Below are 115,343 nucleotides of genomic sequence, written 5' to 3'. Positions count from 1 at the left end.
GCCAGGCGGATCTGGTATTCGTGATGGAACTCGGCAAACTGGTGGAAGCGGGAACTCAGGATGAACTCCTCGAAAAGGGCGGCTTATACGCCACGATGCTGGCTGACGCAAAATTGTAATAGGAATCCCGAAGGAAGAGAAATTCTCCTTCGGGATTTTTTTCTCCACAAACATCTCTTATGGCAGGTATGATACGATAAATATAAAAAAAGACGGGTGGTGCTGAGATGGAATTGTCTCTTTCGATTGCGTCATTTCCTCTGGATTCCGAAACGATTCAGGATATGCATGGATTATTGGGAATGGCGGAGGTGGATTACAGCAAGCCCTTGTTTGATTCCGGTTGGGGGGCGGCGGATATTCCCGGGTTCGCTGTGCTTGCCTATACAGAAGAGAATGAATTGCTTGGTTTTGCTGTGGCTGTGGATATTATCGGTCTGGATTCGTATGAATGGTCTGCTTTTGTGCATCCCGACTACAGAAGAATGACCATTGGTTCTGCGCTGGCCGGTGGAGTCGCATATGGATTAGAACAGCGCCAGGCTGTAGAAGGGCTGGCCGCCTTTATAGAAGATGAAGTTGCTAAAGCCTTTGTGGCAAGCTTGGACTATCAACCTGATTTTAAGGAAATAGAGCTGGAGGCAGAGCCACTCGACAAGTTCGAATTGCCGGAAAACGTGGCCGTCATTCCTTACGATGGAGAAATAGAGAAGCTGGAAAAGTTGATGGCCGCTGCATTTGATGATGAGGTTCTTCCTGTCGTTCACTATAATATTGAAAGAACGGACAGAGAAGTATTCATCATGAAACGTGAAGGAGAGCTGGTGGCGAGCGCATCGCTGTTAGATGAAGAGGGTGGTTTGTGGATTACCGCATTTGCAGTTGACCCCGCTGAACAAGGGAAAGGCTACGGCAAGGCCTTCTTATTATGGTGCCGTCATTACGCCTTGTCGCAGGGGAAAAATCGGGTGGTTCTCGAAGTTGAAACTGCCAACGATGCGTTGGCTGTCTACCGCAAATCGGGATTTCAACCGGTGCATACAATCGAATATTGGAAAAAAGCATGAAAAAGCCATCCGCTGATGGATGGCTCACTTGTCATCAATTTCCTGATGCCTGATATTCTTTATCGGTTCCTTCGGGGTAGGTCACTTCAACTTCGATGGATTCAAAATTCGATTCGATGCTGAATACCTCGGTAACCTTATTGATTACTTCTTCTTCTGACATATCTTCAGTCAATTTGAGTTCAGCCAATAAAGGTTCTATTTTATCGAAGGCATCATTTCCTTCCAGTACTTCATTGGAGACTTTGTCTTCGTATTCAGCTTCTACCAAATCCTTAATTTCTTCATAGGAGACGGTTAACGCATCATCCTGGTCGGGATAATCGACATCCAATTCAAAATCCGTGAAACCGAACACTTCACCGCCGACATTTTCCTCGGCAAGACCGCCTTCAGGATTGGCGTCTTCAACTCCGTCCTTTGTTTGGGAAGCTTCATCTGTAACCGGTTCTGTCACTTGTTCATCGTTGCCGCACGCGCCGAGTACGAGGCTGGAGGAGAAAAGGATTCCTGCCACAACCGAAAATTTTTTATTGATCATTACGCTCATCCTTTCGTTTTCCATTTATAAATTGCATTCCCGATTTTCAAAGACATAAGCTTTTTTCAATAAAGGATGATTTTACAGCAGCGGAGTTAATGCAAAAGCCGAGAAGAGGAAAAGCAGAGCATAAAGGGGTTATTTTTGTGGATAAATATAATAACGGCCAAAATATTGCAGCAGCTTCCGAAACAAACATCAGAACGGATTTTAAGGAAAGCATGACTTACGGTGATTATTTGCATTTGGATCAGCTTTTGACTGCGCAGGATGGAGTCAGCGGGCATCATGATGAAACATTGTTCATCATCATCCATCAAGTATCGGAATTATGGATGAAATTAATACTTCATGAATTGCGCGCAGCCATCCGCAGTATAGATGCGGATGACCTTCAGCCCGCATTCAAGCAAATGGCCCGTGTATCGAAAATCCAATCCCAGATCATTAATGGGTGGGATGTGCTGGCAACGATGACACCGGCGGAATATATGGAATTCCGTGATGATCTTGGCAATGCCAGCGGTTTCCAGTCCTATCAATATCGGATGATTGAATTTGCGCTGGGATATAAAACGAAGCATGTGCTGAAAATATATGAGAAGGACCCAGCTCTTTTAAAAGAGTTGACTGCGGCTTTTGAAGCGCCCGGCCTCTATGATGCTGCCATACAGAAATTGGCGCGGAGCGGGTTCCACATTGATAAAGAAGTTTTGGAACGCGATATCACAACGGTTTATGAGCCGCACGACAGTGTGAGGGAAGCCTGGAAAGCGGTTTACCGTGATGTGGATACGCATTGGGAATTGTATCAATTGGCGGAAAAACTGGTGGATATTGAAGACTGGCTGCAGCAATGGCGTTTCCGCCACATGAAGACGGTTGAACGCATCATTGGTTTCAGACAAGGGACTGGCGGTTCTTCCGGTGTCCATTATTTGAAAAAAGTGCTGGATCAGTATTTTTTCCCAGAACTCTGGGATATCAGAACAGAAATTTAGGAGGGGTCATATGAGAATTTACGCACATAGGGGATGTTCAGGAACCCATCCTGAAAATACTTCAGCTGCTTTCAAGGCGGCAGCGGAATTGCCGATCACCGGGGTGGAAATTGATGTCCATCTCACAAAAGACAGAGAAATAGTAGTGATCCATGATGAAAAAGTTAACCGGACAACCGACGGAAAAGGTTATATCAAGGATATGACTTTGAGTGAAGTGCGGAAGCTCGACGCCGGGTCCTGGTTTTCAGAAGAATTTGCAGGCGAAAAAATACCTACACTTGATGAGGTGTTCGATGTATTCGAGAAAACGAACCACCGTTTGAATATTGAATTGAAAACGGATGTATTCCCGTATGAAGGTCTGGTCGACAAGGTGCTTGAAGCCGCAGAAAAGCGCGGATTCCTGCACCGTGTGCTGATTTCATCGTTTAACCATGAAGACATCCAGACGGTAAGCCGAAAAAAATCAGTTGAATCCGCGATTCTTACTTTAGATGTTTATGTTGATGTCTATGATTATGCACGGGTAGTGGGAACAGACCGTATCCACATGTCCTTGCCGGCTGCTTTTCGCCGTATGGCTACCGATGCCTTGCGCAAAGGCGCCATCGTTTACGTCTATACAGTCAATGAACTCGAGTACGCCCGGCAATTGCAGCAGATCGGCATACACGGCATCTTCACCGATTTCCCGGAAAAGATGCTGGCGGAACTGGAAAGCCCGGTGAATCAGTAGAATACAAAAAGAGACGCCGGCATCCCGCCGGCGTCTTTTCTATTACCACTTCGCATAATGCTCTTCAATGGAGCCAAGCAATTGGCTGATTTTTAATTTTTTGCCATCCTCGTAGCGCACATACCCGTTATAATAACCGAATAGCTGATGTACTTCAGATTTCACCAATTTCATATCACTTTTGGAGACTCGCTCGAAAAAAGGAGTGAATTCCAATTTCACATCATCAGAAAACTTGGTGGTAATCTTCCATGGCTCTTTATAATCCGTATTGTCATAATGGAACAATACATCTTCGTGGATTTTATTCATTTTGCCATTTACGAAAAAAGCATTTTCTGTCATGCCGGTGCCGTCGGTCCATTTGCCGCCGAAATTCAATCCGATGGTTTTGCCAAGGGACCTCTGGGAAGCCATCGCCCAATTCCACGAAGATTCCCGCGGCCAGACGCCTCGGCCAGTATCCAGAACGGCATAACTTTCTACCGGTTCAAAATTATATTGATGCGAACCGACTTTCACTGTTCCGGTTGCCGGCAGGCATAAGTGCTTGCCGGTAAATTGGAAAGTTTGCCGGTTCCACGGGATCACGACGTTCAAAGATTCGTGGTTGTTAGGATAATTGATGTTCAGGTCGGCATTCAATTTTTCACCATCAAAATCATCAATTTGAACAGTGATGTGGGTTGACTCCTGGTTGTATAGAAATTCGATAGACATGTCCGGATGTTCAAATTTACAAGTATCAAGGGAATCGTCCGCGATGACACGTTTTCTGGAAAATGGCAGGACAACTGTTTTTTCATAGAAGCGTTGAGTTTCGTAATTAAGGAAATAAACAAAGCAGACTGTCGCGTAATCCAAATGGCTGATGGTTGCGGAAAACATGATTTCTTCACCAAAAACGCACCAATAATTCCACTTTTTTTTGCGCATGAAATTGCCTTTAAGATTGCTGATGATTAAAGGTTTGCGCGCAAATCCAATTGCTTCAGGATTTAACTGGCCTTTCGCGTCACATAATTCTACAGTGTTAAAAATCTCTCGTTCAACATGCTGCATATATACCACCTCGCCGTCATTCTGCTTTCATTGTAGCAGAAGAAACAAGGTATATCTTCTATGACCTCTGTGAAGAGACTCGATTATTGAGGACTTTTTCTCCACATGAATGCCAGAGTGCCTTCTCCCGCATGAACTGCCAGAGATGAACTTAAATCACCGATGACGATTTGAGCTTCAGGGATGACTTTCAATACTTCCCGTTTTAAATTTTCAGCTTCTTCATGTGTATTGCCGTGCATGATCTGGAATGTATCCACGCCAAATTCCTTATGGTCTTCAACAGCGTGGTCGATCAGATATTTTACCGCTTTTTTATGGGACCGTACCTTATCGATCGGTTTTAATTCGCCTTCCGGACTGATCTGAACGATGGGCTTAACTTGAAGCAGGCTTCCGATATAGTATTGGGCTCCACTCATGCGGCCGCCTTTGTATAATTGGGTCAAGTTGCCGATCAGGATATAATTGCGGAAGTTGGCCGTTTCTTCTTCGAGTTTCTTCGCAATTTGCTCGGCGCCGAGCCCTTCTTTCTCAAGTTCAATGCCGCGTTCGACCAGACCCGATAAACCGTATGACAAGGCAAGCGAGTCCACTGCGTAAACTTTAAAACCTGACATATCCGCCCCGGCAGTCGAAGAAGCGATAGTTCCACTCAATTTAGCGGAAGCATGGACGGCGATAGCACATTCATACTCCTCTTTCAGTTTGTCGTACAGCTCCGCAAATTTACCAGCGGACGGTTGGGAAGTTTTCGGAAATTCAGGGGCAGCTTTAATACGTTCATATAGCTGAGCCTGAGTCAAATCCACTCCATCTATAAATTCTTCAGAACCAAAGTGTATATTGAGAGGCACAATATAGACGTCTGGATGCGCTTTCATTTCTTCAGTGACGTAGCCTGTGGTGTCCATTACCCATGCAATCGGTTTTTTCATAACTCAACATCCCATCTTTTAATTTTTTGAATAATAAAACTATAACACGAATAGTTTTATGCGGATAGAGGAGCGGCGCACGAAATTGGAGGCTGTCTTGAGAACTGCGTCAGGACTTAACAAAACGCTTTGTGTAGGACTCTTCAATATCGAATCGGTGCTTATAGACAATAATAATAATAGCCAATATTAACGGCCAGACGACAGGGATGACCTGCAGAACCACAGCCAGCACAATAAAAGCGGTGAATGCGCTCAGCATACATAAAGTTGCGCTTTTAAAGAACGGATAAAAAGCGATGAACATGACAAACATAGCGAGAAAAAGTTCAGGCGTCAGAAAGAACGTAACCCCTAAAAAAACGGCGATGCCTTTTCCGCCGTGGCCACGGAGCCAAAAAGGAAAGAGATGACCGAGTACAGCCAATAACCCAGAGACGGCAATTGCCCACAATGGGAAGTTAAAGTAGAATCCGGCAAAAACCAGTAAGACACCTTTTCCGGCGTCACCTAAAAAAGTGAGCAGGAATGCCCGTTTTCCAATGACAGCCCCTGCATTGCGCGCTCCCAGATTGCCGCTGCGTTCTTTGCTGAGATCGACGCCCTTCCATTTGCCGACGAGCCAGGCAGTCATAAGGGTGCCGATTAAATAAGAAAAAAGAAAATAAATAAACATGTTTCGGCCTCCATTGGATGTATCTTTTTCTAACGATCTTAATTGAATTTCTATTTTTTTATAAACGCTTAATTCCGCAAAACCGCTTGCTTTCCAAAAACCGTGCTCCTGCATCGCTACGCTAGCTTCGTCGCAAAGCGCAGGCCGAAAAAATCTGGCCGCGCTTGGCTCGCGCTGAGCTAACCCGGTCTCGTTCCACTTCGCCCGGGTGGATCTCAGCCCTTCGCCGGGTCGCCTGGGAGTCTGCGCGGTTTTGCTCCATACCGCGGGAGATCCTTCTATAAATGCAATAGACGTCAAAGAAGCTCACTCGGACATTTCGTCCGAGTGGGTGCTCAAGATGATATTAAAATTTGAGTAGGCAGCTGGTACTTCACGTTCTCTATAGAAATCAATTCCAGTGAAGGAGCGCCTCTGGACCGGCTGGAGCAATAAGACGAGTGTCCTTCTCGGCTTATTGTGGGAAGCTGGTCCTAAGCGACGGAGCGGCATTCCAATTATTAATCTGAATTTACCATCTTTCCAGCCTTCCATTACTAATAGTAAAGCAGTTTTTCCACAGGAAGGAAACCGCACGATAAAAAAACCTTCCTGTCATTGGAGGCAGGAAGGTTGGAAGTCAGTTTATTTTATTTCAATGCAGAGGCTTCAAACAGATAATCGCAAATGACGCGCAGCCCTTTGTCGAAGTTTTCAAGATGGAAGTGCTCGTTTGGCGCATGGAAGTTCTCGGAAGCAAGACCGAATCCCATAAGAACGACAGGACGCTCTAGGATTTCATCGAAGGCTGCGACAATCGGAATCGAACCGCCCATACGGGTGAAAGCAGTCGGTACGCCGTAGACTTTCTCATACGAACGGCCAGCCGCCTGAATTGCAGGATGGTCAAATGGCGTCAGGAACGGTTTTCCTTTATCGAATTCTGTAATTTCGACAGACACGCCAGCCGGTTTATGCGACTCGACATGCGCTTTCAGTTTGGCGACAATATCGTCCGGGTCCTGGTCAGGAACCAGGCGGCATGTGATTTTGCTGCTCGCTTCCGCTGGAAGAACAGTTTTGATGCCTTCACCGGAAAAGCCGCCTGTAATGCCGTTGACTTCAAGTGTCGGGCGGATCCATGTACGTTCAACAAATGAATAACCCGCTTCACCGAAGTCTTCTGTGATGCCAAGTTCTTTCTTTTCGTTTTCCAGATTAAACTCGAGTGATGCGAATTCAGCGCGTTCCTTATCGGAAACCGGAAGCACGTCGTCATAGAAGCCTTCGACTTGGATGACGCCTTCTTTGTCACGGAAACTTTCAAGGATTTCAACGATGGCATGCAGCGGGTTTTGCACAGCGCCGCCGTATAGTCCGGAATGCAGATCGCCTTTTGGTCCTTTTACATCAATCTGGATTCCGGCAAGTCCGCGCAAGCCATAGCAGACTGCCGGACGTCCAGGCCCTTGCATGCCTGTATCGGAAATGACGATCAGGTCAGCTTCAAGTGCCTCTTTATTTTTTTCTACATATGCGGGAAGACTTGGACTGCCGATTTCCTCCTCGCCTTCAATGATGAACTTCATGTTGACCGGAAGTTCGCCATTCAATTGCAATAAAGCTTCCGCCGCTTTGATGTGCATGAAGGTCTGGCCTTTATCGTCGCTTGCGCCGCGGGCATATAATTTATTGTCGCGGACCTGCGGCTCAAAGGGCGGTGATTCCCACAAGTGAAGGGGGTCGACCGGCTGGACGTCATAATGCCCATAAACCAGAACTGTCGGTTTGCCTTCAGCGTGAAGCCAATCAGCATAAACCAACGGATGACCACCGGTTTCATCAATTTTGACATTCTCAAGTCCAGCTTTTTCAAAAGAATTGACCAGCCATTCAGCGGCTGTCAGCATATCCTTTTTATGCTCTGACAACGAACTGACGGATGGAATCCGCAAAAATGATTCCAATTCTTCCAAATGATCTCCGCGGTGTTGCTGGAAATAACGTTCAATTTGCTGTGCATCCATTCTGAAAACCTCTTTTCTTTATATTTTTACAATGGGAAAAGTATACCACAAGGAAGTTCTACTTTTCGACAGATGGAAAATCGCTGTGATATAATTGTACGTACGGAAATAGCTCGAAAAATTTTGTGTTTTAGACACTGGAGGAAACAATTTTGTTTATAGCGTTAGGAATATTTTTAATAATGTCGTTCTTCTTATCAGGAAGCGAAACGGCATTGACTGCGGTTAATAGGATGAAGGTCCATCTTCGCGCCGAGCAGGGGGATGTAAAGGCACAGAACCTGCAAAAATTGATCGCGAAGCCGGACCGGATGATCACTACTATATTAATCGGAAATAATATTGCTAATATCATGCTGCCAACCCTCGTCACCATGATTGCAATCGACAGAGGGTGGGAAGTCGGACTGGCGACAGCAATTTTAACGTTAGTCCTGATCATATTCGGTGAAGTTCTGCCGAAAACAATCGCAGCGACGTTTGCTGACAAAGTCGCTTATGTAGTCGCACCGGTAATCCGTGTGCTAGTCTTCATACTCAAGCCGCTTACATGGCTTCTTGCACAATTCACTAATATCTTTATCCGCATCATTTCAAAAGGCAGCGTCAAGGAAGCGACGATGACAAAGGAAGAGTTGCGTACAATGGTCGATATTGCGTCGACTGAAGGGACATTCGAGGAAGATGAATCTGAACGGATCAAGGGAGTTCTTGATTTTCCGCATAAAGACGTTTCAGACGTAATGTCCACTCACCGTACGGATATTGTCGGTATTTCCATCGAATCAACCTATGAAGAAGTCCGCGATTTAATCCTGGATTCTTCCTATACCCGTTATCCAGTCTATGAAGAAAGCATGGATAACGTAGTTGGCCTGTTCTATTCGAAAAAATTGATTGAATGGTCAATGAATCCCAACCTGACGCTGCAGGAATTGATGGATGATAATCCGCTATTCGTTGTTCAGTCAGTCAGCGTTGAAAAAGTCTTTAAGATGATGATGGCCAAGAAAAAACACATGGCTGTTATTTTGGACGAATACGGCGGTACGCTTGGAATCGTTACACATGAAGATATTATTGAAGAAATGATTGGACAGGACATCGAGGACGAGACCGACGAAGAAGATGATGAGCTGGTCTTTGAAATGACCGAAAATACCTTATCATGCCACGGTCGACTTGAAATAGAAGATGTGAACGAAATGTTCGAAGTGGAAGTTCCGAACGACCACGATACCATTGCCGGATTTGTCATGCAGCAGCTTGGCCATGTGCCGGATGAAGGTGAACAGTTCACATATGAAAATCTTCATGTTGAAGTAAATGAGATGGACCGCAATCGCATCGTGCGCTTGACGATCACTAAAAAAGACGAAGAAGTATTCGCGTAAAACCTGCCCTTTGGGCGGGTTTTTTGTTTTGTTTCATTGGTTTTAGAATATAAATGACATTAATTGTTTCAATATAGTGTGAATCAGTAAGTTTTAATAGTCGATATTCCGCAAAACAGCTTCGCTTGCCTGGTGGCTTGCGCTGAGCTAACTCGTGCTCAGTACTCTTCGCCCGAGTGGATTTCAGCACTTCGCTTGGTCACCTGGGCGTCTTCGCTGTTTTGCTCCATTTCTCTAGAGAATTCTCTAAGCGCCGGCGCGCCCATGGAGCAGGCGAATGCCAACGGAGCGGAAGACGAGTGAACTTCTCGGCTTATTGCGACGAGCTTGCGCAGGAGCATAATCTTTGCCCTTGTCCTAAGCGCCGAAGCGATAAGTGAAAAAGTATTTTCCGCTTATATTAAACTAGTCTCTTCATTACACAAATGTAAGCTAAATGAAAGCGGAAGCGATAGAGTGAAAGGTTCTTTTCCGGCACAATAAGGTCAATAAGAAAAACGGACGGAGGAACTAAACATGGAAAGTTTATATACAGAATACAACCGCTACATTTATCATTTATGCTTAAAACTGACACGCAATAAGGTGGAGGCGGAAGACCTTATGCAGGAAGTTTGGCTGAAAGTGGTGCGATATGAAGCTTCGATCAAGGAAGTGGATCATGTCAAAGCCTGGTTGACGACAATCTGTATGAATACTTTCCGTGACCGCTACCGCAAAAATGTGCGCCGCAGCAAACATGTCCAGCAGCAGCCGGAAGGTCTGGATATTTCATTGCTTGACCTGATTCCATCAGATAACGCAGGAGCACCTGAACTATTGGAGCAGCAGGATGTATCTGTTTTGCTCCAGAATAAGATTTCGCAATTGGATTCGATCTACCGGACGACGATTGTATATTTCTATGTGCATCAATTATCATTGATCGAAATTGCGGAAGCGATGAAAGTATCAATCGGCACAGTCAAATCCCGTCTTTTCCGAGGCAAGCAGAGACTTAAGGATTTATTGCTTGAAGACGTTCAAACGCGCGAGTATGTATTGCCCGCTTGATAAATGGAATCTTGTTTCTTCTATAGTAAAGTCAGTATGATGTGCCGGAAATCCGGCGCATTTTTTTATGGAAAAAATTTAAAGAAATTTCTCTTCATCTGAAGTAATATTAAGGGAGATGAGGGGGATTTTAGAATGAGAAAAAGAGTGGCCGGCTGGAGTAAGCGCAAAAGGATAATTATGGGTATTATCGGAGTGCTTGCAATGATGTATATCGGTGTTATTGTTTGGCACACCATAAAACCTTTACCTGATGGGCTGAATTATGCAGGGGACCTTCACCGGGTGGAAGATGTGGAAATGATTTATGATCTGTCATTTGCACAGAATCAAAAAGGGACTAACTTAAAGCATGAACTGCGTATATTTGATGAAATTTACGGGATGATTGAAGACGCTGAAGGATTCGTTGTCATCGATTTGTTCCTGTTTGATAATTATACAGATCAGGAAATCGATTTTCCGGTGGTTGCGGAAACATTGACGGACAAGCTGCTAGCTAAAAAAGAAGAGGATCCTGATTTCCCGATTTATTTCATAACTGATCCGCTGAATTTTGGATATGGTTCGTATGAAAGCCAGCTGCTTGGCACCATGAGGGACGAAGGCATCGAGGTAATTGTCACGGATTTGGATAAGCTGCGTGATTCGACTCCTTTGTATTCGGGTTTATATCGTGTGATTTTCCAATGGTTTGATGCTGGTGGAAAAGGGTGGCTGCCGAATGGAATGTCGAGCGAAGCACCTGATTTGACTGTTTCTTCTTATTTAAAAATGATGAACATCAAAGCGAATCACCGCAAAGCGGTCATTACGGAAAAAGAAGCGATCATCAGTTCTGCTAATCCTCACAATGCGAGCGGATTGCATGGCAATATGGCTTTCAAAGTAACAGGGCCAGTATTGAACGACATCTTGGAATCGGAAGAAGCGGTCTCGTTATTTTCTGATGGCCCGGAACTGCCTCGTGTGGAAGCTGAAGAGCAAAGCGGCGATTATCAGGTTCAATATGTAACGGAGAAGAAAGTTCTTGATTCGTTATTGGAAGACATTGAGAAGACGGAAGAAGGCGACAGCATCCATCTGGCTATGTTCTATATAGCGGAAGGGGATGTGGTTCAGGCGTTGACCGATGCGGCCAACCGCGGTGTGGATGTCAGAATGGTGCTCGACCCTAATGAAAATGCTTTCGGCACCGAAAAAACGGGTTTGCCGAACCGTCCAGCTGTCCATGAGATGCTGGAAAACACCGATGGAAAAATCGACGTCCGCTGGTACAACGCGGTGGTCGGGCAATTCCATACAAAATCAATCATGATCAAAACAGCTGAAGAAAGTTATATATCTGGAGGCTCGACCAATTACACAGAGCGGGCGTTCAAGAATTATAATCTTGAGAACAACCTTCGCATCATTGCGCCAAATGACAGTGAGCTGGTCGGTGAAATGGACGCTTATTTCGAACGATTGTGGGAGAACGAAGATGCGCTCTATACATTGGATGCAGATGCCTACCAGGACACGTTTACTTTCTGGCAACGGGGAATCTACGGATTCCAGAAGATATTCAAGTTGACGACCTATTAAGGAGAAAAGCGACGGCAAGAGATAGCTCAAACTTGTTTGAGCTATCTCTTGCGACGAAGCAGCGTAGCGATGCAACGCCCTTTCATGTCTCGAAGCCAGCGTCAGCGATGCAGAGACAGGAGCAGCCTTTTTCTCGAGGAGTTGGCCTTTGGAGTCTGGACACAAAAAAGTTCACTTCCCAAAATAGGGAGGTGAACTTTTTTGCTTTACTTAATTTGCGGTTCCTGGCCGGCTGCGATCCATTCTTCAACATCCCAGACTTTAGTGGCAAGTCCTTCGTAGAATTCAGGTTCGTGGCTGACCAGCACGATTGTGCCTTTATAAGCTTGCATTGCGCGTTTCAATTCAGCTTTTGCATCGATATCCAAGTGGTTTGTCGGTTCATCGAACAGCAACCAATTGCTTTCTTCGAGCATCAATTTGCACAAACGGACTTTCGCCTGTTCGCCACCACTCAATTGTTTCATTGAACGGGAAATATGCTCGTTCTTCAAGCCTGTGCGCGCCAATGCTCCGCGTACCTGGCCCTGGTCCATGCTCGGGTAAGCGGACCAGATTTCGTCAAGCGGTGTATGGTCCGGGGCTTTGACTTCCTGTTCGAAATAACTCGGAGTCAAATATTCGCCGCGGATCACATCGCCGTCGAGCGGTTTGATCTTGCCAAGCATCGTTTTCAGCAGCGTTGATTTACCGACGCCGTTCATGCCGACCAAAGCAATCTTCTCGCCGCGTTCAATCATGAACGACAAAGGCGGCAATAGAGGCTTGTCATAACCGATGGATAACGATTCAGCTTCCACCACATAGCGGCTCGGGCTGCGCGTTTCCTTGAAAGCGAATTGCGGTTTTGCCGCCACTTCCGGTTTGTCGATGCGGTCCATCCGGTCCAGCTGTTTCTGGCGTGACTTCGCGCGTCCCGTTGTCGAAGCGCGTGCTTTGTTCTTCGCAATGAACGTTTCGGTTTTTTTGATCATTTCTTCTTGTTTTTCGTAAGCATCCAGATGCTGCTTTTTGGCAAGCTCTGCAAGTTCGATGAATTTCTCGTAAGTGGCTGTATAGCGCGACAAACGTGAGAACTCCAAGTGGAAAATGACGTCCGTCACGGAACTCATGAATTCTGTATCATGCGAAATCAACAGGAAAGCATGCGGGTAGTTTTTCAGGTAATTGACGAGCCACTGGATATGCTCTTCATCCAGATAGTTGGTTGGCTCATCGAGCAGCAAAACTTTCGGTTTCTCCAAAAGCAATTTAGCCAGCAGCAATTTCGTGCGCTGTCCGCCGGATAATGCTTCGACCGGGCGTTCAAGTCCGATCGCATCCAGACCGAGTCCGCGTGCAATTTCTTCGATTTTTACGTCAAGTGTATAGAAATCCCCGGCGTCAAGCGCATCCTGCACTTCAGCCATTTCATCCATCAATGCCTCGAGATCGGCATCTTCTTCGCCCATCTTCATGGCAATTTCGTTCAATTCTTCTTCTTTTTTATACAGCGGCAAAAAAGCATCCTGCATTGTTTGGCGTATTGTACGCCCCGGCTCCAGCTGTGTATGCTGGTCCAAATAACCGTAATGCGTTTTAGGCTGCCATTCAACGCGGCCGTTGTCATGGATCAGTTTACCTGTCAAAATGTTCATCATTGTCGATTTGCCCACGCCGTTTGCGCCGACAAGTCCGACATGTTCGCCTTCAACCAAACGGAAAGAGACATCGTTGAACAATGTCCGGTCGCCGAATGTATGGCTTAAATTTTCTACTGTCAATAAACTCATGTAAGTAATTCCTCCATTTATAGCTGTAAAGCCCGGCCTTTTCGCGACCGTCCACAGTGTTCGATATATCCAGTATTCCTAAACTGCAATATTGATATTACGGAAAACACTCAAAAAAAAACCGCGGTTACAAATCCGCGAGTTTCTTGTTTAATTCCGCTAATTGTTGTTCCATCCGTTCGAGGCGCTGTTCAGCCTTCTCCACCATTTTGGCGTGTCCAGTCGTTTCAAGTTTCTCGATGTCGCCTTGATGGCGCACGTAATCCATCTTCAATTCGGCAATTTCGTTTTCGATTTCCTGCCTGTTCACATAATCACCTGCATTTTTCCTTCATTATAGCATAAATTGGTGGAATTAAAATCATTTCGTTTTGGCTTACGGCTTTTAATTGAGGGAATAAAAAACGTATAATGTTGAAAAAAGATTAAAAAGGAGGCGAAAGCCAATCGATACTTTATTGTTTGATCTAATGTTAATCATCTTTCTCGGGGTGATTTCCCAATGGCTGGCCTGGCGCTTTCGCTTGCCCGCAATTGTTTTAATGTCTATAGCCGGCTTGCTGGTCGGCCCCATTTTAAACATCATCCATCCGGAAGAAAGCTTCGGCGAGTTATTCAAGCCTGTCATTTCACTGGCAGTTGCCATCATCCTTTTTGAAGGAAGTTTGAACTTGAACTTCAAAGAAATCCGGGGATTCAATAAACCGGTCTGGCGGATTGTGACACTCGGTGCTTTTATCGCCTGGATCTGCGGATCGCTGGCAGCTCATTACATAGCTGGATTGTCATGGGCAGTGGCATTTGTCATCGGCGGTTTGTTCATTGTTACAGGCCCGACTGTCATCTTGCCATTGCTTCGGCAGGCAAAACTGAAAGCACGCCCGGCGGCGATTTTAAAATGGGAAGGGATCATCGTCGATCCATTCGGCGCTTTGCTGGCTTTATTCGCGTTCCAATTCGTGCTGTTCGCGATTGGTGATGAGACGGCTGCTGCCTTTGGTCTATTCTTCCTGGCTTCTTTATTCGCTGTAGCGCTGGGAGCAGGCGTCGGCTGGCTGCTCGGCTGGATGTTCGAAAAAGGGCAGGTGCCTGAATTCCTGAAAGCACCGATCGTTTTCGGTGTCGTGCTGCTGACATTCGTGCTGGCGGATATCGTCATGCATGAAACCGGGCTTTTGGCGGTCACCGCAATGGGAATGGTGATGGCCAATATGCATATCGCATCCATAAATGATATGCGGCATTTCAAAGAGAACATTTCAGTGTTGCTGATTTCGAGTATCTTCGTTATGCTGACGGCTTCGTTAAGTCTCGATGTCCTGATTGAAATTTTCAATTGGCGGATTATCGCCTTCGTACTGGCGACATTATTCGTGGTAAGGCCGCTATCGATTTGGCTTTCGACGATCGGTACGGATCTGACGAACCAAGAGAAGACGCTCATCGGCTGGATCGCGCCGCGCGGTATAGTCGCATTGACCGTTTCGGGTTATTTTGCGGGCGTCCTGCTGGATGCGGGATTCGAGGATGCTGAGCTCTTGACGGCGCTGACATTCGCACTCGTCTTCTCAACTGTTGTAGTCCACGGTTTTACAATCGGCTGGCTGGGCCGCAAACTGGATTTGGCCACCGGGGACTCTCCTGGCATCATTATTGTCGGGGTCGGCAGATTTGCCCTGAAACTCGGCGAAGCCCTTTCCGAATACAATAAAAACCTCTTGATCATGGATCCTTCCTGGGGGAGGCTGCAGCCTGCGCGCCTTGCGGGAATGAAAACATTCACCGGTGAAATCCTTTCCGAGCACACGGAATATGAACTGGATATGACCCCTTATGAAACCATGATAGTAGCGTCGGAAATCGATTCTTATAACGCCCTCGTCACGAACAATTATGTTCCTGAATTCGGCAGGGAAAATCTTTATAAGACAGCGATTCACCAAGGCGACCCGGGAGATTATCATTCTTCGCTGAAAGGCAGAACTCTTTTCGGGCATGAATGGAATATTCATGAGCTGGATATGAAAGCCGAAGAAGGTTATACAATCCGAAAAACTCAATTGACTGAACAATACACCTATGAAGATTACAAGAAAAAATGGAGTGCTGACACGATTCTGCTGTTCATTTACCGGGAGCAGGGGAAAATTGAATTTTTCACAAGTGATAACTTCCCTGAACCGAAGCTTGGCGACACGGTGGTAAGCTTTACATCGCCGACCCGTCAATCCGACCGCATTCAGGAACGCTTGGAAAACAAGCGCGCCAAAAACAATGCGCCTCAGCCTAAAGAATGAAATCTAGACTTCATAAGGTTTTTCGATACGTATCCGCATACGCTGTTTGTTATGATGGAATAAAGTCGGGTTCGGTGAGGAATTTTTCATTTGGACTCGAATAAAAAATCATTGAGAGGCAGCCTGGCTGCCCAGTATATATGGACTCGAGGAGGAACAGTTTTATGAAGGTATTATTAGTGGACGGCACAATTGTGGGAAGAAAGACAGGCGCGGTATTGGAGCAGGTCAAAATGTATATTCAGGAATTCCAGCCTGATATGGAATTGGATATTCTGAGCCTGGCTGATTACGAGCATCAATTTGTGGATGGACGCCCACTTGGCGAATATAACAGCAGCATGCAGGAACTTGCCCGCCGCTTCAACGAGGCGGACGGCTACATCATTGCATCACCGATTTTCCAGGGTTCTATTCCAGGCGTCCTGAAAAACACATTCGACTTGCTGCATCCGCATACGATGCGCTATAAGCCAGTATCGATCGTCGCAAACGGCGGAACTTACCAGCATCACTTGGTAATTGAAAATCAGCTCAAGCCGATTCTCGATTACTTCCGCTGCCTGGTGACGCCGAACTACGTCTACACACACACAAGCCATTTTGATGCTGACAACAACATCATCAGTGAAGACGTCCACGACCGCCTTCGCGAACTGGCCCGTGTTTTCGTGCAATACGCCGAAATGAGCAAGCACCTATCCAAAGAAACACTGGACCAACACTAAGGTTCCTTATGAAAAAGCCTCCTGCGGGAGGCTTTTTTGCGTGGCGTAGATATTTGTGGGGACAGAAGCTGTTGAGTTCAAGAGAAAAATGGATGCTTTTCGCCTTGCGAAAAGCGGAAAACCGTGAGTTCAAGAACAATAGTGGGTGTTTTTTCGCGGGGGGAAATGTTCTTTGGGTTTTATTATGTAGGCTATGTTTTATATAGATCTCTAAACTTGTGATCGGTTGATGCAGAAACTGTCATGCAATGCTAAGTTCAAAAGAAAAATGGATGCTTTTCGCCTAAGCCCGGACGAAAAGCGAGAAACCATAAGTTCAAGACCCCAGCGGACGTTTTCGCATGGCGAAAACGTCCTGGTTTTGAAGGAATCTTCGCCTTGGCGAAGATTTTTTCCATTTAAGGGGTTGGTTTGGTTGTGCTTGTTGGAAATTGGTTGATTTGGGCATGATTTGGTCGTGAAAGAGTCGCTTGGGTACCGAAATTTGAATGGCAAATGAGATTATGGGCTGAAATCCAGGAGAATCTATGGTGCAATCGGACATGTAAAGGGTTTTGCTGGATTTTATTAACAGTTATAAAAATGTGAATTCCAGTAAAAGAGCTTACTGTCCATTAGGGAGCAAATACTGTCCATTAGAGGTCAAATACTGTCCATTATCACTCCTTTACTGTCCATTAGCGTAGAAATACTGTCCATTACTTAAAAACCTCTGGAATCAGGTAAAGCCTATCTTTAAAACTGCCTTTAATTTCCATATTCAATCCAGTTAACATCTTAGAAGCTATTGAAATAGAAGTGAGACCTGTAAAATCCCGGAATTCACGATTTGAGATAGTCTCAGATATTAATACTCGATATTGCAGTAACGCGTCTAGATGAGCCAAAGGATTTTTATAGGTGCATTGGCTACATCTCCAAGCTCTTTTATCATAATGAAGTACTTTATCGCACTGGCGACATAGCACACCCCTCCTCAAACCCGCCGGAACCTCTATCCGCCGCAACTCCCTCTTCGAATGCCTCTCCAAAAGCTTACCAGCCAGATGCCGCGTTTTACGCGCAGTCAATATCTCATCAGGATATTTCGCAAGCAGTTGATCCACCAAAAATGGCAAACCCGACGACTGGATGATGATGCGGTTTTTCGGCCGGCTGTTTACAATAGAGGACGGATAAGTGAATACAATAAGGCCAATGACAGGAAGCGATACTTTTTGCGATGTCAAAAACTGCTGCACGAATTTCTCATGGCGGCGGATCTGGTCATCGGGATTGTTCATGCCGTCGATGCTGCCGTCTTTATTGGTACGGGAAAATTGGCGCAGCTGAGGGTCGAAATTCAGCTCGCCTGCAATGGATTTTATTTCAAGCAGCAAGACGAAACGGCTGGTGACGAGCACGGTATCGATCTGATGGGAGGACTTGGGCTTTTGGATGTAGAGATCTTGTATAAAGTAATGGGGAGTTTCAATAGGAATGTCATAGAAAAGGGAATCGACGCGCTGTTCACCGTGGAAGCCGGCAGACATTCGACGAAGTTTTTCGGTCCATTGGGGAAATAGGGGATGGACGATGGGTAAACGTTGCAGCAGGCTTTCGAGCTGCAGAATTTCAGGTGGCTGGTGACGCTCTTTAAGTATCAATAATTATCATCTCCTTCATCTGAATATAGCTGAACTAAATTCACATAGCAAGAAAATTCCGACTACTCCCAAACTACACTCTCCAATCACCCCACACCACCCATAAAACAGAAAATGTTATAATAGCCAAATGAGAAATGAGGGTGAATAGAAATGAAATCAATCGTATTAGCGGAAAAGCCATCGGTGGCACGCGACATTGCACGGGTGCTCGGATGCAATCAGAAAGGCAACGGCTATCTGGAAGGCAAGCAGTATATTGTAACGTGGGCGCTGGGCCATTTGGTAACGCACGCACAGCCGGAGCAATATGACAATGACTTCAAGGAATGGAAGATGGAAAATCTGCCGATCCTGCCGAAGCCGTTCAAGCTGGTGCCGATCAAACAATCAATGAAACAATATAACGCAGTGAAATCGCAGCTCAGCCGAGGTGACGTTAAAGAAGTCATCATCGCGACGGATGCCGGGCGCGAAGGGGAACTCGTGGCGCGCTGGATCCTGGAGAAAACGAATACGCGAAAACCAGTCAAGCGCTTGTGGATCTCATCAGTAACAGACAAAGCGATCAAAGACGGCTTTAATAATCTAAAAGACGGCAAAGCCTACGAAAACCTTTACCAGGCGGCAGTCGCAAGAGCCGAGGCTGATTGGGTCGTCGGCATCAACGCCACTCGTGCGTTAACGGTAAAATATAACGCGCAATTATCAACGGGCCGCGTGCAGACGCCGACGCTTGCGATGATTGCAGAGCGCGAACAGCAGATCCGCAACTTCCAGCCGAAACCGTATTACGGTATGCAGGCGATTACGGACCAGGCCGCATTCACGTGGACAGACGGCAATTCAACGCAGTCGTTTGATAAGGAGAAAATCGATCGTTTATTCGCGAAGCTCGACAACACACATGAAGGCACCGTGACAGATATCAAGATCACGCCGAAAAAACAGCCGGCACCGCCTTTATTCGACTTGACCGAATTGCAGAAAGAGGCGTATAAACGCTATGGCTGGTCGGCGAAAGAAACGCTCAACACGCTGCAGAACCTTTATGAGCGCTATAAGATCGTGACGTATCCGCGGACGGATTCGAAGCATCTGACATCTGATATGAAAGACACGCTGAAAGACCGCATCAAAGCCGTGCAGACGGGACCATACCGCTCCCTTGCGGCAACGGTACTGAAATCGCCGATCGCAGCACAAAAAGGTGTTATCGATGATGCGAAAGTGTCCGATCACCACGCGATTATTCCGACCGAGGAAAATCCGCCGCTGCACGAGCTGTCGGCGAATGAGCATAAATTATACGATATGATCGTCAAGCGCTTCCTGGCGGTATTCTATCCGCAGTATGAGTACGACCAGACGACGGTTAAACTGACTGCCGGCGGTGAAACGTTCCAAGCGAAAGGCAATACGGTACGCAATGAAGGCTGGAAACGCATCTACCTGGATGACGATGAAGACAAGGACACGACCTTGCCGAAATTTGAAAAAGGGCAGACCCTGAAAATCAAAGGCATCTCCCTGACAGAAGGCAAAACCAAGCCGCCCGCTTTCTTCAATGAAGGAACGCTGCTCGGCGCGATGGAAAATCCGGCGCAGTTCATGGCAGGTGAATCAAAGGAATTGATCAAGACACTTGGCGAAACAGGCGGACTCGGAACAGTAGCGACCCGCGCCGATGTCATCGATAAATTGTTCAACACGTTCCTGATTGAGAAAAAAGGCAAGGATTTAACGATTACGTCAAAAGGCCGCCAGCTTCTTGAGCTCGCTCCCGAAGATCTGAAGTCACCGAAACTGACAGCTGATTGGGAACAGCAGCTGACGAAAATCGCCAAAGGGCAGATGAAGAAGAACGAATTCATGCAGGAAATGATCCGGTTTGCCGAGAAATCAGTATCTGATATTAAAAAGAGCGACAAGAAATTCAAGCACGACAATGTCACCGGCAAAATGTGCCCGGATTGCGGCAAGCCGCTTCTTGAAGTCAACGGCAAACGCGGCAAGATGAATGTCTGCCAGGACCGCGAATGCGGCTACAAGAAACAAGTGGCGATGCTGACGAACGCGCGCTGCCCGAACTGCCATAAGAAACTGGAAATGCAGGGCGAAGGCGACGGCAAGATTTTCGTCTGCAAATGCGGACATCGCGAGAAACTGTCGGCATTTGAAAAACGCAAAAAATCCGGCAAGTCCAAAGCAACCAAGAAAGACGTCAATAAATACTTGAAACAGCAGGACGAGCCACCGCAAAATACAGCAATGGCCGAAGCGCTGAAAAAATTAATGAACCAGAACGATTAGAAATATTTTGAAAATGGTGGTAAGCTGATTTTATGATTACAGTTACCAGATAAGGAGCGCCGCCATGGGAAAAAAGATTGCAAAAACCAATGCTGCAAGAATCCTTGATAAAGAAAATATCCCTTATGACATCATTCATTATGAAATTGAAGATGGTCTGGTGGATGGTGTATCAGTCGCTGCCAAAATAGGCCATCCAGAAGAAATGGTCTATAAGACGCTGGTGGCTGCGGGATCTTCCAAACAGCATTATGTGTTTGTGATTCCGGTGGCTGAAGAATTGAATTTAAAGGCAGCTGCAAAAGCAGCAGGCGAAAAGAAAATCGAAATGGCGCCGGTCAGAGACATACTGGTACTGACCGGATATGTGCGGGGCGGCTGTTCGCCGGTCGGCATGAAAAAGCCGTTTCCGACGTTTATTGCCCGGCAGGCGGAAAACCAGAAAGAGATTATCGTATCCGCCGGAAAAATCGGCATGCAGATTAAAATTGAACCCGCTAAATTGCTGGAAGTAACTGATGGGCGATATGCAGAGCTGACAGTGAAAGACGATTGATCCGGATTTCCACCCATTGCTTCAAATGGGTGGATTTTTCTTAAGCCGGAAGGAATGATGAACAATCAGTGAAAGAAGGGGCTTAATGATGAGAACGTTGTTTTACCGCTGGCTGTTCTTTCTCAGCGGATTAATTATACTGGCACTGGGATTCACAATGATTATCAAGGCCAATAAACTTGGAATCGGTCCCTGGGATGTGCTGCATGTCGGATTGTTCATGAATTTTGGATTGACAATCGGCACCTGGTCGATTCTTGTCGCATTTATATTGATCATCATCTCCACCATCTCACAGCGGAGGCTGCCGCAAATCGGCACTTTCCTGAACATGATCCTGATCGGTGTATTCATCGATATCTATTATTTCCTGATTCCCGATATTCCTTCGATCACAGGGCAGGTCTTGATCCTGATCGGGGGTATTATCGTTTCCGGCTTCGGCGTGGGCATCTATGTAGCACCGAAAATCGGAGCGGGCCCAAGGGACAGCTTGATGCTGGTGCTGATGCAGAAAACCGGTTTAAGCGTCACTGTTGTGCGCGCTGGAATCGAAATCACTGCCGCGCTGATTGGCTGGGCGCTTGGCGGTCCGGTCGGCATCGGCACGATAGCGGTGGCTCTTATAACTGGCAGAATCGTTCAATTCACCTTGCCGCAAGCCGAAGCTTTATTGAAAAAAATCATTGAAAAGAAAGATGAACTGCCGCCGGTTTTGAAAGTTTGAAACCGGCGCTTCTTTATGTTATAAATAAAGCCGAGTAAAACTATTGGTTTTATGTACAATAAAGCCGAAAAGGAGCAAATTTATGGGACGCGAGTTCGTAACGATATTCGATGAATGGGTTCACACCTATGATGAGTCAGTTAGTGGAAATGATGCGGAATACAGAGATGTGTTCTTTAAATATGAAGATATACTGCAAGCCGTGGCCGATGCGGCAATAAGTCCAGTGATTGAATTTGGTGTTGGAACGGGCAACCTGACTGAAAAATTGCTTGCCAAGGGATATGAAGTTTCGGGCATCGAGCCGAACGCGGCAATGCGCGAAGTAACAAATGAGAAGTTGAAGGATGCAGCGATCATAGATGGAGACTTCTTGGAATTCGATCTGCCGTTGCAGCCGAAATCTTTGGTCAGCTCCTATGCGTTTCACCATCTGACGGATGCGGAAAAAGCTGAGGCGTTCAACTTGTACGCGGAACTGCTTCCGACAGGCGGAAAAGTGGTATTCGCGGATACATTATTCCAGTCAAAAGAAGCGCAGCAGGAAGTGATTGACTTTGAAAAGTCACGCGGTCATGATAACCTTGTAGAAGATTTAAACCGTGAATATTACACGACTTTGCCTGTGATGAAAGGACTGATTGAACAGGCAGGATTCACGGTAGAGTTCACACAGCTGAACAATTATGTCTGGCTGATTGACAGCATTAAAAATTAAAGGAGACGATCCCATTGAAAAAAATGAACGTTGAAAGTTTTAACCTCGACCATACAAAAGTAGTGGCGCCATATGTACGTCTTGCAGGAGAAAAAACGGGAGCGAACGGAGATACGATCCGCAAATACGATATCCGTTTCAAGCAGCCGAACAAAGAACATATGGAAATGCCAGGACTTCATTCGTTGGAGCATATGATGGCAGAACACAGCCGCAACCATTCAGACCAGATCATCGACATCGGGCCAATGGGCTGCCAAACAGGCTATTATCTTTCATTGATCAACCACGATGATTACGAAGATGTATTGCGCATCATCGAAAATACATTAAAAGATGTAATTGAAGCAGACGAAGTTCCAGCCTGCAATGAAGTGCAATGCGGCTGGGCAGCAAGCCACAGCTTAGAAGGCGCGAAAGAACTGGCGCGTGAAATGCTGGCGAAAAAAGACGAGTGGCACCAGGTGTTCGCTGAAGAAACTGTCTGAGGAGAATGACCATGAAATATGCTACCGGCATCCAGCAATTAATAGGTGAAACCCCATTACTCGAATTGACGAATATGGAAATTCCGAACAATTGCAGGATTTTCGCTAAACTAGAGTATTTTAATCCAGGGGGCAGTGTAAAAGACCGCCTGGGTGTTTCTTTAATAGAAGATGCCGAACGCCGGGGCGTATTGAAGCCCGGCGGCACAATGATTGAGCCGACTGCCGGAAACACAGGCATCGGCTTAGCTATTGCTGCTATCGGCAAAGGCTATAAAGTGAAGTTCGTCGTCCCGGAGAAATTCAGCCAGGAAAAACAGGGGCTGATGCGCGCACTTGGCGCAGAAGTCATCAATACACCGACTGAAAAAGGGATGAAGGGCGCAATTGAAAAAGCGCAGCAGCTTGCAAAAGACGAGCAGGCTTTTTCACCGTCTCAATTCTCGAATCCCGCAAATCCGGAAACATATGTCCGAACACTGGGCCCGGAATTATGGGAAGCACTTGATGGTGAAATCGATATATTTGTCGCGGGAGCAGGTTCCGGCGGCACTTTTATGGGGACATCCCGTTATTTGAAATCGCAAAACGCTGCTATTAAAACCGTAATCGTGGAACCGGAAGGATCCATTTTGAACGGCGGTGAATCCGGCCCTCATTTAACAGAAGGCATCGGTATGGAGTTTTTACCGGATTACATGGACACTTCATTATTCGAAGCGATCCATACGATTACCGACCGGGAAGCTTTCGCCGCTTTCAAGGAATTGGCGAAACGGGAAGGCTTATTGGTCGGCAGTTCTTCTGGCGCTGCATTCGTTGCAGCGTTAAGAGAAGCCGAAACCGCTGAACCCGGCAGCCATATCGTCACGGTTTTTGCGGATTCCAGCGAACGATATATGAGCCAGGATATTTATAATAAAACCTTCGAGGAGGAAAATTAATGAGAGCCAAGACGAGATTGATCCACGGCGGCATTTTTGGGGACGAAGCGACAGGCGCCGTTTCCACGCCGATTTACCAGGTAAGTACGTATAAACAGGAAGCTGTCGGCAAGTTCAAAGGCTATGAATATTCACGTACGGGCAACCCGACGCGCCATGCGCTTGAAGAGTTGATCGCGGACGTCGAATACGGACATGCCGGATTTGCATTCGGTTCAGGTATGGCGGCTATTTCATCTGTCATGATGCTGTTCTCCGCTGGAGACCACGTTATCCTGACTGACGATGTTTACGGCGGAACGTACCGTGTCATGAATAAAGTCCTGAACCGCTTTGGTCTGGAATTCACTTTTGTGGATACAGGGAACATGGAAGAAGTGGAAGCGGCAGTCAAAGAAAATACGAAAGCGATTTTCATCGAGACACCGACAAATCCATTATTGAAAGTGACCGATATTGAAGCAGTGGCGAAATTCGCTAAAACGAAGAACCTTCTGACGATTGTCGACAACACATTCATGACGCCATATTTGCAAAGCCCGATTAAACTTGGAGCTGATATTGTACTGCACAGCGCTACGAAATACATCGGCGGACACAGCGATGTTGTAGCGGGACTTGTCGTAGTGAACTCAGAGGAACTTGCTTCTGAACTGCACTTTGTTCAAAATTCAGTCGGCGCAATTTTAGGGCCGCAGGATTCATGGCTATTGATGCGCGGATTGAAAACACTCGGCATCCGCATGGAAGAGACGGGAAGCAATGCACAGAAAATTGCTGAATTCCTGCAAGGACATGACGCAGTAGGAACTGTCATTTACCCAGGTCTCTCTGACCACACCGGCCACAAATTGATGAAAAAGCAGGCCACCGGTTTTGGCGGCATGATTTCATTTGACGTTGGCAGCAAGGAAAAAGCTGGCGAGCTGTTGGCGAAGTTGAAATACTTCACACTTGCGGAAAGCCTGGGCGCGGTTGAAAGCCTGATCTCAGTTCCGGCACAGATGACGCATGCTTCGATTCCAGTCGAGCGCCGCGGCGAACTTGGCATCGTTGAAGGCTTGGTGCGGATTTCTGTCGGCATTGAAGACGTAGAAGATTTAATCGAAGATCTTGAACAGGCATTAAGCTAAAATCATAGTGAAATAAAAGGACAGCACTCGATATTTCGAGTGCTGTTTTTTGTTGCCTGATTGTCCGCCGGCTTTTATGAAATTTGTATTATGAAGGCATTTTTTTCTATCAATTTATTTATTATTTGTTATATACTTACAAAGAAAAATAAATTCACACGAGAGCAGGATACAACATGAAAAAAACGCTTCTAGGAGCGATTGTCATTATTGCCGTTTTTGCTTTACCGCTCCTGATCTGGGCAGCTCAAGACCATAAAAAATTGAATGTAGTGATTATAGACAAAACTGTACCTGTTGAAAATTACCGGGAACATAAGGGTTTGTCCTGGGTATTGAATCACAGCGGATTTCAGCAACCCGATGGAACAGCGTACCAGGCGGATTCGGATTATTTTGGCTTTATGCCAAATGAAAAAGCTGCTGAATACAGTATCAATGATATAACCGACCTTGATTCGGATTATGATTTAATTTATCTGGCAGATACATATGGTGTATATAAAGAAGACCTTTCTTGGCAGGAGGGGGACGATGAAAAATCGGAACTGATCTATGGCGGTTTGCAGATGGACGAATGGCAGGCGGTGAAGCAGCGTGTAATGGATGATGGGAGTGATCTGGTCGTCGAATTCAATACGCTGGCTTCGCCGACTGAAAAAGCCGTAAGCGCTGATGTGGAACAATTTCTGGGTATCAAGTGGAGCGGCTGGTCCGGCAGATACTTTCCGGATTTAACAGCGGGGGAAGAGGTGCCGGACTGGATTATCGCCAATTTCGAAAACGACGCTGACTGGCGGTTTACTGGCGGCGGCTTTGTGCTGGTCGAAGATGAAAGTGGAAAAATCATTGTTCTTTCTGAAGAGCAGGGGGACATTACAGAAGAAGGTTTGCATGTAAGTTTTACGGAATCGGGGAAAGCGGCTTTTGATTTGGCTGAAAGCCCGACTTTCGATTATTGGTTCGATATAAACGAAGCACAAGGAGCCGAAGTTCTAGCTGAATATGATTGGAAGCTTTCAGACAAGGGAGAGGAAATCCTTGCTGAACAGGGAATCCCAACAAGTTTTCCAGCGATGTTGAAAAAGAAGGTCAATGAATCCGATGTGTACTATTTTGCGGGAGACTTTGTGGATGTAGAAAATGTACCCTCTTTCTATCAGTACAGCGGGCTTGCGAAAATCAGGTCTTTCTTATCTCTCGATGCATTTGGCGGAGCCGACAATTTTTTTTGGAAGACTTATGTTCCTGTCATGCAAACTGTCCTTGCAGAGAGTTATGGGAAGAAGGAGCTGTCGGATAAGCAAGTATCCAATGCAGCTTCCAAACAAGGCATCTCATATCCGGCTCGTGTGGAAGGTGAGAAATTCGAAGTCTTTGAAAAGGGCGAATGGAAAGATTTCACCGTCAAAGGGGTCAATATGGGTATGGCCAAGCCGGGAACGTTCCCCGGTGAAGCGGCGATTACACGGGAAGAGTATGATAGGTGGTTTAAAGCGATCGGTGAAATGAATGCCAACGCTATCCGCGTATATACGATTCATCCCCCGGCATTTTACGAAGCTTTTGCCCAGTACAATAAAACAGCTGATACCCCGTTGTATTTATATCACGGGGTGTGGATTGATGAAGGGCCGCTTGAGGAGACGCTGGATGCTTTTACACCGGAAATTACGGAGAGCTTCCATCAGGAAATGAAAACCGCAGTGGATGTTATCCACGGCAATGCGGAAATTGAACAGAAGCCGGGACATTCTTCGGGCAAATACAAAGCGGATATTTCGGATTATGTCATCGGCTGGATAATCGGCATTGAATGGTATCCGATCACTGTTCACGAAATGGATCTCAAATATCCGGATCTCGGTGAGTTCTCCGGTACCTATATCGAAACTGCTGATGCCAATCCGATGGAGCATTGGCTTGCCCAGCAGCTGGATTTGCTTGCTGTGTATGAATATGAGAATTACGAAAGTATGCGCCCTTTAAGTTTTACAAACTGGGTGACAACGGACAATATCGAACAGCCTGCTGAACCAAGTGAACAGGAAGATCTGGCTGCAGTCGATCCGAACCATATCAAAACAAAAGGTGATCTGAAAGAAGCAGGTATGTTTGCTTCGTATCATGTCTATCCGTACTATCCGGATTTTCTCAATTTAGAAGAAAAATATACAGAGTTTATCGATCATCGTGGGGAACGGAATAATTACGCGGGATACCTTCGCGATTTGAATGAATCCCACGATATGCCAATTCTAATTGCGGAATTTGGCGTACCGGCATCACGCGGAATGACCCATGAAAATCCATTCGGCTGGAATCAAGGTTTTATTTCAGAGCGGGAGCAAGGGGAGATCGTCAGCCATTTGTATGAAGATATTCTGGAAGAGGAAATGCTCGGCGGCTTAGTTTTCACCTGGCAGGATGAATGGTTTAAACGGACATGGAACACGATGGATTATGATAATCCTGATGAACGTCCCTTCTGGTCAAACGCTCAGACCAATGAACAGCAATTCGGGCTGCTCAGCTTTGACCGTCATAAAGTGAAGGTGGACGGGAAAGATGATTGGCAGGAAGACACGGTTCTTTATGAAAAGGAAGATGGCGCACTTCGTTCACTGTCGATGGATTCGGATGAACGTTATGTATATGTGAAAGCGGAATTCGATCCGAAGGAAAAATGGTGGAAAGAAGATGAGTTGCGTCTGTATTTCAGTGTCCGCGAAAGCGAAGGAATCACTATGTCAGATGAATTTCTTGCCGATTTTGAGCTGACTGTAGACGGAGAAGAGGCTGCCATCAAAGTGGCAGGAGACTACGATACATTCTATTACGATTACCATACACGCCTGGAAATGCTGGAGGAGGAGCCGCAGATCGACCAGAACTTCCATCCGATTCGCCTGGCATTGAACAAGGCGTTTACAAGGCCGGATACTGGCGAAGAATTTCCATTCGATTATTATGAGACAGGCGAGCTGCGTTTCGGTATGGCTAATCCGGAACATGAAGATTATGATTCATTGAATGACTTCTATTATTCAACTGAAACGGGCGTTTTGGAAATTCGTATTCCATGGATGCTGTTAAATGCCAGGGACCCTGCTAAAAAAGAGTTTACAGGCGATTTGCTGAAAGACGGCATCGAAGCTAGTCAGACGGTCGAAGGAATAGCGGCTGCTGCTGTTCTTGAAAGTGAAGTCGGTGAGCCGGAGACGATGGGCTTGGATGATACCAGAATTTATTCGTGGGAAGAGTGGGGATTGCCGCAAACGCAAGAGCGCTTAAAACAGTCTTATTATATTCTGCAGGAGTTGTTTGAAAAAGTAGAGTGAAAAAAGGACCCTTAAAGGGGTCCTTTTTTTATGTGCATATTCATAATGATTCTAGGCATCTTCTTCGGAGAACATGCCTTTTCGCTGCATATTGCCCCATGTGGATTTTTTGCGGAAGGCGGAAAACAGGCCATTAACCCGCCAGAAATTATTTATTATCCGGTACCAGAAAGTTTCTGTCAACGCGTAGAAATAAAGGATGATAATACTGCTGACTGAGGGATATTTATGGTATGTCCATTCTTCGAGGAGAACGGCAAGCGACGAAAGCAGGGAACCATATAAAACCATGACGAGCAGCATGATCAGGGCGATGTCCGTATCGATAAACGAAAATAGAAAACCGGCGATGATGATGAAATAACCGATGACTTCCACGACAGCACTCAGTAATTCGATAAACAAGTAATAGGGAAAGGACACCATCCCGATTCCTTTGTATTTTGGATTAAACAGCATGCCGCGGTGTGTCCATAACGTTTCTGCCAGACCGCGCTGCCAGCGTATGCGCTGGGCTTTTAAAGAAGCGAGGCTGCTGGGTGCTTCCGTCCAGCAGACGGGATCCTGTATATACTCTATCCGTTGTTTGGAGTTTTCATCCTTGATTGACCGGTGAAGCCTTACGATCAATTCCATATCTTCCCCGACAGTATCTGTTTTATATCCGCCGACTTTTATCACACGGCTCTTTTCAAAGACGCCAAAGGCTCCAGAGATGATGAGCAGGATATTGATGCGGCTGAAGCCCAGTCTTCCAATCAGGAAAGCACGGAAATACTCAATGATTTGCATGATTTCAATTGGCCGTTTCGGCAAAGTGATTTCTTCCACCGTGCCGCGGTTGATTTTGCAGCCGTTAGCGATACGGACTGTCCCGCCTGTCGCGGTAACGCGTCCGTTTGAATCGATGATTGGTTTCATGGTCTTAAGGAGCGCATCCTTTTCCAGTATCGAATCTCCATCGATAGCAGCAAAATAGGGATAATGGGAGAAGTTGATGCCGGCATTCAGCGCATCAGCTTTCCCGCCGTTCTCCTTCTCGATTAAAAACAGGTTTTTATGAATTTCAGAACGATAGGCACGTGTTATTTCACCAGTTTTAAAGTAGCGTCGGACGGCAAGGTCAATCGGTTCCATCTGAAAGTGCTTGAATATTTTAGCGCTGGTATCATCAGTGGAACCGTCATTGACTACAATAATCTCGTACTGCGGGTAATTCAGGCTTAATAATGAACGCACTGTTCCGACGACCCCAGCTTCTTCGTTATAAGCGGGCACAAGAATTGAAATCGGATAAGTATCTTTACTGATGGATAATTCTTCGATTTGTTCTTGCCGGTTCAGTTTCTTTTCGCGGTTGATTTTCGGGCCGGCGACCAGAAACAGCAGGATATAGATGCTGCTGGCTGCTATCATATATACAATGATGGCATAAGAAAGGATCTCGAAAAATATGTTCATGAAGTGTTACGTCCTTTCTGCGTCAATACATGGCGCGCAATGTCGCGGGCATAGGGGTCTTGATGATTCACTGCCGCGTCCTGCAATAGCAGCTCACCGTCTGGGCCGGAACTTAAGCTTTCAGCACTCGAAAAACGTACCCACCAATTCGAATCGGCCAGTGTGTTGAGCAAATGGTCTTTCAATCCGTTTAATCTGCAGGCACCGGTCAGCTTCGCGGCATACATCCGCTCTTCCCAGGCGCCCGACTCAAAAAAGGGTCGGATTTTTTCAGGATCGGAAACTTTGCCGTATAAACTTAAGCTTTGCATCGCTTTCAAGCGTACTTCTTTTCGCTCATCTTGAAGCTTTTGTTCCACGAAAGGGAAGGCGGCCTCAATTTTATGCTCACCACTGAACACAAGCAAGCCGCGCAGCACATTTTCCGGCAGTTTCTCGTTCTGCTGCAGTTTTCTTAAAACTTTTTGAAGCAGATCTTCATCCATCCGGAAAAGAAGTTCTTTCATAAGTCCGCTCGTAACTTCATTTAAGACCGATTCTTCCCGGAATAAACGGTATTCCTGTAACGTAGCGCAAGTGCGCAGGGTCTGGCGGTATTCTTCATCCTGCTTTGTCAAACTCTTAAAGTGGCCGAAGCAATCCTCTCGCAAAGAATGAATTTTGAAATCTTCGATGAAGTACAAAGCATTCATCCGTTCAGCCCATGTTCCTTTTTTCAACGCCTTGCGATAATGAAGGGCTAAATATTTCTCTGCAACAGCGGATAGATTTTCCTGTTCGGCAACAGTTAAATTATGGCTTGAATATTCATCGAGCACCATTTCAGCTATTGCAGGTGTTAGCTGCTTTTTATCCAATGCGGGAAGTGTGGTGCTTTGACCTTTGATAAAAGCATCTAAAGCTGGGCGATATTTATTTGCAATTTCTAGATGGCCTTTTACGCGATTTAGAGTGCGTTGTTTCCAGACAACCAAGGAAATGAGAAGAAGGAATTGCAGACCGAATAAAAATATGACGACCCACGTGAAAAGTTCGGCCATCGCTACCCCTCCTATAAACGTAATATTATCCAAATAAAAGAAATTTAAGGTAATTATCGTAATTTTACCACGTTTTTAAAATTTGAATACTATATGATTGCTGAAATCAGTAAAAATTTAAGGCTTTAATATCTTCCAACTGTAAAAATGATGTATAGCGAAGCCGCCGAAGCTTTCGCTATCCCTAAAATGTGCATTGACTTGCTGCAATTGGGAAAGCATATAAGATTCGCCTTCTTCAAAAAAGGATAGATAATTTCCTTCTGCACTTTTCATCGTTTCTACCCCGATTAAAATCGGTTTATTATATTTCATGCCTATGACTATATTATTTTTGGCCAATTCATTAATTGCACCGGCAGAGTCCCTGTATGCCATTAAAGTGATGCTGTCACAAAGGGCAATCGCCCACTCCGCGAGAGTTCCCATTCCATAGGAATTTTCATAATGAATTTCATCAAACCAGAAAGGCAAATCCGCTTCAAAAGGGATTTTGGACGAATCGGCAATTTGTTTCGCTTGAGTCAAAACAGTTTGGTAGCGGTGGATTATAGTCGCACGCTGTTCATCCCATTCTTTGTAGAGATAAGGTTCAACGTCGAGCTTCAAACCAGCGAATCTTCGGGGGAATGGCTGAGACTGTTGGTGGTTAGAAAACCAGGTATTTAACTTGCTCAGGGATTCGTCTCCTTCCGGCGATACCCATTCGGGTCCACCGTCCAACGCATACACTTCGATTTCAGCACCCCTGGCAGACTCAATGAAATTTCCGTATGTAATAGAAGAAACAGCTCGATCAATTTGCACATAAACCTTGCTTACATACTTTTGTTGAAGAAATAAAATCATATCTTGAAGATCCCTCTCAAGAGCTGTTGCGTCCCAAATCCATGTCGCCAGAGCAGGTGATCTTAAATTCTTGAACTTACTGGAACGTGATTTATTCATATTTTTCATTAGCTGATTCTCTCCTGTCATTTACAAATGATATATGTGATAGGAATGGTTTGCAGCAATTAAGTTCACTTTTTAATATACATGCTTCCGTGAAAAAAAGGAGAATCAAACGAATAGCAATTAATTGACAGCGGGAATGAAAAAAGCGGGAATTACGCCTATATGGCGGTTTTTTAATTTATTCATAAAAGAGCAGTTAGGTAATATATAGGTAGTGATGGAAAAAATACCTATACCATATACCTAATGATTCGGGTACCGAAATAATCTATATACCCTATTCTTCTGAATTATCAGACGTGTTAAGATTTTAACAAGTAATAAAATTCTGATAAGTTTGGAAGGGGAAAAAAGAATGATCAAAAGCAAGTGGGTTTCAATATTATCAGCAAGTGCTCTAACATTATCACTGATGGCGCCGGCGGCCTTGGCGGCTCCAACAGAATCTTTACCATCAACATCTAATTGGAATGAAGCGCGTTACGGCGATAGAATCGATATCGACCAAAGCTTGAATGAGCTTTCGCAGGATGCTGAATTCCAGAAAGAAGCAGAAGCTAAGATTAAAGCACAAGCTGGTGCTTTGAATGACGAAACTACTGGCGGCGGCGAAACTGCAGCTGACGGAGCATTTACAGAAGATCACGGAACAAAATTATTCCTTGACCGCAATCTTTCCTTCAAAGAATTCACACTGCGCAGCATTGGGGACAATGTTGAAATCTGGGTAGCTAAAGATTTGGCTTACGGACCGAACAATCCGAAACCCGCTGATGTGGTTACACAGGCGCAAGTTGATAAATTGAAAGATGAATTTGACAGCAATATCTATCCTGTAGCAACTGATTTCTTCGGAACACCAGACTCATTGGATGGATCGAAATCTCCACTTCCAGGAATGGTTGGACTTCCAGAAGGATATTATGAAGGTTCTGATAAAGTGATCATGCTCGTTGATAACGTACAGGATGAAGGCTGGAACAACCCATCTTATCCATTCTTCGTTGCCGGTTTCTTCTGGCAGACACTTGAAAACTATACAGACCGCAACATCATTACGATCGATACGAATTCATGGGAAACCCGTCTTGAGTCTACTTTCTTCGGAACAACAATCCATGAACTTCAGCATTTGATTCAAGCTGATAACGATGGAGCTGAAGAAACTTGGTTGAACGAAGGGATGTCAACATTCTCTGAATATCTTGGAGGATACGGACATGGTGAAGGGTCGATCAACTTCTACCTGGATCACCCGGAAAACTCACTTGTAAACTGGGATGAGCACGGAACAGCAGCAACTGGTCCGGAAACAATCGCAGATTACGGACAAGTTTACTTGTTTACACTTTATATGTATGACAAATTCGGCCAGGAGTTCATCCGTGAACTGGCAACTGACGGCGACAGCCAAGGTATGGCAAGCGTAAACAAAACGCTTCAGGATTATGGCACCAATAAAACATTCACTGAAGTCTACCAGAACTTCATGACTGCATTGACGCTGGATAACTCTGATGTAAGCAGCGACTATAACATCGACAGCATCGACCTGCGTGAACTGCCGGTTGGTGATGGCGTACGCGGCAAAACTGTCGACTTTGAAAAAGCGAAAACATTTGAAAAAGAAGGCGTTCCGGCATGGGGCGGCGACTTTAAAGAATTCAACTTCGGAAAAGATGTACGCGGTCTTGAATTTGACGGCGTAGACTTCCTTCCATTGCAATGGAGCACAGTAGCTGATCCTAAGGGTTCAGGCGAACAGGTTCTTCATGCGAACAACGGCGACGAAGCAGATCAGTCATTGATCTTCGGAGCTACTGTTCCAGCGGCAAACCCGACATTGACGTTCGATCATTTCTATAACATCGAAGAACAATGGGATTTCGGAATGGTGCAAGTTTCAACTGACAACGGCGAAACATGGACATCGCTTGAAAATGAAAACACTCGCAGTGATGTAGTTGAAGAAGGATACCCGACAATCAAAGAGAACGTACCAGGATTCACAGGAACTAATGGTGATTGGGCTACAGAAACGTTTGACCTTTCAGCTTACGCTGGACAAGATGTATTGGTTTCATTCCGCAACTTGACGGACTGGGGTTCAAATGAAGCTGGTTGGTTCATTAAAGACGTTCAGCTTGGCGACTTCTCAAATGACGGATCTTCGACAGAAGCATTCCAGTCACTTGGCCAATTGAAAGGTGAATATGTCGACTTCACAACGACATTCATCCAAACGAAGAAAAACGGCAAGCAGCATGTGTTCCATGTTGATCCATTCAACGTAACAGAAGAAGATGCTTTGGATCTGCGCAATGTACTTCGTGAAGGCAATGTGAAGATGATTACTTCTTACGCAGCTGAAGAAGGCCAAAAAGAAGCGCAGGAGTTCACTTATGAAGTTCAATACAAAGTGGACAACCCGAACAAAGGCAAAGGCAATAATAACGGAAAAGGCAATAAAGGGAACAATGGAAAAGGCAATAACAAGAACTGATCCAAAAGCGGACTGCGGTCCGCTTTTTCTTTTGGGCAAAATTACGTTATGATAAGAAGGTAGAAGAATTCAGGTATACGAAAGGAAGATTATATTGTCGAAAAAACTTGATGCTTTCCTTAACGAGAATCTTAACGAACTTAAAGAGCAGGGCTTATATAATGAAATCGATCCGGTTGAAGGACCGAACGGACCAATCATCCAGGTTCGCGGGAAAGAACTTATCAACTTGTCATCAAACAACTATCTTGGTTTGGCAACAAACGAAGATTTGAAAAAAATTGCTAAAGAAGCAATTGATAAATACGGCGTTGGGGCTGGAGCAGTCCGTACAATTAACGGTACATTGGACCTTCACGTGAAATTGGAAGAAAAACTGGCTGAGTTTAAAGGGACAGAAGCTGCGATTTCCTATCAATCAGGCTTCAACTGCAACATGGCTGCAATTTCCGGTGTCATGGATAAAAATGATGCGATTCTGTCGGATCAACTGAACCATGCGTCAATCATCGACGGCTGCCGCTTGTCCAAAGCAAAAATCATTGCTTATAAACACTCGGATATGGAAGATCTTCGCGCTAAAGCGAAAGAAGCGACTGAATCCGGCCAATACAATAAAGTAATGGTTATTACAGACGGCGTCTTCTCGATGGACGGCGATATTGCGAAACTTCCAGAAATCGTTGAAATTGCAAAAGAATTCGACTTGATCACGTATGTAGATGATGCACACGGGTCAGGCGTTACCGGTAAAGGGAAGGGAACTGTGAAGCATTTCGGCCTCGAAAAAGAAGTCGACATGCAAATGGGAACTTTATCAAAAGCTGTCGGAGTTGTCGGCGGTTACGTGGCCGGGAAACAAAACCTGATCGACTGGCTTAAAGTCCGTTCACGTCCATTCTTGTTCTCCACAGCTGTTACTCCTGGGGATACTGCGGCAATCACGGCTGCACTTCAGATGATCATGGATTCAACCGAGTTGCATGATAAGCTATGGGAGAACGGCGACTATCTGAAAAAAGGCTTGAAAGATCTTGGATTTGATATCGGAGAATCTGAAACACCAATTACACCTTGTATTATCGGCGAAGAAAAAACGACACAGGAATTTTCAAAACGCCTCTTCGAAGAAGGCGTTTACGCAAAATCCATCGTCTTCCCGACAGTTCCAAAAGGCACTGGCCGCGTCCGCAACATGCCGACTGCTGCCCATACGAAAGAAATGCTTGATCAGGCAATTGCCATTTACGAAAAAGTTGGTAAAGAGCTTAATATCATTAAATAATAGAAATCGCCCCGCCGGAATTTCCGGTGGGGCGATTTTCTTGATTTATGGCAAAGGCTTCTTCATCCGATTAAAGCTTTTTTCCAATGTATATTTTTGAATACCGCGCGCTGTCCTCACGCTGTTATCCACATGCGAATGAAAGTTGGCATCATTGTTTTCGAAAGCAATGAGTGCATCAATCGAATGGTTCATCCAAGGCTCTTTAATCTGGCTGTTAAGCTCCGCTGCGCGCTGGAATTCCCCGGTAGATGCCGCGATATGGGCAAGGTAATAACTGCGCATCGGTTCACGGTCAATTCCTGCCGCATGCTGTGCAGCAATACGGGGTTGTCCCCGGTATATCGCCAGCAGCGTCCGGTAGATCGATTGCATCGCCGGCTGTTTATGTATCATCAAGATCCGTTCTATGGATCTTTCAACATCTTGTTCATCTCCATGTCCAAGTGCATACGGGAAAGCAAAAATGGCTTTATGCCGGTTACGGTGAATATAACGTTCGATTTGCCGCAGTGAATTAGAAAAATAAGTAATATACATTCCCGGCAGAACCATTACGACCACATAAAAAATAATGACGATGGCAAACACAAGCCAGCGAGGTGTATCGATGGACAATAAAAATCCGGTGACACCCATTCCAATAAGAAACAGCATTAACAATCGCAGGGATTTCATGGTCCACCTCCACTGAAAATAAAAAATAATTAAAATCGAACTGCAACACTTGCCCTATAGGGTTTCTACCAGTATATCAAAAACATTTACCTCAGGGCATCTCTAAAGTCGTTGTGTTTTTTAAGTGAACAATTTATAATGTCGGTATAGCAAACGCTGTTATATCAATGTTTAGATTAAAAAGAATGTGTTTATACAGAGGACAAATGTTTTATTCGAGAGGAGCTTATAAAATGAAGCGAATTATGATTACGGGTGCCCTGGGGCAAATCGGCTCGGAGTTGACCGGGAAACTGCGCGGTATTTACGGGGCTGAAAATGTTTTGGCGACGGACATCCGTCCATCCACTGATACAAGCGGACCGTTTGAAATTCTGGATGTAACCGATGCGCAGAAAATGCACGACCTTGCGAAAGATTTTGGTGCGGATACCATGATGCACATGGCGGCGTTATTGTCGGCCACGGCAGAAGAAAAGCCGCTGCTTGCCTGGAATTTGAATATGGGCGGCCTCGTCAATGCATTGGAAGCGTCGCGTGAACTCGGCATGCAATTCTTTACACCAAGTTCTATCGGAGCTTTTGGTCCATCCACACCGAAAATGGATACACCACAGGACACATTGCAGCGTCCAACAACAATGTACGGCGTCAATAAAGTCGCAGGTGAATTGCTGTGTGATTATTATTACCAAAAGTTTGGCGTCGATACCCGCGGCGTCCGTTTCCCAGGATTGATCTCTTATGTGGCTCAGCCAGGCGGCGGCACGACTGATTATGCGGTTGATATTTACTACAAAGCTTTGGAACAAGGCAGCTACACTTCTTATATCGATAAAGGCACTTACATGGATATGATGTATATGCCGGATGCGCTCCAGGCGATTGTCGATTTGATGGAAGCGGATCCTGAAAAACTTGAGCACCGCAATGCGTTCAACGTGACGGCTATGAGTTTTGAGCCGGAGCAGATTGCGGCTTCAATCCGCAAGCACATCCCTGATTTCAAAATGAACTATGATGTGGACCCAGTCCGCCAGGCAATTGCAAACAGCTGGCCGAACAGCATCGACGCATCAGCCGCGAAAAAAGAATGGGACTTCAAAACTTCTTATGACCTCGACGCGATGACTGCGGATATGCTTGAAAAATTAAAAGCAAAACTGCAAAACGCTTGAATAGAAAAAATGCCATCCGCAACCGCGGATGGCATTTTCTCTTTTTATTAGAATAGCAGATGAGCAACTCCGGCAATGATCGGCAATGCGATAATTGTGCGAAGAAGGAAAATAACGATCAAATCGAAAATATTAACCGGAATTTTTGAACCGAGCAAGATTCCGCCGACTTCTGACAGGTAAATAAGTTGAGTTACAGACATCGTTGCTACTACGAAACGAGTCATTTCGGATTCAATGCCTGACCCAAGGATAGCTGGCAGGAACATGTCAGCAAAGCCGACAACCATCAGCTGGGCCGCTTCAGCCGCTTCTGGAATGCCAAGCAAATTCAGGTATGGAACAAATGGTGTGCCAAGAATAACGAAAAGATCTGTATATGTAGCCAGGATTAAGGCAATGGTTCCGAATGCCATAACAACTGGTGCAACACCGATCCACATATCCAGCACGTTTTTGAAACCATCTTTGAAGAAATTACTGACTGAACGGTTGCGATTTGCTTTTTCAAGTCCTTTTTCTAAACCATAAGTTGCTACATTATAGTCTTTAGGAACATCTTCCGTTTGGGACTCTTGTTCAGAACCATCGATATACGTTGTTGGTTTGCGGGTCAAAGGGTAGATGCGCGGCATGATCAACGCAAGAATGACACCCGAAAGAATAACTGTTCCGTAATAAGGAAGGAAGTAGCTTGCAAGACCTATTTCACCGATAACAACAATTGCAAATGTGATGGATACAACTGAGAAAGTTGTTCCGATTATTGCTGCTTCACGTTGCGTGTATTTATTGTCTTCATACTGCTTGCTTGTCAAAAGTACTCCGATTGTTCCATCGCCGACCCATGAAGCTAAAGCGTCAATAGAAGAACGGCCAGGAAGGCGGAATAAAGGACGCATGATTTTCATCATCATGGAACTGAAAAATTCAAGAAGTCCGAAGTTCATTAACAGGGGCAATAACAGTCCTGCAAACAGGAAGATTGTGAACAGGAATGACAATAATCCATCTTCACCATCTAATAAGAGTCCACCTGTATCTCCGCTCCAGACTGCTTCCGGTCCGACTTGGAACAAGACCATAAATGCGAATACTGCAGCTACAATGCGTGTAATCGTCCAAAACAGACTGACATTGAAGAGTTTGTCGAAGAACGGGACATCGTCGTCTTTATTCGGTTTTTTGGTTATGTACGCCAATGATCCGATGGCTGCAATTGACAAGAGGACGAGCAAGATCCATGGTACGACTGAAGCAATGCTATCAGCCATCCAGTTAGCGAGCACAGCGATGGTAACCATCCACTCCTTATCGCCGTCAGCATTAGTTGTAGGTATCGGGACTAAGAAAAGCAGGATACCCAGTAATGATGGAATAAGAAATAAGAGCCATGTTGATGTTGAGAACTTTTTCATTGATTTTCCCCTTTTCTTTGTGCATAAAAACACATTATAACTACTGATTATACAGCATTTTTCCCCTGAAAATACTTTGTATAATATAGTTTATATTATCTGAAAACAATAGAAAAGCGCAAGCGCCCGTCTAGATTCGAAAGACATAAGACGATTTGGCGAAGCGGCGTCTTTGCAGCCGCACAGCCAAAGGGGCTTATGATCCGAGAATCTGGGCGCTGGAGTCTGGACTGAAGAAAAGCGCAAGCGCCCGTTTAGCTCTGAAAGGCATAAGACAGAACAGCGGAGCGGTCCTGACCGCAGAGCTGGGCTGGCTTATGACCCGAAGAGCTGGGCGCTGGAGTCTGGACACAGCCATTCTGCTTGTTAAGATTCAATAAACTTATAAGTTCATACTATTGTAGAAGCAAAAGAAAAAACACCCTTATTTTCAATTAAGAAAAGAAGGGTGCAAATTACTTAGAAAGTTGATTCAAAATCATCTTCCCAGCGGTAGTTATAGAAACGCTCTTTCGTCAGCCAATTTTCAGTTTCGGCATCGCCCTGCGCCAGTTTATGTTCCATTTCTTCCAGCATCCAGGCAGTTTGGGATATGTGCGCTTTCATGGACGCCATTTTATGGTCTCTGACCGGTGTAATGTCATAGACAATATCCGGGTTGCCGAGAACTTCAAGTGTATTATTGGCAAATGCCACGCAATGAAGTTTCGGACGGTCCGTCATCCGGCGGACCGCACGGACCACCGCGCGTGCTGTCGCTTCATGGTCTGGATGGACAGCGAATTTCGGATAGAATGTAATTATTAAAGAAGGGTTCAATTCTTCGATAAGATCCGTCATCATGCCAACCATTTTTTCGTCATCTTCGAATTCAATCGTTTTATCGCGCAGCCCCATCATCCGAAGGTCGGTCAAACCGATGGCTTCAGCGGAGGCTTTCAATTCTTTTTTGCGAATTTCCGGGAGGGATTCCCGTGTCGCAAACGGCGGGTTTCCTAAGTTCCGGCCCATTTCACCAAGTGTGAGGCAGGCATATGTAACCGGCGTACCCTGTTTGATATGTGTAGTCATCGTTCCGGACACACCGAACGCTTCATCATCCGGGTGAGGGAACACCACCAGTACATGTCTTTCTTTTGGTATTGTCATCTCGATTCCCCCTTAATAACTGAACGGTGTTTCGCTGATCTGCAGCGCTACCGCCAATTTCCCTGTTCCGTCATGTCCTGCAAGGAGCAAGCGTCCCTGGTCGTCCATTTCGTAATGCGTTATTCCCTGCGCGTAAACCCAGCCATGCGGCAGTTTCAAACCGACACGGTGCGGGCTGTCGCCGACTACTTTGCCTAATTCATAATTAATGACCACATTGCGGATGAAAGCTCCGGCATTGAAAAATGCTTCATTAAAATGGCTGGCATAAGATCCGTTCGTGGTTTCCAGGTGAAGATAGACATCTTTCCCGGCGAACGCATCCAATTGGACCTGCAATTTCTTCACTTCGACTAATTCCACGATAAAATCCTCCTCAAACAATCCGTATCTTTTAAGTATATGGAAAAAATACTGAGATTGCGATTAGTTAGCTCTACGGGTTCCGAAATAATGGTAGAATAATGAAAGAGAGAATTTTCCAACAAAAGAGGATGGGGAACATGAAGTTATTGCTGAAGTTTTTTATTGCTGTGGCAGGGATTATTCTCGCCAGCAGTTTGCCGGTTCTGATAGCCGGCTGGTTAAAAGGGGAATGGAGATGGAGTATCTATTTTGAATCCATCCGTACGACCCTGCAGGAATTATGGCCCATCAATGAAATCGCCTTTTTCAATTACCGTGCGCAAAGGCCGATGCCGTTATTTCCAAATGTTTTTGAATACATAACCTACTCATTGCAGATTCTGTTTTTGGCTTTGCTGGTGGCGGTAGTAGTTTCCCTGGTATTGACGATTATTACGATGCTGCTTTCAGAAAAAGCACGCGAAAGAGTAAAGATGGCTCTCTATTTTCTGGAGTCGATTCCAGACCTCTTAATCATCATGCTGGCTCAGCTGGCGGTTGTTCTTTTTTTCAAGCAGACAGGAATTCTGATTTCCAAAATAGCCGCAGTAGGGGACGACCGGATTTATTGGCTTCCGGTGCTGTGCCTGGCCATTCTGCCGACCATTCAATTGTATCGTCTGGCGATGCTGACGTTTCAGGAAGAGGAACGCCAGATGTACGTGGATCTTGCCCGTGCGCTTGGCTTTTCAAAAGTCTATATCGTTCTGGTCCATATGTTCCGAAATGCCATCATCAGTGTCTTTTTCCAATCAAAGAAAACGATGTGGTTCATGCTTTCGAACCTTTTCATTTTGGAGCTGATGTTCAATTTGCCTGGCATCATGCTGTTTCTTCGCGATAATATGTATCCTGCGGGTTTCCTGGTTACAGTATTCAGCTTTTTCCTGCCGATGTTCTTTTTGTATAGCTTCGGCGAATGGTATTTCTTACGTCGCATGCGCGGAAAGGGGGCGGTGTAAATGTGGAAGCAGCCTTATTTCGTCATCGGTTTCAGTATTATCGCCTTCTTTCTTGTAGGGAGCTTTGTTTATGAATGGATTTGGGGGAATGTTCCGCGCCAGATTTATTACATAATGGAAGGCGGGCGTGCAGTAGAAGGCGCGCCGATTTCGCCAAACTGGCAATTTCCATTGGGTTCTGATGAATTCGGCTACGATCTTCTTGGCAAGCTCATGCTTGGTGCGAAATACACAATTCTTGCAGCTTTGGCGGTAGGAGCTTTGCGTATGCTGATTGCTGTGCCGCTTGGCTATATTCTTGGCACCTATCTGGATAAGCATCGCAAATGGATTTCAAGTCTCGCCGACTCGATGCACTATATTCCACTTACACTGTTTGCCGCATTTGTTTTGACTCCAGTCCTGTGGATGCCGCAGGAAGGTTTTACTAATACGATTTGGGAACGGATCGGCATACAAGTCGTTATCATGGCGCTGCTGACGGTTCCGATTGTCGCAATATTGATTGCCAATGAAGCGGCGTTGCTGCGGGATAAGGAATTTATCCTTGCAGCGAAAACGCTCGGCGCTGGACGTTTCCGGATTATCCGCAAACACCTGTATCCGCAGATGCGTGAAAAGATTGCAGTGTTGTACGGGCAGCAAGTTATGGAGACATTCATCGTTTTTGCCCATCTCGGGCTTCTGAAATTATTTCTGGGAGGCACGAAGGTTAGTTACGATCCGATGTTCGGCGATCCGCCAATGTCCATCTCCTATGAGTGGGCCGGATTATTCGGTTCAACATTCCGCTATCTTCAAAGTGCACCGTGGCTGCCGCTTGCGCCTGTGCTGTTTATCGGCCTGACGATTTTCGCCGTGTCGATGATGATGGAAGGCTATCTGCGCTCCAAAAATCCGAAAGTCAAAAAATTGCGGAAAGCGAAAACCGAAGAACCAGTGGTCGAATGGAACCGGGAGCAGCTTCGTAATAGTATGGTGCGGATAAAAGAGCAGGAATTGGTGGAAGATAAGAAATAAAGCAGAAAATGAACAAAACAAAACCCTCACGAATAGCGAGGGTTTTGTTTTTTGTTTTGAATCAGTAAATACAGCAATAAAAGGATGAAACCGCCGACAAAAACACCCATATTTACATATAAGCCTGTCATTTCATCGACGTTCATGAAACTCATGACAAAATCTGGACCAAACAAAAACAGTGGAAGAATGATTGTAATCCAGGTTTTTGACCAGATGGCACCGATGATGAAAATAATAACCCCAAGAGCGGCGATAATCCACATGACTTCTCTGGATGGGATATAGAAAGGTTCGAAATAGAAGATATCCAAAAATAATACCGCAGCCATTAACCCCATAATAATCAACTGGATGCTAAAAAAGATAGTAAATTCCTTTTTCTTCGACCATTGTTTCACTGCCATTCTGCGGGCAGTGTAAACATAGGCACTGATGCTTGCCACAGCGATCAATGGGAAAGCAATCAACTTCAATAAAGAAAAATTCAATTCACCTCTTATGGCAGATCCAGTTATAAAATAAGCGACTAAAAGCAGGATAAACATCGGCATGAGCTTGATGAGACCGTAAAAATCGGTCGTCATTTCACTGCTGATATTTTTCATGTAAGCTTCGGGCGATCCTCCTGTAACAGTATCCAGATTTTTGCCGCGGCTTTCTGCATCTTCTAAATGAGCGCGAAGCTCCTCGGCAATTTCTTTGATTTCAGAATCTTTTTTGCCGGAAGTCATTAAATATAGTCGCAAATCATGCATGAATTCTTCACTTTCTTTTGTTAATACCATTTAAATTTCCTCCCTTACCAGTTTATTTACGGATACGGATAAACTTTCCCATCGCTTTTTAAATTCAAGATATTCTTTTTCACCATCTGGAGTAAGTGTGTAATACTTCCGCTTTGGTCCACTCGGAGATTCTTTCATGACCGATTTCACGAAGCCTTCTTTTTGAAGGCGCAGGAGCACCGGATAGATGCTGCCTTCGCTGACCATCCGGAAACCGTAAAGCTCCAGCTTCTCGATCATTTCATAACCGTATGTTTCACCCTTATTGATAATGGCCAGCAGGCAGCCGTCGAGAATTCCTTTAAGCATCTGGCTTGATGACATTCCTTCACCTCTTTCGCTATATTGTTTAACAAGATACTGAATCGTTTTTTTGCTACGTTGTAATACAATATAGCATGTCGGTGAAATTGAAGTCAACTACTTTGTAAAACAAGTTAGTGTTTTATTTGAAGAAGGAACTTTTACAAACGACAACGAATTTATTAATCTGAAGTAATCGGACTAAAGGGGATATGAAGATGATTGAAATCAGACGGTTATCGGAATGCACGATTGAACAGGGGGTAGAGGCGTGGAATAAAGGATTTGAGGGTTATCATTTTGATATGACGACAACACCCGAAGCCTTTGAAAAGCGAATGAAACAGGAAGGCCTTTCGGCTGAACTTTCGGTAGTGGCGTTTGACGGTGAGGAACCGATGGGCCTTGTGCTGAATGGAATTCGCGAATCCGGCAGCCGAAAAATCGGCTGGAACGGCGGCACAGGCGTAGCAATATCCTGGCGCAAAAGAGGCGTCGGCATGCAATTGATGGAAAAGACACTCGAAATCCTTAAAGAACAGAATGTGGAAGTGGCAACCCTAGAAGCAATCTCTGAAAATAAAAAGGCGATTGAATTATATAGAAAGCTTGGCTATGAAATTGTGGATGAACTTCATTTCATGAAATTGGACGGAGCGGTTGAAGGAGACGGGACACAGGCATCCCGAGATTACGGCGTCCGAAAAGCTGATCCCCAAGAAATCGGGGAGCTGTCATTTTACCGGGGGGATTTTCCATGGCAGATCCAATGGCAAAGTGTCCGGGACGGCGAAGGGGTGATTGCCTTCAATGAAGAAGGGGAGCCAACAGGATATGCGTTTTTCCGAAAACTGACCGATGAGGAAGGGCATCATTCCCGCACTGTTCTCTATCAATGCGAAACCGCGCCGGATGAAAAGGCGAGGGAAGAAATTGCAAATGTACTTTTAAACAGTGTCTTTGGGAATTTCGCAGATGCAGTCAGCCGGACAGCGGTCAATGTGCCAGTAAAGGCAAATGCTGTGACCTATAAGGTTCTGCAGGATAGAGGGTTTGAGAAGAATATTTCACAGGTGTTTATGAAAAAAGAGCTGAAGGAATAAAAAAAGGAGGACGCATTTTCAGCGTCCTCCTTTTCTATTGAAGAATCCGGAAGAATTACAATTCCACTACTTCCACTTCTGTTTTCGGGAATTTATTGGCGGCGCCGTGCATAACCGGGCCGACGTATTCGTTCAGCTTCCAGCCGTGTTCGATGGCAGCCGATACGAAAATTTTAGCGTTCAATACGGCATCTTTTACAGATTGGCCGTTGGCGATGTTGGCTGTGATTGCGGCGGCGAATGTGCAGCCTGCGCCGTGGTTGTAGTTCGTGTCTGTTTTAGGTGCCGTCAGAAGGTAATGCTTCTCGCCGTCGAACAGCAAATCTGCCGCTTTTTCATGCTTCAATTGTTTGCCGCCTTTTACGACAACGAATTTTGCGCCGCTTGCATGGATCTTTTCAGCAGCGGCCTGCATTTCTTCAACCGTACTAATGCGGCCGAGGCGCGATAATTCGCCTGCTTCGACAAGATTTGGTGTAACGACTTTAGCGTACGGCAATAAATACTTGATCATGGCATCGACGTTTTCGGGAAACATTACTTCAGCTTCCCCTTTGCAGGCCATAACCGGATCGATGACGACATCTTTGATGCCGGAAGCGGCAATCGCTTCCCCGGCAGTCTGGATGATTTCAGCTGTCGGAAGCATGCCCGTTTTCAAGGCGTCAATGCCTGTTGAAAATGCGGTAGTCATTTGAGTTTTTATAGTATCAACTGGAATCGGATGGACCCCGTGGCTCCAATTATTATTCGGGTCCATAGTGACAATGACCGTCAAAGCGTTCATGCCGTATGTTCCGTGTTCCTGGAAAGTTTTGAGGTCAGCCTGAATGCCGGCACCGCCGGATGTATCGGATCCTGCAATTGTTAAGGTCTTTTTGAGTGACATGTATATAACCCCTTTAATAGATAGAATGTTTGCTATGTTTCATTTTAACAAAAAGCCCTGCTTTTACAATCTATTGAGCTTTTGAGGCCATAACAGCAGCGCTGAAGTGAGCGCGCCGAGTGCCGCAAACATTAAAGCGAAGCTGCCCATTATCCAATGGCCGCTTTTGAAAAGACCAAATGCTATCAGGAATGTTAGAATAGTAGCAATTGCAATTACGACAGCAAGACAGCCTACACCCGCGCTTTTGGCGCTTTCGGGGGCAGTTTCGCCTTTAGTTGAAGAAACGGATTTGATTTTTTCAAGCCAGTCAGCCATGGGCAACGCTCCTTTTATAGAATTATCGTAACACGACAATCAACTGAAAAAAATAGAAAGAGGGATGTCAATTGGCAAAGGATCCGAAAATTACGGAAATGGAACGCTTGCTCGAAGAGATGAAAGGCAAAAAGGGGACCGAGGAATCGGGCTTCTGGAAATCGATGAAAGTGATGATGGGCGTTTTCCGCAATTCATTTCTAGTATTGATCGCTATAGCGCTGCTATTATTGATTGCATTGCCGCTCGGCACCTGGTGGATGATCCAGCAGGGCAGCACAGCGACTGAAAGCAAAAGTGCTTTCCTCGAGAGAATGCAGGACCTCAACGAATTATCAACAGCAGAAGCCTATTCGAAAGTCATCATCAAACAGGAAGACAATCAGATTTTCGGCAAGGACATCGGATTGGATATTCCCGGCACGAAGCGGGAACTGCTTGTCGTAATCCCGGGCTCCGTGCGCGCCGGAATTGATTTTTCGCAAATCACAGAAGATGATATTGAAGTGGATGAAGAAGCGAAAACCGCGACGCTTACATTGCCGAACGCAGATTTCCTCGGCGGTCCGGAATTATTCATGGATAAAGTGGAAATTTATTCGAATGAAGGCCTGTTGAGCGGCGGGAGAGATTTCCCCGAAGCATACGAGCTGGCTGAAGAAGCCAAGCAGATGATGCTTGAGGAAACCCGCGGCCAGGGCGTGTTGGAGCTGGCGGAAACAAATGCGGCCCGTTCGGTTGAAGAAATGTTCCAATTGGTAGACTATGATGTAACGGTAGAGTTTGAAAACTAAGGAGTGATGGTTATGGCGAAGAAAATCTTATCCAACGATTGGCAGGACGTAGTTGGGGAGGAATTTGATAAACCTTATTACACAGAACTTCGTGAGTTTTTGAAAGAACAATATGCCAATGAAACAGTTTATCCTCCGCAAGATGAAATCTGGTCAGCGTTTGAACATACGCCTTTCAAGGACGTTAAAGTTGTCATTCTTGGACAGGATCCCTACCACGGACAGGGACAGGCGCATGGCTTAAGCTTTTCGGTCAAGCCCGGCGTCAGGATTCCGCCAAGTCTGCGCAATATTTTCAAAGAACTGAACGATGATATCGGCTGTGAACAGCCTTTTGACGGCACGTTGACCAAATGGGCGGATCAAGGAGTCATGATGCTGAACACTGTTCTGACGGTTCGGAAAGGTGACGCCAATTCGCATCGGGGCAAAGGCTGGGAAGAATTCACGGATGAAGTGATCCGCAAATTGTCAGCTCGCAAGGAACCGGTGATTTTCGTTTTATGGGGCAAGCCGGCACAGACGAAAAAAGGGCTGATCGACTTGGATCGCCATGACGTCATCGAAGCGCCGCATCCGAGCCCGTTCAGTGCAAGCCGCGGCTTTTTCGGCAGCAAGCCTTTCTCAAAAGTGAACAGCCTGTTACAAAAGCGTGGCGAAGAGCCGATTGATTTCTGTTTGGACTGACTTGCTCACGGTGAGCGTGTTAAAATAAAGGACGATATGAAAAAGGAAGGGGGATTTAAAATGGCGATTGGGCAGGAACGTGTCATCACTGAAATTGAAAAGCATGCGCGGCAGGCCCGCTCTGGCGGTTCCGCAAAGATGCGCGAATCAGTCGCAGCAATTCGTGCGCTATGCGACTTGTTGCTTGAAACTGATGAAAAGCAGTCCGCAGCACCGGCGCCGCGCGCGATTCCGTTGTCAGCATCCCCCGCGCCGCAGCCTGTACTGTCTGAAAAGAAATTGGAAGAAGACGGGGCAAACGGCGACTCGCTTTTTGAATTTTAAGGGAATGAGGAATAACGCATGAAATTTTTCTTAATTGCTGGAGCTGTCAACGCATTACTGAGCGTAGCGTTCGGCGCATTCGGGGCGCATATGCTGGAAGGCCGCGTCGCTGATAAATATTTGGACACTTGGCAAACAGCTGTCCAGTACCAGATGTTCCATTCAATCGGGCTGATGGTCGTAGCTATATTGATGAGTTCGGCGTTGCTCGGTCCACTGGGATCATTGAGCTGGGCAGGTTATTTGATGCTTGCCGGCATCATCATTTTTTCAGGGAGCCTTTATGTTTTAAGTTTGACCGGCATCAGCATCCTCGGTGCCATCACGCCAATCGGCGGCGTAGCATTCATCGCCGGCTGGATCATGCTGATCATCGCTGCGATGAAAGCATTATAAGAATTGGAAAAGCTGTCCGCGGGTTAGATGCGGACAGCTTTTTTGATGGAGGATTGGAATGGTGACTAGATGGAAGTGAGCGGCACAGCGCTCACGGACCCAGCAGTTTGCTGCGGCAAACTGTAGGTAATTAAGGGGTTGGAAGTAGTGCGGATAGTAAATGTGACGTTCCGGATAGTATTTCATCGGTTGCGGATGGTATATCCAGAAAACTGGAAATAGAGAAGGTGGAATTTGGTGTTTGAGTGGAAACAGTCTTGAAAAGTCCGAGATTCAAGCGCTAATTTAACCAATAAAATCCATAATTTTTAGCCGCACAAATTGAGGTGCGGAAATTTGCTTCTGAGGTGCGGAAAAAGACATTTGAGGTGCGGAAAATCGGCTAGAAGGTGCGGAAATCTCATTATGAGGTGCGGTCAGAAAATTTCTGTTTAATTTTCACAAAAAATCTCCGCCGCCCTCTCAAAAATAAATCCCCACGAAAAAAGCCGCCCAAAAGGCGGCTTCCTTCATCTTAACAATTTAAACTTCCAAAAACTTAGCGATTCTTTCTTTGTCCAAACGTGTGCCGACGTAGAATGAACCGAATTCAGCGTAACGCGCGCTGACTTCGTCAAAGCGCATTTCGTAGATCAGTTTCTTGAATTGGAGAACGTCATCTGCGAACAGGGTTACGCCCCATTCGTAATCGTCAAAGCCGACAGAGCCGGAAATGATCTGTTTTACTTTGCCTGCGTAGCTGCGGCCGATTTTGCCGTGTGACAGCATCAAATCTTTGCGCTCGTCCATCGGCAGCATATACCAGTTGTCGTCGCCGTCGCGTCGTTTGTCCATCGGGTAGAAGCAGATGTACTGTGAACGCTGAAGTTCCGGATACAGACGCGCGCGGACATGCGGGTTCTGGTATGGATCTTCTTCTGATTTGCCTGCAAGATAGTTGGACAGTTCGACTACAGAAACGTAAGAGTAAGTCGGAACCGTGTAAGCGACTAATGTCAGCTTGTTGTATTCCGTTTCAAGCTCACGTAATTCGTCCATCGTTTCGCGCAAAAGCATCAGCATCAAGTCAGCTTTTTGGCCAACAATTGAATACAATGCGTGTGCGCCGGTTTTATTTTCATCGGCCTGGTTTACTTTGTCCATGAATGCCTGATATTCGTCGATCGCGAATTGGCGCTCGTCTTCCTCAAGCATTTTCCATGATACCCAGTCCATCGAACGGAAATCGTGGAGGACGTACCAGCCGTCTAAAGTGATTGCTGCTTCATTCATCTGTAAAACACTCCTTTTAATCATAAAATCTCTCAAAACCAGTTTATCATACCCATCCCGCAAGTTCCTTCAAAAGAAGTGGCTGTCACCAATTTGACATGACCATCGTTCCTTTTCACAGGACACGCTGTAGGGTAAAATGAAGGCAAGCGATAGCTTTGAAGAGGAGAAAAATCATGCCGTCATTTACTAATCAAAAAGAATGGCGTTTCTGGGACCAGTCCCTGAGCGCGAAAAATAGATCCGCACTCGAATCATTCGCGGCGGACGATTTATTATGTGAATTGGTCGGCTCCGGTGCAAGCGTTCCGGCGATACGAACGTGGGTACACGACGACACAGTCGTACTTGGTATCCAGGACCACCGGCTGCCGCATATCAATGAAGGAATCGACTTTTTGAAAGAGCGCGGATACAATCCGATTGTCCGGAATTCCGGCGGTCTCGCCGTGGTTCTCGACGAAGGCGTATTGAATATTTCGGTTGTATTATCGGAAAAGGAAAGTGCCATAGATATTCCGGAAGGCTACGAAATGATGCTCGATCTTGTCAGGCTGCTGTTCCCGGAAGCGGAAATCGATGCCTATGAAATCGTCGGCTCCTATTGTCCGGGTTCATACGACCTCAGCATCGGCGGACGGAAATTCGCAGGAATCTCCCAGCGCCGCATCCGCAAGGGCATCGCCGTGCAAGTCTATCTTTGCGTCGAAGGCAGCGGCTCTGAGCGCGCGGAACTGATCCGCGACTTTTATGAAGCGGGATTAAAAGGCGAAGATACGAAATTCACGTATCCTTCCATCCAACCGGAAACGATGGCTTCACTCAGTGAACTGCTCGGCCGCGATATCACTGTAGCCGAAGTGGTGGTCGATCTATATAACCTTCTCGAAAAACCGGAGATGAAGCCGCTTCAGCCGGAAGAAACAGAGCGCTACGGCTATTACCTTGAGCGTGTAGTAGAGCGCAATGCGAAAATGCTAAGCTCAACTTGAACTGCTGAAGCAGACTGGGGTAAACTGGTTTTAATATATAAGCAGCTTTTACATTCCGCTTCCGACGCTTTGGACAAAACTCTTATCATAAGCCAAGAAGAACACTCGTCTTGCAACTTAACTCAGTCATATGGCCGCGCGCCGGCGCTGAGAGATGTCGCAAAAGATATGGAGCAAAACAGCGAAGACTCCCAGGGGATTAGAACCTGAGTTGGCTTTCCAACTCAGGTTCGAGCGAAGTGCTGAGATCCACTCGGGCGAAGTGCAACGAGTCCGAGTTAGCTCAGCGCAAGCCCCCAGGAAAGCGGAGCTGTTTGGCGGAATATTGACCACAACTGTTTAAATAGAAAAATCTGGAGGTGCGTGTGTGGATTATGCAAAACAGAAATTAGCGGAAGAGAAAGTTTTTAAAGATCCGGTTCACCGGTATATCCACGTACGCGACCAAGTTATTTGGGATTTGATCAATGCGCGGGAATTCCAGCGCATGCGCCGCATCAAACAGCTCGGCACATCCTATCTCGTGTTTCACGGAGCGGAGCACAGCCGTTTCAGCCACTCGCTTGGCGTCTACGAAATTGTGCGCCGCATCCTTGACGATATATTTCACGGCCGTCCGGAATGGGATGAAAGTGAACGCCTCGTAGTTCTATGCGCCGCTTTATTGCACGACCTGGGCCACGGCCCGTTTTCGCATTCATTCGAGAAAGTGTTCAATGTCGACCACGAGGATTTCACGCGTGAAATTCTGCAGGGCGATACGGAAGTCAACAGCATCCTGAAGAAAGTGGCGCCGGATTTCCCGAAAAAAGTGGCGGAAGTAATCGGCAAAACCTATGCCAATAAACAAGTGGTTTCGTTGATATCAAGTCAGATTGATGCAGACCGAATGGATTATTTGCAGCGCGATGCTTATTACACTGGGGTTTCCTACGGCCATTTTGACATGGAACGGATTCTCCGGGTCATGCGCCCGTTCGAAGATCAGGTCGTCATCAAATCAAGCGGCATGCATGCGGTTGAAGATTACATCATGAGCCGCTACCAGATGTACTGGCAGGTTTATTTCCATCCGGTTGCGCGCAGTGCCGAAGTGATTCTCCGGAAAATCCTTCAGCGCGCCAAGTATCTGAGTGGCCATGGCTATAAATTTGAACAGCCGCCGACGCATTTTCTAGCATTTTTCGATAGATCTTTCACGCTGAAAGATTATCTGGCACTTGATGAAGGTGTGCTGATGACGTATTTCCAGCTATGGATTACAGAACGCGATCCTATTCTTTCGGATCTTTGCGACCGTTTCGTCAACCGTCGTCTGTTCCAGTACGTCGATTTCGATCCAGGAAAAGATTATAAAAAACTTGGCGAACTGGCGCAATTATTCAAAGAAGCCGGCATCGATCCGGAATACTATTTAATAGATGATTCGACATCGGATCTGCCTTACGACTTCTACCGGCCGGGCGAGGAAGAGGAGCGCCTGCCGATTCACCTGTTGATGCCGAATGGCGATATCAAGGAATTGTCGCGCCTGTCCCAGATCGTTGACGGGATTTCCGGCAAACGCCGCACTGACTATAAATTATATTTCCCTGCGGAATTATTGATTGATGGCAAAAAGAAGGAAATAAAACAGCAAATACTTGAGTTATTAAGAGAAGGAGGGGTTTGATTGCTCCAGGAACACGCAAAAATAGTGGATTTCATCTCCACGGCGGAAGGTGTAACCGGACGCAAGAAATTGCAGAAGATGATATACATATTGAAGAAGATCGGCGTGCCGTTTCAGGAAAAATACGAATTCCATATTTATGGACCGTATTCGGAGGAATTGACTGCACGCATTGAAGAATTATGTGATATGGGTTTTATTCTCGAGCAGAAAGAAGATAAAAGTTCCTATGTCCAATACCGCTACACGGTGACGGATGAAGGGCTGGAATTCCGCAATGCGCTCGGCAAGCCGGTGCTCGAAAACAGTGAGCATGCCATCCAGCTGAACGGCAAAAGCGCCAGATTCCTGGAATTGACGGCAACATTGCTGTTCTTTGATGATTTGGAGCGCGATGAGCAGATTGCGAAACTTCACAGCGTCAAAGGGAAGCTCAATTTTACAGAGGAAGAAATTGCGGAAGCCTTCGCTTTTATAGAAGAGTTGAAGAATTAATTCTGGAAAATAAAAAGGCTTCCGTGAAGGAAGCTGGGTTTTTGCGTATCTTATTGATCTGAAAAAAGTTTCCCTTTTGTGCCGTAGTCGGTTTTCTTCATGTCTTCGATGAAAACGACAACGTTCTCGACTGGTGCACCGGTTGTTTCGGAAACAGCTTCCGTGACTTTCTCGACAAGCGCGCGTTTCTGGTCTTCCGTTCTTCCTTCGAGCATTTTAACAGTTACGTATGGCATAATGGACACAGCTCCTTTTCTTTGGGTTAGCCTTATCATAGCAGAATGGAGGGAATGTACACATGTCGAACAATGAAAAACCAAAACAAAAAGTAGGATTCACTATTATAAAAGACGATCCAACCGATGGCCATAAAGGTTACGGCATCGGATCTCTTTCGCTGGAAAACGTCTCGCCGCTGTTTATCGATGTTGCCGAGCAGGAAGCATTTATCGATATCGGCGCCATGCACGCCCGCAGCCAAGTGGAGAAGGGCATCAAATTCACGACGAACCGTGAGGATTCAGCAGGCGGCAAGGATTACTGGCTGATTTGGATCACCATCGATTTCAATCCGGAAGGCCCTTATTACGCAGGCGTAACAGCTTGTGAAATGGTGGTGAACCGTGAAAAGCGCCGCGGTTATAAAATTCTGGCCGACCACGTCAACCGTATGGACAAATCGATGAAACGCAGAATCATGGTCGATAATATGGACGCGCCATCTAAACGCGTGCTCGCTGAATACTTGCGGAGCCACAACCCTGAAATGTGGCAGCGCAGTTCTGAACAGCTGCACAACGAACTGGATGTTTAAACGATAGAAGAGAGCAGTTGCTCTCTTCTATTTTTATTCCATTAGGAATTTTTACTTTAATAAAGATAAGGGTTTCCTCAAGCTGATATAAATCCATCATTTGACTGATATAATATCCTGCCGCTTGGCTAGGTCACAGAACCGCTGAAATAGAAAGTCATTTATTTGCTGTCGACCGTATTTTTTTATTATTTTTGAACAAACTATGACTTTTGAAAATGGGTATAACAGGCAGTTGAAGTTGCGCTAAAAAGGAAGTACACTAGGAATACAGCTTTTGAATAGAAAGCTAGGACACCTGTCGGCAAGCAAGTGGCGTGAGCGATTGGATCAAACCCAAGCCCAATGCCTCATGTCACTTTCTTCGCCTATCAGGATTAAAAAGGTTTTCTGTGCAGGGAAAAATTCTCTGTGCAGAAAGCCTTTTTAATTTAAAGAATAATATTATGCCAGTCGGGTAAAGGAGACTGTATGAAAAATTCTATTGCACTTTTGACCAAAACACTTATACTTTTTTAAGTGATTACTATAAGAGATAAAGGAGCTTGATTATAGATGGCAGGATTCTGGTACACAGAAAAGCAGACTGAGAATTTCGGTATTACAATGAAGATCAACAAAACGCTTCACACGGAGCAGACGGATTTTCAATATTTAGAGATGGCTGAAACTGCTGAATGGGGCAATATGCTGTTCCTTGACGGCATGGTCATGACTTCGGAAAAAGACGAATTCGTCTATCATGAAATGGTTGCGCACGTACCATTGTTCACACATCCGAACCCGGAAAATGTATTGGTTGTCGGCGGTGGTGACGGCGGTGTAATCCGTGAAATCCTGAAGCACCCTTCTGTTAAAAAAGCGACGCTGGTCGATATCGACGGCAAAGTGATCGAGTACTCGAAAAAATTCCTGCCATCGATTGCGTCCGGCCTTGAAGATGCACGCGTCGAAGTGATTGTCGGGGACGGCTTCATGCACATCGCGGAATCGGAAAACGAATACGACGTGATCATGGTTGATTCCACTGAACCGGTAGGCCCGGCTGTGAATTTATTCTCCAAAGGCTTCTATGCCGGTATTTCAAAAGCATTGAAAGAAGACGGTATTTTCGTGGCACAGTCTGATAACCCTTGGTTCAAAGGCGATTTGATCAAGCAGGTGCAAAGTGACGTACGTGAAATCTTCCCGATTACAAAATTGTATTTGGCCAACATTCCAACTTACCCGAGCGGCTTGTGGGCATTCACGATCGGTTCGAAAAAATACGATCCGTTGACTGTTCCGGCTGAGCGTTTCCATGATATCGAAACAAAATACTACACGAAGGAGCTGCATAACGCGGCGTTTGCGCTCCCTAAATTCGTGAAAGATTTGGCAGGCGAATAAAACATGAGATTCGACGAAACTTATTCAGGCAAAGTATTCATCAAAAGCCATCCGAATTACGAAGAGTCAAAAGCGGTTCTATACGGCATGCCGATGGACTGGACGGTAAGCTACCGTCCGGGTTCCCGTTTCGGCCCGAATAAAATCCGTGAAGTGTCGATCGGCCTGGAAGAATACAGCCCGTATCTTGACCGCGAATTGGAAGACGTGAAGTTCTTTGATGCAGGCGATATTCCGTTGCCATTCGGCAATCCGGAAAAGTCATTGCTTGAAATCGAGACTTACGTCCATACCTTATTGAAGGATGACAAAATTCCGATGGGAATGGGCGGCGAGCATTTGGTGTCATTGCCAGTGATGAAAGCTGTCGCCAGCAAATACGACGACCTTGCAATCATCCATTTCGACGCGCACACAGATCTTCGTGAAAACTATGAAGGCGAAGAATATTCGCATTCGACGCCGATCCGCAAAATCGCGGACCACATCGGACCGACGAATGTTTATTCATTCGGCATCCGCTCCGGAATGAAAGAAGAATTTGAGTGGGCAAAAGAGCAAGGCATGCACATTTCAAAATTCGAAGTTCTCGAGCCGTTGAAAGAAGTATTGCCGACGCTTGAAGGACGCAATGTCTACGTGACGATCGATATGGACGTATTGGATCCGGCGCACGCACCAGGAACAGGAACTGTCGACGCAGGCGGCATCACGTCGCGTGAGCTGTTGGCATCCATCCACGCCATCGCTGCGTCCGGCGTCAACGTTGTCGGCTTCGACCTGGTCGAGCTGGCACCCGTATACGACCATTCCGACCAAACAGCGAATACAGCGAGCAAGCTGATCCGTGAAATGATACTTGGGTGGGTAAAGTAAAGAAAAGTAACACTATAAAAAGTCGGTCCGGAAGAATTCCCGGACCGACTTTTTTGCGCAATTTTAAGCTAGCGAGGATAAATTGCATCTAGGCGCGGATAAAAAGGCTTTTGCCGCGGATAAACAACCATTTGCCGCGGGTAAATCAACGCTAGCCGCGGATAAACAGCCTCCAGCCGCGGATAAACTGAAAACCCACCCCAAAACCTCCTGAAAAGAAGACGTAATTATGTTTATTCCTTTCTATTTAGAGATATGGTTACCTAACAAGTTAAAAGGGGGGGAGCAATATGCACGAATTCAACGAAGTCTTTATTCAAATCCTCATATTATTGGCGATTGCAATCGCGGTGGTCGGCGTAGCCAAAAAAATCAACCAGCCGGATACGATTGCGCTCGTGCTGGTCGGCTTATTGCTGGGCGTAATCAATCTGCCATTCCCGCTGATTGACCATGCGGAAGAATTCATCACTCAATCAGAAGTGTTCCAAGTCATCATCATTTCTTTATTTCTGCCGATTTTACTGGGGGATGCGACGCTCAAGCTGCCGTTCCACCATTTATATCAACAGAAGAACACAGTGATCGGCATGGCGCTCGGAGGAACTTTTCTGTCGTTCATCATTATCGGCTTTTCGGCCCATTACCTGATTGGCATGCCGATTGCCGTGGCTTTTACATTTGCCGCATTAATGAGTGCAACGGATCCAATCAGCGTTCTCTCTATATTTAAATCTGCCGGCGTATCGCAGAAACTGTCCACCATCATGGAAGGGGAATCCCTTTTCAATGACGGAATCGCCATCGTCCTGTTCCAAATCTCATCCATTTATCTTCTCACATACATAGAGATGGGATGGGCGGGCGTAGGCAGCGGCGTGTGGATGTTTTTGCGGTTTGCTGTAGGCGGTGTTTTGGTCGGCGTCATCCTCGGGTTTATTTTTTCGCAGATCATTCGTTTCTACGACGATTACCCGTTTGAGATCGCCATTTCGGCCCTGCTGTTCTTCGGCAGTTATTTTATTGCGGAACATCTCCATGTCTCGGGTGTCATCGCTGTTGTGGCGGGTGGATTCGTGTTCGGCGATTACGGCGGGAAAATCGGTATGTCTGCGACGACAGAACGGAATATCAATTCGTTTTGGGATGTTATCACCTTGATCGCCAACTCATTGATTTTCCTGATTGTCGGTCTGGAAATCCGCAACATCGATTTTGCGGGCCAGTGGAATATCATCTTCTACGCCATTCTGATTGTTATCGGAGCCAGGATCATCGCACTCTTCATCTCGACGATGCCGGCGAAAAGCCTCAACCGGAAGGAACGGGTTCTCCTGAACTGGGGCGGTCTGAAAGGCAGCTTATCAATCGCGCTGGCGCTCAGTCTTCCCCTTAGTTTCGAAGGCAGGGAGACGATCCTGTTGCTGACATTTTCCGTCGTGCTGTTCTCCTTGATCGTTCAGGGGCTGACAATAAAACCGTTGATCGCGAAACTTGGCCTCAACCAAAAAGAACAGGATAACGATGCGCACTAACTTGCTAATCCAATCTGCCGGCTCATTGTCTGAACCATCTTCTGTGGATCTGGCAAAGGGCCGGCTTTTTAGATTGTGTCAAAATAGAAACTTAATTGAAAAATCCTGTGGACTCGGGCTATAATATAAAGGTTATTATTGAACGGGGAGGCGGCAACTGTGGAAAAATCAGTGAATATCAAACTGACGACGACCATCCGCCAGCCGGATATGGAAGAGCAAGTGATGAGACTGCAATCCCACGGGACATTGACGGAAAAAAACAACCGCCAATATCTTCAATATCGGGAACAGCAGGACGAGCTTGAGATTCGGACCATTGTAAAATTCAATGAAGAAGAAGCGGTAATTATGAGAAGCGGCGGCCTTCAGATGAGGCTACCGTTTTTATTGCATAAAGAGCAGACAGGAAACCTGACAAACGCGCAGGGTTCTTTTATGCTGACGACGACCGCCCATGAGTTATCGGTGAGCGGAACTCATTTTAAAGTCCGGTATGATTTGGCGCTCGGCGCTGATTATGTCGGGGAGTATGAAATGGAAATTCAATTTATGGAGGCTACAAAATGAATGCAGTTGAAAAAGTCCAGCACGCTATTAAATTGGCGATAGCGGAAGCAGTGGAGAAAGCGGAATTGACGACAGAACCGGTGGATGTCCACCTCGAAGCGCCTAAAGATAAATCCAATGGCGATTACGCGACGAATATCGCGATGCAGTTGACGCGTATTGCAAGAAAAGCGCCGAAAGTGATTGCGGAAGCGATTGTTTCGAACATCGATAAAGAATCTGCAAATATCGAGAAAATCGAAATCGCGGGTCCAGGGTTCATTAACATCACGATCAAAAAAGATTATCTTCTGGACGTTGTGAAAACGGTTCTGGATCAAAAGGAAAATTACGGCCGCACCGATTCCGGCGCCGGCGAAAAAATCCAGGTCGAGTTCGTATCCGCGAACCCTACAGGAGACCTTCACCTGGGCCACGCGCGCGGATCGTCAGTCGGCGATTCACTCTGCAACGTTCTGGATTTTGCAGGCTATGACGTATCCCGCGAATACTATATCAATGACGCCGGCAATCAAATCAATAATCTTGCGCTGTCCATTGAAGGGCGTTATTTCGAAGAACTCGGAAAAGGCGACAGTATGCCGGAAGACGGCTACCGCGGCCAGGACATCATCGACATCGCTAAAGAGCTTGTCGCTGAACACGGCGATAAGTTCCTGAACATGACCCATGAAGAGCGTTATGCGGAATTCCGCAAGCATGGACTTGAAGTGGAGCTCGCGAAACTTCAAAAAGATTTGGCTGATTTCCGCGTGGAATTTGACGTGTGGTTCTCAGAAACTTCACTCTATGAAAACGGCAAGATTGACTTGGCATTGCAAAAACTGCGCGACAACGGCCATATCTATGAAGAAGGCGGCGCAACCTGGTTCCGTTCGACGACATTCGGCGACGACAAAGACCGCGTACTGATCAAGAATGATGGATCGTACACGTACCTCATGCCGGATATCGCTTACCACGAAGACAAGATTTCACGTGGCTTCGGCAAATTGATCAATATTTGGGGAGCGGACCATCACGGTTATATTCCGCGGATGAAGGCGGCGATCGAAGCGCTTGGCTATGACCGCGAAACGCTTGAAGTGAGCATCATCCAAATGGTGCAATTGTACAAAGACGGTGAGAAGATGAAGATGAGCAAGCGTACCGGTAAAGCGGTAACGATGCGCGAATTGGTCGAACTTGTCGGTTTGGACGCTGTACGGTATTTCTTCGCGATGCGTTCAGGCGATTCGCATATGGATTTCGATTTGGATCTGGCAGTTTCGCAATCCAATGAAAACCCGGTTTACTATGCGCAATATGGCCATGCCCGCATTTCTTCGATTTTGCGCCAGGCAGAGGAGCAAGGCTATACGGCTTCGACTGACAAACTGGATTTATTGGCAGATGAAAAGGAAATTGATGTTCTGAAGAAAATCGGTGATTTCCCGCAAGTGATCGCGGATGCTGCTAAACAGCGCGCGCCTCACCGTGTGACGACTTACATCCAGGAACTGGCTTCACAATTCCATAGTTTCTATAACGCCAATAAAGTACTGGATACTTCAAATGAAGAAATGACCCGTGCACGCCTTGCGTTGATTACAGCAGTTAAAACGACGCTTGCAAACGCATTGAAAACTGTCGGTGTATCTGCGCCGGAAAAAATGTAAGCGACATTTCACAAAATTTCTGTATAATGAAATAGAGAAGTAAATTTTATATTAATCATAAAGGTGCTTATGTCTAAGAACATGAGTTAAAAGGGAAGCCGGTTCGATTCCGGCGCGGTCCCGCCACTGTAAGTGTGAGCTATCTGTAAAATGCCACTGGAACAATGTTTCGGGAAGGTGCAGAATGCGATGATCATGAGCCAGGAGACCTGCCTTTATGAAACACCCATAAGCTTGCGAGGACAGGCTGGATGCGCATGTCTTTTTATGGCGTCCTTTCAGACCTCCCGCAGTTTTTGTGGGAGGTCTTTATTTTATCGAAAAGCGACAGCGCCCGTTAAGCTCTGAAAGGCATAAGACGGAATAGCGGAGTGGCGTTCCGCCATGTAGCTAGACCGGCTTATGACCCGAAGAGCTGGGCCGCGGGAGTCTGGACACTAGAAAAGCGGAAACGGCCGCTCAGCTCCGACAAGCGTAAGACGCACTGGCGTAGCGGCATGTTTTCAGCCGCTTAGGCAGTGAGGCTTACGACTCGAGGAGTTGGCCGTTGGAGTCTGGACACCGGATGCTTGGAGAAAGTGCAATACTTAATTGAAATATTTTTGGTTCAGCCTCGAATCAGCGGTACCCCCTCCGCTGATTGGGTGCTGAACCGCAAACAACAAACACATTGGAGGAATACAACATGAAGAAATTTTGGAAGTTTGGTATGAGTGCAGGGCTCGCAGCAATGCTGCTTGCAGGATGCGGCGGAGAGGACGCGGCGAACGAAGAACAGCAGATCGAAACACCGGCAGAGCCGCCTGAGGAAGTAGCGGAAGCGGATTTCCCAGTAACACTGGTGGATGCGCTTGGTGACGAAGTAGTAATCGAAGAAGAACCGCAGACGATTGTGTCCATGGTTCCATCGACAACGGAAATCTCTTATGAATTGGGTCTTGGGGATAAAATGGTCGGCTTGTCCGATTTCGATAATTACCCAGAGGAAACGGCTGATGTAGAAAAAATCGGCGGTCAGGAATTTAATGTTGAGAAGATCATCAGCCTTGAACCGGATCTTGTCATTTCACACGAATCGGGCATCAGCACATGGGAGGAAGGCCTTCAACAATTGCGCGACGCCGGATTGACGGTCTATGTCGTTAATAACGAAACAAGTTTTGATGAAGTATACGATTCCATCACGATAATCGGCCAGGCGACAGGAACGACAGAAGAAGCGAATGCGCTGGTTCAAGAAATGCAGGTTCAGGTAGATGAAATTACTGAACAGGCACAGGCGATTGATGAGCCGAAAACTGTTTTTGTTGAAGTGGGAAGCGAACCCGACATTTATACAACCGGCAGCGGCACTTTCATCGATGAAATGCTGACGATGATCAACGCTGAAAATATGGCAGGCGATCAGGAAGGCTGGGCCAGCATGGATCCGGAAGCGATTGTCGAAGGCAACCCGGATGTGATTGTCACAACTGAAGGCGCTTATAAGCCGGATGCAGTGGAACAGATCAAAGAGCGCGGCGGCTTTGCGGATGTCACTGCTGTACAGGAAGACGCAGTCTACAATCTTGACTCTGATGCTGTAACGCGTTCAGGCCCGCGTTTAACTGCTGGATTGCTTGAATTGGCGCAGGCTGTTTACCCTGAGGTATTCAGTGAGTAAAAACTGGTTAGCGTACATTGTTTCATTTCTTTTGCTGGGAGTTGCAATAATGCTGGGGGTGACTGTGGGCACTGTGTCCATTTCACCTGAGGTATTGTGGAATCCTTCATCAGATGAAACAGCTGCCAATATCTTATGGAATATCCGCATGCCGAGAGTGGTTCTTGCGGGGCTTGTGGGAGCGGCGCTGGCGATTGCAGGCGCCGCCTTTCAGGGTCTATTGCGTAATCCGCTTGCGGACCCTTATACATTGGGGGTTTCTTCCGGTGCTTCCGTCGGAGCGGTTATGACGTTGTTTTTCGGCATCTCGATTCCATTTCTCGGCAGTTTCACATTGCCGGTCATGAGTATGCTCGGCGCATTGGTGACGATGCTCGCGGTCATCGGGTTTGCGAAAATGGTGGACCGTTCGATGAAAATGGAGACTGTCATTTTGACGGGGATTATTTTCAGTTCCTTTCTCGGGTCCATCATTTCATTGATGATCGCTTTGACGGGTGAAGAGCTTCGCCAGATCATCGGCTGGCTCCTCGGAAGCGTTTCGATGCGCGGCTGGCCGTATGTGCAGATGGCGCTGCCTTTCATTTTGATCGGTTCATTTCTGTTATGGCTGAATCGCCGCGAATTAAATGCCATGCTGTTTGGCGAGGACCGGGCAAGGCATCTCGGAGTCGATGTGCGAAAGCGGAAAATGGTTATCCTGATCGGGGGATCAGTTTTGACTGGCGCCGCCGTTGCGGTTTCCGGAACAATCGGATTTGTCGGTTTGGTGGTGCCGCATATCACGCGTATGCTGTGGGGGGCGGACCATCGGCATCTGCTGTCGCTGTCGTTCATCAACGGCGCCTCCTTGTTGATCATTTGTGATTTAGTATCACGGACCATCATTTCCCCGACCGAATTGCCGATTGGAGTTATCACCGCATTTATCGGCGCACCGGTATTTGCATTCATCTTCTTCCGGCAGCGAAAAGGGGTGGCTTGAAATGTTGAAAGTAAATCGCCTGAGCGGTGGCTACGGTGAAAAAAATATAGTAGCTGATGTCGATTTCACTGTCAAAGAAGGTAAAATGCTTGGGATTTTAGGTCCGAACGGCAGCGGGAAATCTACATTGATGAAATTTATGAGCGGGATTCTGGAAGCGACATCCGGATCCGTCGTGATAGATGGCAAGGAATTAAAGGATTACGCTACGAAAGAGTTGGCGAAGAAAATGGCTGTATTGCCGCAGCTTCATGCACATGCGTTTTCCCATAGTGTTCGCGAAACTGTTTCACTGGGAAGGTATCCTCACCAGAGCGGCTGGTTTTCATCGTGGTCTAAGGAAGACGAAGAAGCGGTGGCCGAAGCAATGGAATTGATGGATATCGGGCGCTATGAGCATACGCCGATCGACCAAATGTCGGGCGGTGAGCAGCAGCGAGTCTTTGTTGCCCAGGCACTGGCTCAAAACGCATCAATCCTTTTATTGGATGAGCCGACAAACCATTTGGATATCAATCATCAAAAAGAATTACTCGATACCATCAAACGGCAGGCGATCGAGAAGAATCTGACGATCGTCTCCATTTTCCATGATATCAATCTGGCTTCGATGTATTGCGATTCACTTTTGCTCCTTGAAAAAGGACGAGTAGCGGCTATTGGGGAGCCGCATGAAGTGGTGAAAGAAAAAGAGATCAGGAAAGTATACGGAACCAGAATTTCGACACATCCACATCCGGAGCTGCCAAAACCTCAAATTACTTTAATGCCTGGCATCAAGCGGCAAGTAAAAAAACAGCAAGTCCGAATAGAGGACTTCGCGATTTCCCGGGAAATGGTGCTGTACAGAAGTGAAATTCCATTGAAAACGGTATCTTCTGCAGTCATAAACGCGGGGTCGGGATGGTTTACCACATTCATGAACCGGCGGGTCGATGAAAATTATGAAGTCAATGATACAGTGGCGGAGTTGACCGGTTTTATTGAAGAGAGAGGTTTCAAACCCACCGATACTGTCGCGATGATGACCGCAGTCGATGTCGGTCAGGCGGTCCTCGAATCGTGTAGCTTTGAAGGCGGATCAATTGTTGTGGCAGTTACAGCGGGGGCTGGAAACGGCACCGATGTTTCTCTGACGCACCAGAAAGAACGGGTGAAAAAGGTCGGTACGGTCAATACGTGGATTTTTGTCAACGGTATATTGGCCGAAGAAGCATTTCTTCAAGCGTTGATGACGGCGACAGAAGCGAAAACGAAAGCTTTTCAGCAGGAAAAAGTGATTGACCCGTTTACTGGCACGATTGCCACCGGTACACCGACGGACAGTGTGCTGGTCAGTTCAACGCAGCAGGGAAATGAATTTCAATATGCCGGGCCGATATCTGAACTCGGCCGCCATATCGGCAAAACTGTTTTCGAAGCGACGACGGAAGCAATCCGCCGCTATCGCAGCCAAGCACCGCATTGAGCGGTGCTTTTTTTATGGGGGATTTTCAAGAAGATGGCTGCGGAAAAAGCTATAATCTATAAAATAGATGAAAACCCTTTCAATAGAACTATTGACTGAATGCTCATTCATATTTTAATATAGAACTAAGCATCGACAATCGATGGGAGTTCACGTAAACTTTGAATAAGGATTTTTTGGAATATATTTTAAGGGGGAGTACCAATGGAGCCATTGCTCATTGCTAACTGGATCTTGTTCCTGGCTGTGACGATATACGCAGTTTATCTATTCGTTTATTTGCTTAAGTCACGCTACGACTACATCCAACTGGGGAAAAAAGTGGAGTTTGAGGACAATTTCAACGAACGCGTCCGCAAAGTCATGGTCAACGTATTTGGTCAAAAGAAATTATTGAAGGATAAGAAAAGTGGAGCAATTCACGTCATGTTCTTCTACGGATTTTTATTAGTGCAGGCAAGTGCCATCGATTTTATTATCAAAGGCTTGTCGCCAGGTTCCCACCTGCCTTTAGGGCCGCTGTATCCTGCATTTACATTTTTCCAGGAGATTGTTACGTTAACAATTCTGGTTGCGGTAGTGTGGGCGTTCTACAGACGTTATATTGAAAAACTGGTTCGCTTGAAACGCGGCTGGAAATCCGGTCTTGTGCTGATTTTCATCGGCGGTTTGATGGTTACAGTCCTAGTCGGTAATGGTGCCGGAATGGTTTGGCAGGATCATCCGACAGCTTGGACTGAGCCTGTAGCATCTGTATTCGCTATGATTTTCGCAGGCCTTCCTGAAACAGCAGCTGCAACGATTTTCTATATTATGTGGTGGGCACATCTATTGTTCCTATTAACATTCCTTGTTTATGTACCACAATCAAAACACGCTCACTTGATCTTCGGACCGGTCAACACATGGTTCCACCGTACTGATCACGTCGGCCGCTTGAAGCCGATCAATTTTGAAGAGATGGAAGAAGCGGATGAAGATGATCCTGACGCTATGCCATCATTTGGTGTCGGAAAAATCACAGACTTCAACCAAGGGCAGATGATCGACTTCTACGCATGCGTGGAATGTGGTCGATGCACGAATATGTGTCCAGCAACCGGTACAGGGAAAATGCTGTCGCCGATGGACCTTATTACAAAACTTCGTGATAACTTGACGAACACGGGTGCAGTTATGACCCAGAAAAAACCATGGGTGCCGGCAATGGCATTCGGCAACACACAAGGGAACCAGTTGGCAATGGCTGCTGGCGCTGAAGGCGTAAGCATCGATGATCTTTACAGCCCAAGCCTTATCGGAGACGTTATCACAGAAGAAGAAATCTGGGCATGTACGACTTGCCGTAACTGTGAAGACCAATGTCCGGTAATGAACGAACACGTCGATAAAATCATCGACCTTCGCCGTTACCTTGTTATGACTGAAGGGAAAATGGATAAAGACGCTCAGCGCGCGATGACAAACATCGAGAAGCAGGGTAATCCATGGGGCCTTAACCGTAAAGATAAAGAAAACTGGAGAGATGCGCGTGAAGACGTTCATATCCCGACTGTCAAGGAAATGAACAAAGCCGGAGAAGAATTCGAATTCCTATTCTGGGTTGGTTCAATGGGTTCATTCGACAGCCGCTCTCAAAAAATCGCTTTGTCATTTGCCCGTCTGATGAATGAAGCGGGAGTTAAATTCGCGATTCTCGGCAATAAAGAAAAGAACTCCGGAGATACACCGCGTCGTCTTGGGAACGAATTCCTGTTCCAGGAACTTGCGACAGCGAACATCAAAGAGTTTGAAAAATCGGATATCAAGAAAATCGTTACGATTGATCCGCACGCATACAATATCTTCAAAAACGAGTATCCTGATTTCGGCTTCCAGGCTGAAGTCTACCACCATACCGAAATGCTGTTTGAACTATTGCAACAAGGCAAGCTGAAACCGCAGTACGCAGTCAATGAAAAGATCACTTTCCATGATTCCTGCTACCTAGGCCGTTACAACGATGTCTATGACGCACCGCGTGAGATTTTGAAATCGATCGAAGGCGTCGAATTGGTTGAAATGGTCCGTAACCGCCAGGATGGAATGTGCTGTGGCGCTGGTGGCGGATTGATGTGGATGGAAGAAGATGCTGGACATCGCGTCAACGTTGCGCGTACCGAGCAGGCACTCGAAGTGAATCCTACAATGATTTCTTCCGGCTGTCCGTACTGCCTGACAATGTTGTCAGATGGAACGAAAGCGAAAGAAGTTGAAGAAACAGTAGGCACTTATGACGTGTCCGAACTGCTTGAAATGTCGATCTTTGGCAATGAAACACCGATTCCGGAAGAACAGCTTTTTCAATAAAGAGAAACTTCATCCAGCGGAGTCCATTTTTCCGCTGAATGTTAGTTGATCCATTCGGGTTTTTAGGGTCAGTTGAGCTCTTGCTTGGCAAAGTGGGAGCCTTACTGACCATTAAAACGGGATAAAGATTGCTAAAAGCGGAAAAATTCTATAATATGAAAGATAAGAGGAGGGAGTGTAAAAGCTCCCTTTTTTCACGAGAACTTGCCGAGCGAGCGTTCAGTCAACCAAACGCCAAACGAAGTTTCGGCGCTTGGTTAGCCTCGAAGCTAGTGAGGCGGAGCCGAACGATGCAGAGGCAATGTTTTGCGATGAACATAGCGTAATACCCTTTTTACAAATTTTATCAGCGATTTTCAGAGTTTTATCGTCGATTTCCAACCGTTTATCGTCGATTCCAGGAAATAAGCCACATCCATTATTTTTTTATTTCAAGTGAAAACGTTTACAACATGGGAGGAGAATTTATCATGGCAAAAACAGTTATCATTGATGGCGCAAGAACAGCATTCGGGAAATTCGGAGGCGGCCTGAGCTCATTGACAGCCAGCGACCTCGGAGCAGCAGCAATCAAAGAAGCAATGAACCGTGCAAATATCCAGCCGGAAGATGTCCAGGAAGTGATCATGGGCAACGTCCTGCAGGCTGGCCAGGGCCAGATTCCTTCAAGACAAGCGGCCTATAAAGCCGGCATTCCATATAACGTAAAATCAGAAACAATCAATAAAGTGTGTGCATCAGGACTTCGTTCCGTAACGATGGCTGATCAGATCATCCGACTCGGTGACGAAGAAGTGATTGTAGCGGGCGGAATGGAATCCATGTCGAATGCGCCCTACTACTTGCCGAAAGCGCGCTGGGGATTGCGTATGGGCGATGCTCAAATGATCGACGGAATGGTTCATGACGGATTGTCATGTTCATTCCATCCCGATAAAGTCTATATGGGCACCTACGGAAACTCGACTGCTGAAGAACACGGTTTGACGCGTGAAAAACAGGATGAATGGTCTGTCCGTTCACATGAACGCGCAATCAAAGCGAAAGACGTTTTCGCTGAAGAAATCACGCCGATCGAAGTGAAGCAGCGTAAAGGCGATCCGATTAAAGTTGAGTTGGATGAAGCGCCGCGTGAAGGCACAACGGCAGAATCTTTATCCAAATTAAAACCGGCATTCGGCAAAGACGGCACAATTACTGCCGGAAACGCGCCAGGGATCAATGATGGAGCGGCTGCACTTATTATGATGAGTGAAGAACGCGCGCAAAGGGATGGCAAAACTCCATTAGCTTATGTACTTTCTCACACGGAAGTAGCTGTTGAACCGCACCGTTTCCCGGAAACACCGGGTCTTGTCATCAACGAGCTTTTGAAGAAAACAGGCAAATCTTTGGATGACATCGATTTATTCGAAATCAATGAAGCATTCGCAGCTGTAGCACTGGCGAGTTCGAAAATCGCTGGATTGGATGCAGAAAAAGTGAACGTCAACGGTGGCTCTGTAGCGCTTGGGCATCCGATTGGCGCAAGCGGAACACGCATCATCCTGACACTGGCGTATGAGTTGAAACGCCGTGGCGGCGGTATCGGTATTGCGGCAATCTGCTCAGGCGGCGGTCAAGGCGATGCAATTATGATCGAAGTTCCTAAGGAGGCAAAATAAGAATGGCAATTCAAAACGTAATGGTGATCGGAGCCGGCCAAATGGGTTCCGGCATCGCGCAAGTCTGCGCACAGGCAGGATTTAATGTGAAATTGAACGATATGAAGCAGGAAGCATATGATCGCGGAATCGCGAACATAACAAAAAACCTCTCCCGCAATGTGGAAAAAGGCCGTATGACGGAAGATGAAAAGTCAGAAACTCTTGGCCGCATCACTTCTTCATTGGATTTGAAAGACGCACACGACGTCGATATCGTCATCGAAGCGGCTGTTGAAAATATGGAGATCAAACACAGCATCTTTAAGACGCTTGATGAAGTGGCGCCGAAGCACGCGATTTTGGCGACAAATACGTCTTCACTGCCGATTACGGAAATTGCGGCAGTGACGAACCGTCCAGAGCAGGTGATCGGCATGCATTTCATGAATCCGGTGCCGGTCATGAAACTGGTTGAAATCATCCGCGGCCTCGCGACGACGGATGAAGTTTATAAAACAATAGAAGAAATGACATTGAAATTATCGAAAACACCTGTGGAATGCAATGATTTCCCTGGCTTTGTTTCGAACCGTATATTGATGCCGATGATCAATGAAGCGGTTTTCACGCTTCAGGAAGGTGTCGCGACGAAAGAAGCGATCGACAGCATCATGAAAATGGGCATGAACCATCCGATGGGCCCGCTTGAGCTGGCTGATTTTATTGGACTCGATACATGCCTTTACATTATGGAAGTACTTCACGAAGGCTTTGGCGACAGCAAATACCGCCCAAGTCCGTTATTACGCCAGTACGTGAAAGCCGGTTGGCTTGGCAAGAAAACAGGACGCGGATTCTACGAATACAATTAATCAAGACAGGACGCGGATTCTACGAATACAATTAATCAAGGAGGAACCCGCAATGGACTTACATTTTACAGATGAACAAATTATGATGCGCAATATGGTGCGCGATTTTGCAAAAGAAGAAATTACTCCTTTTATCGAAAAGATGGAAGAAGGCGAATTTCCTCGTGAAATCCTGAACAAAATGGCTGGTCTTGGTTTGATGGGCATTACAGCTCCTGAAAAATACGGCGGCTCGGAAATGGACTTCACTTCTTATATCACGGCCATCCATGAATTATCGAAAGCAAGCGGCGTCATCGGCGTAATTCTTTCCGTTCACACTTCAGTCGGGACAAATCCGATTCTGCATTTCGGAACGGAAGAGCAGATCGCGAAGTATGTGCCGAAACTTGCAAGCGGCGAGTATCTTGGCGCATTTTGCCTGACGGAACCGGCTGCCGGTTCTGACGCAGGCAGTTTGAAGACAAGAGCTGTGCTGGACGGCGAAGAGTATGTGTTGAACGGTTCAAAAGTGTTCATCACGAATGGCGGCGAAGCGGACACATATATCGTCTTCGCTTCCACGAAACCGGAAGCCGGCTCACGCGGCATCTCCGCTTTTATTGTTGAAAAAGATTTTCCAGGCCTTGTCATCGGCAAGGATGAAAAGAAAATGGGCATGCACGGTTCGCGGACTGTACAGCTTACGTTCGACAATATGCGCGTTCCTGCTGAAAATTTGTTGGGCCAGGAAAATAAAGGCTTCAGCATTGCCATGGCTAACTTGAATGTTGGACGCATCGGCATCGCGGCCCAAGCGCTTGGCATCGCAGAAGCGGCGTATGAGTACTCGGTTGCCTACGCCAAAGAGCGTGAGCAATTCGGCAAGCCGATTGCCCAGCAGCAAGGCATCGCGTTTAAGCTCGCGGATATGGCGACACAAGTCGAAGCTGCGAAACTGCTTGTTTATAACGCGGCCAGCCTTTATTCCGAAGGCAAGGATTGCAATAAAGAAGCGTCGATGGCGAAATTATTCGCATCGAAAGCTGCTATGGATATTGCGATTGAAGCAATCCAGGTTTACGGCGGTTATGGCTATACAGAAGATTATCCGGTGGAGCGTTTGTTCCGCGACGCGAAAGTGACGGAAATCTATGAAGGCACGAGTGAAATTCAACGAATCGTAATCAGCAAACAACTATTAAAATAGCAGGGGGAAAATGAAAATGAATTTTAAATTAAGCGAAGAACATGAAATGATCCGTAAAATGGTGCGCGATTTTGCAAACAAAGAAGTGGCACCGACAGCAGAAGAGCGTGACGAAGAAGAACGTTTTGACCGTGACATTTTTGACAAGATGGCTGAACTTGGCCTTACTGGTATTCCGTGGCCGGAAGAATACGGCGGAATTGGATCTGACTATTTGGCGTACTGCATCGCGGTTGAAGAATTGTCCCGCGTTTGTGCATCAACAGGAGTAACGCTTTCCGCGCATACTTCACTTGCGGGATGGCCGGTGTACACATTCGGTACGGAAGAGCAGAAACAAAAATATCTTCGTCCGATGGCGGAAGGTTCGAAAATCGGTGCTTATGGTTTGACTGAACCGGCTTCAGGCTCCGACGCTGGCGGCATGAAAACCAGTGCGAAAGAAGACGGCGACCACTATATTCTTAACGGTTCGAAAATCTTCATCACTAACGGCGGGATTGCGGATATCTACATCGTATTCGCTGTGACTGACCCGACTTCAAAACATAAAGGGACGACTGCGTTCATCGTAGAAAAAGATTTCGAAGGATTCTCTGTCGGCAAGAAAGAGAAGAAACTCGGCATCCGTTCAAGCCCTACAACTGAAATCATTTTCGATAACTGCCGTGTACCAAAAGAAAATATGCTTGGCGAACTTGGCCAAGGATTTAAAATCGCTATGCAGACGCTTGACGGCGGCCGCAACGGCATCGCTGCACAAGCAGTCGGAATCGCGCAAGGCGCAATGGACGCTGCAATCGATTACGCGAAAGAACGTGAGCAATTCGGCAAACCGATTGCTGCAAACCAAGGGATTTCATTCAAGTTGGCGGATATGGCTACTTCAATCGAAGCTTCACGCCTATTGACTTACCAGGCTGCTTGGCTTGAGTCGAATAAATACTCGTACAGCAAAGAATCGGCTATGGCTAAATTGATGGCCGGCGATACAGCGATGAAAGTTACTGTTGAAGCGGTGCAGGTATTTGGCGGCTACGGCTATACGAAAGACTATCCGGTAGAACGCTTCATGCGCGACGCTAAAATCACTCAAATCTATGAAGGCACACAGGAAATCCAGCGTTTGGTCATTTCCCGTATGGTCACAAAATAATCGGAGGCAGGCCTATGAATGAAAAGCGTGCAATACAGTCTTCCGTAAAAGATGAAAGCCTGATCGAAAAGCGCCGAGCGCAAATGATCCGCGGCGCTGTCACGCTTTTTAAAGAAAAGGGCTTTCACCGCACGACTACAAGAGAAATCGCCAAGGCAGCGGGTTTCAGCATCGGTACTTTATATGAATACATCCGAACAAAAGAAGATGTGCTCTATCTTGTCTGTGACTCGATTTACGACGAAGTGCATTCGCGTCTGGCGACAATCGATATGGAAAACGGCTCATGGGAAGTGCTGATCACGGCACTCGAACACTATTACGGATTGATCGACGATATGCAGGATGAATTCGTCGTCATGTACCAGGAGTCGAAATCATTGCCGAAAGACGCTTTGCAATATGTGCTCACAAAGGAAACGGAAATGGTTTCCCTTTTCGAGCGCCTGTTGACCGAATGCGCCGAACGCGGACAGGTGGATCTGACGCCGAAGGAAATCGTTTTGGCGTCCCATCATTTATTCGTTCAGGGCCAGATGTGGGCATTCCGCCGCTGGGCTCTGCGCGATTTCACGATTCAAGAATTTATCGAAATGCAAACGAAGTTCCTTCTGCAGGGGATGGCAGGAGAAAAAATCTCGGTATCAGGGGGCTAAACATACATGGCTACAATCCAGGAAACAAAAACGTACCAGCCGAAAAACCATATCCGTTTTGTTACAGCTTCAGCGTTGTTCGACGGACATGACGCATCGATCAATATCATGCGACGTATTTTACAATCGACCGGTGTTGAAGTAATCCACCTCGGACATAACCGTTCGGTTGAAGAAGTGGTCAATGCTGCAATCCAGGAAGATGTGCAGGGAATCGCGATTTCCTCTTATCAGGGAGGACACGTCGAATACTTCAAGTACATGCATGATTTATTGCAGGAGAAAGGCGCTCCGCATATCCGCATTTATGGCGGAGGCGGGGGCGTTATCCTTCCGCGCGAAATCATGGAGCTTCACGAATACGGCATTGCCCGCATTTTCTCGCCGGAAGACGGCCGCAAAAAAGGGCTTCAGGGTATGATCACGGAAATCGTTGAAGAATGTGATTTCTCGACGGTCAAAGAGGATCTTTCTGTTGAAAAATTATCTCCGGAAAATCCGGTAACTGTCGCGAACTTGATTACTGCCGCAGAAGAAGCGCATACACGCGGCGGCGATACATCCGAATTGATGAGTGCAGTGAAAAACCAGTCTAAAAACACACCTGTGCTGGGCATCACCGGAACAGGCGGAGCTGGGAAAAGTTCTTTGACGGATGAATTGATCCGCCGTTTCCTTACAGAATTACCGGGTAAAAACATTGCGATCCTCTCAATCGACCCGACTAAACAAAAAACAGGCGGCGCATTGCTTGGCGACCGAATCCGCATGAACGCAATCTTCAACAAACGCGTTTTCATGAGAAGCCTTGCAACCCGTGGCTCGCGTACAGAACTGTCCGCGGCACTTGGAGATGTGCTTGACGTCATCAAGGCAGCAGGTTTTGACCTGATTGTCGTGGAAACAAGCGGTATCGGACAAGGAGATGCCGAAATCGCCAACTTCTCGGACGTTTCGATGTACGTCATGACAAGTGAATTCGGAGCGCCTTCTCAACTGGAAAAAATCGACATGATCGATTACGCGGATTTGATTGTCATCAATAAATTCGAGCGTAAAGGCTCAGAAGATGCATTGCGCCAGGTTCAAAAGCAATTCCAGCGCAGCCATATGCGTTTTGATGATGAATTGGACAAGATGCCTGTTTATGGCACAATTGCCAGCCAGTTCAATGATAAAGGAACAAACTCCCTGTTCGCGGCTTTGGTTGCGACCGTCAATGAAAAATGCGGCACCGACTGGGTGACGGATTACGAACAATTCGCAAAAACGCAAAAAGAGAACCTGATCATCCCGAATGACCGCCGTTATTATTTGCGTGAGTTGACGGATACTGTCCGCGGCTACCACGCGAAGTCAAAAGAGCAGGCAGGATTTGCCCGCCGCCTCTTCCAGTTGGAAGGCGCAATCGACGAAGTGAAGAAAAAATCGCCGGACGACGCATTGGTAAATTCACTCCAATCCCTTGCAGAAGGTGTCCGTGATCAATTGACGAATGAATCAAAACGCATTCTGGAAAACTGGGCAGCAGTGAAAGAAGCCTATACAGGCGACGAATTCGTGACCACTGTCCGCGACAAGGAAATCCGTACGATTTTACGCACGGAAAGCTTGTCAGGACTGAAAATTCCAAGAGTCGTATTGCCGAAATTCGTTGATTACGGAGAAATCCTCAGCTGGGTTTACGCTGAAAACGTACCGGGTTCATTCCCTTATACAGCTGGTGTCTTCCCGTTCAAACGCGCGGGAGAAGATCCAAAACGCCAATTCGCGGGTGAAGGGACGCCGGAACGCACAAACCGCCGCTTCCATTACCTGTCGAAAGACGACGACGCAAAACGCCTGTCGACGGCATTCGATTCCGTAACACTTTACGGAGAAGATCCGGATCACCGCCCTGATATTTATGGTAAAGTCGGCGAGTCAGGTGTATCCATCTGTACGCTGGACGACATGAAAAAATTATATGACGGCTTTGATCTCTGTGCGCCGTCCACTTCCGTTTCCATGACGATCAACGGGCCGGCACCGATCATCCTTGCGATGTTCATGAATACGGCAATCGATCAGCAAGTCAAGAAACGTGAAGAAGAACTCGGCCGCACATTGACGCTCGAAGAATTCACCGAAGTCCGTGAAGGGACGCTGCAAGTGGTCCGCGGGACGGTTCAGGCGGATATCCTGAAAGAAGACCAAGGGCAGAACACATGCATCTTCTCGACTGAATTCGCATTGCGTATGATGGGCGATATCCAGCAATACTTCATCGACCATAAAGTGCGCAATTACTATTCCGTATCGATTTCGGGCTATCATATCGCGGAAGCGGGCGCAAACCCGATTTCACAATTGGCCTTCACGCTGTCGAACGGCTTCACTTACGTGGAATATTATCTGAGCCGCGGCATGAACATCGATGACTTTGCGCCGAACTTGTCGTTCTTCTTCTCGAACGGCCTGGATCCGGAGTACACGGTTATCGGACGTGTGGCAAGACGCATCTGGGCAATCGTGATGCGCGATAAATACGGTGCCAACGAACGCAGCCAGAAACTGAAATACCATGTTCAGACTTCAGGCCGCAGCCTTCATGCACAGGAAATCGACTTCAACGATATCCGCACAACGCTGCAGGCTTTGATGGCACTTCAGGACAACACGAACTCGCTTCATACGAACGCTTACGATGAAGCCATCACGACTCCGACTGAGGAATCTGTCCGCCGCGCAATGGCGATCCAGATGATCATCACGAAAGAGCACGGCTTGTCGAAAAACGAAAATCCGCTGCAAGGCGCATTTATTGTTGAAGAACTGACGCAGCTGGTGGAAGAAGCGGTATTGCAGGAATTCGACCGCATCAACGACCGCGGCGGCGTGCTTGGCGCTATGGAAACACAATATCAGCGCGGCAAGATCCAGGAAGAATCGATGCATTACGAAATGAAGAAACACACAGGCGAATTGCCGATTATCGGAGTCAACACGTATCTGAACCCGAATCCGCAATCGGACGACGACATCAATGCGATGGAAATCGCCCGCGCCACAAAAGAAGAGAAAGAAACACAGATCAACAACCTGCGTGCCTTCCAGGAGCGCAATGATTCTGACGAAGCGCTTGCACGCTTGAAACAGGCCGCGAAAACTGGCGGCAACATCTTTGAAGAATTGATGGAAACTGTTAAAGTGGCAAGTCTTGGCCAAATTACGACTGCATTATACGAAGTCGGCGGCCAATATCGCCGGAATATGTAAGAATTTATGTGAGAACCCGTTTGCATCCTTTGCAGGCGGGTTTTTCTCATTGGATTCGATGAGTTTTGGAAGTTACGCGCGATTAAAGATTTTTATGCGCGGTTAAGCTGATTTACCCGCGATTAAAAAGAAATATGCGCGATTAAAATTTTTTGTGCACGATTAAAAAATTTTGCGTGCGTTCAGCCTAAATCTGTATGCGACTGACATATGCGACAACTATACAGTCGGCTCGCCGGATTGATTCGAAAAGCTATTCGATATATTCAGGAAACTCAGTTATAATAGAAGAAATTGCACGTGGGCCATAAAGGATGATTAACTATGCCGAAGTATGTAAATTACCTGATAATTATTGTCTGTATCATATTGATCATTTTCCTGTACAATAGAGCACTGGGCTCCGTTCCGTTAATCATCCTGTCGCTCTACCTGTTTTATTATGGGTGGAAGGAATTGGGGAAAAGAAAAAACAAGTCACGGTAGCGGACTGAAGAGACTTTGTATATAATGAATTAAGTTAAGAGAGAAGAAGGGACGTGCGGTAATTGAAATTACGTGAATTATCCAAAGAGGAACTAATCGAAGAGTCGTTTGTAGACTTAACATACGCATTATTGGCTGAAACCCATGAAACAAAAACATATCCTGAAATCGTTGAGGAAATTGAAGGTTTGCTGGGCCTTTCTAAAGAAGATATGAAAGCGCGCCTTGTGCAATTCTACACGGACATGAACATTGATGGACGCTTCCTGATCCTCGGTGAAAACCGTTGGGGCCTTCGTGAATGGTATCCGGTAGAGCAGATCGAAGAAGAATCTGCGCCGACTGTCAAAGCCCGCAAGAAGAAAGCGAAAGTTGCGGACGATGAAGAATTCGAAGATATGGACCTTGAAATGGAAGATGAACTCGACTTCGATGATTTTGACGAAGATGAAGAGGACGATGAAGACGTAACGCCTAAACTCGGCGACGAAGTGGAAGTAATCGATTTTGATGCTGAAACGGACGAAGACGAGGATGAAGAGGACGTTGACGTTCTGGTCGAAGACATCGATGGCAACATCATTGATGATGAAGACGAAGAAGATGAAGAAGAAGACGAAGAGTTGAAGTAATCGGAACATTTTTTTACCTTGACTTTAATCACAGGACTGGATAAGATTTTACTGGGCTCCTTAAAAACAGGAGAAATGATTCGTACAGTTTATGCGCTCCCTCTGCACGCAGCAGAAGGGGCGCTTTTTATTTTTTCCCGGGCTATAGTTTAATAATAAAATACTTCAACAAGTCGCTTCAGCGCTTAGGACAAAGCTCCCGCAATAAGCCGAGAAGACCACTCGTCTTATTGCTCCGCTCAGTCCATAGGCGCGCCGGCGCTAGAAGGAACTCTAGAGATATGGAGCAAAACAGCGCAGACGCCCAGGTGACCAAGCGAAGTGCTGAGATCCACTCGGGCGAAGGGTACTGAGCACGAGTTAGCTCAGCGCAAGCCACCAGGCAAGCGCAGCTGTTTTGCGGAATATCGGGTAGCAAAGCATGCGCTATCTGTCATTACACACCTATGCAAACCACAAAGCACGTCTTCAAAAATCGAGGAGGAAACAAGCATGACAAAGTATATTTTCGTAACCGGCGGCGTAGTATCATCGCTTGGTAAAGGGATCACAGCGGCTTCACTTGGCCGTTTATTGAAAAATAGAGGATTGAACGTCACAATCCAGAAATTCGATCCATACATCAACATTGACCCGGGCACGATGAGCCCATATCAGCACGGAGAAGTTTTCGTAACAGATGACGGCGCGGAAACGGATTTGGACTTGGGCCATTACGAGCGCTTCATCGACATTAACTTGAACAAATATTCGAATGTGACGACGGGGAAAGTCTATTCGACTGTTATTCAAAAAGAACGCCGCGGCGATTATCTTGGCGGAACTGTCCAAGTAATTCCGCACATCACCAACGAAATCAAAGATCGTTTATTGCGCGCAGCGAAAACGGCAAAAGCGGATGTAGTCATCACGGAAATCGGCGGAACAGTAGGGGATATCGAATCCTTGCCGTTCCTTGAAGCGATTCGCCAGATGAAATCCGACCTGGGACGCGAAGAAGTCATGTACATCCACTGTACATTGATCCCGTACCTTGGCGCAGCAAAAGAAATGAAAACAAAACCGACTCAGCACAGTGTCAAAGAATTGCGCAGTTTGGGTATCCAGCCTAACCTGATCGTTGTCCGTACGGAACATCCGGTACCGCAGGATATGAAAGATAAGATTGCGTTATTCTGTGACATTAAAGCGGAAGAAGTTATTGAATCACGTGACGTTGATGTGATCTATGAAATGCCGCTTCGTTTGCAGGAGCAGAACATGGATCAAATCGTTCTGGATCATTTCGGCATAGAAGCACCTAAAGCGGATATGACGGAATGGACTGGGCTTGTGGAAAAAGTGAAATCACTGAAGAACACAGTTCGCATCGGTCTTGTCGGTAAATACGTCGAGTTGCAGGATGCCTATATTTCCGTTGTAGAATCTTTGAAACACGCAGGCTTTGCTTTCGATTCGGATATTGAAGTGGACTGGATCAACGCAGAACATGTCAACGCCGAAAACGTTGAAGAGAAATTGAGCAATTGCGACGGCATCCTGGTTCCTGGAGGATTCGGGGACCGTGGTGTTGAAGGGAAAATCGTCGCTACGAAATATGCGCGTGAAAACAAAGTGCCATTCTTCGGGATTTGCCTTGGCATGCAGCTGGCGTCAGTAGAATTCGCCCGCAATCTGATGGGTATGGAAGATGCCCATTCTTCAGAATTGGATCCGAAGACTCCTTACCCGGTCATCGATTTATTGCCGGAGCAAAAAGACATTGAAGATCTGGGCGGCACGTTGCGTCTGGGATTGCAGCCTGCAAAATTGAAAGAAGGGTCGAAAGCGCATGAAGCTTACGGCGAATCTTTAGTATACGAACGCCATCGCCACCGCTACGAGTTCAACAACGAATTCCGTGAGCAATTCGAAGCAGCCGGCTTCATGTTTTCGGGTACAAGCCCGGATGGCCGCCTGGTTGAAATCATCGAAATTGCTGATCACCCATGGTTCGTGGCTTGCCAATTCCACCCGGAATTCATCTCTCGCCCGAACCGTCCGCAGCCGTTGTTCCGTGAATTTGTCAAAGCATCAATCGCTAATAAATAATTAAATAAATATAGCAAAAGCCTTTCCGGCAATTACAATCCGGAAAGGCTTTTGCGTTTAATAGGATTCTTCTGCGAGCATCCTGTCCAACATCACTTTGATAATATGATAGGCGTATAAAGCGGCCATCGCATGTGGTTTTACAGTTTGGTCGCCGGTTTCAGCCGCAGGGATGCCTTCATCGATGCCGAGCGACAGGAAAACTTCCGGCAGATCCGATTCATGTGATTCTGCAGAGAGCATGGCGAACGGGATGGCGGCATCGGATAATCTGCCTGCCAGTTCATCCCCTTCATCTTTTTTTGATAGAATGAAGACACGGTCAGCGCTTGTTAAAATGCTGTCCGGTTTCCATTCACTTGCAGAAGGAATCGGCTCTATGCCGTCGAGTGCGGCAGCGGCTACCGCTTTCATTTCGCCGAAGGCGGCTATAAAAATGGTTCCTTCACCAATTGCGGCTTGTGCAAGAAGGCGGGCGATTTCTTCGAGTGTGTGTTCATGCAAAGCGATGCGCTCGAATGTTTTGGTTAATTGTGAAGATAATATTTTCAATTCTTTCACCTCAAGCAAAAGTATAGCAGAAGCACCGATGAATAAATGCTGAGGGCTGGATATAGGAGGACTCTAAATGAAGACGATTTTGATTGTGGACGATCAGCCGGGTATACGGATGTTATTGCAAGAAGTATTTTCGAAAGAAGGATTTGAGACCTTATCGGCCGGCAACGGGCGTGAGGCGCTGGATATTTTTGAAAAGATGCGTCCTGAGCTGGTCCTGCTGGATATGAAAATTCCGGGAATGGACGGCATTGAAATCCTGAAACAGATGAAGCGGGAATGTGAAAGGGTCCAGGTAGTGATGATGACTGCCTATGGCGAATTGAATCTGATAGAAGAAGCGAAGACGTGGGGAGCGGTTCGCCATTTCACAAAACCGTTCGATGTATTTGAACTGCGCGAGACTGTAAAGAAATTGTTAGAGGACTGATACACTAGGAAGTGGCGGATAGATACAGATTTTGTTATGATAGGGAAGGTATTTGCTTTATTTAGTCGCTGAGGAGGAAGTTTGTCATGGCATTGGTTTCAATGAAAGAAATGATGATAAAAGGTAAAGAAGAAGGATATGCAATCGGTCAGTTCAACTTGAACAACCTGGAATTCACACAAGCGATTCTCCAGGCTGCGCAAGAAGAGAATTCTCCAGTTATTTGTGGAGTTTCTGAAGGAGCAGCCCGTTATATGGGTGGATTCACAACAGTTGTAAACATGGTGAAAGGCCTTATGCACGATTATAAGATCACAGTGCCAGTGGCAATTCATTTGGATCATGGTTCAAGCTTTGAAAAATGCAAGGAAGCAATCGATGCTGGTTTCACCTCAGTCATGATCGACGCATCCCACCATCCTTTCGAAGAAAATATCGAGATAACTAAACAAGTTGTGGAGTATGCACATAAACATAATGTATCTGTGGAAGCGGAACTTGGCACAGTCGGCGGGCAAGAAGATGATATCATCGCTGATGGCGTCATTTACGCCGATCCGCAGGAATGCAAACTATTGGTTGAGCAGACTGGGATTGATTGTTTGGCTCCTGCCCTTGGTTCGGTGCACGGACCGTATAAAGGTGAGCCGAATCTTGGATTCAAAGAAATGGAAGAAATTTCACAGCTTTGTGATGTGCCGCTTGTTCTTCACGGCGGTACTGGAATCCCAGTCAAAGATATCCAGCGTTCCGTGGGACTTGGAACAGCTAAGATCAATGTTAATACAGAAAGCCAAATCGCTTCTGCGAAAGCGGTCCGTGAAGTGTTGGATAACGACAAAGTTGTCTACGACCCGCGTAAATACATGGGGCCTGCACGTGAAGCCATCAAAAACACAGTAATCGGCAAAATGCGTGAATTCGGAAGTTCCGGCAAAGCGCAATAGGACAGAATGCAAATAGATGGAGGAGAGAAGAAGCGAAAAAAGGCGCCTTCTCTTTTTTCCGTACTACAGGAGGAAATATATTATGAAATTTTTTATTGATACTGCAAACTTTGACGAAATAAAAGAAGCACATTCTTGGGGCATCCTATCGGGTGTTACAACTAACCCATCACTAGTGGCAAAAGAGAAAAACGTCTCTTTCCACGATCGTTTGAAAGAAATCGCTGAATTGGTTGATGGTTCAATCAGCGGCGAAGTTATTGCTCTTGATGCAGAAAACATGATTAAAGAAGGCCGTGAATTGGCTGCACTTGCACCAAATATCACAGTGAAATTGCCAATGACTCCAGACGGTTTGAAAGCATGTGCCGTTCTTGCGGGCGAAGGCAAAAAAGTCAACGTTACATTGATTTTCAGCGCAAACCAGGCTTTACTTGCAGCACGTGCTGGCGCAGCATATGTATCGCCTTTCCTTGGCCGTCTTGATGACATTGGCCATAACGGAATGGATCTGATTGCGACGATTGCAGAAATTTTTGCGATCCACGACATTGATTCTGAAATTATTGCGGCTTCAATCCGCCATCCTCAACACGTTACGGAAGCAGCTTTGAACGGCGCACACATTGGTACAATGCCAATTAAAGTAATGGAGCAAATGTTCAAACATCCATTAACGGACAAAGGAATCGAAGCATTTTTGGCTGACTGGGAAAAACGGACTGAAAAATAAAGAGAAACTTCATTAAGCGGGGCATTTTTTCCCCGCTTAATGTTAGTTGATCCAATCGGGTTTTTAGGGTCAGTTGATCTCCCGCTTGGAAAAGTGGGAGATCAACTGACCGTTAATACAGGATAAAATATAACGTGGAAACCGAGTCCGGAATGTGTAAGGCAAACTGGACCAATCGGACTTTCACGGCTTTCGGAGGAGCGGCAGCAGCCGTTTACGACAGCCGTGAGAGTAGGATAAAGGAGAATACTGATGGACGTTTATAAAATTACAGGCGGAAAACGCCTGTCTGGGACGATAAAAGTCAATGGAGCAAAAAATAGCGCGGTGGCATTGATTCCCGCATCGATTTTGGCGAATTCACCTGTTCAGATTGAAGGTTTGCCTGGCATTTCTGATGTATGGACATTAAAGAAGATTTTGGAAGAAATCGGTGGGGAAGTCAGTTTTGAAGATGGCACGATGAGCATCGATCCGACCAATATGATCGACATGCCGCTGCCAAATGGCAATGTCAAAAAATTGCGGGCTTCCTACTATATGATGGGGGCAATGCTCGGACGTTTCAAACATGCGGCCATCGGTCTGCCTGGCGGCTGTTTCTTGGGACCTCGTCCTATCGATCAGCATATTAAAGGCTTCGAAGCACTGGGTGCTAAAGTAACGAACGAACACGGCGCTATTTACCTTCGCGCGGATGAGCTGCGCGGAGCTAAAATCTATTTGGATGTCGTATCAGTCGGCGCTACCATCAATATTATGCTGGCAGCTGTTTTGGCAAAAGGCCAGACAACGATTGAAAACGCGGCGAAAGAACCTGAAATTATCGATGTCGCTACCTTGTTGACCAATATGGGCGCTAAAATCAAAGGCGCGGGAACTAACATAATCCGTATTGACGGTGTTGAAGAATTGCATGGTACAAACCATACAATCATTCCTGACCGCATCGAAGCAGGAACATTTATGATTCTTGCAGCTGCTGCCGGCGACGGCATCACGATTGATAACGTAATTCCTTTCCATATGGAAGCTTTGACAGCCAAGCTGCGTGAGATGGGCGTTGAAGTACAGGAAGGCGAAGAATCGATTCATATTCCGAAACCTGAGAAATTGCAGGCCATTGACGTGAAAACCTTGGTCTACCCAGGATTCGCGACAGATCTTCAACAGCCATTTTCAGTGCTGATGACGCAGGCGGAAGGTTCATCGATGATCACCGATACAATCTATTCCGCCAGATTCAAACATATCGACGAATTGCGCCGGATGAACGCCAGCGGCAGAGTCGAAGGCAGAGCAGCCATCATCACTGGCCCGACGCCATTGACTTCAGCGACCGTTGTTGCTTCTGACCTTCGCGCGGGTGCAGCTTTGGTAATTGCCGGATTGCTTGCAGAAGGCGAAACCGAAATCCGTGAAATCTATCATATCGAACGCGGCTATGCCGAAATCATTGAAAAATTGCGTGGATTAGGTGCTGACATTCGCAGAGAGACAATCGATCCTGTAACAAGTTCGAGGTCAGACCTTAGCTCTGACGCGAATTAACCCGGATTCGTCTTAACAATATATGTTACAATCATAGGGACATATATTTAGTTTAGTTGTATTTAAATCTTTACTCTTAAGCACACTATGTGATTAAGGGGAGTCCAAGATATGCAGCAAAACAACGGAGACTCCTAAGGGGACAGAAACACAGTTGGCTTTCCAACTGTGTTTCAAGCTCAGTGCAAGCCAAGCGCGGCCAAAGACCTTCCGGCTGGCGCTTTGCGACGAAGCTAGCGTAGCGATGCAGGAGCATGGGTTTTGGAAAGCGAAGTTGTTTTGCGGAATATCGGTTTTTAAGATTTACTTAATCAACTATCAAAGTTAGCCGAACGGGAGGAACGAATAATATGGAACGTAGTTTATCAATGGAATTAGTGCGTGTTACAGAAGCGGCGGCAATCGCTTCCGCCAAATGGATGGGCCGAGGCCTTAAAAATGAAGCGGATGACGCAGCAACCACAGCCATGCGCACAGTGTTCGATACCATTCCTATGCAGGGTGTCGTCGTAATCGGCGAAGGTGAAATGGATGAAGCGCCGATGCTTTACATTGGTGAAGAGCTGGGAACTGGCAACGGTCCCGAAGTGGACGTTGCCGTAGATCCGCTTGAAGGAACGAATATTGTAGCAGCTGGCGGCTGGAATGCACTTGCCGTTTTGGCGATTGCCGACCGCGGCAATCTGTTGAACGCACCCGATATGTATATGGACAAAATTGCAGTCGGCCCTGAATCAGTAGGGAAAATTGATATTAATGCACCAGTCATCGATAACCTCCGCGCTGTGGCAAAAGCCAAGAACAAGAATATTGAAGATGTGGTGGCGACGGTTCTGAACCGTGAACGCCATGCTGATATCATCCAGCAAATCCGTGATGCCGGTGCCCGCATCAAACTCATCAATGATGGGGATGTCGCGGGAGCCATTAATACGGCGTTTGATGAAACCGGCGTGGATATTTTGTTCGGTGCTGGCGGAGCACCCGAAGGCGTTATAGCGGCTGTAGGCTTAAAATGCCTCGGCGGTGAGCTTCAGGGCAAACTTCTTCCGCAGAACGATGAAGAGAGACAACGCTGCATCGATATGGGAATCGATGTAAACAAGGTTCTTCTGATGGATGATCTTGTAAAAGGCGACGACGCGATTTTTGCAGCTACCGGTGTCACTGATGGTGAATTATTGCGCGGCATCCAGTTAAAAGGCGGCTTTGCAGAAAGCCACACGCTGGTCATGCGCGCGAAATCAGGCACCGTACGCTTTGTGGAAGGGCGCCACAGTCTGAAGAAAAAACCGAATCTCGTGATGAACGATTAATGAAAGAACTTCAAAAATGGGTCCGGCTTAAAAGCCGGGCTCCTTCTTTAAAATCTTCCAATTGTTAACCTCAATATCAATTTCCTAAAAAAATCAGAATAAGAGTGGTGTCCTCATACATGTCAACGATTACTATATCCGCATTGGAAAATATGACCTTAAAAGAACTTTATAATTTAGCGAAAGAATACAAGCTCGTCAATTACAGCAAACTGACGAAAAAAGAGCTGATTTTTGCGATACTCAAAACCCGTGCAGAACAGGAAGGCTTTTTCTTTATGGAAGGCGTTCTTGAAATCATTCAATCCGAAGGTTTTGGATTCCTGCGTCCGATCAATTATTCACCGAGCTCTCAGGACATCTATATTTCAGCATCGCAAATTCGCCGCTTTGACTTGCGTAATGGAGACAAGGTGTCGGGCAAAGTTCGTCCGCCAAAAGAAAATGAACGTTATTTCGGTCTGCTTCAGGTAGAAGCGGTAAACGGGGAAGATCCGGAAGTCGCGAAAGAAAGGGTCCATTTCCCTGGCTTGACGCCATTGTATCCGGACCGCCATATTCGTCTTGAAACAAACCACGATCATTTATCAACACGCATCATGGATTTGGTATCACCTGTTGGATTTGGTCAGCGCGGTTTGATCGTTGCACCGCCGAAAGCCGGTAAAACAATGTTATTGAAGGAAATTGCGAATTCCATCACTACGAATCATCCGGAAGCGGAATTGATTGTGCTGCTCATCGATGAGCGCCCTGAAGAAGTCACAGACATCGAGCGTTCAGTAAATGCGGATGTTGTGTCTTCAACTTTTGATGAGATTCCGGAAAACCATGTGAAAGTTGCAGAACTGGTTCTTGAGCGTGCCATGCGCCTCGTAGAGCATAAACGCGATGTCGTTATTTTGATGGATTCGATTACACGCCTTGCCCGTGCCTATAACCTCGTCATCCCGCCGAGTGGCCGGACACTTTCAGGGGGGATTGACCCAGCGGCTTTCCATCGTCCGAAAAGATTTTTCGGCGCTGCCCGCAATATCGAAGAAGGCGGGAGCCTGACGATATTGGCCACTGCATTGGTGGAAACCGGTTCACGTATGGATGAAGTGATTTATGAGGAATTTAAAGGGACTGGCAATATGGAGCTCCACTTGGACAGAAGCCTTGCTGAGCGCCGCATATTCCCGGCACTCGATATTCGCCGTTCAGGAACACGCAAGGAAGAATTATTGATTGGCAAAGAAGAACTTGATAAGCTATGGAAGATTCGTAAAACATTCTCGGACACACATGATTTTGCGGAACGTTTCCTGAAGAAATTAAACCAGACACAAACCAATGAAGACTTTTTTGCTCAATTGACCACAGAAATGAAAGCTCATCGCGCATCAAAAAAGACGATTTAATTTCTTGCAATAGAGATCAAATCTTGTTAAGATAGTATCAATGAGTCAAAAGCAAAGCTATTGCATATACGGCCTAAAGAGCCGTGTAAGGCAATAGTAAAATAGATTAAACTCTGTTCCGGATGGTTCAGGGCGAGAGGAGAAAAACACATGAAAACAGGAATTCACCCAGAATACAAACAAGCTACAGTAACTTGCTCTTGCGGTAACTCTTTCACTACAGGATCTGTAAAAGAAGATATCAGCGTAGAGCTTTGCTCGGAATGTCATCCATTCTACACTGGACGTCAAAAATTCGCAGCAGCTGATGGCCGTGTTGACCGTTTCAACAAAAAATACGGTATCAAAGAAGAAAACCCAAATAACGAAGAATAAAACAGAAAAGCGAAAGTGCCCGTTAAGCTCTGACAGGCATAAGGCGAACCAGCGAAGTGGCGTTTTTTGCCACGCAGCTGGGGTGACTTATGACCCGAAGAGCTGGGCCACTGGAGTCTGGACAAAAAAATACCTGCCTTGCGCGAAATCGCCGGGCAGGATTTTTTTTTGCCATTTTATCGGTTAATCCATTTACATAATTACAAGAAATTGCGGTAATGCATGCCGAAATTAGGTATTATTAATACTATATAAATAATTACATTGCTTCGTCGCAAAGACATGACCTCGCATGCTTCGGTCAAGTCTTCGAAGCTGTTTTGCGTAATATCGATTTTAAAAATTAAAAAGGTAACTAACCAACTAACCAAGTGTTTGAAAGGGGTCCCTAAAATGTATGTAATGAAACAGACAGGCTGGGTCGAATTGATATGCGGAAGCATGTTTTCCGGCAAATCGGAAGAACTGATCCGCCGTGTTAGACGCTCACAATTCGCCAAACAGAAAATTGCAGTATTCAAACCGAAAATCGATGATCGCTACAGCGAAGAAGCGGTCGTATCCCATAACGGCACAACAGTAATTGCGCTTCCAATCTCCCATTCCGAAGAAATGTGGGAATACATTACAGATGAATTCGATGTAATTGCAATCGACGAGGCACAATTCTTCGACGACGGCATCATCGAAAACGTTCAAAAACTTGCCAACCACGGCTTCCGCGTTATAGTTGCCGGATTGGATCAGGATTTCAGAGGGCAGCCGTTTGGTCCAATGCCATCTTTACTGGCGATTGCTGAACAAGTTACCAAATTACAGGCAGTTTGCACAGTTTGCGGTTCACCCGCAAGCCGTACCCAACGTCTGATTGACGGTAAACCGGCGGGTTCTGACGATCCAACAATCCTGGTAGGCGCCTCAGAAGCATACGAACCAAGATGCCGCCATCACCACGAAGTACCATCAGGCGTTACCGTTTCAGAATGAAAAAGGTATCGTATATAATATAAATAAGTAGAGCATAGAATCTATAGTAACCGATATTCCGCAAAACAGCTCCGAAGACATTAGCCGACGCGTGCGAGGCTATGTCTTTGCGACGAAGCTAGCGTAGCGATGCAGGAGCACGATTATTTACCTCTGCACCCTGGGAGTCTTCGCTGTTTTGCTCCATATCTCTAGAAATTTATCTAGCGTCGGCGCGCCTATGGAGCAGGCGAATGCCGACCGGGCAGAAGACGAGTGCTCTTCTCGGCTTATTGCGGGAGGCAAGGTTCGCCATACGAAGATGGCGCATCCTTTGCGACGAGCAGTGCGCAGGAGCATAATCTTTGTACTGTCCTAAGCGCCGAAGCGGTATTTGAGTATTTTAATATTTTATCTTATATATATATAGAAGCAATTTAAAATAGTAACAGGAAATTGAGGTGACGGCGATGTTTGATCGATTGCAAGCTGTTGAAGATCGATACGACCGTTTAAATGAATTATTAAGTGACCCTGAAGTTGTCAGCGACACCAATAAGCTTCGTGAATATTCCAAAGAACAATCAGATTTGCAGGAAACGGTAGAAGCATACCGTGAACACAAAGATCTGAAAGCGCAATTGGCTGATGCCAAAGCGATGTTCGATGACAAGATGGATGCTGACATGCGGGAAATGGTCAAAGAAGAAGTTAACGAATTAGAAGAAAAAGTGGAAGCGATTGAAGAGCGTCTCCATATTTTATTGATACCAAAAGATCCGAACGACGATAAAAACGTTATTATGGAAGTGCGTGGAGCAGCGGGTGGAGATGAGGCCGCGCTGTTTGCCGGTGACCTTTACCGCATGTACAGCCGCTACGCTGAGTCGAAAGGCTGGAAAGTGACGATAATGGATTCGTCGGCTACAGGGCTTGGCGGTTTCAAGGAAGTTGTGTTCATGATTTCCGGAAAAGGCGCTTATTCCAAGCTGAAATTCGAAAACGGCGCTCACCGCGTGCAGCGTGTTCCGGAAACGGAATCAGGCGGACGCATCCATACTTCAACGGCGACAGTAGCCTGTCTGCCGGAAGTGGAAGAAGTGGAAGTCGAAATCCATGACAATGATATTCGAGTGGATACCTATGCATCTTCTGGTGCCGGCGGACAATCGGTCAACACGACGATGTCAGCGGTGCGCCTGACACATATTCCGACCAATACAGTCGTAACGTGCCAGGATGAAAAATCACAGATCAAGAACAAAGCGAGTGCCATGAAAGTTCTGCGCGCGCGTGTTTACGACAAATTCCAGCAGGAAGCTCGAGCTGAATACGATGCTGTCCGTAAATCCGCTGTAGGAACCGGCGACCGTTCTGAACGGATCCGCACTTATAATTACCCGCAGAACCGCGTAACAGATCACCGTATCGGTTTGACAATCCAGAAGTTAGATCAGATTCTTCAAGGGAAAATGGACGAATTGATCGATGCATTGATCGTTGAAGAGCAATCTGCGCGAATGGAAAGCTTGAACAATGCATAAACCACATAAAATTTTTGAGGCCCTTAACCGGGCTTCTTCTTATTTACTGGATAATGGACGTGAAGAAGCAGCCGCCAGGATTTTGATGCAGCACACACTGGGACTTAGCCAAGCGGGTCTTCTGGCTTCACTGCGCGATGATATGGATAACACCAGTTTTCAAGAATTCTGGAGAAGGATTGAACAGCATGCAAAAGGGACGCCTGTGCAGCATCTGACGGGGCATGAGATATTTTATGGACGGAAATTTCTCGTGAATCCCGATGTGCTGATTCCCCGTCCGGAAACGGAAGAACTGGTCGAAGAAGCCTTGGAGCTGATTCAAAGGCATATTCCGAATCCATCCCCTTCCATTGCCGATATTGGCACAGGCAGTGGGATCATTGCCATAACCATGAAAGAGGAAATGCCTTCTTCGAAAGTTACGGCGACGGATATTTCGCAAAAGGCTCTCGATACTGCCCAGCTAAATGCAAGGGAGCTTAGTGCTGAAATCGATTTTAGGCTGGGGGATTTATTTGAACCGTTAAAAGGGCAGAAGTGGGATGTTATCCTGTCAAATCCTCCGTATATCGCTTATTCTGAAGCGGAAGCCATGTCTGACAGTGTGAAGGATTTTGAGCCGCACTCGGCTTTATTCGCGGAGCAGGAAGGTCTTGCGCTCTACCATAAAATGATGGAAGATTTGCCTGAGCGGCTGAATAAACCCGGGATTATCGGTCTCGAAATCGGACATTTACAAGGAGAAGCTGTGGAAAAGATGCTGAAACAGGCTTTTCCACAGGCGAAAATTTACTGCAAAAAAGATATCAACAAAAATGACCGGATGGTTTTTTGCATTAACACCTGACTTGTGCACAAATTGGGTATAATAATGATACAGTTACACACAATTTGTGGATAGAACTGCAGAAACCTGAGGAAATGGGAGTTGCTGAAATGAGTACAGAAGTAATTCTTGTGGATAAAAATGTGAATAAAGAAGAAACTTATGCACAGGCTGTGGATATAATCCGTCAGGGAGGCGTCGTGGCGTTCCCGACAGAGACTGTGTACGGTCTTGGGGCAGATGCCACCAACGCCGAGGCGGTAGGGAAAATATTCGAGGCAAAAGGGCGGCCGGCTGACAACCCGTTAATTGTGCACGTGGATTCAAAAGAAACGGCAGTTACCTATGTGGATGAAGTTTCAGAAAAGGCTTTGAAATTGATGGATGCGTTTTGGCCGGGAGCTTTGACACTTATCATGAAATCAAAGCCGCATATTTTTGCGCAGAATGTGACTGCTGGTCTTGAAACAGTCGGAATCCGCGTGCCTAATCACCCGGTGGCGCTGAATCTTTTGAAGCGGCTGCAATTGCCGGTCGCAGCGCCAAGCGCCAATACCAGTGGAAAACCGAGCCCGACACTTGCTGAACATGTGTATCACGATATGGAAGATAAAATACCGTTGATTCTTGACGGGGGACAGACGAAAATCGGCATCGAATCGACCGTGCTTGATATGACCAGCGAACCGCCAGTGATACTTCGTCCCGGAAATGTAACAAAAGAACAGATTGAAAGCATCATCGGTACCATCAGATTATCTGCTGAACTTCACGGCAACGCACCGAAATCTCCAGGTATGAAATATACTCATTATGCACCGGATGCCCCGGTTTATCTGATTGAAGATGACAGCAAAATGATCCATAAAGCAATCGAACACGTACAAGGCAAAGGGAAGAAAATCGCTGTCCTCAGCAGCAATGAATATCCGGAAGCGGATTTTCATTTTCCGTTGAGCCCAGAGACTTTATACAGCAGCTTGCGCAAATGTGATATGACCGACGCGGATCTGATATTGGCCGGGGTGCCGGCTGAGCGGAATGACAGTGATTTCATGATGAACCGCCTGGAAAAAGCAGCAGATCATAAATGGTTCAGTTGAAAATTCTCGAAAGCAGGTGACATGATGAAAATTGTATTTGTTTGCACAGGAAATACTTGCAGGAGCCCGATGGCTGAAGCGATTTTGGAATCCAAAAGAATCACCGGCATCGAAGTCCGTTCAGCGGGGGTTTTTGCCGGCAGTTCACCGATTTCACAAAATGCAGGAGCTGTTCTTGCGGAGCAGGGAATTGAATTCAATCATACGTCACGGCCGCTTTCTCCGGAAGATTTGGAATGGGCCGATGTCATTTTGACCATGACCCTTTCCCATAAACAGTTGATCCGCCAACAACATCCGCACATGTCGGAGAAACTGTTCACATTGAAAGAATATGTGACCGGCTCGGCTGATGATGTAAGTGACCCATACGGCGGCTCAGTCTCAGTGTATCAACAGACTTTCGACGAATTGCATGAACTGATCGGCAGGCTGGAAACTAAACTTTTGCAGGAAAAATAAAAATTTTGCCACCCGTCATTTTGGGTGGTTTTTATTATGCGCTGATTTTCCCAACCTCAAAAAAACCATAACACTAACCGTTTATATGTTTTTTCGCATAAAGGTGTTAAAATGAAACCAAAGTGTAAAAGTAAATGATTGCTTTTAGCGCTAACAGAATAGAAAAGAGGGTTATACATGAAAATCGCTATTTCTTCTGATCACGGCGGCAACAATCTTCGCAAGGAAATGGTCAATCTCTTAAACGAGATGGGCATTGAATATAAGGACTTCGGCCCGCACACCGATGACTCTGTCGATTACCCCGATTACGCGACTCCGGTTGCGGAAGCTGTAGTAAACGGTGAAGCGGAGCGCGGAATCCTGATTTGCGGTACTGGAATCGGCATGTCGATCGCAGCCAATAAAGTAAAAGGAATTCGCTGTGCGCTTGTGCATGATGTTTTCAGCGCTAAAGCGACTAGAGGGCATAACGATTCAAATATCCTCGCAATGGGTGAACGGGTTGTCGGAGCGGGGCTTGCGCGTGAAATCGCAAAAACTTGGCTGACAGAAGAATTTGAAGGCGGACGCCACGAGAAACGGGTTCAGAAAATCACAGACTTAGAAAAATAAGGAGTGGTCAGCATGCAAAGTTTATGGCAATTGCAGCTAGAAGAAACATTGGGTGAACTGGAACAGACAATTGATTTCAGGAAAGGCCAGGTTTTTGTTGTCGGCTGTTCAACTTCCGAAGTGCTCGGACAGCATATCGGCACAGGAGGCGGGCTGGATATTGCGGAAAGCTTGTATGAACCATTGCAGAAATTCGCGGAACGCCATAAGATTTTTCTGGCATTCCAGGGTTGTGAACATATTAACCGCGCGTTGACGATTGAACGGCATGCAGCTGAGAAATACGGCTGGGAGCCGGTATCCGTCATTCCGGTGGCCAAAGCCGGTGGATCGATGAGTGCTTACGCATTCAGTGCTATGCATGATCCCGTAGTGGTAGAGGAAATCAAAGCGCACGCCGGAATCGATATCGGCCAGACAATGATCGGCATGCATTTAAAAAGAGTAGCCGTTCCAGTGCGTACATCTGTTAAACTAATAGGAGATGCGATTGTTTCTGCAGCCACCACCCGTCCGAAATTGATCGGCGGTGAACGAGCCAGCTACAATCGTGAGTTTGTTCAATTACAGGAGGGAAATCAGGATGGATTTGATTAAAGCGCAAGACCAGGCAGTATATGAAGCAATGAATGCGGAAAAAGAACGCCAGGAAGCGAATATCGAACTGATTGCATCAGAAAACTTTGTGTCGCAGGCCGTCATGGATGCGCAAGGCTCTGTATTGACTAATAAATACGCGGAAGGCTACCCGGGCAAACGTTATTACGGGGGCTGTGAATTCGTTGACGTGGTGGAAAATATCGCAAGAGACCGTCTGAAAGAAATTTTCGGCGCGGATCATGCCAATGTCCAGCCGCATTCCGGCTCCCAGGCAAATATGGCCGTTTATACTGCGGTTCTTGAAAAAGGCGATACGATTCTTGGGATGAACTTGAACCACGGCGGACATTTGACGCACGGCAGTAAAGTGAATTTCAGCGGCATGCAATATGATTTCCAGGAATACGGTGTAGATGAAGAAACACAATTGATCGATTATGATAAAGTGCGTGAAGCTGCACTGGAACATAAACCGAAAATGATCGTAGCGGGAGCGAGCGCTTATTCCCGCAAACTTGATTTTGAGAAGTTCCGCGAAATCGCTGATGAAGTCGGTGCTTATCTAATGGTTGATATGGCTCACATCGCTGGCCTTGTTGCAACAGGAGCTCATCCGAATCCGGTGCCTCATGCACATTTCGTGACTTCAACAACTCATAAAACTCTCCGTGGTCCACGCGGCGGTTTGATTCTTTGCAAAGAGGAATTCGCGAAGAAAATCGACAAAACGATTTTCCCTGGAATTCAAGGCGGACCGCTTATGCACGTAATCGCATCAAAAGCGGTAGCATTCGGCGAAGCACAGCAGCCTGAATACAAAGACTACATCGATCAAGTGGTGAAAAATGCCAACGCACTTGCAGAAGGCTTGATGTCTGAAGGCGTTGATATTGTGTCCAAAGGCACCGACAACCACTTAATGCTGATTGACCTGCGTTCATTGAACCTGACAGGGAAAGTAGCGGAGAAAGTTTTGGATGAAGTCGGCATTACAACGAATAAAAACACGATTCCATTCGATCCGGAAAGTCCATTTGTGACGTCAGGGATCCGTCTTGGAACGCCAGCGGTAACATCGCGCGGCTTTAAAGAGCCAGAAATGAAGGAAATCGCATCGATTATTGCGATGCTTCTTAAAAACCCAGAAGATGAAACAGCGAAGAAAGAAGCGGCTGAACGCACAGCTAAATTGACAGCCAGCTTCCCGCTCTATAAATAAGGGAATGCAGCGGCTGTCTGGCAAGGGCAGTCAGCTGCATTTTTCTCCCCATAGATAACGAAAGAAGGGGTACCGGATGCAAAACAGTAAAATAGAAAAAGAAAAGTACATAATTGTGGATTGGCTCAGCCGCCTCGGTGTCGAATTCCAAACCGGTTTCGTTGTCATCAATTCACAACTTGAAGAGCAGCCGATCCTGTATGCCAACCAGGCATTCTACGATATGACGGGATACTCCGAAAACGACGTTTTAGGTGAAAACGGACGTTTTTTGCATGGGGAAAAAACGGACAAGGCCATCAGTGCCAAAATCCGGGAATGCACGTTGTCAGACAAAGCCGATACGTTCGAAATCATTAATTATCATAAAAATAAAAATCCGTTCTGGAACGAAATCACCATACAGCCGATCAGTGTGGATGGCGGAAAGCACAGATATACGTTGATGCTGATGAAAAACATCAACGACCGGAAAAGGGAAGAAGCATTGATCCAACTGCAGCAGGAAGCATATACCGGCATCGAAAAAGGCTATATGCTCGGTTCTTTGCTGGAAAATGTCTGCAGAATCATTGAATCGTTCTTCAAAGACGGCACGACATGCACCATCCTGTTTGTGGATGAAAACGACAAATTCCGTGATGTGGCAGGAAAGTCCATGCCTAAAGGTTTTCGCGATTTCATCGATGGGCAGAAAGCGACTCCTGAATCAGGTTCATGCGGCGCTGCTTTTCACCGGGGAGAGACAGTGATTGTTGAAGATATGCTTGAAGATGAATTATGGGTTGAATACCGCGACATAGCTGAGCAATATGGTTTTGTATCCAGCTGGTCCGTGCCTTTCCTCGACAAGGATGGAAACGCCATCGGTACACTCGGCATTTATTTTCCTTCTATGACAATACCTGATGAGAAAGATTATACTTTCCTGGAAAGAATCGCTCCGACGATTTCCCTGACAGTCAAATATTCCCGCCAGCAGGAAGAAATGCTGAAGCTTGCCTATACCGACCGGACGACCGGACTGCGCAACCGAAATTATTTCATGATCGAATTGGCTTCTTTATTGGAAGAAAATAAAGAAGGGCTTGTCGCCTTCCTGTCAGTGGATGAATACGTCAAAGTGGTGGATCAATACGGACACCGTGCGGGAGATCAATTAATACAGGAAATCGGGAAACGATTCGGTATGGCCACTTCTTCAAAAGAGGCGCTGATTGCACGCTTCTCAGATTCGACGCTGGCACTGGTCAGCCTGATGCCGCTGGACCGGATTCCGGATTACCTCGAGGAGCTGGGCAAATTATTGGCGGAGCCGATCACAGTGCGGGATATGGAATTATTCCTATCACTAAAAACAGGTGTTTCCATCATAACGGCGATGCAGCAGGATGTTGAAGAAATCATCCGTTATGCAGACAGTGCATTATCGAAAGCGAAACTTCGTGCAGGTGAATCCATCTGCTATTACGAAAATGAACACGATGAGTACATGATGCGGAATCTTCGCATAGCCAATGAACTGACTGCAGCCCTGCGCCGTGAAGAAATAAAAGTCCATCTGCAGCCTAAAGTGGATATGCGCACAGGCAAGATATTGAGCTTCGAAGCCTTGGCCCGCTGGAATTCACCGGAACTTGGCAATATCGCTCCGGATGTTTTCATACCGGCAGCTGAAAAGAATGGGAAGATCCGAATACTGGAACAAAATGTATTGAAGCAAGTTATGGAATGGCTGAAAAATCGTCGGGAGCATAACTTGAATCTTCAGCAAGTCGCGATTAATATTTCGGCGGATCATTTCTTCCATCATTCGTTTGTTCCGAATCTGGTGGACATGACAGCGGAATACAACATCGACCGGCGCCTCATCCAACTTGAAATTACAGAACGCATCGGCTTTGTCGATATCGAAGCCGCCAGAAAAATCTTCAAGCAATTGACGAAATACGGCTTCACCAGTTCGGTGGATGATTTCGGCACCGGCTACTCTTCTTTAAGTTATCTGCAGAAGCTGCCGGTCAGTGAGATTAAAATCGACCGGTCCTTCATTTCGAAAATGCATGAAACGGATACGCTTGCCATTGTCCGCACGATCATTCAATTGGCGGAAAACCTGGATATGACCGCAGTGGCGGAAGGCGTGGAAACGGAAGAACAGAAACAGCTGTTGCTGGATCTGGGATGCCACGTTGGCCAGGGATATTATTTTTACCGGCCGATGCCGCTTGAAGATGCCAACCTTTTGTAGACCGGAGCAGATGCTCCGGTTTTTTTATTTGGAATAAAGCCGTGCGGGATTTATAAAAATTGTTGGGCAATTAAAATTTCAGAAAAATTACAATGCTCCCATGAAGGCTCAGAGCCCTTCAATTTCTGTTATACTATTGAAGATAATGTGGAAAAAGGAGAGATACGCCGTGGGAAAAGTATATGTTTTTGATCACCCGCTGATTCAGCATAAACTGACGTACATCCGCGATAAATCGACTGGAACGAAAGAGTTCCGCGAATTGGTGGATGAAATAGCAACATTGATGGCTTTTGAAATAACCCGTGATCTTCCGCTGAAGGAAATTGAAGTGGAAACGCCGGTGCAGATTGCCAAAGCAAATGTATTGGCAGGTAAAAAAATGGCGATCGTACCGATTCTGCGCGCAGGCATCGGAATGGTCGACGGGATTTTGAAACTGATTCCAGCCGCAAAAGTCGGACACATCGGCTTATACCGTGACCCTGAAACGCTGCAGCCTGTCGAGTATTATTTCAAAATGCCTTCGGATATCCAGGAACGTGAGATTATCGTAGTGGATCCGATGCTGGCAACTGGCGGCTCGGCAATCGAAGCTGTCAATTCACTGAAAAAACGCGGAGCGGTGAAAGTCCGTTTCATGTGCATCATTGCGGCACCGGAAGGCGTGGAAGCATTACAGGAAGCGCATCCGGACGTGGATATCTACATCGCGGCACTTGATGAAAAACTGAACGACCACGGCTATATCATTCCAGGTCTTGGAGACGCTGGAGACCGTTTGTTTGGTACTAAATAAAGAAAAGCGACAGCGCCCGTTAAGCTTCGAAAGGCATAAGACGGGATAGCGGAGCGGCGGTTTTTGCCGCATAGCTATACTGGCTTATGACCCGAGGAGCTGGGCCGCTGGAGTCTGGACACCGCAACACCTTTTATATAGACCATCAGTTTTAAGGTTCTATTTTCTTATCCAAATAACAAAGCGAGGCTGATCCTTTTGACGAAGAAGTGGAAAGTGATGACGATCTTCGGTACGCGCCCGGAAGCCATCAAAATGGCGCCGCTTGTACTGGAGCTTCAAAGACATCCTGAAACCATCGAGCCGCTGGTAACTGTCACAGCCCAGCACCGTGAAATGCTCGACCAGGTTCTGGAAACATTTAAAATCACACCGGATTTCGATTTGAATATCATGAAAGACCGTCAGACGCTCGGGGAAGTTACAACCCGTGCACTGGAAGGCCTCGATAAAGTGATGAAAGAAGCGAAACCCGATATTGTGCTGGTCCATGGCGATACCACGACGACTTTTGTTGCGAGTTTGGCGGCATTCTACAATCAGATAGCTGTCGGCCACGTGGAAGCAGGGTTGCGCACGCACAATAAATTCTCTCCTTATCCGGAAGAGATGAACCGCCAGTTGACTGGCGTCATCGCCGATCTTCATTTTGCGCCGACTGAAAAATCGGCACAGAATCTTCTGGCTGAAAACAAAAAAGAAGAAGCTGTCTATATTACGGGCAACACAGCGATCGATGCGCTGCAGACGACTGTAACAGAAACTTATTCGCATCCGATCCTTGAAAAAATCGGCAGCGACCGTATGATTCTGTTGACGGCTCACCGCCGTGAAAATTTAGGCCAGCCAATGCGCAATATGTTCCGCGCGATCAAGCGCCTGATCGAAGAGCATGACGACATCCAAGTTGTTTATCCGGTTCACATGAATCCTGCCGTGCGTGAAGTAGCGGATGAAGTGCTTGGCCGCGACCCGCGCATCCATTTGATCGAACCGCTTGAAGTGTTGGATTTCCATAACTTCGCTGCGCGTTCCTACATTATATTGACGGATTCGGGCGGTATTCAGGAAGAGGCGCCGTCACTGGGCAAACCGGTACTTGTGCTTCGCGATACGACTGAACGTCCGGAAGGCATCGACGCCGGAACATTGAAGCTCGCTGGAACAGATGAAGAGACGATTTATGGGCTGGCGAAAGAGCTGTTGACAGATGAAGCGGCTTATAAAGCGATGTCACATGCATCAAATCCATACGGCGACGGCAAGGCATCGGTACGGATTGTCGAAGCGCTTCATCAGTATTTCGACGCCAAATAAATTATTTGTGAATTTTTGTCCACAATATGTCGGGGTAAATTTGCTTGTGAAGTTTTTCACTTCTATCAATTGACATGATTTTACCCCTATTGTATGCTTACAAAGGGTATGCATGAGAAGGTTTTTTTACATAATTTTTTATGGTAAAAGCCTGATGCGACTGCTCTTTTTTAGGGGTAAAATGTCAAATCAACGAATTTCGAGGGGTTTATCATGCACCCGAAAAAAAGTCCCTTACAAGCGATGGCACTTTACAGCGCCATCCTCTCACAACTTGTCGGGTCCGTACTCATCGGTGCGTTCACAGGTATGTGGCTCGATGATCAGTTCGGAACCGCCCCGCTATTTCTGGTCATCTGCCTTCTCGCAGGCATCTCAGCAGGCGTCTGGGCAATGCTTCAGACCGTCCGAAAATTCGAATCAGGAGACAAGTAAAAAAATGGATGGACTCAGGGAGATTTTCACAAGACTGAAAAGGATAATCATTTTTATCCTCGCAATATGTGTGCTCGGTTGGGGATTCACCCCGTACCAGGACATCTTTGCGGGTCTGATCATCGGAACTTTGTTCGGCATTTATAATATGTGGATACTGGTTCGCCGGATGGACAAATTTGACCGGGCGGTGGCTGAAGGCTCGAAAGTTCGTTCCCTTGGAACGGCATTACGGTTTGCATCAGGTGTTGCAGCTGTTGCGATTGCGATATTGTTCGCAGAGCACATTCACTTGGTCAGTACGGTAATTGGATTGATGATTCCTTATATCCTGCTTTTGGCAGAGAGAATCATCTATCACGTGAAACACCATTAAGAATGTGGAAAGAGAGGTGAAACTATCGTGGATCATGGAGCTCCTATGTGGCAAGATCCGCTGTTCGGTGTTTGGTTTAACTTATCCAACGTTATGATGCTTATCGTAGCCGCTCTTATCGTGTTCCTCATCGCATTCTTTGCAACGCGGAACTTAAAGCTGAAACCGACTGGGATGCAAAACTTCATGGAATGGATCATGGATTTCGTGAAGGGTATCATAAAGAGCAATATGGACTGGAGAGACGGTGGGCGATTCCATGTACTCGGAATCACACTGCTTATGTTCATATTCGTCTCGAATATGCTGGGTCTGCCATTCTCAATCATTGTCAACGGAGATCTTTGGTGGAAATCACCTACAGCTGATCCGACTGTCACAATGACACTCGCAGCAACAATCATCATCTTGAGCCATTATTATGGCATCAAGCAAAAAGGTTTGAAAAATTATGGAGCGGATTATCTGAAGCCGATGCCATTCCTGTTCCCGTTGAAGATCATCGAGGAATTTGCGAATACGCTGACACTTGGTCTGCGTCTTTACGGTAACATCTTTGCCGGTGAAATCCTTTTGGGATTACTGGCAGGTTTAGGTGGAGCAGGTATATTCGGGTTTGCCGCAGCCGCGCTTCCAATGATGGCTTGGCAAGGATTCTCGATCTTTATCGGGGCTATCCAGGCATTCATTTTCGTTATGTTGACAATGGTTTATATTTCGCATAAAGTTGCCGACGACCATTGAGATAAAATCGCCTTAATCGGCGGCAAAAAACAAAAAAACAATTATCCTGAGGAGGACATTTTAAAATGGGTTTATTAGCAGCAGCAATTGCAGTAGGTTTAGCAGCACTAGGTGCAGGTATTGGTAACGGTCTTATCGTTTCGAAAACAGTTGAAGGTATCGCTCGCCAGCCAGAAGCTCGTGGCGTTCTTCAAACAACAATGTTCATCGGTGTTGCTTTGGTAGAGGCACTTCCTATCATCGCAGTAGTTATCGCGTTCATCGTTATGAACCGTCCATAATTTATTTAATGATAAAAAGCTAAATGGCGAGAATGCTTCGGCATGTTTTTCGCCATTTACGCTTGTTATGAATCATTTTACAACCGAAAAATCATCTTGCAGCAATTAAAGATCTTACTATAGAAGAAACGTACTTTTAGGCTCTTGAAGGGAGTGAAACAATCGTGTTTTTTGATCACCTCGTACTCGGTGCTACCGGGGAGTTTTTGAATGTTGGAGATATCGCAGCAACGTTGATCGTGTTTATCGCATTGATGTTGCTATTGAAAAAATTCGCATGGGGACCTTTGATGGGCGTAATGCAGGAACGTGAAGACTTGATCGCAAGTGAAATCGAAACTGCTGAAAACAGCCGTCTGGAATCCAAGAAAATGCTTGAAGAACAGCGCAACCTTCTGAAAGATGCGCGCACACAAGCACAGGAAATCGTAGAGAACGCCAAAAAGCAAGGCGAAGTTTCGCGTGAGGAAATCATCACGACGGCACGCGCTGAAGCTGGACGCATGAAAGATGCGGCGGTTCTTGAGATTGCCAACGAAAGAGACAAAGCGATTTCGGCAGTTCGTGAAGAAGTTGTGGCATTGTCATTGCTTGCAGCTACGAAAGTGCTTGAAAAAGAAATCTCTGAGGAAGACAACCGCCAGTTGATTAATGAAACGATTGCGAAGGCAGGCGAAGTGCAATGAGTCAGGCTGCAGAACGCTATGCTTTAGCATTGTTCCAAACGGCGCAGAAACATCAGGTTACTGCTGAAGTAGAACAGGACCTGCGCGAAGTCAAAAAAGTCTTCGCTACCACTCCTGAACTTTATCAACTGATGGTTTCACCGAAATTATCATCTGAAAAAAGAATCAACCTGATCAATGAATTGTTCAAGCAAGGCAATCAATACGTGATTAACACAATCCAATTGATTGCTGAGCGCGGACGTTTGAATGAAGTAGGGGACTTGGTCGATGCTTACATCAGCCTGTCCAACGATGCACAGGGAATCCAGGATGCAAAAGTTTACTCAACTCGTCCTTTGACAGAAGAGGAACGCACTTCGATTTCCACTGTGTTTGCACAAAAAGTAGGTAAACAGGCATTGCGAATTGAAAACATCGTAGATCCATCGTTAATCGGCGGATTGCGTCTTCAAATCGGAAACCGCATCTATGACAGCAGCGTCAGCACGAAATTGGCTCGCCTGCAGCGTCAATTGATCGGTTAATTAATGAAATTATGAGAGGGTGACATACATGAGCATCAAAGCTGAAGAAATCAGCGGTCTGATTAAAGCGCAGATTGAAAATTACCAATCAGAGATGAAAGTTGACGACGTCGGTACAGTAATCACAGTTGGTGATGGTATCGCTCGCGCTCATGGCCTCGACAACGTCATGGCTGGAGAACTTGTTGAGTTCTCTACTGGTGTATTGGGTATGGCACAAAACTTGGAAGCCAATAATGTTGGTATCATCATCCTTGGGCCATTCGCAGACATCAAAGAAGGCGATGAAGTGCGTCGTACGGGCCGTATTATGGAAGTACCGGTAGGAGAAGAACTTATCGGACGTGTAGTAAATCCGCTTGGACAGCCAGTTGACGGCTTAGGCCCGATCAACACTACGAAATCCCGTCCAATCGAAAGCCCTGCACAAGGGGTTATGGCACGTAAATCTGTTCATGAACCACTTCAAACAGGTATCAAAGCGATTGACGCACTAGTGCCAATCGGTCGCGGACAACGCGAATTGATCATTGGTGACCGCCAGACTGGTAAAACATCTGTAGCGATCGATACAATTTTGAACCAAGCTGACCAGGACATGATCTGTATCTATGTTGCTATCGGACAAAAAGAATCAACTGTACGTAACGTAGTTGAAACTTTCCGTAAAAATGGCGCTTTGGACTACACAATCGTCGTGACGGCATCTGCTTCACAGCCGGCACCATTATTGTACCTTGCTCCTTACGCTGGTATCACTATGGCCGAAGAATTCATGTTCGAAGGCAAACACGTTCTTATCGTCTATGATGATTTGACAAAACAAGCATCAGCATATCGTGAACTTTCACTATTGCTTCGTCGTCCTCCGGGCCGTGAAGCTTACCCAGGTGACGTATTCTACTTGCACTCACGCCTTCTTGAGCGTGCAGCGAAGTTGAACGAAACTCTTGGTGCAGGTTCAATCACAGCATTGCCGTTCGTTGAAACGCAAGCTGGCGATATCTCTGCTTATATCCCAACAAACGTAATCTCAATCACTGACGGACAAATCTTCCTTCAGTCTGATCTATTCTTCTCGGGTGTACGCCCAGCGATAAACGCGGGTCTTTCTGTATCACGTGTTGGTGGTTCAGCTCAGATCAAAGCGATGAAGAAAGTTGCGGGTACGCTGCGTCTTGACTTGGCGGCATTCCGTGAACTTGAATCATTCTCTCAATTCGGTTCTGACCTTGACGCTGCTACAGCTGCTAAGCTTGAGCGCGGTAAACGGACTGTTGAAGTTCTGAAACAGGACTTGAACAACCCGATCAAAGTTGAGAAACAAGTTGTTATCTTCTATGCATTGACAAAAGGCTTCCTTGACGATATTGCAATCAAAGATATCTCCCGTTTCGAAGCTGAGTTGACTAGCTGGTTGGATACAAACCACACAGAAGTTTTGGAAACTATCCGCACTACGAAAGGTTTGCCTTCTGACGAAGCATTTGGCGCGGCAATCAACGATTTCAAACGCACATTCGCAAAATCAGAGTAAGCATTTCAGCAGGATCAGAAGAAAAAATAATAAGGTGGTGAAATACCAGTGGCATCTTTACGCGACATAAAAAACCGAATTACGTCAACGAAGAAAACAAGCCAAATTACAAGAGCCATGCAAATGGTTTCTGCTTCTAAATTGAACCGTGCCGAGATGAATGCGAAAGCATTCGTTCCGTACATGGCGAAAATACAGGACGTCGTAGCTTCAATAGCTGCCGGATCGAATGACGCAAGCCATCCGATGATGACAACACGCCCAGTGAACAAAACCGCATACCTTGTAATCACATCTGACCGTGGGTTGGTTGGCGGATACAACAGTAACATCTTGCGTACTGTGAGCAATAAAATCCGTGAACGCCATACGTCGAACGATGAATTTGTTATCCTGAGCATTGGCCGTAAAGGTCGGGATTTCTTTGCGAAACAAGGGATGACCATCCTGGAAAGCACAATCGCGCTTCCAGACCACCCATCATTTGCTGACATCAAAGAAATTACGCGCAAAGCTGTTGGTATGTTCTCAGAAGGTGCATATGACGAAGTTTATATGTACTATAATCACTTTGTCTCAGCTATTCAGCAGGAAGTCACTGAAACGAAGGTACTGCCTTTGACGGATATCAAGCCGACTGGAGCGACTTCTTCTTACGAATTCGATCCATCTGCTGAAGCAATCCTGGAAGTTCTTCTTCCACAATACGCAGAAAGCCTGATTTTTGGTGCCGTTCTTGACGGCAAAGCAAGTGAACATGCGGCTTCAATGACAGCAATGAAGAGCGCGACCGACAATGCGTCCGAATTGATCGACGGATTGACACTATCATACAACCGTGCCCGCCAGGCTGCGATCACTCAGGAAATCACTGAAATCGTCGGTGGGGCAGCGGCACTAGAGTAAAAAAATTTTTGGTCTATATAAATTGGTTTAACGATTCAACACTAATCTGACGCTTGGCGCTTTGGACAAGGCTCCCGCAATAAGCCGAGAAAACCACTCGTCTTATTGCTCCGCCCAGTCCTGAACCGCGCCGGCGCTTAGAAAGTGACTTTTTCAGAGCCAGTCTCTAAGATATGAAGCAAAATAGCGAAGACGCCATGGTGACCAAGCGAAGTGCTGAGATCCACTCGGGCGAAGTGCAACGAGCCCGAGTTAGCTCAGTGCTAGCCAAGTCTTGACCGACGCCTGCGAGGGCAAGGCTTTGCGACGAAGCTAGCGAAGCGATGCAGGAGCAGCTTTAAAATCGTGCTCCTGCAGTGCTGCGCACTTCGTCGCAAAGACAGTATCCGTGCAGGACACGTCTACTGTCTTCGAAGCTGTTTTGCGTAATATCGGCTATGTTGAATCATTACTTCTAATTATTTGGATAAGATAAATTTAATTTAAATAAAAGATATAGTTTCAATAAAAGTAAGACAGGAGGGAATAGCATGAACACAGGACACGTTCTTCAAGTTATGGGTCCGGTTGTAGACATCAAGTTTGCCGATGGCCATCTTCCAGAAATCTACAACGCCCTAACTGTAAAAATTGATCGTCCCGGTCAGGCAGTAGTTACTTTGACTTTAGAAGTAGCATTGCACCTTGGCGACGACACTGTTCGTACGATTGCGATGGAATCCACTGATGGATTGCAGCGTGGATCGGTTGTAACCGATTTGGGCAGCGCTATTACTGTTCCAGTTGGAGAAGTAACACTAGGCCGCGTATTTAACGTACTTGGTGAAGTAATCGACTTAGGTGAAGAAATCCCGGCAACTGAACGCCGCGACCCGATTCACCGTTCAGCACCTACATTTGAGCATCTTTCCACAGAAGTTCAAATTCTTGAAACAGGTATCAAAGTTGTTGACTTGCTTGCCCCTTACATCAAAGGTGGTAAAATCGGTCTCTTCGGTGGTGCCGGTGTAGGTAAAACAGTTCTTATCCAGGAACTGATCAACAACATCGCTCAAGAGCACGGCGGTCTTTCTGTATTCGCCGGTGTTGGTGAGCGTACACGCGAAGGAAATGACTTATTCCACGAGATGAGCGATTCCGGCGTTATCAAGAAAACTGCAATGGTCTTCGGCCAAATGAACGAGCCGCCTGGCGCACGTATGCGTGTAGCTTTGTCCGGTTTGACAATGGCTGAATATTTCCGTGACGAACAAGGCGCGGACGTACTATTGTTCATCGATAATATTTTCCGCTTCACTCAAGCAGGTTCTGAGGTATCAGCGTTACTTGGCCGTATGCCATCTGCCGTTGGTTACCAGCCGACACTTGCTACTGAGATGGGTCAATTGCAGGAACGTATTACGACTACAAGCACTGGTTCTGTAACATCAATTCAAGCGATCTATGTACCAGCCGATGACTATACGGATCCGGCTCCTGCTACAACTTTCGCCCACTTGGATGCTACAACTAACCTTGAGCGTAAACTTTCTGAAATGGGTATCTACCCAGCGGTGGATCCACTTGCTTCGACTTCACGCGCATTGTCGCCTGAAATCGTTGGAGAAGAACATTATGCAGTTTCCCGTCAAGTTCAGGAAACGCTTCAGCGTTACCGTGAACTACAGGATATCATTGCAATCCTTGGTATGGATGAGTTGAGCGATGAAGACAAGTTAACGGTTAACCGTGCTCGTCGCGTTCAAAACTTCCTATCTCAAAACTTCCACGTGGCTGAGCAGTTTACAGGCCAAAAAGGTTCTTATGTACCGGTTCAAGAAACAATCAAAGGATTCCAGGAAATCCTTGCCGGTAAATACGATCACTTGCCTGAAGATGCTTTCCGTTTGGTAGGTCGCATTGAAGATGTAATCGCCAAAGCTAAAGGCATGGGCGTAGAAGTCTAAATCAGGGACCAGGAGGGGAAAAAATGAAGACCATTACAGTCAATATTGTCACTCCCGACGGCCCGGTATACGATTCAGAAGTCTCCATGGTAATTGCGGTTACAGCTTCCGGTGAAATGGGCGTCCTGCCCGGTCACATCCCGACAGTAGCACCTCTTGGAATCGGCGCAGTCCGATTGAAGAAAGAAAACTCGACGGAATTGGTTGCTGTAAGCGGCGGATTCCTTGAAATTCGTCCTGAAAAAGTAACGATTCTTGCCCAGTCAGCAGAACGTGCGACTGAAATCGATGTCGCTCGCGCTCAAGAATCAGCTAAACGTGCAGAAGCGTTGCTACAGGCGAAAAAAGATGAAGTCGACTTCAAGCGGGCTGAGCTTGCTTTGAAGCGTGCGATGAATCGTATCAACGTTTATGAGGGTAATGTTTAGTATAGAAAAGCGGAAACGGCCGCACAGCTCCGACAGGCTTAAGTTGAATTTCCGAAGCGGCGTTCTTTGCCGCACAGGAAGGGCAGCTTAAGTCCGAGGAGTTGGCCGTTGGAGTCTAGACACAGAAAAGCGACAGACAATGTATAAAGCGGACAAAAGTTATCCTAACTTTTGCCCGCTTTTTCTATAATTAATAAATCTATTCACTTGGAAAGGAAGATCCTGATGGAACAAATGATTGGCCAACAGGCAATAATCTCTATCTTTAGCCATATCTTTTTTACGGGCGTAGCTTTTTATGCATTGCGCGCTATGACTTTTGAAAATTGGATCCGAAAAAATCATGTGCTGCAGGCGCAAATACTTTATATTTTCCTCAGCATTGCTTTAGGTACAATGGTTTCAACGTTCTTTTTGAATATATCTTCATGGTCCAGACAATTGCCATATCTGTTTTAAGAGTTGGAAAATCGTCGTGTTTCTACCTGGTGGGAACAGGCCAATTTGCCAAACCTTAGGTATTTCCCGGGAAATAAATTCAAAAACCATGTTTATTTTCCTATATACGGGGAAAATATTCACTGTAATCAAATTGTAATATAAAGTGAAAGTCGACGGACACAAATCAAAGGTTTATCACGAATCATATAAACAAGCAGATAATATTTTAAAAAAATAATCTGCGAGATACTTGTTATTTTAATAAAATACGGGTATCATAGTAAAGGTTTTGTTTCTAAATAATGACATTGGACTTTTAAACGATTTATATACATTTTGCAGATTATATTACAGATTATTTTACACATGGAGGGCGTTTCAGTGGAACAGATCATTGTAAGAGGCGGTAACAAATTAAACGGTAAAGTACGAGTGGAAGGGGCTAAGAATGCAGTTCTTCCAGTCCTGGCCGGCGCATTGCTCGCAGGTACAGGGAAAAGCATCATAAAGGAAGTTCCGCATTTGGCGGATGTCTATACGATTCAGGAAGTTTTAAAGAGCTTGAACGTTGGCATTGAATACTTCCCGGAAAAGAATGAAATGCATATCGATTCATCTTCAACTTTATCAAGTGAAGCTCAATTCGAATACGTTAGAAAAATGAGAGCTTCTATTTTGGTTATGGGACCGCTTCTTGCACGCAATGGTTTTGCACGTGTGGCGCTTCCAGGTGGATGTGCGATTGGATCACGTCCAATTGAACTTCATTTGAAAGGCTTTGAAGCGATGGGCGCTAAAATCACATTCGGCAACGGCTTCGTAGAAGCTGATGTCAATGGCAGATTGCGCGGCGCTAAAATATACTTGGATTTCCCAAGTGTAGGAGCTACTGAAAATATTATGACGGCGGCAGCGTTGGCAGATGGAGTTACAATCATCGAAAACGCGGCGAAGGAGCCGGAGATTGTTGACTTGGCTACTTACATCAACGAAATGGGCGGAAAAGTGATTGGTGCAGGTACAGACACGATCCGTATCGAAGGCGTTGAGGAATTGAACGGCGCTGAGCATTACATCATTCCTGACCGTGTTGAAGCTGGTACTTTCATGGTGGCAGCAGCAATCACAGAAGGTGACATAACGATTGAAAATGCAGTACCTGAACATATGGCAGCATTGATTTCAAAACTTGGCGAAATGGGTGTGCGCATCGAAGAAACGGATGACGGCCTTCGTATACGGGCATCACGTCCATTGCGCTCCATCGATATCAAGACAATGCCGCATCCAGGATTCCCTACAGACATGCAGTCGCAGATGATGTCATTGATGCTGACTGCGAAAGGCAACGGAATTCTGACAGAAACAGTTTTCGAAAACCGTTTCATGCACGTGGAAGAGTTTCGCCGCATGAATGCTTCCGTTAAAATTGAAGGGCGTTCAGTTATCATGGAAGGGCCTTCTAAATTGCAGGGCGCAGAAGTTTCAGCTACAGACCTTCGGGCAGCAGCAGCATTGATCTTGGCTGGACTTGCCGCAGAAGGAATTACAAGAGTAAATGAATTACAGCATTTGGATCGTGGATACGTTGACTTTCATAAGAAACTTGCATCGCTTGGCGCGGATATTGAACGTGTCATCACAGAAGAAGCACCTGTCATGGAAGAGCAAACGGTCTAATTCCATTATAATAATATCAAACCCGGAAGCGCACTCGCGTTTCCGGGTTTTTATTTGCCTATATGAGTATTTCCCGGGGAATGAAATACTGATAAACAAACCTATTAGAGAATACTGATTGCTAAAAACAAAGTTTTCTTAAAATAGCATGCATTCTTCCTAAATATTATGTAGCATAGTGAATCTTTGTGTTAAAATATTCAGTTAGGAGAGTCTTTATATAGAGAGATACATAATAGAAGTACCATTACCGGAAGGGGTAGCAGGAATGTTGTTTTCAAGAGATATAGGGATTGATTTAGGAACGGCAAATGTTCTGATTTATGTAAAAGGCAAAGGGGTTATATTAAATGAACCTTCTGTCGTTGCAATGGATCGGAAAACAAATCAAGTGATTGCTGTAGGGGAAGAAGCAAGAAAAATGATAGGCCGCACACCGGCGAATATAATTGCTGTAAGACCTTTGAAAGATGGGGTCATCGCGGATTTTGACGTTACAGAAATTATGTTGAAGTATTTTATAGAACGGTTGAAAGTCAGAGGTTTCATGAACAAGCCGCGTATTCTTATTTGCTGCCCGACCAATGTAACAAGCGTTGAACAAAAGGCGATACGCGAAGCAGCGGAAAAATCCGGCGGCAAAAAAGTTTACCTCGAGGAAGAGCCGAAAGTTGCTGCGATTGGAGCCGGAATGGATATTTACCAGCCGACTGGAAATATGGTCGTTGATATCGGTGGCGGAACAACTGACGTAGCAGTTCTTTCAATGGGTGATATTGTAACCAGCGAATCCATTAAAGTGGCTGGAGATGTATTCGACAATGATATTCTTCAATATGTGAAAAAACATTATAAATTGTTGATCGGTGAACGAACAGCTGAAAACATTAAAATCGAAATAGGAACTGTCTTTAAAGGCAGCCGTAAAGACGAAATGGAAGTCCGTGGACGTGATATGGTTACAGGTCTTCCGCGCGTCATCACCATCCATTCGGAAGAAATTGAATTGGCTCTGCGCGAATCGGTCAATATGATCGTAGCCTCAGCCAAGAATGTATTAGAAAAGACACCGCCTGAATTATCGGCGGATATCATCGACAGAGGCGTCATATTGACTGGCGGAGGCGCGATGCTGCATGGCATCGAGCAATTACTGGCAGAAGAATTGAAGGTGCCCGTATTCATTTCAGAAGATCCGATGAATAGTGTCGCAATCGGCACAGGCATCATGTTGGATAGCCTTTCACGCAAAAGGAGATAAATATCTTTCCATTTTTAATTGTGTACACCAACCTCATTTTTTTAGTATAATGACAACATAGTGAAATCTTGCTAGTGCGGAATCGCAATAGAATTGTGGATGCGGATTGCTCTTGGAGCATCATTATGAGAGTTTGCATCATTGGAAAGGTTGACGATTGAAATGGCTGAGCCAACTAAAAAAGTATCTAAACGAAAAGAATATAAAAATGAAGAAGCAGCTGGAGAACAACAGGAGAAAAAGACCTGGTGGGTGCAGATCCGCTTATTTCCGATTTGGCTTCGCATAATTTTGGTCATTGTCCTGATCATACTTGCCGCTGCATTAGGCGCAATGGTCGGTTATGGCGTTCTCGGAGACGGGGAGCCGAAAGATGCGCTGAAATGGGAAACCTGGCAGCACATCCTTGATATAATGAGCGGCAAGAAATAACAGCTTGCGCTTTTCTTAATCATTTCTAAAGGGGTTGGACTCATGTTGACGACTGAACAGATTAAGGCGATTCTTCCGCATCGCTATCCATTTTTGATGGTGGACCGTATGCTGGAACTTGAAGCAGGCAAAAGAGCGGTTGGACTGAAAAACGTATCCGCAAATGAAGAATTTTTCAATGGGCATTTTCCGGGATACCCGGTTATGCCAGGGGTCTTGATTGTGGAAGCTCTTGCTCAGGTCGGGGCTACCGCTGTTTTAAAAATGGAAGGCAATGAAGGCAGGCTCGCTTTCTTCACAGGCATAGACAATTGCCGCTTTAAGCGTCAGGTTGTTCCAGGCGATCAATTGCGCCTTGAAGTGGAATTGACGAAGCTGAGAGGTCCGATGGGCAAAGGGCACGGCATCGCCACTGTAGACGGCGAAATTGCCTGTGAATGTGATATTTTATTCGCATTAGGACCGGTTGCTGAAAAATAGAAATAATAAAAGCAGTGCAGATGTTTTTCATCTGCACTGCTTTTTATTGTTTCCTAACTATTAATTGTTCGCTTCGTCTCTGCGGAGCACGGGGCGGGAACGCATATCGCTTTCAAAACGCGTAAGTAATTGTTCACCTTCGAGACCGTCTTCCAGCAGTTCCGACAGCAAGGTTTCCGCGTACTTACGGCGTGCGCGCTTAAGTGTGCCTTTCATCAAGACGGAAATATGGTTGCCGATTTTTTTTACGGCATAAATACCGACCTCAAAAGTTGCCGGTTCGTTTTCCGGATAGGAAATGACCACTTTTACATCATAGATTTTCCCCGAATCCATCATTTGCTTAAATCTTTCCTCGTGTGACAAATCCATCAGCATTTCAAGAACCCAGGAACGATGGCTGTTTTCCTGGTTGATGATAATGCCGTCTTCAAGAGGGAAATTGATAATCTCCTCTTCATCGACAAGCCCCATCGACAGCATTTTAAAGGTCTTCATCTGTCTACCTCCCAAACAATCTTTTTTCCAGTATAGCATAGCCGTGAAATTCCAGGCGACTCAGCTAATAGTTTTGAAAAGCTATAAAAAATCTTTTTTGCAATTGTTTAGCCAATAGCGATACAAGCAGTGTTCATAAGGAATAAAAAATATAATTAATTTTAACATGGATTGAAAAATGAAATATGACTGCCGGAAAACTTGGCAAATTCGTTTTTTCGCCTTTTGCATAAAATTCAGTTTATTTAGTATGCTGTTTTTACCGAAAGGAGGTGAAAACATGAATCAAGTCGGGCTGGTAGGCAGGTTAACAAAAGATCCATCGTCACGGACATTAAGCGAAGGACGTGTACATACAACGTTCATCGTTGCAGTTTCCAGGAACTATAAGAACCAGAAAGGCGAGATTGAAAGCGATTTTGTGCTTTGTTCGACTTGGGGAAGGCCGGCAGTCAATGTCGCGAAGTTTTGTGTGAAAGGATCGCTTGTAGCGATTTCCGGCAGACTTCAATCCCGCCATTATGACAGGGAAGACGGAACCAGAGTGTACGTTACCGAAATTCTTGGCGATCAGGTAAGATTCCTGGATCGCAGAAAAGCGCAAGAAGAAACCGCCCCATTGCAGAAGGAACCAGAATCTGAAGCAGATTTTGATTTCCCTGTGCCGGAAGCGGAACCAATTAACGCGTAAGATAAAATTTGTAAATGGGGAGGCACTTAGCCATGCCAAAGGACGTACAACAGCAATTGGAAGTGCATATGGAGCAGCTGATCCGCCTTACGGCTTTGCTTCATAGACGATTGGCAGAGGCGGAACGGGAGCTAAGTGAACTGAAGGAGCATTTCCGTTCCGCTACAAAAGTTTGAGCAAGTTTCATTCATTGATCAGAAAAAGGGGAGCATGGAAGGGTGGGGACCCGGCCATGCTCATTTTAGAATTTATATCTTTTAAAGATTGCTTCTATACCATATCCAGACTCCAGCAGCCCAACTCTTCGGGTCATAAGCCAGCCCAATTACGTGGCAAAAACCGCCACTTCATTGGTCCGGCTTATGCCTTTCAGAGCTGAACGGGCGCTGTCGCTTTTAAAGTGAATAAGTAAACAACTCTTTCAGCTCGTTGTCGGATAGCTCCGTCATCCACTGGCTTGACTGGATGAACTGTTCAGACATCGTCTGTTTCTGCGTCAGCAGGGAATCGATTTTTTCTTCGATGGTGCCGATCGTCACGAATTTGTGGACATGCACAAATTGCGTCTGGCCAATACGGTAGGCACGGTCAGTCGCCTGATTTTCAACGGCTGGATTCCACCATCTGTCCGCGTGCAATACATGCGTTGCGGCAGTGAGGTTCAATCCTGTTCCGCCCGCTTTCAACGAGAGGATGAAAATCGGGAATTTGCCTTGCTGGAATGAGTTGACCAATGAATCCCGCTGGTTCTTCGGCATGCTGCCGGTCAGGAATGGCACTTCATGCCCGTAAAGCTCATTGATCGCCTGTTGCAGCAGATGCCCCATTCCGATGTATTGCGTGAAAATAAGACATTGCTCACCGCGTTCGGCAATTTCACCGGCAAGAGTAACAATCCGCTCAAGCTTTTGGGAGCGGGGAAGAATCTCTTCCGCTGAAGTATAAGGCTCTTTCAAGTATAAAGCCGGATGGTTGCATAATTGCTTCAGCTTGCTGAGCATTTTCAGCACCAGCCCTTTTTTCTCGAAGCCGGTCAAGGTTTCCATTTTTTGAACAGTATCCTGGACCAGACCTTCATATAGAGCGGCTTGTTCAGGAGTCAGTGGGCAATATTCCAGCTGCTCTTGTTTTTCTGGAAGATTCAATTGGAGCTCCGGATCTTTCTTCGTGCGCCGCAGCAGGAAAGGCTGGATGCGCTGGCGCAATTTCTCCTTCGCTTCTTCTGAGTCATCACGTTCAATCGGAATCATGAACGTTTCCTGGAATTGCTTGATGCGGTACAGATAGCCTTTATTGATGAAATCGAAAATCGACCATAATTCAGAAAGGCGGTTTTCAATCGGCGTCCCGGTCAGCGCGATATGGTGCTGGCCTTTGAAACGGCGGATCGTGCGGGATTGTTTCGTATACATATTCTTGATATTCTGTGCCTCATCAAGCGTAATGCTGGTCCACGGAATGTCCTGCATCTCTTCAGCGTCGGACGAAGCGATACCATATGTGGACAACACAACGTCAGGCTGTTCGGCTTCAAGGAATTGAGAGAATTCCTCCGCTTTCGGACGCACTGGGCCGTAATGCATATAAACTTTCAAATCCGGAGCGAAACGTTCAAGTTCTTTTTGCCAGTTGCCAAGCACTGAAGTCGGACAGACAATCAGCGAAGGCTGCGGCTGTTTTTCCGAATGGACATGCAGCAGGTAGGCAATCAGCTGAACCGTTTTGCCGAGGCCCATATCATCCGCGAGGCAAAGACCGAATCCTTCTTCCCGCATGAACACGAGATAGTCGAAGCCCGTTTTCTGATAAGGGCGAAGTTCAGTGTTCAGATTTTCAGGGATCGCTGTTTCAGGAAGGTCCCGTTTATCGAGCAATTTATCCAGTAACACTTTCAATGATTTATTCAGATTAAATTCGACGAGCGGGTCATCTTCTTCAGCGGCTTCTTCAAGCATGATTTCGGGCACGTTCTGGAACAGCATGTCCTTGATGGTCCAATCGGCATCGTCCGCTTCGTCGATCATTTTACGGAGCTGCATCAAGAGGTTCGAATCGACCCGTACCCATTCGTTTCCTATGCGAATAAATTCCTTATTCTCGGATACAAGTCTTTCAAAATCCTGCATGCTGAGTTCGTGGCCGTTCAGTGAGAACTGCCAGTCAAAGCGGATAATCTGATCGAGTCCGACAACCGACGCTTTCTTGGCCGGTGAGTGGACATTGGCTTTCACACGCACCTTCGATTCCTGTACAGCCTGCAGCCAAGACGGAATGGAAACTTCGATGCCGAATGCCTGAAGAATTTCCGTATCATTGCGCAGGAATTCAAGAACTTCGGCATCTGACCATTCCGCGTGATAAAGTTTCGTTTCGTCAAAACCATCAACAGACGGGCAAAGGCTTAAAATCAGGGCTTGTTTTTCTGCTATTTCATCGTGGCGGCTGCGCCATTTCTCAGGCAGAACCTTTTCAAGCGGTTCATCCATGCGCCGTTTGGAAGGCGTCCAGTAGACACTGCCGCGTTTGGAGCGGAGCACCACTTTGAATGACCATTCCGGTGTTTCATCCGGTTCGCTCAATTGAACAGCGATTACATAATCCTCCGCAGCTTCGAGTCCATCCCAGCCTGTTTGCTGGATGAAATGCTGGATAAACGGCAGCTGTGCAGTCGACAGTCCTTTTTGGCGAAGCTGCTGGCTGATGGTATCACTCAGGAATGCCTGGATATCGCTATCGCCATATTTGCTGTCGATAATGATGTCGTCGCCATCCACGCTGACGTGTTCCCATAGACGCGGGTCGTTCAATGAATCCGATACTTTTTCAGCAAGCTGCAGCCAGGCGATATCTGCGTCTGTCTGCCCTTTGAAGGAAACGTAATGGTGGCCATTGCCGTTGAAGAGCCTGACAAAATCGGCAGGTGACAGCACAAGGTCCAGACCGTCCATTTCAGATTTCAAGCCGAAGAAACTGTCTTTGTCCATGAAATATAGAAAAGGAGTCCAAATCTCTGGGGGTATGCGATTCCCGGTTTCATTGATGGCTTGAATCCGGAAGCTTTCTCCCTTGGTGACTTTTAAATAATAGATGCGGCTTCCTTCTGTCTGGAATTGAGTCATACCAAATTTCCTTTCTCAATCTCTTCCTGTAATGCGCGGAGACGTTTATTCTGTGTCCGGATTTCTTTCATATAGGATTTCCAAAATTCCATTTGATCACTTTTCTTGCAAGCGGATTTCATCTTTTTCCAGATGCGCACCGCCTGTTTGTAACTGGCGCGGCTGCGTTCATCCAAATGGGACATTGCGTAGCGGTGATACAGCGGCAATGCGTAATCCGGCGCGGCTTCATGCACTTCCTTCAATCCGCATTCTTCAGCGAAATACAAAGGGGAGTTGTGCATATGGTGAAGTTCCGCCCATTGCTTATAGAAGCCTTTCTCGATTAGGTAAGTGGAATAGGCAGGCAGCCCGTAATGGCCGAATTGGCGGAACAGATCTTCCCAATCCTTTTCACTCAAGTTGATCAGAGAAAACAGACGGCTTAATGTACGGACGTATTGATGGCGGTATTGTGTGTACAGACCTTCGAAAAGAAATGTCTTAACATGCGGTTTGACTGCCAGCAATATAACTTCAAGTGCCTGTTGGTTCTGTTCTTCTTCAGCCAGGATCGCCAGTTGGATCCAGTCATTGGCTTCGTTAGAAGTAATTTTTTTCACTTCCAGCGACTCTTTCAACAAGATGGCAAAAAATGCGGAAATCCGCTCATCTGGCCGCGGGAAAGCTGCAAGCTCCTGCTTGCGCAGGCGGTCATTGGTGAAAAGCTTGGTCCAGAACAATTGATAGACCGTAAAACGCTGGGACGAGGAACCGTCTTTTATTGACGCGAAATCACGTACCATGTCCCGCAGATAGTCAAAAAAAGCATCCGATTCGAATGTCCGGTGCTGGCCGTGCAATTGGTCGAGCAAGTCACTGAGATCATGAAGTTCATCCTCGAACCAGGTTTTAAAGAAAGAATGATGGACATCGTTGGTCCCCGAAATATAGGTGCCCCAGACTTCAGATAATGAAATGAAGTGGGCGTAGGCACGGAAAAGCGTTTTCCATTCCCGTTCCAGGGGCACGAAAGACAATGCGTTTTTCAATCGGCCTTCATACATCTGTTCATAATAAAAATAATTTCTGGTAGTATAATCCGGAATCGGATCGCGCCAGACGCTCTGAATCACTTTTCTCCATTGCTGCGGAGAGCGTTTATTGCCTATCGTGGAAAGCTGATCCTGCTCCTGGGCGCGCCAATCCGCCACCCACTGGGACAGCGAATCGATTTTCTGGTAGAGAGCGAAAATCACAGCGAGCCGGTGCCGGCACAGATCTTCCTGTGGGCAGGCGCAGACAGCCGTCAGCTTATCGAAATTCATCACGACTTTGACTGAATGGGCATCTTTTACGACCGCTTCAAGAAGCAGTCTTTCTTCGTTGAATGACTGGATTTGCACCCCATCATGGCGCACTAAAAAGACTGCTTTTCGAACCATTTCCTCATCCGTCGCGCGAGCGGGATTAAGGGATCTTTCGATAGCAGCCATATAATTGTGTATAGTCTCTTCATATTGTTGTGCCAGGGATTGAACCGTAGCCATTTGCATCGCCCCAAAATAAAACTTTCCTTCTATTATACTAGTTTCCGGCGGGTCCGTAAACGAAGAAGAAAAGTTAGCCGATGAAATCGAGTTGTAAATATATTTTCAAGGACAGTTCTTTTTTGAGGATAGATAGATTATACTGGATAAAGTACGCAACTAAATACCTATAAAATATAGACGGGAGCAAAACCTTGGACAACGTATATGTATTGGAGA

Annotated in this window: 109 protein-coding genes and 1 riboswitch (2 of these 110 only partly in view); of the genes, 84 read left to right on the top strand and 25 right to left on the bottom strand. The window is 46.3% G+C overall.

Annotated features, from left to right (window positions below; genetic code table 11):
- Together AC2Q9J_RS10175 and AC2Q9J_RS10170 are read left to right on the top strand one after the other, a co-directional pair.
- Nucleotides 1-119, top strand: the final stretch of a protein-coding gene (locus AC2Q9J_RS10175; RefSeq protein WP_499039743.1) for an ABC transporter ATP-binding protein. The gene continues 1,708 nt to the left of window position 1, outside the view; the window shows 119 of its 1,827 coding nt (coding positions 1,709-1,827); its start codon lies off the left edge, out of view; the stop codon is at nucleotides 117-119.
- Nucleotides 120-227: 108 nt separating this feature from the next.
- Nucleotides 228-1,067, top strand: coding sequence for a GNAT family N-acetyltransferase (locus tag AC2Q9J_RS10170; protein WP_499039546.1), 840 nt, complete (start codon nucleotides 228-230; stop codon nucleotides 1,065-1,067).
- Nucleotides 1,068-1,101: 34 nt separating this feature from the next.
- Here the strand turns inward: AC2Q9J_RS10170 and AC2Q9J_RS10165 are convergent, their stop codons facing one another.
- Complete coding sequence (locus AC2Q9J_RS10165; RefSeq protein ID WP_499039544.1) at nucleotides 1,102-1,608, bottom strand: YusW family protein; 507 nt, start codon at nucleotides 1,606-1,608, stop codon at nucleotides 1,102-1,104.
- Between the two features lie 146 nt (nucleotides 1,609-1,754).
- Here AC2Q9J_RS10165 and kynA point away from each other — a divergent pair, with 146 nt between their 5' ends.
- Together kynA and AC2Q9J_RS10155 are read left to right on the top strand one after the other, a co-directional pair.
- Nucleotides 1,755-2,609, top strand: coding sequence for a tryptophan 2,3-dioxygenase (gene kynA, locus AC2Q9J_RS10160; protein ID WP_499039542.1), 855 nt, complete (start codon nucleotides 1,755-1,757; stop codon nucleotides 2,607-2,609).
- 10 nt (nucleotides 2,610-2,619) lie between these two features.
- Complete coding sequence (locus AC2Q9J_RS10155) at nucleotides 2,620-3,348, top strand: glycerophosphodiester phosphodiesterase (protein ID WP_499039540.1); 729 nt, start codon at nucleotides 2,620-2,622, stop codon at nucleotides 3,346-3,348.
- Between the two features lie 42 nt (nucleotides 3,349-3,390).
- Here the strand turns inward: AC2Q9J_RS10155 and AC2Q9J_RS10150 are convergent, their stop codons facing one another.
- The 4 genes from AC2Q9J_RS10150 to AC2Q9J_RS10135 form a co-directional block, all read right to left on the bottom strand.
- Complete coding sequence (locus tag AC2Q9J_RS10150) at nucleotides 3,391-4,410, bottom strand: DUF2804 domain-containing protein (RefSeq protein WP_499039538.1); 1,020 nt, start codon at nucleotides 4,408-4,410, stop codon at nucleotides 3,391-3,393.
- An 83-nt stretch (nucleotides 4,411-4,493) separates the two neighbouring features.
- Nucleotides 4,494-5,348, bottom strand: coding sequence for a DegV family protein (locus AC2Q9J_RS10145; RefSeq protein WP_499039536.1), 855 nt, complete (start codon nucleotides 5,346-5,348; stop codon nucleotides 4,494-4,496).
- 109 nt (nucleotides 5,349-5,457) lie between these two features.
- The gene (locus AC2Q9J_RS10140; RefSeq protein ID WP_499039534.1) at nucleotides 5,458-6,024 is read right to left on the bottom strand and encodes a glycerol-3-phosphate acyltransferase; all 567 of its coding nucleotides are present in this window, start codon (nucleotides 6,022-6,024) and stop codon (nucleotides 5,458-5,460) included.
- A 629-nt stretch (nucleotides 6,025-6,653) separates the two neighbouring features.
- Complete coding sequence (locus AC2Q9J_RS10135) at nucleotides 6,654-8,030, bottom strand: dipeptidase (RefSeq protein ID WP_499039532.1); 1,377 nt, start codon at nucleotides 8,028-8,030, stop codon at nucleotides 6,654-6,656.
- A gap of 152 nt (nucleotides 8,031-8,182) precedes the next feature.
- Between AC2Q9J_RS10135 and AC2Q9J_RS10130 the strand changes: the two genes are divergently transcribed.
- From AC2Q9J_RS10130 to AC2Q9J_RS10120, 3 genes are all read left to right on the top strand, one after another.
- Entirely contained in the window at nucleotides 8,183-9,424 is a 1,242-nt protein-coding gene (locus AC2Q9J_RS10130; RefSeq protein WP_499039530.1) for a CNNM domain-containing protein, read from the top strand.
- Nucleotides 9,425-9,940: 516 nt separating this feature from the next.
- On the top strand, nucleotides 9,941-10,477 hold the full coding sequence (locus AC2Q9J_RS10125; RefSeq protein WP_210017907.1) for an RNA polymerase sigma factor: 537 nt from the start codon (nucleotides 9,941-9,943) through the stop codon (nucleotides 10,475-10,477).
- A gap of 135 nt (nucleotides 10,478-10,612) precedes the next feature.
- Nucleotides 10,613-12,064 (top strand): phospholipase D family protein, encoded by a 1,452-nt coding sequence (locus AC2Q9J_RS10120; RefSeq protein ID WP_499039528.1) that lies wholly within the window; start codon nucleotides 10,613-10,615, stop codon nucleotides 12,062-12,064.
- Between the two features lie 206 nt (nucleotides 12,065-12,270).
- On the opposite strand, the gene AC2Q9J_RS10115 is transcribed toward AC2Q9J_RS10120, so the two are convergent.
- Together AC2Q9J_RS10115 and AC2Q9J_RS10110 are read right to left on the bottom strand one after the other, a co-directional pair.
- Entirely contained in the window at nucleotides 12,271-13,836 is a 1,566-nt protein-coding gene (locus tag AC2Q9J_RS10115; protein WP_499039526.1) for an ABC-F family ATP-binding cassette domain-containing protein, read from the bottom strand.
- Between the two features lie 127 nt (nucleotides 13,837-13,963).
- On the bottom strand, nucleotides 13,964-14,146 hold the full coding sequence (locus tag AC2Q9J_RS10110; RefSeq protein ID WP_084244100.1) for an SE1832 family protein: 183 nt from the start codon (nucleotides 14,144-14,146) through the stop codon (nucleotides 13,964-13,966).
- A gap of 160 nt (nucleotides 14,147-14,306) precedes the next feature.
- On the opposite strand from AC2Q9J_RS10110, the gene AC2Q9J_RS10105 reads away from it, so the two are divergent.
- Both AC2Q9J_RS10105 and AC2Q9J_RS10100 read left to right on the top strand, forming a co-directional pair.
- Nucleotides 14,307-16,133 carry a cation:proton antiporter gene (locus tag AC2Q9J_RS10105; protein ID WP_499039524.1) on the top strand — a complete coding sequence of 609 codons (1,827 nt, stop codon included), beginning with the start codon at nucleotides 14,307-14,309 and terminating at the stop codon, nucleotides 16,131-16,133.
- Nucleotides 16,134-16,297: 164 nt separating this feature from the next.
- Complete coding sequence (locus AC2Q9J_RS10100) at nucleotides 16,298-16,861, top strand: NADPH-dependent FMN reductase (RefSeq protein WP_499039522.1); 564 nt, start codon at nucleotides 16,298-16,300, stop codon at nucleotides 16,859-16,861.
- A 698-nt stretch (nucleotides 16,862-17,559) separates the two neighbouring features.
- On the opposite strand, the gene AC2Q9J_RS10095 is transcribed toward AC2Q9J_RS10100, so the two are convergent.
- A complete protein-coding gene (locus AC2Q9J_RS10095; RefSeq protein ID WP_499039521.1) occupies nucleotides 17,560-18,507 on the bottom strand; it encodes a nuclease-related domain-containing protein in 948 nt (315 codons plus the stop codon).
- Nucleotides 18,508-18,660: 153 nt separating this feature from the next.
- On the opposite strand from AC2Q9J_RS10095, the gene AC2Q9J_RS10090 reads away from it, so the two are divergent.
- The 8 genes from AC2Q9J_RS10090 (at nucleotide 18,661) to AC2Q9J_RS10055 (ending at nucleotide 28,727) form a co-directional block, all read left to right on the top strand.
- On the top strand, nucleotides 18,661-20,820 hold the full coding sequence (locus AC2Q9J_RS10090; protein ID WP_499039519.1) for a DNA topoisomerase III: 2,160 nt from the start codon (nucleotides 18,661-18,663) through the stop codon (nucleotides 20,818-20,820).
- 64 nt (nucleotides 20,821-20,884) lie between these two features.
- A complete protein-coding gene (gene ybaK / locus AC2Q9J_RS10085; protein WP_499039517.1) occupies nucleotides 20,885-21,376 on the top strand; it encodes a Cys-tRNA(Pro) deacylase in 492 nt (163 codons plus the stop codon).
- A gap of 88 nt (nucleotides 21,377-21,464) precedes the next feature.
- On the top strand, nucleotides 21,465-22,103 hold the full coding sequence (locus AC2Q9J_RS10080) for a YczE/YyaS/YitT family protein (protein ID WP_499039515.1): 639 nt from the start codon (nucleotides 21,465-21,467) through the stop codon (nucleotides 22,101-22,103).
- Nucleotides 22,104-22,185: 82 nt separating this feature from the next.
- Nucleotides 22,186-22,821 (top strand): class I SAM-dependent DNA methyltransferase, encoded by a 636-nt coding sequence (locus tag AC2Q9J_RS10075; RefSeq protein ID WP_499039513.1) that lies wholly within the window; start codon nucleotides 22,186-22,188, stop codon nucleotides 22,819-22,821.
- 14 nt (nucleotides 22,822-22,835) lie between these two features.
- Nucleotides 22,836-23,309, top strand: a complete 474-nt coding sequence (locus AC2Q9J_RS10070; RefSeq protein WP_499039511.1) for an S-ribosylhomocysteine lyase — start codon at nucleotides 22,836-22,838, stop codon at nucleotides 23,307-23,309.
- A gap of 11 nt (nucleotides 23,310-23,320) precedes the next feature.
- Nucleotides 23,321-24,253, top strand: coding sequence for a PLP-dependent cysteine synthase family protein (locus AC2Q9J_RS10065; protein ID WP_499039509.1), 933 nt, complete (start codon nucleotides 23,321-23,323; stop codon nucleotides 24,251-24,253).
- Nucleotides 24,253-25,386, top strand: a complete 1,134-nt coding sequence (locus tag AC2Q9J_RS10060) for a bifunctional cystathionine gamma-lyase/homocysteine desulfhydrase (RefSeq protein WP_499039507.1) — start codon at nucleotides 24,253-24,255, stop codon at nucleotides 25,384-25,386. Before AC2Q9J_RS10065 ends, AC2Q9J_RS10060 begins: the two co-directional genes overlap by 1 nt.
- 176 nt (nucleotides 25,387-25,562) lie before the next feature.
- Complete coding sequence (locus AC2Q9J_RS10055; RefSeq protein WP_499039505.1) at nucleotides 25,563-28,727, top strand: hypothetical protein; 3,165 nt, start codon at nucleotides 25,563-25,565, stop codon at nucleotides 28,725-28,727.
- Nucleotides 28,728-28,778: 51 nt separating this feature from the next.
- On the opposite strand, the gene AC2Q9J_RS10050 is transcribed toward AC2Q9J_RS10055, so the two are convergent.
- The 3 genes from AC2Q9J_RS10050 to AC2Q9J_RS10040 all read right to left on the bottom strand — a co-directional run bounded on the left by AC2Q9J_RS10050 (nucleotide 28,779) and on the right by AC2Q9J_RS10040 (nucleotide 32,185).
- Entirely contained in the window at nucleotides 28,779-30,188 is a 1,410-nt protein-coding gene (locus tag AC2Q9J_RS10050) for a glycosyltransferase family 2 protein (RefSeq protein WP_499039503.1), read from the bottom strand.
- Entirely contained in the window at nucleotides 30,185-31,228 is a 1,044-nt protein-coding gene (locus tag AC2Q9J_RS10045; protein ID WP_499039502.1) for a HEAT repeat domain-containing protein, read from the bottom strand. The genes AC2Q9J_RS10050 and AC2Q9J_RS10045 overlap by 4 nt, the downstream gene beginning before the upstream one ends.
- Nucleotides 31,229-31,345: 117 nt before the next feature.
- A complete protein-coding gene (locus tag AC2Q9J_RS10040) occupies nucleotides 31,346-32,185 on the bottom strand; it encodes an amidase (RefSeq protein ID WP_499039500.1) in 840 nt (279 codons plus the stop codon).
- A 355-nt stretch (nucleotides 32,186-32,540) separates the two neighbouring features.
- Here AC2Q9J_RS10040 and AC2Q9J_RS10035 point away from each other — a divergent pair, with 355 nt between their 5' ends.
- The gene (locus AC2Q9J_RS10035) at nucleotides 32,541-34,688 is read left to right on the top strand and encodes a peptidase M6 (protein ID WP_499039499.1); all 2,148 of its coding nucleotides are present in this window, start codon (nucleotides 32,541-32,543) and stop codon (nucleotides 34,686-34,688) included.
- A gap of 94 nt (nucleotides 34,689-34,782) precedes the next feature.
- Entirely contained in the window at nucleotides 34,783-35,973 is a 1,191-nt protein-coding gene (locus AC2Q9J_RS10030) for a glycine C-acetyltransferase (protein WP_499039498.1), read from the top strand.
- A gap of 45 nt (nucleotides 35,974-36,018) precedes the next feature.
- Here AC2Q9J_RS10030 and AC2Q9J_RS10025 read toward each other — a convergent pair whose 3' ends face one another.
- On the bottom strand, nucleotides 36,019-36,651 hold the full coding sequence (locus tag AC2Q9J_RS10025) for a hypothetical protein (RefSeq protein WP_499039496.1): 633 nt from the start codon (nucleotides 36,649-36,651) through the stop codon (nucleotides 36,019-36,021).
- Nucleotides 36,652-36,884: 233 nt separating this feature from the next.
- Between AC2Q9J_RS10025 and AC2Q9J_RS10020 the strand changes: the two genes are divergently transcribed.
- On the top strand, nucleotides 36,885-37,829 hold the full coding sequence (locus AC2Q9J_RS10020) for an L-threonine 3-dehydrogenase (protein WP_499039494.1): 945 nt from the start codon (nucleotides 36,885-36,887) through the stop codon (nucleotides 37,827-37,829).
- Between the two features lie 47 nt (nucleotides 37,830-37,876).
- Here the strand turns inward: AC2Q9J_RS10020 and AC2Q9J_RS10015 are convergent, their stop codons facing one another.
- The 3 genes from AC2Q9J_RS10015 to AC2Q9J_RS10005 form a co-directional block, all read right to left on the bottom strand.
- Nucleotides 37,877-39,247 carry a YjiH family protein gene (locus tag AC2Q9J_RS10015; protein ID WP_499039492.1) on the bottom strand — a complete coding sequence of 457 codons (1,371 nt, stop codon included), beginning with the start codon at nucleotides 39,245-39,247 and terminating at the stop codon, nucleotides 37,877-37,879.
- A gap of 459 nt (nucleotides 39,248-39,706) precedes the next feature.
- On the bottom strand, nucleotides 39,707-40,396 hold the full coding sequence (bshB2, locus tag AC2Q9J_RS10010; protein WP_499039490.1) for a bacillithiol biosynthesis deacetylase BshB2: 690 nt from the start codon (nucleotides 40,394-40,396) through the stop codon (nucleotides 39,707-39,709).
- Nucleotides 40,397-40,408: 12 nt separating this feature from the next.
- Complete coding sequence (locus AC2Q9J_RS10005) at nucleotides 40,409-40,759, bottom strand: YojF family protein (protein WP_084244136.1); 351 nt, start codon at nucleotides 40,757-40,759, stop codon at nucleotides 40,409-40,411.
- 140 nt (nucleotides 40,760-40,899) lie between these two features.
- Here AC2Q9J_RS10005 and AC2Q9J_RS10000 point away from each other — a divergent pair, with 140 nt between their 5' ends.
- The gene (locus tag AC2Q9J_RS10000; protein WP_499039488.1) at nucleotides 40,900-41,763 is read left to right on the top strand and encodes an ABC transporter permease subunit; all 864 of its coding nucleotides are present in this window, start codon (nucleotides 40,900-40,902) and stop codon (nucleotides 41,761-41,763) included.
- Nucleotides 41,764-42,783, top strand: coding sequence for an ABC transporter permease (locus tag AC2Q9J_RS09995; RefSeq protein WP_499039487.1), 1,020 nt, complete (start codon nucleotides 41,764-41,766; stop codon nucleotides 42,781-42,783).
- A gap of 26 nt (nucleotides 42,784-42,809) precedes the next feature.
- On the opposite strand, the gene AC2Q9J_RS09990 is transcribed toward AC2Q9J_RS09995, so the two are convergent.
- A complete protein-coding gene (locus AC2Q9J_RS09990) occupies nucleotides 42,810-43,571 on the bottom strand; it encodes an HAAS domain-containing protein (RefSeq protein ID WP_499039485.1) in 762 nt (253 codons plus the stop codon).
- A complete protein-coding gene (locus tag AC2Q9J_RS09985; protein ID WP_499039483.1) occupies nucleotides 43,572-43,895 on the bottom strand; it encodes a PadR family transcriptional regulator in 324 nt (107 codons plus the stop codon).
- Between the two features lie 197 nt (nucleotides 43,896-44,092).
- On the opposite strand from AC2Q9J_RS09985, the gene AC2Q9J_RS09980 reads away from it, so the two are divergent.
- Entirely contained in the window at nucleotides 44,093-44,977 is an 885-nt protein-coding gene (locus tag AC2Q9J_RS09980) for a GNAT family N-acetyltransferase (protein ID WP_499039481.1), read from the top strand.
- 55 nt (nucleotides 44,978-45,032) lie between these two features.
- Here the strand turns inward: AC2Q9J_RS09980 and thiD are convergent, their stop codons facing one another.
- Both thiD and AC2Q9J_RS09970 read right to left on the bottom strand, forming a co-directional pair.
- The gene (gene thiD / locus AC2Q9J_RS09975; protein ID WP_499039479.1) at nucleotides 45,033-45,866 is read right to left on the bottom strand and encodes a bifunctional hydroxymethylpyrimidine kinase/phosphomethylpyrimidine kinase; all 834 of its coding nucleotides are present in this window, start codon (nucleotides 45,864-45,866) and stop codon (nucleotides 45,033-45,035) included.
- Nucleotides 45,867-45,929: 63 nt separating this feature from the next.
- Nucleotides 45,930-46,184: a hypothetical protein gene (locus AC2Q9J_RS09970; protein WP_499039477.1), complete on the bottom strand. Its 255-nt coding sequence runs from the start codon at nucleotides 46,182-46,184 to the stop codon at nucleotides 45,930-45,932.
- Nucleotides 46,185-46,255: 71 nt separating this feature from the next.
- Here AC2Q9J_RS09970 and AC2Q9J_RS09965 point away from each other — a divergent pair, with 71 nt between their 5' ends.
- The 4 genes from AC2Q9J_RS09965 to AC2Q9J_RS09950 are packed head-to-tail and all read left to right on the top strand — an operon-like array spanning nucleotide 46,256 to nucleotide 48,385.
- Entirely contained in the window at nucleotides 46,256-46,978 is a 723-nt protein-coding gene (locus tag AC2Q9J_RS09965; RefSeq protein WP_499039475.1) for a DUF4230 domain-containing protein, read from the top strand.
- Between the two features lie 12 nt (nucleotides 46,979-46,990).
- A complete protein-coding gene (locus AC2Q9J_RS09960) occupies nucleotides 46,991-47,665 on the top strand; it encodes a uracil-DNA glycosylase (RefSeq protein ID WP_499039473.1) in 675 nt (224 codons plus the stop codon).
- A 60-nt stretch (nucleotides 47,666-47,725) separates the two neighbouring features.
- Nucleotides 47,726-47,989 carry a YwdI family protein gene (locus tag AC2Q9J_RS09955; protein ID WP_499039471.1) on the top strand — a complete coding sequence of 88 codons (264 nt, stop codon included), beginning with the start codon at nucleotides 47,726-47,728 and terminating at the stop codon, nucleotides 47,987-47,989.
- 18 nt (nucleotides 47,990-48,007) lie between these two features.
- Complete coding sequence (locus AC2Q9J_RS09950) at nucleotides 48,008-48,385, top strand: DUF423 domain-containing protein (protein ID WP_499039469.1); 378 nt, start codon at nucleotides 48,008-48,010, stop codon at nucleotides 48,383-48,385.
- Nucleotides 48,386-48,907: 522 nt separating this feature from the next.
- On the opposite strand, the gene hemQ is transcribed toward AC2Q9J_RS09950, so the two are convergent.
- On the bottom strand, nucleotides 48,908-49,657 hold the full coding sequence (gene hemQ, locus AC2Q9J_RS09945; RefSeq protein WP_499039467.1) for a hydrogen peroxide-dependent heme synthase: 750 nt from the start codon (nucleotides 49,655-49,657) through the stop codon (nucleotides 48,908-48,910).
- Between the two features lie 176 nt (nucleotides 49,658-49,833).
- Here hemQ and lipL point away from each other — a divergent pair, with 176 nt between their 5' ends.
- From lipL to AC2Q9J_RS09930, 3 genes are all read left to right on the top strand, one after another.
- Nucleotides 49,834-50,649 carry an octanoyl-[GcvH]:protein N-octanoyltransferase gene (gene lipL, locus AC2Q9J_RS09940; protein WP_499039465.1) on the top strand — a complete coding sequence of 272 codons (816 nt, stop codon included), beginning with the start codon at nucleotides 49,834-49,836 and terminating at the stop codon, nucleotides 50,647-50,649.
- Between the two features lie 367 nt (nucleotides 50,650-51,016).
- Complete coding sequence (locus AC2Q9J_RS09935) at nucleotides 51,017-52,321, top strand: HD domain-containing protein (RefSeq protein ID WP_499039463.1); 1,305 nt, start codon at nucleotides 51,017-51,019, stop codon at nucleotides 52,319-52,321.
- Nucleotides 52,322-52,816 carry a YwgA family protein gene (locus AC2Q9J_RS09930; RefSeq protein ID WP_499039461.1) on the top strand — a complete coding sequence of 165 codons (495 nt, stop codon included), beginning with the start codon at nucleotides 52,322-52,324 and terminating at the stop codon, nucleotides 52,814-52,816.
- Nucleotides 52,817-52,866: 50 nt separating this feature from the next.
- Here AC2Q9J_RS09930 and thmT read toward each other — a convergent pair whose 3' ends face one another.
- Nucleotides 52,867-53,052: a 2-hydroxymuconate tautomerase gene (thmT, locus tag AC2Q9J_RS09925; protein WP_033542009.1), complete on the bottom strand. Its 186-nt coding sequence runs from the start codon at nucleotides 53,050-53,052 to the stop codon at nucleotides 52,867-52,869.
- A 62-nt stretch (nucleotides 53,053-53,114) separates the two neighbouring features.
- On the opposite strand from thmT, the gene AC2Q9J_RS09920 reads away from it, so the two are divergent.
- The 18 genes from AC2Q9J_RS09920 (at nucleotide 53,115) to pyrG (ending at nucleotide 78,109) form a co-directional block, all read left to right on the top strand.
- Nucleotides 53,115-53,630 carry a YwhD family protein gene (locus AC2Q9J_RS09920; RefSeq protein ID WP_499039459.1) on the top strand — a complete coding sequence of 172 codons (516 nt, stop codon included), beginning with the start codon at nucleotides 53,115-53,117 and terminating at the stop codon, nucleotides 53,628-53,630.
- A 555-nt stretch (nucleotides 53,631-54,185) separates the two neighbouring features.
- A complete protein-coding gene (gene speE / locus AC2Q9J_RS09915) occupies nucleotides 54,186-55,019 on the top strand; it encodes a spermidine synthase (protein WP_499039457.1) in 834 nt (277 codons plus the stop codon).
- Between the two features lie 3 nt (nucleotides 55,020-55,022).
- Complete coding sequence (speB, locus tag AC2Q9J_RS09910; protein ID WP_121635631.1) at nucleotides 55,023-55,895, top strand: agmatinase; 873 nt, start codon at nucleotides 55,023-55,025, stop codon at nucleotides 55,893-55,895.
- Nucleotides 55,896-56,185: 290 nt separating this feature from the next.
- Nucleotides 56,186-57,430: a cation:proton antiporter gene (locus tag AC2Q9J_RS09905; protein ID WP_499039454.1), complete on the top strand. Its 1,245-nt coding sequence runs from the start codon at nucleotides 56,186-56,188 to the stop codon at nucleotides 57,428-57,430.
- Nucleotides 57,431-57,589: 159 nt separating this feature from the next.
- Complete coding sequence (locus AC2Q9J_RS09900; RefSeq protein WP_499039452.1) at nucleotides 57,590-58,000, top strand: YwiB family protein; 411 nt, start codon at nucleotides 57,590-57,592, stop codon at nucleotides 57,998-58,000.
- Entirely contained in the window at nucleotides 57,997-59,658 is a 1,662-nt protein-coding gene (argS, locus tag AC2Q9J_RS09895) for an arginine--tRNA ligase (protein WP_499039450.1), read from the top strand. The genes AC2Q9J_RS09900 and argS overlap by 4 nt, the downstream gene beginning before the upstream one ends.
- Nucleotides 59,659-59,702: 44 nt before the next feature.
- A riboswitch (cobalamin riboswitch) is annotated at nucleotides 59,703-59,889 on the top strand.
- 454 nt (nucleotides 59,890-60,343) lie between these two features.
- The gene (locus tag AC2Q9J_RS09890) at nucleotides 60,344-61,321 is read left to right on the top strand and encodes a helical backbone metal receptor (protein ID WP_499039448.1); all 978 of its coding nucleotides are present in this window, start codon (nucleotides 60,344-60,346) and stop codon (nucleotides 61,319-61,321) included.
- Nucleotides 61,314-62,306: a FecCD family ABC transporter permease gene (locus tag AC2Q9J_RS09885; protein WP_499039446.1), complete on the top strand. Its 993-nt coding sequence runs from the start codon at nucleotides 61,314-61,316 to the stop codon at nucleotides 62,304-62,306. Before AC2Q9J_RS09890 ends, AC2Q9J_RS09885 begins: the two co-directional genes overlap by 8 nt.
- A gap of 1 nt (nucleotide 62,307) precedes the next feature.
- Entirely contained in the window at nucleotides 62,308-63,774 is a 1,467-nt protein-coding gene (locus tag AC2Q9J_RS09880; protein WP_499039444.1) for an adenosylcobinamide amidohydrolase, read from the top strand.
- Nucleotides 63,775-63,978: 204 nt separating this feature from the next.
- Nucleotides 63,979-66,123 (top strand): (Fe-S)-binding protein, encoded by a 2,145-nt coding sequence (locus tag AC2Q9J_RS09875; protein ID WP_499039442.1) that lies wholly within the window; start codon nucleotides 63,979-63,981, stop codon nucleotides 66,121-66,123.
- A gap of 470 nt (nucleotides 66,124-66,593) precedes the next feature.
- Complete coding sequence (locus AC2Q9J_RS09870) at nucleotides 66,594-67,787, top strand: acetyl-CoA C-acetyltransferase (RefSeq protein ID WP_499039440.1); 1,194 nt, start codon at nucleotides 66,594-66,596, stop codon at nucleotides 67,785-67,787.
- Between the two features lie 2 nt (nucleotides 67,788-67,789).
- The gene (locus AC2Q9J_RS09865; protein ID WP_499039439.1) at nucleotides 67,790-68,641 is read left to right on the top strand and encodes a 3-hydroxybutyryl-CoA dehydrogenase; all 852 of its coding nucleotides are present in this window, start codon (nucleotides 67,790-67,792) and stop codon (nucleotides 68,639-68,641) included.
- A 52-nt stretch (nucleotides 68,642-68,693) separates the two neighbouring features.
- Nucleotides 68,694-69,830, top strand: a complete 1,137-nt coding sequence (locus tag AC2Q9J_RS09860) for an acyl-CoA dehydrogenase (RefSeq protein ID WP_499039437.1) — start codon at nucleotides 68,694-68,696, stop codon at nucleotides 69,828-69,830.
- Nucleotides 69,831-69,846: 16 nt separating this feature from the next.
- Nucleotides 69,847-70,986, top strand: a complete 1,140-nt coding sequence (locus AC2Q9J_RS09855) for an acyl-CoA dehydrogenase (protein ID WP_499039435.1) — start codon at nucleotides 69,847-69,849, stop codon at nucleotides 70,984-70,986.
- 14 nt (nucleotides 70,987-71,000) lie between these two features.
- A complete protein-coding gene (locus AC2Q9J_RS09850) occupies nucleotides 71,001-71,642 on the top strand; it encodes a TetR/AcrR family transcriptional regulator (RefSeq protein WP_499039434.1) in 642 nt (213 codons plus the stop codon).
- 6 nt (nucleotides 71,643-71,648) lie between these two features.
- Nucleotides 71,649-74,900 carry a fused isobutyryl-CoA mutase/GTPase IcmF gene (icmF, locus tag AC2Q9J_RS09845; RefSeq protein ID WP_499039432.1) on the top strand — a complete coding sequence of 1,084 codons (3,252 nt, stop codon included), beginning with the start codon at nucleotides 71,649-71,651 and terminating at the stop codon, nucleotides 74,898-74,900.
- A gap of 548 nt (nucleotides 74,901-75,448) precedes the next feature.
- The gene (rpoE, locus tag AC2Q9J_RS09840) at nucleotides 75,449-76,018 is read left to right on the top strand and encodes a DNA-directed RNA polymerase subunit delta (RefSeq protein ID WP_499039430.1); all 570 of its coding nucleotides are present in this window, start codon (nucleotides 75,449-75,451) and stop codon (nucleotides 76,016-76,018) included.
- Nucleotides 76,019-76,510: 492 nt separating this feature from the next.
- Nucleotides 76,511-78,109, top strand: coding sequence for a CTP synthase (gene pyrG / locus AC2Q9J_RS09835; protein WP_499039428.1), 1,599 nt, complete (start codon nucleotides 76,511-76,513; stop codon nucleotides 78,107-78,109).
- A 57-nt stretch (nucleotides 78,110-78,166) separates the two neighbouring features.
- Here pyrG and AC2Q9J_RS09830 read toward each other — a convergent pair whose 3' ends face one another.
- A complete protein-coding gene (locus tag AC2Q9J_RS09830; protein WP_499039426.1) occupies nucleotides 78,167-78,661 on the bottom strand; it encodes a DUF2529 family protein in 495 nt (164 codons plus the stop codon).
- A 76-nt stretch (nucleotides 78,662-78,737) separates the two neighbouring features.
- Here AC2Q9J_RS09830 and AC2Q9J_RS09825 point away from each other — a divergent pair, with 76 nt between their 5' ends.
- The 33 genes from AC2Q9J_RS09825 to fabZ all read left to right on the top strand — a co-directional run bounded on the left by AC2Q9J_RS09825 (nucleotide 78,738) and on the right by fabZ (nucleotide 109,287).
- Entirely contained in the window at nucleotides 78,738-79,097 is a 360-nt protein-coding gene (locus tag AC2Q9J_RS09825; RefSeq protein WP_499039424.1) for a response regulator, read from the top strand.
- Between the two features lie 86 nt (nucleotides 79,098-79,183).
- Nucleotides 79,184-80,044 carry a class II fructose-bisphosphate aldolase gene (locus AC2Q9J_RS09820; protein ID WP_499039422.1) on the top strand — a complete coding sequence of 287 codons (861 nt, stop codon included), beginning with the start codon at nucleotides 79,184-79,186 and terminating at the stop codon, nucleotides 80,042-80,044.
- 82 nt (nucleotides 80,045-80,126) lie between these two features.
- Nucleotides 80,127-80,777, top strand: a complete 651-nt coding sequence (fsa, locus tag AC2Q9J_RS09815; protein WP_499039421.1) for a fructose-6-phosphate aldolase — start codon at nucleotides 80,127-80,129, stop codon at nucleotides 80,775-80,777.
- A gap of 252 nt (nucleotides 80,778-81,029) precedes the next feature.
- Nucleotides 81,030-82,328: a UDP-N-acetylglucosamine 1-carboxyvinyltransferase gene (murA, locus tag AC2Q9J_RS09810; protein ID WP_499039419.1), complete on the top strand. Its 1,299-nt coding sequence runs from the start codon at nucleotides 81,030-81,032 to the stop codon at nucleotides 82,326-82,328.
- 350 nt (nucleotides 82,329-82,678) lie between these two features.
- Nucleotides 82,679-83,644 (top strand): class II fructose-bisphosphatase, encoded by a 966-nt coding sequence (glpX, locus tag AC2Q9J_RS09805; protein ID WP_499039417.1) that lies wholly within the window; start codon nucleotides 82,679-82,681, stop codon nucleotides 83,642-83,644.
- Nucleotides 83,645-83,763: 119 nt separating this feature from the next.
- A complete protein-coding gene (gene rho, locus AC2Q9J_RS09800) occupies nucleotides 83,764-85,047 on the top strand; it encodes a transcription termination factor Rho (RefSeq protein WP_499039415.1) in 1,284 nt (427 codons plus the stop codon).
- 150 nt (nucleotides 85,048-85,197) lie between these two features.
- Complete coding sequence (rpmE, locus tag AC2Q9J_RS09795; RefSeq protein ID WP_499039413.1) at nucleotides 85,198-85,422, top strand: 50S ribosomal protein L31; 225 nt, start codon at nucleotides 85,198-85,200, stop codon at nucleotides 85,420-85,422.
- Between the two features lie 393 nt (nucleotides 85,423-85,815).
- Nucleotides 85,816-86,409, top strand: a complete 594-nt coding sequence (locus AC2Q9J_RS09790) for a thymidine kinase (protein WP_499039411.1) — start codon at nucleotides 85,816-85,818, stop codon at nucleotides 86,407-86,409.
- A 449-nt stretch (nucleotides 86,410-86,858) separates the two neighbouring features.
- Complete coding sequence (gene prfA / locus AC2Q9J_RS09785; RefSeq protein ID WP_499039409.1) at nucleotides 86,859-87,932, top strand: peptide chain release factor 1; 1,074 nt, start codon at nucleotides 86,859-86,861, stop codon at nucleotides 87,930-87,932.
- Nucleotides 87,925-88,782, top strand: coding sequence for a peptide chain release factor N(5)-glutamine methyltransferase (gene prmC / locus AC2Q9J_RS09780; protein ID WP_499039407.1), 858 nt, complete (start codon nucleotides 87,925-87,927; stop codon nucleotides 88,780-88,782). The genes prfA and prmC overlap by 8 nt, the downstream gene beginning before the upstream one ends.
- 89 nt (nucleotides 88,783-88,871) lie before the next feature.
- On the top strand, nucleotides 88,872-89,864 hold the full coding sequence (locus AC2Q9J_RS09775; RefSeq protein WP_499039405.1) for an L-threonylcarbamoyladenylate synthase: 993 nt from the start codon (nucleotides 88,872-88,874) through the stop codon (nucleotides 89,862-89,864).
- Nucleotides 89,865-89,888: 24 nt separating this feature from the next.
- Entirely contained in the window at nucleotides 89,889-90,326 is a 438-nt protein-coding gene (locus AC2Q9J_RS09770; RefSeq protein WP_499039404.1) for a low molecular weight protein arginine phosphatase, read from the top strand.
- 177 nt (nucleotides 90,327-90,503) lie between these two features.
- Nucleotides 90,504-90,941, top strand: coding sequence for a ribose 5-phosphate isomerase B (gene rpiB / locus AC2Q9J_RS09765; RefSeq protein WP_499039403.1), 438 nt, complete (start codon nucleotides 90,504-90,506; stop codon nucleotides 90,939-90,941).
- Nucleotides 90,942-90,953: 12 nt separating this feature from the next.
- Nucleotides 90,954-91,538, top strand: a complete 585-nt coding sequence (locus tag AC2Q9J_RS09760; protein ID WP_499039401.1) for a TIGR01440 family protein — start codon at nucleotides 90,954-90,956, stop codon at nucleotides 91,536-91,538.
- The gene (gene glyA / locus AC2Q9J_RS09755; protein ID WP_499039399.1) at nucleotides 91,525-92,760 is read left to right on the top strand and encodes a serine hydroxymethyltransferase; all 1,236 of its coding nucleotides are present in this window, start codon (nucleotides 91,525-91,527) and stop codon (nucleotides 92,758-92,760) included. The genes AC2Q9J_RS09760 and glyA overlap by 14 nt, the downstream gene beginning before the upstream one ends.
- A 76-nt stretch (nucleotides 92,761-92,836) precedes the next feature.
- Complete coding sequence (locus tag AC2Q9J_RS09750) at nucleotides 92,837-95,011, top strand: EAL domain-containing protein (protein ID WP_499039397.1); 2,175 nt, start codon at nucleotides 92,837-92,839, stop codon at nucleotides 95,009-95,011.
- Nucleotides 95,012-95,180: 169 nt separating this feature from the next.
- Nucleotides 95,181-95,810: a uracil phosphoribosyltransferase gene (upp, locus tag AC2Q9J_RS09745; protein WP_499039395.1), complete on the top strand. Its 630-nt coding sequence runs from the start codon at nucleotides 95,181-95,183 to the stop codon at nucleotides 95,808-95,810.
- A gap of 198 nt (nucleotides 95,811-96,008) precedes the next feature.
- Nucleotides 96,009-97,127 carry a non-hydrolyzing UDP-N-acetylglucosamine 2-epimerase gene (wecB, locus tag AC2Q9J_RS09740; RefSeq protein ID WP_499039394.1) on the top strand — a complete coding sequence of 373 codons (1,119 nt, stop codon included), beginning with the start codon at nucleotides 96,009-96,011 and terminating at the stop codon, nucleotides 97,125-97,127.
- A 213-nt stretch (nucleotides 97,128-97,340) separates the two neighbouring features.
- A complete protein-coding gene (locus tag AC2Q9J_RS09735) occupies nucleotides 97,341-97,562 on the top strand; it encodes an AtpZ/AtpI family protein (RefSeq protein WP_499039392.1) in 222 nt (73 codons plus the stop codon).
- A gap of 4 nt (nucleotides 97,563-97,566) precedes the next feature.
- On the top strand, nucleotides 97,567-97,938 hold the full coding sequence (locus AC2Q9J_RS09730; RefSeq protein ID WP_499039390.1) for an ATP synthase subunit I: 372 nt from the start codon (nucleotides 97,567-97,569) through the stop codon (nucleotides 97,936-97,938).
- A 27-nt stretch (nucleotides 97,939-97,965) separates the two neighbouring features.
- On the top strand, nucleotides 97,966-98,682 hold the full coding sequence (atpB, locus tag AC2Q9J_RS09725) for a F0F1 ATP synthase subunit A (RefSeq protein WP_499039388.1): 717 nt from the start codon (nucleotides 97,966-97,968) through the stop codon (nucleotides 98,680-98,682).
- A 65-nt stretch (nucleotides 98,683-98,747) separates the two neighbouring features.
- On the top strand, nucleotides 98,748-98,963 hold the full coding sequence (gene atpE / locus AC2Q9J_RS09720) for a F0F1 ATP synthase subunit C (protein WP_499039387.1): 216 nt from the start codon (nucleotides 98,748-98,750) through the stop codon (nucleotides 98,961-98,963).
- Nucleotides 98,964-99,127: 164 nt separating this feature from the next.
- On the top strand, nucleotides 99,128-99,649 hold the full coding sequence (atpF, locus tag AC2Q9J_RS09715) for a F0F1 ATP synthase subunit B (RefSeq protein ID WP_499039385.1): 522 nt from the start codon (nucleotides 99,128-99,130) through the stop codon (nucleotides 99,647-99,649).
- Nucleotides 99,646-100,176, top strand: coding sequence for a F0F1 ATP synthase subunit delta (locus AC2Q9J_RS09710; RefSeq protein WP_499039383.1), 531 nt, complete (start codon nucleotides 99,646-99,648; stop codon nucleotides 100,174-100,176). Before atpF ends, AC2Q9J_RS09710 begins: the two co-directional genes overlap by 4 nt.
- Before the next feature lie 28 nt (nucleotides 100,177-100,204).
- The gene (gene atpA, locus AC2Q9J_RS09705; RefSeq protein ID WP_499039381.1) at nucleotides 100,205-101,713 is read left to right on the top strand and encodes a F0F1 ATP synthase subunit alpha; all 1,509 of its coding nucleotides are present in this window, start codon (nucleotides 100,205-100,207) and stop codon (nucleotides 101,711-101,713) included.
- A gap of 48 nt (nucleotides 101,714-101,761) precedes the next feature.
- On the top strand, nucleotides 101,762-102,619 hold the full coding sequence (atpG, locus tag AC2Q9J_RS09700; protein ID WP_499039379.1) for an ATP synthase F1 subunit gamma: 858 nt from the start codon (nucleotides 101,762-101,764) through the stop codon (nucleotides 102,617-102,619).
- Between the two features lie 530 nt (nucleotides 102,620-103,149).
- Complete coding sequence (gene atpD / locus AC2Q9J_RS09695) at nucleotides 103,150-104,565, top strand: F0F1 ATP synthase subunit beta (RefSeq protein ID WP_101801439.1); 1,416 nt, start codon at nucleotides 103,150-103,152, stop codon at nucleotides 104,563-104,565.
- Between the two features lie 23 nt (nucleotides 104,566-104,588).
- The gene (locus AC2Q9J_RS09690) at nucleotides 104,589-104,993 is read left to right on the top strand and encodes a F0F1 ATP synthase subunit epsilon (RefSeq protein WP_499039377.1); all 405 of its coding nucleotides are present in this window, start codon (nucleotides 104,589-104,591) and stop codon (nucleotides 104,991-104,993) included.
- A 225-nt stretch (nucleotides 104,994-105,218) separates the two neighbouring features.
- Nucleotides 105,219-105,452, top strand: coding sequence for a DUF1146 family protein (locus AC2Q9J_RS09685; protein ID WP_499039375.1), 234 nt, complete (start codon nucleotides 105,219-105,221; stop codon nucleotides 105,450-105,452).
- A 363-nt stretch (nucleotides 105,453-105,815) separates the two neighbouring features.
- A complete protein-coding gene (gene murA / locus AC2Q9J_RS09680) occupies nucleotides 105,816-107,114 on the top strand; it encodes a UDP-N-acetylglucosamine 1-carboxyvinyltransferase (RefSeq protein WP_499039373.1) in 1,299 nt (432 codons plus the stop codon).
- Nucleotides 107,115-107,385: 271 nt separating this feature from the next.
- Nucleotides 107,386-108,375, top strand: a complete 990-nt coding sequence (locus AC2Q9J_RS09675) for a rod shape-determining protein (RefSeq protein ID WP_499039741.1) — start codon at nucleotides 107,386-107,388, stop codon at nucleotides 108,373-108,375.
- A gap of 162 nt (nucleotides 108,376-108,537) precedes the next feature.
- Complete coding sequence (locus AC2Q9J_RS09670; RefSeq protein WP_499039739.1) at nucleotides 108,538-108,807, top strand: DNA-directed RNA polymerase subunit beta; 270 nt, start codon at nucleotides 108,538-108,540, stop codon at nucleotides 108,805-108,807.
- A 42-nt stretch (nucleotides 108,808-108,849) separates the two neighbouring features.
- Nucleotides 108,850-109,287: a 3-hydroxyacyl-ACP dehydratase FabZ gene (gene fabZ / locus AC2Q9J_RS09665; protein WP_101801441.1), complete on the top strand. Its 438-nt coding sequence runs from the start codon at nucleotides 108,850-108,852 to the stop codon at nucleotides 109,285-109,287.
- A 60-nt stretch (nucleotides 109,288-109,347) separates the two neighbouring features.
- On the opposite strand, the gene AC2Q9J_RS09660 is transcribed toward fabZ, so the two are convergent.
- A complete protein-coding gene (locus AC2Q9J_RS09660) occupies nucleotides 109,348-109,785 on the bottom strand; it encodes a YwpF family protein (RefSeq protein WP_499039371.1) in 438 nt (145 codons plus the stop codon).
- 280 nt (nucleotides 109,786-110,065) lie between these two features.
- Here AC2Q9J_RS09660 and AC2Q9J_RS09655 point away from each other — a divergent pair, with 280 nt between their 5' ends.
- Both AC2Q9J_RS09655 and AC2Q9J_RS09650 read left to right on the top strand, forming a co-directional pair.
- A complete protein-coding gene (locus AC2Q9J_RS09655) occupies nucleotides 110,066-110,476 on the top strand; it encodes a single-stranded DNA-binding protein (RefSeq protein WP_499039369.1) in 411 nt (136 codons plus the stop codon).
- Nucleotides 110,477-110,508: 32 nt separating this feature from the next.
- Nucleotides 110,509-110,652: a hypothetical protein gene (locus tag AC2Q9J_RS09650; protein ID WP_165850181.1), complete on the top strand. Its 144-nt coding sequence runs from the start codon at nucleotides 110,509-110,511 to the stop codon at nucleotides 110,650-110,652.
- Nucleotides 110,653-110,871: 219 nt separating this feature from the next.
- Here AC2Q9J_RS09650 and AC2Q9J_RS09645 read toward each other — a convergent pair whose 3' ends face one another.
- Together AC2Q9J_RS09645 and AC2Q9J_RS09640 are read right to left on the bottom strand one after the other, a co-directional pair.
- Entirely contained in the window at nucleotides 110,872-113,595 is a 2,724-nt protein-coding gene (locus AC2Q9J_RS09645; protein ID WP_499039368.1) for a DEAD/DEAH box helicase, read from the bottom strand.
- Nucleotides 113,592-115,124, bottom strand: coding sequence for an SWIM zinc finger family protein (locus AC2Q9J_RS09640; protein WP_499039367.1), 1,533 nt, complete (start codon nucleotides 115,122-115,124; stop codon nucleotides 113,592-113,594). Before AC2Q9J_RS09640 ends, AC2Q9J_RS09645 begins: the two co-directional genes overlap by 4 nt.
- 194 nt (nucleotides 115,125-115,318) lie before the next feature.
- Here AC2Q9J_RS09640 and AC2Q9J_RS09635 point away from each other — a divergent pair, with 194 nt between their 5' ends.
- Nucleotides 115,319-115,343: the beginning of a hypothetical protein gene (locus AC2Q9J_RS09635; protein WP_499039365.1), read on the top strand. 347 nt of this gene lie beyond the right edge of the window; the window shows 25 of its 372 coding nt (coding positions 1-25); the start codon lies at nucleotides 115,319-115,321; its stop codon lies off the right edge, out of view.

The sequence above is a fragment of the Planococcus sp. RAB007_Raresut genome (genome assembly GCF_057369535.1).
Note: the sequence above shows the minus strand (reverse complement) of the source record. Positions and strands in the feature narration are given on the sequence as shown.

Coding starts and splice junctions, on each gene's coding strand:
- AC2Q9J_RS09645 (WP_499039368.1), bottom strand. CDS start 113,595: ATGACTCAATTCCAGACAGAAGGAAGCCGCATCTATTATTTAAAAGTC.
- speB (WP_121635631.1), top strand. CDS start 55,023: ATGAGATTCGACGAAACTTATTCAGGCAAAGTATTCATCAAAAGCCAT.
- AC2Q9J_RS10080 (WP_499039515.1), top strand. CDS start 21,465: ATGAGAACGTTGTTTTACCGCTGGCTGTTCTTTCTCAGCGGATTAATT.
- AC2Q9J_RS09730 (WP_499039390.1), top strand. CDS start 97,567: ATGGATGGACTCAGGGAGATTTTCACAAGACTGAAAAGGATAATCATT.
- atpD (WP_101801439.1), top strand. CDS start 103,150: ATGAACACAGGACACGTTCTTCAAGTTATGGGTCCGGTTGTAGACATC.
- AC2Q9J_RS10040 (WP_499039500.1), bottom strand. CDS start 32,185: ATGAAAAATATGAATAAATCACGTTCCAGTAAGTTCAAGAATTTAAGA.
- glpX (WP_499039417.1), top strand. CDS start 82,679: ATGGAACGTAGTTTATCAATGGAATTAGTGCGTGTTACAGAAGCGGCG.
- AC2Q9J_RS09980 (WP_499039481.1), top strand. CDS start 44,093: ATGATTGAAATCAGACGGTTATCGGAATGCACGATTGAACAGGGGGTA.
- pyrG (WP_499039428.1), top strand. CDS start 76,511: ATGACAAAGTATATTTTCGTAACCGGCGGCGTAGTATCATCGCTTGGT.
- AC2Q9J_RS10055 (WP_499039505.1), top strand. CDS start 25,563: ATGAAAAAAACGCTTCTAGGAGCGATTGTCATTATTGCCGTTTTTGCT.
- rho (WP_499039415.1), top strand. CDS start 83,764: ATGTCAACGATTACTATATCCGCATTGGAAAATATGACCTTAAAAGAA.
- AC2Q9J_RS09860 (WP_499039437.1), top strand. CDS start 68,694: ATGGACTTACATTTTACAGATGAACAAATTATGATGCGCAATATGGTG.
- argS (WP_499039450.1), top strand. CDS start 57,997: ATGAATGCAGTTGAAAAAGTCCAGCACGCTATTAAATTGGCGATAGCG.
- AC2Q9J_RS09655 (WP_499039369.1), top strand. CDS start 110,066: ATGAATCAAGTCGGGCTGGTAGGCAGGTTAACAAAAGATCCATCGTCA.
- AC2Q9J_RS09990 (WP_499039485.1), bottom strand. CDS start 43,571: ATGGTATTAACAAAAGAAAGTGAAGAATTCATGCATGATTTGCGACTA.
- AC2Q9J_RS09640 (WP_499039367.1), bottom strand. CDS start 115,124: ATGGCTACGGTTCAATCCCTGGCACAACAATATGAAGAGACTATACAC.
- AC2Q9J_RS09955 (WP_499039471.1), top strand. CDS start 47,726: ATGGCGATTGGGCAGGAACGTGTCATCACTGAAATTGAAAAGCATGCG.
- AC2Q9J_RS09825 (WP_499039424.1), top strand. CDS start 78,738: ATGAAGACGATTTTGATTGTGGACGATCAGCCGGGTATACGGATGTTA.
- AC2Q9J_RS10140 (WP_499039534.1), bottom strand. CDS start 6,024: ATGTTTATTTATTTTCTTTTTTCTTATTTAATCGGCACCCTTATGACT.
- AC2Q9J_RS09880 (WP_499039444.1), top strand. CDS start 62,308: ATGTTGAAAGTAAATCGCCTGAGCGGTGGCTACGGTGAAAAAAATATA.
- AC2Q9J_RS10020 (WP_499039494.1), top strand. CDS start 36,885: ATGAAGCGAATTATGATTACGGGTGCCCTGGGGCAAATCGGCTCGGAG.
- AC2Q9J_RS09790 (WP_499039411.1), top strand. CDS start 85,816: ATGTATGTAATGAAACAGACAGGCTGGGTCGAATTGATATGCGGAAGC.
- AC2Q9J_RS09920 (WP_499039459.1), top strand. CDS start 53,115: ATGTCGAACAATGAAAAACCAAAACAAAAAGTAGGATTCACTATTATA.
- atpA (WP_499039381.1), top strand. CDS start 100,205: ATGAGCATCAAAGCTGAAGAAATCAGCGGTCTGATTAAAGCGCAGATT.
- AC2Q9J_RS09685 (WP_499039375.1), top strand. CDS start 105,219: ATGGAACAAATGATTGGCCAACAGGCAATAATCTCTATCTTTAGCCAT.
- AC2Q9J_RS09660 (WP_499039371.1), bottom strand. CDS start 109,785: ATGAAGACCTTTAAAATGCTGTCGATGGGGCTTGTCGATGAAGAGGAG.
- AC2Q9J_RS10135 (WP_499039532.1), bottom strand. CDS start 8,030: ATGGATGCACAGCAAATTGAACGTTATTTCCAGCAACACCGCGGAGAT.
- AC2Q9J_RS10015 (WP_499039492.1), bottom strand. CDS start 39,247: ATGAAAAAGTTCTCAACATCAACATGGCTCTTATTTCTTATTCCATCA.
- ybaK (WP_499039517.1), top strand. CDS start 20,885: ATGGGAAAAAAGATTGCAAAAACCAATGCTGCAAGAATCCTTGATAAA.
- AC2Q9J_RS09890 (WP_499039448.1), top strand. CDS start 60,344: ATGAAGAAATTTTGGAAGTTTGGTATGAGTGCAGGGCTCGCAGCAATG.
- AC2Q9J_RS09850 (WP_499039434.1), top strand. CDS start 71,001: ATGAATGAAAAGCGTGCAATACAGTCTTCCGTAAAAGATGAAAGCCTG.
- AC2Q9J_RS10170 (WP_499039546.1), top strand. CDS start 228: ATGGAATTGTCTCTTTCGATTGCGTCATTTCCTCTGGATTCCGAAACG.
- AC2Q9J_RS10155 (WP_499039540.1), top strand. CDS start 2,620: ATGAGAATTTACGCACATAGGGGATGTTCAGGAACCCATCCTGAAAAT.
- AC2Q9J_RS09770 (WP_499039404.1), top strand. CDS start 89,889: ATGAAAATTGTATTTGTTTGCACAGGAAATACTTGCAGGAGCCCGATG.
- AC2Q9J_RS10065 (WP_499039509.1), top strand. CDS start 23,321: ATGAAATATGCTACCGGCATCCAGCAATTAATAGGTGAAACCCCATTA.
- AC2Q9J_RS10050 (WP_499039503.1), bottom strand. CDS start 30,188: ATGAACATATTTTTCGAGATCCTTTCTTATGCCATCATTGTATATATG.
- thiD (WP_499039479.1), bottom strand. CDS start 45,866: ATGTCACTCAAAAAGACCTTAACAATTGCAGGATCCGATACATCCGGC.
- AC2Q9J_RS09865 (WP_499039439.1), top strand. CDS start 67,790: ATGGCAATTCAAAACGTAATGGTGATCGGAGCCGGCCAAATGGGTTCC.
- AC2Q9J_RS10075 (WP_499039513.1), top strand. CDS start 22,186: ATGGGACGCGAGTTCGTAACGATATTCGATGAATGGGTTCACACCTAT.
- murA (WP_499039419.1), top strand. CDS start 81,030: ATGGACGTTTATAAAATTACAGGCGGAAAACGCCTGTCTGGGACGATA.
- AC2Q9J_RS09905 (WP_499039454.1), top strand. CDS start 56,186: ATGCACGAATTCAACGAAGTCTTTATTCAAATCCTCATATTATTGGCG.
- AC2Q9J_RS09750 (WP_499039397.1), top strand. CDS start 92,837: ATGCAAAACAGTAAAATAGAAAAAGAAAAGTACATAATTGTGGATTGG.
- glyA (WP_499039399.1), top strand. CDS start 91,525: ATGGATTTGATTAAAGCGCAAGACCAGGCAGTATATGAAGCAATGAAT.
- AC2Q9J_RS10145 (WP_499039536.1), bottom strand. CDS start 5,348: ATGAAAAAACCGATTGCATGGGTAATGGACACCACAGGCTACGTCACT.
- AC2Q9J_RS09995 (WP_499039487.1), top strand. CDS start 41,764: ATGTGGAAGCAGCCTTATTTCGTCATCGGTTTCAGTATTATCGCCTTC.
- AC2Q9J_RS09820 (WP_499039422.1), top strand. CDS start 79,184: ATGGCATTGGTTTCAATGAAAGAAATGATGATAAAAGGTAAAGAAGAA.
- atpE (WP_499039387.1), top strand. CDS start 98,748: ATGGGTTTATTAGCAGCAGCAATTGCAGTAGGTTTAGCAGCACTAGGT.
- AC2Q9J_RS09690 (WP_499039377.1), top strand. CDS start 104,589: ATGAAGACCATTACAGTCAATATTGTCACTCCCGACGGCCCGGTATAC.
- AC2Q9J_RS10120 (WP_499039528.1), top strand. CDS start 10,613: ATGAGAAAAAGAGTGGCCGGCTGGAGTAAGCGCAAAAGGATAATTATG.
- AC2Q9J_RS10150 (WP_499039538.1), bottom strand. CDS start 4,410: ATGCAGCATGTTGAACGAGAGATTTTTAACACTGTAGAATTATGTGAC.
- rpiB (WP_499039403.1), top strand. CDS start 90,504: ATGAAAATCGCTATTTCTTCTGATCACGGCGGCAACAATCTTCGCAAG.
- AC2Q9J_RS09960 (WP_499039473.1), top strand. CDS start 46,991: ATGGCGAAGAAAATCTTATCCAACGATTGGCAGGACGTAGTTGGGGAG.
- AC2Q9J_RS10035 (WP_499039499.1), top strand. CDS start 32,541: ATGATCAAAAGCAAGTGGGTTTCAATATTATCAGCAAGTGCTCTAACA.
- AC2Q9J_RS10045 (WP_499039502.1), bottom strand. CDS start 31,228: ATGGCCGAACTTTTCACGTGGGTCGTCATATTTTTATTCGGTCTGCAA.
- AC2Q9J_RS09735 (WP_499039392.1), top strand. CDS start 97,341: ATGCACCCGAAAAAAAGTCCCTTACAAGCGATGGCACTTTACAGCGCC.
- AC2Q9J_RS09970 (WP_499039477.1), bottom strand. CDS start 46,184: ATGGCTGACTGGCTTGAAAAAATCAAATCCGTTTCTTCAACTAAAGGC.
- speE (WP_499039457.1), top strand. CDS start 54,186: ATGGCAGGATTCTGGTACACAGAAAAGCAGACTGAGAATTTCGGTATT.
- AC2Q9J_RS10000 (WP_499039488.1), top strand. CDS start 40,900: ATGAAGTTATTGCTGAAGTTTTTTATTGCTGTGGCAGGGATTATTCTC.
- prmC (WP_499039407.1), top strand. CDS start 87,925: ATGCATAAACCACATAAAATTTTTGAGGCCCTTAACCGGGCTTCTTCT.
- AC2Q9J_RS10100 (WP_499039522.1), top strand. CDS start 16,298: ATGAAGGTATTATTAGTGGACGGCACAATTGTGGGAAGAAAGACAGGC.
- bshB2 (WP_499039490.1), bottom strand. CDS start 40,396: ATGACAATACCAAAAGAAAGACATGTACTGGTGGTGTTCCCTCACCCG.
- AC2Q9J_RS09855 (WP_499039435.1), top strand. CDS start 69,847: ATGAATTTTAAATTAAGCGAAGAACATGAAATGATCCGTAAAATGGTG.
- AC2Q9J_RS10165 (WP_499039544.1), bottom strand. CDS start 1,608: ATGATCAATAAAAAATTTTCGGTTGTGGCAGGAATCCTTTTCTCCTCC.
- AC2Q9J_RS09710 (WP_499039383.1), top strand. CDS start 99,646: ATGAGTCAGGCTGCAGAACGCTATGCTTTAGCATTGTTCCAAACGGCG.
- AC2Q9J_RS10060 (WP_499039507.1), top strand. CDS start 24,253: ATGAGAGCCAAGACGAGATTGATCCACGGCGGCATTTTTGGGGACGAA.
- thmT (WP_033542009.1), bottom strand. CDS start 53,052: ATGCCATACGTAACTGTTAAAATGCTCGAAGGAAGAACGGAAGACCAG.
- AC2Q9J_RS10025 (WP_499039496.1), bottom strand. CDS start 36,651: ATGAAATCCCTGCGATTGTTAATGCTGTTTCTTATTGGAATGGGTGTC.
- AC2Q9J_RS09950 (WP_499039469.1), top strand. CDS start 48,008: ATGAAATTTTTCTTAATTGCTGGAGCTGTCAACGCATTACTGAGCGTA.
- fabZ (WP_101801441.1), top strand. CDS start 108,850: ATGTTGACGACTGAACAGATTAAGGCGATTCTTCCGCATCGCTATCCA.
- hemQ (WP_499039467.1), bottom strand. CDS start 49,657: ATGAATGAAGCAGCAATCACTTTAGACGGCTGGTACGTCCTCCACGAT.
- AC2Q9J_RS09870 (WP_499039440.1), top strand. CDS start 66,594: ATGGCAAAAACAGTTATCATTGATGGCGCAAGAACAGCATTCGGGAAA.
- AC2Q9J_RS10105 (WP_499039524.1), top strand. CDS start 14,307: ATGTTAATCATCTTTCTCGGGGTGATTTCCCAATGGCTGGCCTGGCGC.
- rpmE (WP_499039413.1), top strand. CDS start 85,198: ATGAAAACAGGAATTCACCCAGAATACAAACAAGCTACAGTAACTTGC.
- AC2Q9J_RS10090 (WP_499039519.1), top strand. CDS start 18,661: ATGAAATCAATCGTATTAGCGGAAAAGCCATCGGTGGCACGCGACATT.
- icmF (WP_499039432.1), top strand. CDS start 71,649: ATGGCTACAATCCAGGAAACAAAAACGTACCAGCCGAAAAACCATATC.
- prfA (WP_499039409.1), top strand. CDS start 86,859: ATGTTTGATCGATTGCAAGCTGTTGAAGATCGATACGACCGTTTAAAT.
- AC2Q9J_RS09875 (WP_499039442.1), top strand. CDS start 63,979: ATGGAGCCATTGCTCATTGCTAACTGGATCTTGTTCCTGGCTGTGACG.
- AC2Q9J_RS09775 (WP_499039405.1), top strand. CDS start 88,872: ATGAGTACAGAAGTAATTCTTGTGGATAAAAATGTGAATAAAGAAGAA.
- fsa (WP_499039421.1), top strand. CDS start 80,127: ATGAAATTTTTTATTGATACTGCAAACTTTGACGAAATAAAAGAAGCA.
- AC2Q9J_RS09985 (WP_499039483.1), bottom strand. CDS start 43,895: ATGTCATCAAGCCAGATGCTTAAAGGAATTCTCGACGGCTGCCTGCTG.
- AC2Q9J_RS09760 (WP_499039401.1), top strand. CDS start 90,954: ATGCAAAGTTTATGGCAATTGCAGCTAGAAGAAACATTGGGTGAACTG.
- AC2Q9J_RS09650 (WP_165850181.1), top strand. CDS start 110,509: ATGCCAAAGGACGTACAACAGCAATTGGAAGTGCATATGGAGCAGCTG.
- lipL (WP_499039465.1), top strand. CDS start 49,834: ATGCCGTCATTTACTAATCAAAAAGAATGGCGTTTCTGGGACCAGTCC.
- AC2Q9J_RS09670 (WP_499039739.1), top strand. CDS start 108,538: ATGGCTGAGCCAACTAAAAAAGTATCTAAACGAAAAGAATATAAAAAT.
- AC2Q9J_RS10115 (WP_499039526.1), bottom strand. CDS start 13,836: ATGAGTTTATTGACAGTAGAAAATTTAAGCCATACATTCGGCGACCGG.
- AC2Q9J_RS10125 (WP_210017907.1), top strand. CDS start 9,941: ATGGAAAGTTTATATACAGAATACAACCGCTACATTTATCATTTATGC.